Below are 112058 nucleotides of genomic sequence, written 5' to 3'. Positions count from 1 at the left end.
CATCGGCCCGAGGCTCCAGACCAGGAGGACCAGGCGTGCCATTAGGGCTCTCCTCCCTTGATCGATAGGCGGCTGCTTGTGAACCACCAGAGACCCGCCAGGCCAGAGCAGAGCACAAGCAGTCCCGCAAAGGCACCCAGCATCACGGTGGCGCTGTAGCCAAAGTCCAGGAAGCGCATCGCATTGAGATAGGCGTAGAGGGCGAGGCTTTCCGTACTGCCTGCGGGGCCACCACCGGTCAGGACTTGCACCAGATCAAAGACCCCCAGCGCCTGGGCCAAGCGGAAGACCAGGGCGATGAGTAGATAGGGGGTCAACAGCGGAATGGTGATCCGCCAGAGGGACTGCCAGGCGGACGCCCCCTCTAATTGCGCCGCCTCATAGAGATCACGCGGAATGTTCTGCAGACCGGCCAATAGAAGTAACGCCACGAACGGAGTGGTCTTCCAGGTGTCAGCCCAGACCGTGGCAATCCAGGTGATGGAGGGGTTGGCCAGAAAGGCGACGGGAGCCACTCCGATCCAATGCAGGGCTTGGTTGATCGGGCCATAGGGATCGTTAAAGATCCAGCGCCAGCCCAGGGCCATAACAGTTGTCGGCAGCGCCCAGGGCAGGAGGCTGATCAGCCGCAAGCTGCTCTTGCCGCGTAGGGGCTGGTTCAGCAGCAGGGCGATGGCGAGCCCCAGGACCATTTCCGTCGTCACGGAGAACCCCGCAAAGCGAAGGGTCTGCCAGGCGTCCTGCCAGAAGCGACTGTCGTTCCAGAGCCGGATCCATTGGGCAGCCCCTGCCGGGATTGGCTTCAACTCGGTCAACACCGTCTGGGTGTGAACGCTCAACCAGAGGTAGTGAGCGATGGGCAGGACGAAGATCAGCGTTAGCGCCGCCAGGGCCGGCAACATCAGCCACAGCTGTTGGCGTGAGCGGAACATTTACTGCACTCCTCCCGTGGAGCGCTCCAGTTGAACGCTGTTGCGCTGCAGGGTCTCCATGGCTGGTGCCGCAGCAATCTCCCCAGCGATCACCGTGTTGACCTCGCGGTAGAGCAGGTCACTGAGCTGGGCGTAGATCGGCGTCACCGGCCTGAGCACCGCAGCAGCCAGGGCTGCCTGCAACTCCGGCAGGACTGGATTGGCGCTGATCAGCTCAGGGTCTTCAAAGACACTCAGGCGCGTCGGCGTATAGCCCCAATTGAGGTTGAGCTCTTTTTGGGCTGCTGTGCTGGTCAAAAACTGCAGGGCCTCAACGGCCGCTTGCTTGTGGTTCGAACCCGAGAGCACGGCCAGCCCCCAGCTGCCCTGGGTCGCCACGTGGGGTTCCCCGGGCAGGCTCACCATGGTGGTGATCCCGACCTTTCCGGCCAGCATTGAGCCCGGCTTGTTCAGTTCGGCCCAGGCATAGGGCCAGTTGCGCATGAAGGCGGCGTCGCCACTTTCAAAGGCCTGAAGTGCTTCTGGCTCGGCCATGTTGGCCACCGAGGGAGGCGTGACCCCGCGATTGACGAGGCTGCGGAGCCATTGGCTGGCTGCAATCGCCTCCGGGCTGTCGAGTGCAGGTGAGCCGTCACGGAGCCAGCGGCCGCCAAAACCACGGAGAACCTCCAGATAGGTGCAGCTCAGTCCCTCGTATTGGCGGCCTTGCCAGACATAGCCCCAGCGCACCCGACCTTCTTGTTGCAGTGAGGCGCTAATGGCCTCCAGCTCGGCGGGTGTTCTGGGAGGTGCGTCCATGAGGTCCGTGCGCCAGAACAGCAGACCCATGTCAGCCACCAGGGGGAAGCGCCAGAGGTGGCCATCAAAGGCATTGCCAAGCTCAGCTCCTGGGGCGAGATCGCTCAGGGCATCGTCTCCGAGCCAGCCATCGAGGGGTTCGAGCCAGCCGGCCTTGGCGTATTTCGGCGTCCAGGTGACGTCCATCAGGAGGACGTCGTAGGGACTGTTGCCAAGCAAGAGGCTGCTGATGGCCAGGTCTGAGACGGCCTCTGTTTCCAGGGGTCCCCGGGTCACCGTCAAGTCAATGTTGGGGTGCTCGCGGTTGAAGGTCTCGACAAGTTCAACCGTGGCATCCGCGAAGGGAGCCGGCATCAGGATCGAAACCGGCTCTTTGCGGGGTTGGGCCCAGAGCACAAGGCTGATGAGCAGGCTGCCCAAGAGACAGCTCAGTCCCACCAGCCAACCTCTCCGTCCCATGGCTGCTACTGAATGGCCTCGAGTTGTTCCTTGGCCCAGTGGTCGACGCTCAGCTGGTCCACCGAGGCGGCCATGGACGCCATCCGCTCCCGTTGCTCCTCGCCCGAGAGGCTGAGCGCCAGGTCGATGGCCTCATCCATGCGTCGATGGGAGTAGGGGTTGGTGAGCACCGCACCCTTCATCACCACCGATGCGCCGGTGAACTCAGAGAGGACCAGGCTTCCGCCCTGGCCCTTGCGTGCCGCGGCATATTCCTTGGCCACCAGGTTCAGACCATCGCGAAGCGGCGTGATCCAGCAGATGTCCGATGCGGCAAACCAGGCCACCATTTCCTCGTAGGGAATGCGTTGGGTGGTCAACCGGATGGGCACCCAATCGATCTTGCTGAAACGACCGTTGATGCGACCGACCGTTTCTTCAATGCCCCGTTGGGTGTCCTCATAGACCTTCATGCCGGTGTTGGCTGCCACACAGGCCAAGACCAAAACCACTTGGCCATGGATGGCCTCGTTGCGCTCCAGCAGGCGTTCAAACGCGCGCAGGAGCTCTTCGTTTCCCTTGGTGTAGTCGACTCGACTGGCCGAGAGAATCAAGGTACGACCACGTTTGGTATTTGTCTCGATCTCCTTGATCAGCGCTTGAACGGACGGTGAATCGCGGACCTCGCGAATCACATCCGGACTGGTGCCGACCGGTGTTGCGACGAGCTTGACGCGGTGGCCGTTGTGCTCCAGCCAGGGGGTTGCATCGGGTTGGGCCAGGGCGCTGCCGCAGGGCATGAAATGGTCGGCAATCGACGCTTTCGGTCCCTTCTTGACCGGCAGCAAGCTGGACGCCGCCCGTGCGAAATTTTCGGCGTAGCGCGGGATATGGAAGCCCACGGCGTCGCAGCAGAGCAGGCTTTCGACGATCTCCTCCCTCCAAGGCAGGATGCTGAAGACATCACTGCTGGGGAAGGGCGTGTGATGGAAAAAGCTGATCTTGACGTCGGGGCGCAGGGCCCGGATGAACCCTGGCGCTAGCCAGAGGTTGTAGTCGTGAATCCAAATGGAAGCCCCAGGGGCCGCTTCATTGCAGGCCGCCTCCGCAAAGCGTTGATTGACCTCCCTGAAGGTCTGCCAGTCCGCGTTATTGACCTCAAAAAAGCTGGGAAAGCTGTGCAGGATCGGCCAGATCGATTCCTTGGATGTGACGTGATAAAAACTGCCGATCTGCTCCTGACGCAGCGGAATCCGCCTGAGCCGAATGGCAATCGGCTCCTCGATCGTCAGCGTTTCATCTTCGGCCCCTGGATCCTCGTTCTCTCGCCAGGCAATCCAGGTGCCTGAGGGATGGGAGCGGAACAGATTGCGGAGGGTTGGGATGATGCCGTTGGGGCTCTTCTGGTCTCGCCACTGCCTGGTTCCGTCCGCTTCGATCACCTCGTCAAAAGGGGAACGGTGATAGACGAGGACGAAGGAGCTCGGCATGCGGAAGCGGCAGGGATCACCTGTCCATCAGGCCGTGCCATTTGCAGGGTCGGCCCTGGGCTGCGAAGGGTTAGCCAGCCCAGACAGGCAATCTCCACCATCCCCTAGAGCCCAAGGGATGTCAAACCCAAGGGCCTCTCAAGAGGGCAGGCGTCCTAGAGACCGCGCTCCATCAGCTGCCCCATCAGATCGCAGCTGCGTTGCTGGAACCCGGCGAGTTCATTGGGCTCGAGTCCGCCGACGGCCAGTCGCGCCATTTCATAGAGATGGCGGCTGAGGTTGTCGGCCAAAGCCTGGCTAGGACTGGAGCCCGCTCCGGTGATGACCGAACCGGCCGAGAGCTTGATCAATCCCTCGACCAGACGGTGCTTGCGGTTGACCAGCAGCACGTGATGGTCTGGCAGACCGGGGAGGCGCTGCTCCATCAAGGCGCCCATGTCATTCATCCGGCGCATCTGCTCAGGCAGAAGAATCAGGGCCGCAGGGGCGTTCTCACCCTTGAGGGCCTGGACCTGGACCGTGACCTTGTCGTTGGAGAGCGCTGCCTTGAAGAGGTCCCTCAACTTCTCTGAGCTGTCCTTGCCCTCGGCGTCGCTGATCTCGTTGTCCTTCTCCTGAAGCGAGTCATCCAGTTCGCTGTCGACCCGCTGGAACTTCAGTTCCTCATGGCGGTATTCCAGCCAGGGAATGAATTGGGTGTCGATGAAGGTGTCGGCTAACAGCACCTCAGCTCCCTGGCTCTTCCAGAGGGCGAGGGCGCCGGCCTGACCGGCCTCATCGGTGCAATAGAGGATGCGCTTGTCGTTGTCGCTGCCAAGGCGTGAGCGGTAGCCCCCCAGGGTCGTGAAGGCCTTACCCCCCTCAGCTGCGATCGGATCAGCGTTGTCTCCCTCGGCCGCAGCGGCGGTGGTGCCAAAGAGAACGAGCTCGGCCACCTGATCGGCGAACTTCTCGTCTTCCATGGCACCGATCTTGATGAAGGGGGCCAGCGATTCCCAGATCTCGGCGTAACGCTTCGGTTCGTCCCGATGGAGTTCCTTCAGGCGGTCACCCACCTTTTTGGCGACGAAGTTGCCGATGGAGCGCACCCGCCTGTCGGTTTGCAGAGCCGATCGGCTGACGTTCAGCGGAATGTCCGGTGAGTCGATGACACCTCGCAGGGGCAGGAGGTAGCGGGGGACGACCTCCTTGATCGAATCGCTGACGAAGACCTGGTTGCAGTAGAGCTTGATCTCGCCCTTTTCCCAATCCGCACGGCCGGTGGATTTGGGGAAATAAAGAATCCCCTGCAGGTTGTAGGGGTAGTCGGTGTTGAGGTGCACCCAGAGCAGGGGGTCCCCCTGGAAGGGGTAGAGATAGCGATAGAGCTCGATGTAGTCCTCATCGCTGAGCTCGCGAGGGCTCTTGCGCCAGGGGGCTTCGCGTTTGTTGACGGTCTCGCCTTCGAGCTGCACCTCCACTGGCATGAAGTCGCAGTAGGTGGTGATCAGCGTCCGGATCCGAGCCGGCTCGATGTATTCCTCCTCTTCCTCCATCAGATGGAGGATCACGTCCGTGCCGGGCTCGGAGCGCTCGGCTGCTTCAAGGCTGAAGTTCGGGGAGCCATCACAGCTCCAGCGAACGGCCTCGGACTCTCCCCGGGCGGAGCGGGTCACCAGCTCCACCTGCTTGGCGACCATGAAGCTGCTGTAGAAGCCCAGTCCGAAGTGGCCAATGATCGCGTCGGACTCTTGCTTGTACTTCTCGAGAAAGTCCTCGGCGCTCGAGAAGGCCACCTGGTTGATGTAGCGCTTGACCTCATCGGCGGTCATGCCGATGCCGTTGTCGGAAATGGTGAGGGTCTTGGCTTCGCGGTCGATGCGGATGCTGATCTTCCCCTCCGCTCCCTCGCTGCAGTCGCCAGCCATGGACGCCATGCGGCGCTTGCTGATGGCATCGACGCCATTGCTGACCAGTTCCCGCAGGAACACCTCGTGGCCGCTGTAGACGGCCTTTTTGATGATCGGAAAGATGTTCTCGGTATGGATCTGGATTTGACCCTGTTCCGCCTGAAGCACCACGGCTCTGATCACAACGTGATCACCAGAATCTCCCTAGCGAGGGGCTGACGCCAAGGGGCAGCGGTGGGCAGGAAACCGACCCCCCTGGATCTGCTGCTCACGACCTCGATGCTCAGCCTCTAGCTTCCGACTCGCGTTACGCCTGAGCTCATGTCCAGTCAGTGGGACAACTTCCTGCGCAACCTGGGCGAGTGGCGAGGGACGTTTTGCGGCTTAGCCGCCGATGGATCGATCGCCGACACGACCCCATCGATTTTGCGGTTGGAGGAAGGAGAGGAGGAGCGTTTAGTGCGCTTCAGCCTGCGCCGCTTTGGCCCGGAGGGTTACGACGGTGTCCCTATCCATGAGATGGCGCAGGACTACCGAAACCTCGGCAAACAGGTCGTGTTTTTCGAGAACGGGACGTTCTGCAAGGGCACGTTGCAGGTGTCCCCAGGTGCCGAATTTGGTGGGGAGTTCGGCTTTGTGGATGGCGACCGGCGCCACCGTTTGGTGCAACTGCACGGCAATGACGGTCGCTTTAGCAAGTTGGTTCTGATCCGCGAATTCCGCTCGGGCGGCCACGGAGAAGAGCAACCCTCCGCGAGCCTCGATCGCCTGGCCGGCCAATGGAGCGGTCAGGCTTCCACCATCAGTGCCGACTGGCCGGAACCCAGCCTTGATCAGGCCTCCTTCCAGATCAGCCAAGAGGGCGCCCAGGGGTTTTCGCTCCGCACCCAGATCGGTCCCCAGGAACACGAGATCAGCGGTGTCCTGCAGGGTCCCTGCCTCGGAACCGCTGGCGGCGAGCAGGAGCTGCAGCTGCAGTTGCTCCCGGATGCCGGCTTCAACCTGCGTCCCGTCCAGGTCAGCCATCGCGCTGCCTTTCAGCTTGAGGCCGGTTGGATGCCAACGCCCAACAGCATGCAGCGCTTGATCCGTCGCTACGACGCGTCCGGTGCCTGGCTCTCAGCCACCCAGATCAGGGCAACGCGTTCTGCGGGCTGAGGACGTCGGGGCGGTTGCGTCGGTTGTAGAGCCAGCCAGAGGAGGCTGAGTAGAGGGGCCAGGAAGCCACTGATCACCAGAACGGCAGCGAGCTGCCGACCCCGGCCATGGGGTTCCCTGTGGAGAGGATCACCGCAATAGGCGCAATGGGGCTGTCCGTTGGGCCCCTGGACAGCTCGCGTGGGCCGAGGGGCGCAGTAGGGACAGTGGTAGTCCCCGGGCTTCACGCGTCCGCTGTAGGGATCTCTGCTCATCCGCCGCCTTGGGGCTGCCCCTACTGATGCACAGCCGAGCGGCACAGCAAGGGTTCTGGGGAGCGCAGCGTGCGCCAATCCCCGGTGCCCGTGGCGACCTCGACTCCTACCGGATGCTCGAGGGGATTAATGCTGCTCTGCTGCAGCCAGCCGATGGCATCCTCGATTGCCGCCTCGAGGCTGGGGTACAGGGCGTCAAGTTGGCGGTGCGGCTCGCAGAGCCCGTCGATCAGGCGGTAGATCCTTTGCTGCAGTCGTTGAGGTTCGTTCAGGATTCGCCAATTCATATTTCTCTTCCCGGAGGAAATTCCACTTTGAGGAGAACCTCAAGCAGTGGCGTCACTCCTCACACTCTTTTAACCAACCGGCTGGGCTTGATCCAGATCGCTCAGGCAGACCGTGAAGGTGGCGGAATGGCTGGGAAGCAGGGGCCAGGGTCTGACCCAGGCAGAACCGCTGACCTCATCAAGATTGACCAGCTGCAAGATGCAATCCGGTTTCGCGCTCAATTTGACCAGCGCGCCTGGCTCAAGGGACACGGCAAAACCACCGCAGATGGATCCACTCAAGCGCGGCACCTGGCCAAAAACCAAAGAAATGCTTAAGCCCTGACCTAAGGGTTAGGCGGCGCGCTGGAGCTCTGGCTTCTCCTCGGGGACGATGGCACCCGCAACGGGGCAGACCTGAAGGCAGATGCCGCAGTCGATGCAGGTGTCGAAGTCGATCCAGTAGAACTCGGTTCCCTTGGCGTTGGCTCCCGTTCCTGGGTTGATGCAGGCCACAGGGCAGGCATCAACGCAATCGGCCACGCCTTCGCAGACGTCGGTGACGATCGTGTGAGCCATCGGCAGGTTGCTGGGGTGGGCTGGATCTTAAGGAGTTGGGCTGGGGGTGCTGTCTCAGCCCATCCAGATCACGGCTTGGCAACCGCGTGCTGCGGCTTCGGCTTGTGCCTCAGCCTCTGAGCCACAGGGGCGATCCAGGAGCATGCAGGCTTGACCCTTGGCATGCTGTTCAGCCTGGGCGGCAAAGGCCGCGGGAAGCTGACTGAGGTCTCGAACGCTGAGCAGCGTGACGGCCCGTTGCTGCGGTGCAGTGTTCTCTGTTCCAAGCAGTCCCTGGATTGCCTCGAGGTCGAAGCTGAACCCGAGGCCTGAGGCCGCACCACCAAAGCGCTCCACCAGGGCGTCGTAACGACCACCACTGGCGATCTCGACTGGAGCATCGACGCCCTGGCAGACGACCTTCAGCACCAGACCGTCATAGAGGTCGAAGTGGGGTTGGAAGGTGGGGTCGAGCTGCAGCTCAACATGGGCCTCGGTTGCAGCGGAGGCCACCAACTGGAGGCTGGCGCTGAGGTGCTCCAGGTCACTGGAGGGGCCGAGCATCGATTCCAGCTGCCTTAGGACCTGATCCGGAGCGCCACGTAGACGCATCAATTGCTCAAGGCTCTGGCGTTGCTCGCTTGGCAGCTGCAGGCCGGCCAGAGCAAGCGGATCAAAACTGATCAGGGCCTTTCTGACGGCGTTGCGTTGCTCCGGCGGAACCTGATTGAGCAGGGCGGAGAGAACACCGTGGTGGCCCAGCAGCAGCTTTGGCCGATGCTCTGCCCCGATGCCGACCTTGGCGATGCAGGCGAGCAGGAGGCGCAGCAACTCAGCATCGGCGACGCTGGCGTGACCGCCTAATAGTTCAACGCCGCTCTGAAGTTGCTCTTCAAGGCGCTGTTGGCCGGTGTCGCTTTGAACGCTGCGAAAGACGGTGCCACAACTCCAGAGACGCAGCGGCCTGGGGAGCTCCGCCATGCGTGTGCAGGCGGCCCTGGCAATCGAGGCAGTCATCTCGGGACGGAGACCTAAGGGGTCATCGCTGGCAAGACGAACCACTTCCCGGTCATTGATGCGACCACCGGCCTCCAAGGTCTGCAGCCGCTCGACGCTCGGGGGACTGACTTCGACGTATCCCCAGAGGCGATAGACCTGGCCCAGTTGCTCGGACAGCCAACGGTTGCCGTCCACCTCACGGGGATTGAGATCCCTGGTTCCGGCAGCCGGTTGAAGTGCCATCGCAAGGCCAGGTCGAAGTCGCCCGATCCTATGGAGTGGGCTGATCCAGCTCGGGCGCACCAAAGCTGCTGCCCGCCAATGGTTTGCATTGAGCAAGCCCATCCACGAGGGCCTGTTGCAGCTCAGGCGTGCAGGCAATCAGCTTTCCACTGGCCAATTCAGCGGGGGATCCGTCGTAGGCACAGACCACGCCACCGGCCTGCTCCACCAGGGCCATGCCTGCGGCGAGGTCCCATGGAGAGAGACCGCGCTCCCAATAGCCATCCAGCAGACCCTGGGCCACAAACGCCAGATCAACAGCCGCTGCACCACCCCGGCGGACACCGCGGGTTCGGTGGGTGAAGTAAGCGAATTCCGCGTAGTTGTTGTCCAAGCGGGTGTGGCGGTCATAGGCAAAGCCCGTGACCAACAAGGACTCTCCAAGGCTGCTGCAGCTGCTGACCTGTATGGCCTCGTCGTTGCACCAGGCGCCAAGGCCAGGGGCGGCCCAATAGAGCCGCTCGAGGGCTGGCACCGCGAGGGCACCCAGCAGGGGCTGGCCGCGCCAGGTCAGACCAATGGAGGTGCCAAAAAAGGGATAGCCATGGGCGTAGTTCGTGGTGCCGTCGAGGGGATCGACGCACCACTGCAGGGCGCTGTCTTTCCCTTCCTTCCTTCCGCTCTCCTCAGCCAGGACCCCCAGGTCGGGGGTCTGCTCTGAAAGAACCCTCAGCACCGCCTGCTCGGCAGCCACATCGGCTTCGGTCACGAGATCACCGGCGCGGCCCTTTTCGCGGATCCGCTCCAGTCGTCCAAACAGGGACTTCAGCTCGGCTGCTCCTGCCGCAGCCGCCTGCCTGGCCACGGCACTGAGGCGTTCCAGCTCAGCTGAACTCAGACCCGACCCTTGGGCTGCTTGATCGGTCAGTCGTGTCGTCATCGCTGGCGTCATTCCTCATCCAGGGGCAGTCCTGCCCGCACCTTGCCGCGGCCGAAGTGGCGTCCGAACTGCAGTTCGTAGACCTCGTCCTCATCCTGGGTCTCCACTTCCAGGGGTCCCGTGGCCCTGGCCACGCAGAGCAGGCCGTAGCCACGGCTTCGGACCTCCTTCGAGAGGCCCAGGGCTTCACGCTGGTCGATCTGGCCCTCGAGCACCCGCACGGCGCAGGCGGTGCAGCACCCGTTGCGGCAACTGAAGGGCAGGGGTTCTCCCTGCTGTTCAAAGCTTTTGAGGATGTACTCCCCTTCAGGCACGTTCAGCTGGATCGTGCGGTTCTCCTGGCGCCAATGAACCGTGATCGGGTGACTGTGCATGGAGCAGCAATCCAACGGGGGGAGCAGTGACTGCTACATTCTCGTCGTTGCCCCCGCGCAGCCGCGACGTCTTCTGTGGTCTTTGGATCCAGAGATGGAGCTGCGAAAAGCCCCTCACGGAGAGGTGGCCGAGTGGTCGAAGGCGCAGCACTGGAAATGCTGTATAGGGGCAACTCTATCGAGGGTTCGAATCCCTCCCTCTCCGTTTGGAAAGCCGCTCTCTGAGCGGCTTTTTCATGCCAATTTTTGAACGAACTCAGCCAAAACGGCCGGTGACGTAGTCCTGGGTAGCCTGTTCTTTAGGAGCATTAAAGATTTGCTCCGTCTCTGCAAATTCAACGAGCGCTCCAACCTTGCTCTCGCGGTCACTGCGCTGGCTGACATTAAAGAAACCGGTGTAATCGCTGACGCGAACGGCCTGCTGCATGTTGTGCGTCACGATCACAATCGTGTAGTTCTTCTTGAGCTCATGCATCATTTCTTCGATCTTCAACGTGGAGATCGGATCCAGAGCTGAGCAAGGTTCATCCATCAAGATGACCTCGGGCTCAATGGCAATGGTCCTTGCGATGCAGAGGCGCTGCTGCTGGCCGCCTGAGAGGGCATAGCCACTTTCTCTGAGTTTGTCCTTGGTCTCATCCCAGAGAGCCGCTTTGCGCAGAGAGCGCTCTACGAGTTCGTCCATATCGCCCTGGTAACCATTCACGCGGGCACCAAAGGCGATGTTCTCGTAGATGCTTTTCGGAAACGGATTGGGTTTCTGGAAGACCATGCCAATCCGCCGGCGAACTTCGACCGGATCAACGTGCCGGGCATAGATGTCCTGTTGATCGAAGACGACGCGACCCTTGATCGAACAGCCGTCGATCAAGTCGTTCATCCGGTTCAGGGCCCGAAGCACCGTGCTCTTGCCACAGCCGGAGGGGCCAATAAAGGCCGTGACCTGGCCGCGCGGGATCTCCATATAGACCCCCCGAACGGCTTCCTTGCTGCCGTAGCTGATCGAGACATCCTGCAGGGATAGGCAAACCCCGTTGCTGCTGACGTTGGGGCTGGCCGGGGGGGAGGAGATCACGATCGTGGTGCTCAGACGTGTTGAGAAAGCAGAGGGAAGGGCCCAGATCAGGTGCTGGAGAGGCGCCCGATCCAGCGGGCCAGCAGATTGGCCAACAGGATCATCATCACCAAGACGAAGGAGGCCGCCCAAGCCAAGGAGATTTGGGCCTCGTAGGGCATGATCGCGTAGTTGTAGATCAGCACCGACATCGAGGCGATTGGGTTGAGTACCCCATCGGCCCAGAACGGTGAGAAAAGAGCTGTGAAGATCAGCGGTGCTGTCTCGCCCGCTGCCCGGGCGATCCCCAGGACAACACCCGTCGCGATCGGTGCGAAGGCCGCAGGAAGCGTGACCCGCGTAATCGTCACGACCTTCGAAGCCCCAACGCCCATGGCACCCCAGCGGAGTTCCTGGGGCACCAGCTTCAGTCCTTCATCGGTGGTCTTGATCACCGTGGGAATCATCAGCACAGCCAGTGCCATCCCCCCCGCAACGGCGCTGTAGCTCTGGCCAGCAATGACCCGGGTGCTGACGATGAGTCCATAGATAAAGACGCCGCAGATGATCGACGGCACGCCAGAAAGCACATTCGTGCCAAAACGCACGAACTGGGCGAAGCCGCCAGAGCGTGAATACTCCGCCAGGTAAATGCCGCCGCCAACTCCCACGGGAATGGCGATCAAGCTGGCCAAGGCCGTAATCAACAGGGTGCCAACGATCGCGTTACCAATGCCGCCGCCATCGAGCCCCGGAGGGGGTGGCAATTCAGTGAGGAGCTGCCAATTGATCAGCGAGCCGCCCTTGAGCAGCACATAAACCAGCACCAGCACGAGCGGAAGGACCGCCAGTCCGGTGAAGAGTGCTGCAACCGTGGTGAAGATCCGATTCCAAAGATTGCGGGCCAGGCCGTTGCGGTAACGAAGGCTTCCGTATTGAGAAAGGGTCATGGCTCAGTACTTCAGGCTCAGTCGCTTCACCACTTGCTGGGCCAATAGGTTCACCAGCAAGGTCATCAGCATCAAAACCAGGGCCGCATACATCAGGGCCGACACCTGAATGCCATCGGCCTCACCAAATTGGTTGGCCAGCATTGAAGAAATCGTGTTGGCTGGCGCAAGCAGGCTGAAGCTGAAGTTGTTGGAGTTGCCGATGATCATCGTGACCGCCATGGTCTCGCCCATGGCCCGCCCCAACGCCAACATCACTCCTCCGGTGATGCCAGAAATGGCAGCCGGCAGCATGACCTGGAAAATTGCTCCCCAGCGGGTGGTACCGATGCCATAGGCCGCCTGGCGCAGGCCATCGGGAACCTGCCGTAGGGCGTCCCGGGAGATGGCCGTAATGATCGGCAGGATCATCACCACCAAGATCAGGGACGCTGGCGCCATGCCGGGGCCCTGGGGTTCTGTCGAAAACAGCGGTATCCAGCCCAGGTAGCGGTGGAGATCCGTCAGGAAAGGGCGAAGGAAGGGCTCCATCACGACGATCGCCCAAAGCCCCAAGACCACTGAGGGAATGGCCGCCAGCAGTTCGACCATCACCCCCAGGACCTCGCGGATGGCCTTGGGAATGATGTTTTCAGTCAAAAAAATGGCAGTGCCCACCCCAAGGGGCACGGCGATCAGCAGCGCCACGCTTGAACTGACCAGCGTTCCGTAGATGGCGGTGAAGGCGCCGTAGTGCTCACTGATCGGATCCCAGTCCGAGGTCGTGATGAAGGACAGCCCAAAGGTCTGGATGGCCTCCCAGGCCCCCGTGAAGACCGTCAGAAGAATCGCGAACACCAACAGACCCACCGCCCCAGCCAGGGCAACGGCGAGTTGCTGGAATCCCCGATCGGTCGCCCGTTCAGCGGCAGACCGACGCCGCAAGGCGAAGAGCTCAAGGCGCGGACTCCTGGCCATGGGGTTCTTAACCTCCTAGGAATCTATCCCTCAGCCCCCACTGCCGTTAGCTTTGGGGCACAACGTGGATGGCCCCAGGGCGCAGGAACGCAGTTGGCACGGATCGTTGGAATCGACCTGGGAACCACCAACTCCGTGGTTGCGGTGCTCGAAGGTGGGCGTCCGCAGGTGATCGCCAGTGCCGAGGGGGGCCGTACCACCCCTTCCGTTGTGGGCTTCAGCAAGGACCAGGAGCTGCTGGTGGGTCAGTTGGCCCGGCGTCAGCTGGTTCTCAACCCAAGAAACACCTTCGCCAACCTCAAGCGTTTCGTTGGCCGCCAGTGGGATGAGCTGGATGACGGCAGCCTGAGTGTTCCCTATACGGTTCGAGCCAACGATCAGGGCAATGTCCGGGTGGTCTGCCCCGCCACGGAACGGGAGTACGCCCCTGAAGAGCTGGTTGCCAGCGTGCTGCGCAAGTTGGTGGATGACGCCAGCACCTATCTGGGTGAACCGGTGGAGGCCGCGGTGATTACGGTCCCGGCCTATTTCAATGACGCCCAGCGCCAGGCCACCCGTGACGCTGGTCGCTTGGCCGGCATTTCGGTCGAGCGGATCCTGAATGAGCCCACTGCAGCGGCACTGGCCTATGGCTTTGACCGAAGCACCGTCAAGCGCGTGCTGGTCTTTGACCTCGGCGGTGGCACGTTTGACGTCTCAATCCTGCGTGTTGCTCAGGGGGTCTTTGACGTCAAGGCCACAAGTGGAGACACGCAACTCGGCGGGAACGACTGGGATCGCCGCATTGTTGATTGGTTGGCCGATGCCTTCCAAAAGGAGCATGAGATCGATTTGCGCCGGGATCGCCAGGCACTCCAACGCCTGACTGAGGCGGCTGAGAAGGCCAAGATCGAACTCAGTGGTGTTCAAAGCACACCGATCTCTCTTCCGTTTATTGCCACCGGTCAGGACGGCCCTCTCCATATCGAGACCACCCTCGAGCGCAGCACCTTTGAGGGCCTCTGCCCCGATCTGCTGGATCGCCTGCTTCGACCGGTTCAGAGGGCGCTTCGCGATTCCGGTTTTGCCGCGGAGGACATCGACGATGTGGTCCTCGTTGGTGGATCAACGCGGATGCCAATGGTGCAGCAGATGGTGCGAACCCTCGTACCGCTGGAGCCCTGCCAGTCGGTGAACCCCGATGAAGTCGTCTCGATTGGTGCCGCTGTACAGGCCGGAATCCTGACCGGCGAACTCCGGGATCTGATGCTCAATGACGTCACTCCCCTCTCCCTTGGTTTGGAAACCATCGGTGGAGTGATGAAGGTGCTGATTCCGCGCAACACGTCTATTCCTGTTCGCAAGAGCGATCTCTTCAGCACCTCGGAAGCCAACCAAAGTTCCGTCGAGATCCATGTGCTCCAGGGCGAGCGTCAGATGGCCGATGGAAACAAGAGTCTTGGTCGTTTCAAGCTGTCCGGGATTCCCCCAGCACCGCGGGGCGTGCCTCAAGTGCAGGTCTCGTTCGACATCGATGCCAACGGATTACTCCAGGTCTCGGCGACGGATCGGACCACCGGCCGTCAGCAGAGCGTCAGCATCCAGGGCGGCTCCAATCTCAGTGAAGACGAGATCAAAACCCTGATTGCTGAGGCCGAGGAGAAGGCCAGTGAAGACCGCCGCAAACGGGCCGAGATCGATCGGCGCAATCGCGCTCAGACCTTGGTGGGACAAGCCGAGCGCAGGCTCAGAGACGCTGCTCTCGAGCTCGGTCCCTATGGCGCCGAACGCCAGCAGCGAGCCGTTGAGGTCGCCATGCGCGACGTCCAGGAGATGTTGGCTGATGGAGACCTCAGCGAACTCGACATCAGCGTGAGTCAGCTTCAGGAGGCCATCTATGGACTGAACCGCCGACTCGCGAGCGAACGCAAACAGGACGCCAATCCAATCCAGGGCATCAAGAACACCTTGGGCTCCCTCAAGGACGAGCTCTTCGCTGAAGACGACTGGGATGACTGGGACCGCCCAGGACGCTCCCGCGATCCCTGGAGCGAGCCCCGCTACGGCGGCGGTTGGCAGGAAGACCGTTGGGATCGTCCAAGCCTCGATCGGTTTGATCCCCCCCGCCCGCGCTGGGAAGAGCCTCCAAGCCCCCGGGAGAGGGAGCTGCAACCGGCCCGTCGTTATGACCAGTCCAATGGCTACTTCGAGGAGCGTTATCAACCCGCTGATCCCTACGAGGATGCCTATGACGAGCCTCGCCAGCAGCCCCGTGAGGAGCGCTTTGCTGACCGCAGGCCCACCACCACCCCGACGACACCGAATCACGGCTCCTACGAGGGAGATCCCTGGGCTGAGGACTGACGGAGGTGAGTCCTGTGATGTCCGAACCGGGCAGCATTAATCATTGGGCCGTTCTGGGACTGGACCCAGGGTCTGACGCCTCTTCGCTCAAGCGAGCGTTTCGTCAACAGGCACGCCGCTGGCACCCCGATTTAAACGGGGATGATCCCCATGCCGAAGAGCAGTTCAAGGCGGTGAACGAGGCCTATGCGGTCTTGAGTGACCCGCAACGGCGTCAACAGTGGGAAGCCGGTCTCGACGAAGCGACGGCCGCCTCGGCCGGACTGGATCCCTTTGCGACGGGCTTTCCTGACTTCGAGGACTATCTCGATGTTCTCTTTCATCGAGAGCGCAGACGTCCACGTCACCAGGACGCTGATGAGGACTTCTCCGCTCCGGAACCGGAGCCCTTTCGGGAGTACGGCACTGGCGAGGTCACGCCACCCGTGCCACCGCCGCCCCCTCCGGTGGTGGCCAGCGAGGAGCTCGAGTCGGTGGTGAATCTCACCCCTGAGCAGGCCCTCGAGGGCGTACGGGTGGAGCTGGACCTTCCCGATGGAACGGCGATCGAGGTGTGGACTCCGCCGATGGCCGGGGACGGTTGGCGACTACGCCTCGCCGGGGTCGCCCCGGGGGGCAGAGATCATTTTCTGCAGCTACGGGTGCGCACCGACGAGGGCCTGCGCATTGATGGTCTAAGGGTTCACTACCAATTGGAGCTCTCCCCCGCCGAGGGTGCCTTGGGCTGCACCGCTGTGGTCCCGACCCTTGACGGCCCCGTGCAGCTGCGCATCCCTCCCGGCTCCTCCAGTGGTCGTTTGCTGCGTTTGCGATCCCGCGGCTTGACGCGGATGGAGCAGCGGGGAGACCAACTTGTTGAAATCCGCCTGGTCGTTCCTCAGGGGCTGACTGAGGCGGAGGAAGCGCTGTACCGCCGGCTGCAACAGCTCGCAGAGGAAATTGAAGGTGAGCGCGAACGCTCGGTGAATCAGTGAGACACTGGTGATTGACCCGTGCGCGTTGGATGTCGGTTCACGTTCTGCTCTTTGACGCTGGCAGCGAGAACGAGGGCATTCACTCTCTGGAACTCAATGGTTCCACCGTCGTTCTGCTCTTTGAGGACCGTGACGATGCCGAGCGCTATGCCGGATTGCTGGAGGCGCAGGATTTCCCCACCCCAAGCGTTGAAGCGATCGAGCGTCGCGAAATGGAGGAGTTCTGCTCCAGCGCTGGCTACGAAGCGCGCTTTGTCCCGAGTGGCTTCTTGCCGCAGACCGCCGAGGAGCGCCTGCTGATTGCTCCTCCAGAGAAAAATATGGACACCACAACCTGGCGGGATCAACCCGAGCCAGGTCAGGAGACCACGCAAACCGCGGAGGCTCCCTTGGTCCCGACGGAAGAGCCCATCAGTACCGGCGACAGCGAATTGGAAGCCTTTCGCCGGCGCCTTGAGGGTCTGCTGTGAGCCCAGGCGCCTTTGAGGATGTGCAGCGGGGGCACCTGCTGACTGAACAGGTCAATCCCGCCAGCAGCGAACTGGATGCGCTGAGTACTGAAGACCTTGTTGGCGTCTTTGTTGCTGAGGACCGCAAGCCCCAAGAGGCTGTGGCTGGAGCCGCTGCTGCCCTTGCACAAGCGATCGACGCGATCGCGCAGCGGCTTCAGGCGGGCGGGCGCCTCTTCTACCTCGGTGCAGGTACTTCGGGCCGGCTTGGAGTCCTCGATGCAGCGGAATGTCCCCCGACCTTCTGCAGCGCACCGGAGTTGGTGCAGGGTGTTCTGGCCGGTGGTGCTCCGGCCCTTTTGCGCAGTTCTGAGGGTCTGGAGGACCTCTTTGATGCCGGACGATCTGACCTCGAAGCGCGCGGCTTTGGCTCGGGCGATGCCCTGGTCGGCATTGCAGCAGGGGGCACGACCCCCTATGTCCATGGTGGGCTGGCCCATGCCCGTTCCCTTGGTGCCCTCGCCATCGCCATGGCCTGTGTCCCTGCGGAACAGGTGCCGATGCCCTGTGACATCGATATCCGCTTGCTCACCGGCCCCGAGGTCCTGACCGGGTCCACCCGTCTGAAGGCCGGGACCGCGACGAAGATGGCCTTGAACATCCTCAGTACCGGCGTGATGGTCCGCCTGGGCAAGGTCTACGGCAACCGGATGGTCGATGTCGCCGTCACCAACAGCAAGTTGGAGGATCGGGCACTTCGCATCCTCTCGGATCTCGCCAACGTGAGCCGCGAGCAGGGACGAGCTCTGCTTGAAGCCAGTGCTGGCTCGGTGAAGTTGGCCCTGGTGATGGCCCGCCGCTCGCTGGATGCAGAGCAGGCGGCCGAGGTCCTCGAGCGCAGTGGCGGCAACCTCCGCCAGGCCCTCTTGGCTTAACCCTTAAACGGCCCCCAATAGGGCTCAGTGAAGAGATTGAGCTTCACTCGAGTCGCCGCAGGAACCTGATCGGCGGGGGTCATCAGTGCATCCTGCAGGGCGTGGTGCGCCGCACTGGCGGGCCTTAGGGCTGCGATCCGCTCCGCCGTGGTCCTGACGATCTGGGTGGCGAGGGCCGCATTGGCCTTGAGATTGCCGATCACCATCTCGACGGTCACGCTGTCGTGGTCGGCATACCAACAGTCGTAGTCCGTGGCCATCGCCAGGGTGGCGTAGGCGATTTCTGCTTCTCGGGCGAGTCTGGCCTCGGTGTGGTTCGTCATCCCGATCACCGAACAGCCCCAGCTTCGATAGAGGTTGGACTCGGCCCGGGTGGAGAAGGCGGGACCTTCCATGCAGAGATAGGTTCCGCCGCGGTGCAGGGTCCTGCCCTCCGGCATCAAGCTGTCGGCGACATCCGCCAACAGGCGGCTGAGGCTGGGGCAGAAGGGATCCGCCAGGGCCACATGGGCCACGGCGCCATCGCCAAAAAAGCTGTTTGGCCGCTCCCGGGTGCGATCAATGAATTGATCGGGCACCACCATGTCCAACGGGGGGATCTCCTGCTGGAGTGAGCCCACGGCCGATGGGGACAGAATCCAGCGCACCCCAAGGGAGCGCATCGCCCAGATGTTGGCCCTGTAGGGAACTTCAGTGGGCAGGAAGGTGTGATGGCGGCCATGGCGCGCCAGGAAAACCACCTCCATGCCGCCCAATCGGCCCAGACGCAGTTGATCCGAGGGAGGACCAAAGGGGGTCTCGATGGTCAGCTCCTGGACGTCCTCCAACCCCTCCATCGCGTAGAGCCCACTGCCGCCCAGGACCCCAAGGCGGGCCTGGCTGAGATCGACGGAATGGGGGACGGACATCACCACTGATCAGATCCCATCACTTCTACCGGAGCGCCCATACTGAGGCGGTTTGCTGACGATCTCACCGTGACCAAAGCCGTGATGGAGACCGACGCCGGCACGATCGAACTGGAACTGTTCGAAGCCGACGCGCCCAACACCGTGGCCAACTTCGTGAAACTGGCCAAGGACGGCTTCTATGACGGCCTGGCCTTCCACCGTGTCATCCCCGGATTTATGGCCCAGGGCGGCTGCCCGAACAGCCGTGAGGGTGCCCGCGGCATGGCCGGCACCGGTGGTCCTGGCTATCAGATCGACTGCGAGATCAACGCTCAGAAGCACCAGGCCGGCACCCTGGCCATGGCCCACGCCGGCAAGAACACCGGTGGCTCACAGTTCTACATCTGCCATGAGGCCCAGCCTCACCTCGATGGCGTCCACACCGTCTTCGGTCACACCGGAAACATGGACGTGGTCCTGGCGCTGAAGAACGGCAGCCGGATCAACAAGGTCACGATCCAAGGCTGATCGCTGGTCGGGGCTGCCCAGCAGCCCCACTCCCTCAACACCAGCGCAGCAGGGCTCCGCTTTCAAACGGGACCCCCGCCTGACCCGAGCGCAATTCCTGGAGCGGTCTGCGCTGCGCTTCCAGGGTGTTGCTCGGATGTGAGCTGCGCTGCGCATCGGGCGCCAACAACAGGCTCACGCTTTGGGTCTCCGGCCAGTCCGCCATGGTTCTCAGGATCTGTCGCAGGCCTTCAGAATTTCCGCCGTTCACGAGAACGGCCAATTCCGGCTGATCCATCAGGGCCAACACCCGGGAGTGTTCTTCCCGCTCCAACTCCAATCCTTGCTGCTCGGCCCAGTCGGAGAGCTGCTGAAACAAGCTCGCACTGTTGGCCTCGTCCTGGCCTGAACTCGGCTTCCAGGCCAGGACTGCCGCTGGTCCTTGGACGGCGGCGGTATCCATCAAGTGCCCCAATTTCGCCTGTTTGGTTTGCAGGTAATTGACGTTGTGCTGGCCGGGATCCATCACCAGGGGCACCCGGTCCACCACCTCAAGGCCGTAGCCACCGAGGCCTGCAATCTTGCGCGGATTGTTGGTGATCAGCTTGAGACGGTGAATCCCTAGATCACTGAGGATTTGCGCTCCGACGCCGTAGTTGCGCAGGTCCGCCGGAAAGCCCAGTCTTTCGTTGGCCTCGACGGTGTCCAAGCCGCCGTCCTGCAGGGAATAGGCCTTGAGTTTGTTGATCAGGCCGATGCCCCGGCCCTCCTGTCTGAGATAGACCACGACGCCCTCGCCGGCCTCCTCGATGATCCGCAGGGCGGATTCCAGTTGCGGGCGGCAATCACAGCGCAGGGAGCCGAAGGCATCGCCGGTGAGGCACTCGCTGTGCACCCGAACCAAGACGGGACCTGCCGAGTGTTCTGGGTTGCCTTTAACGATGGCCACATGGTCCGAACCATCGAGCTCGTTGCGATAGCCAATCGCCCGAAACTGACCGAAGGCACTCGGGAGCATGGCTTCGGCCTGGCGCCGAACAAAGCGCTCCGTATCGAGCCGGTAGCGAATCAGGTCCGCAATGTTGATGAAGCGCAAGCCATGGCGCTTGGCGTACTCCGCCAATTGCGGCAGCCGGGCCATGGAGCCATCGGCGTTTTGGATCTCACAGATCACGCCTGCTGGATAGAGACCCGACATCCGTGCCAAGTCGACGGCCGCTTCGGTGTGCCCGGCGCGCTTCAACACGCCCCCTTGCTTGGCCCGCAGGGGGAAGATGTGGCCCGGCCTGCGCAGGTCGTTCGGACGGGTCCCCGGGTGGATGGCGACTTGGATCGTGCGGGCCCGGTCTTCCGCTGAGATGCCTGTGGAGACTCCGTTCTCGGGGCCTGCGTCCACGCTGACGGTGAAGGCCGTTTGATTGCTGTCGGTGTTGCGATCGACCATCAGTGGCAGGTCGAGCGCGTCGAGACGCTCACCCTCCATCGCCAGACAGATCAGGCCCCGCGCCTCGGTGGCCATGAAGTTGATCTGCTCCGGTGTGGCGAACTGGGCAGCGCAGATCAGATCCCCTTCATTCTCCCGGTTTTCGTCGTCCACCACCACGACCATTTCGCCATTGCGGATCGCGGCCAGACCGTCGGCGATGGAATCGAAGACAAACGAGTCCTGAGTCAGGGGCTGGTTCAGGGAAGGCGGGCCCGACGGCCAGGTGCACTGACACTTTTATAGAGCCCGGTACGATCGGCCTTCCCCTGTGCAAGCCATGGCAAGTCAGCGCGTCGCCGTGATTGGGGCCTCGGGCTACGGCGGTTTGCAGACCCTCCGGCTGCTCCAGGGCCATCCGGAATTGACCGTTAGCTTCCTGGGGGGCGAGCGAAGCAGCGGCAAGCGTTGGAGTCAGCTCACTCCGTTTTTGCCACTGCCAGGCGATCCGGTGGTGCAGAACCCGGAGGTGGATGCGATTGCCGAGGCCGCTGACTTCGCGGTCCTCAGCCTTCCCAATGGCCTGGCCTCCCGCCTCGCCCCTGCGCTGCTCGAGCGTGGGGTCAAGGTGGTCGACCTCTCCGCTGACTATCGCTACAGCTCCCTGGATCAGTGGAAGGAGGTCTATGCCTCCGAGGCCAGCAGCTTCCCCAGAACTGACGCGGACCTTTGCCAGGAAGCCGTCTACGGCCTCGTGGAATGGGATCAGCAGCGCATTGCTGCGGCTCGCCTGGTGGCGGCTCCTGGGTGTTTCCCCACCGCCAGCCTGTTGGCCTTGACCCCGTTCTTGAAGCAGGGCCTGATTGAGACCAGCGGCATCGTCATCGACGCCAAGACCGGCACCAGTGGCGGCGGCCGGGCCGCGAAGGAGCATCTCCTCCTGGCGGAGGCCTCGGAAGGCATTTCCCCCTACGGCGTCGTTGGGCACCGCCACACCAGTGAGATCGAGCAGCTCTGCAGCCGGGCCGCGGGTACGAGCATTCAGTTGCAGTTCACTCCACACCTCACGCCGATGGTGCGCGGTCTACTCGCCACGGTCTATGGCCGACTGCGCGATCCAGGACTGACCGCGGAGGACTGCACAACGCTGCTCGAGGCGGCCTATCGCCACGCCCCCTGCGTGCAGGTTCTACCGGTCGGCACCTATCCCTCGACCAAATGGGTGCGCCAGACCAACAGGGCGCTGCTGTCGGTTCAAGTGGACCAGCGCACCGGTCAGCTGATCGTGATGAGCGCCATCGACAACATGGTCAAAGGCCAAGCCGGTCAAGGGGTCCAGTGCCTGAACCTGATGGCGGGCCTGCCCGCTGAAACGGGACTCCCGCTGCTGCCCTTCTATCCCTGAGCGCAAAGCCCAAGGCGCTGGGCAGCCAGGCTGACGGCCAGGGGCAGGATCCGATGTTCCTGCTGATGGATTCGCTCGGAAAGGCTGGCCTCACTGTCCCCGTCAAAAACCGGAAGGGCGGCTTGCACCAAAATCGGCCCTGTGTCCACCTCTAATTCCACGAGATGGGCCGTGCAGCCCGTCAGGGTGACGCCGGCCTCGAGGGCCTGTCGGATCGCTTTCGCCCCCCGGAAGCTCGGCAGCAGCGACGGATGAATATTGATCAGCCGTTCTGGGTAGGCCTCGATCAGTTCCTGCGTCACGATTCGCATCCAGCCGGCCATCACCACCAGGTCCACCTGCGCGGCACGAAAGGAGGTGACGAGCGCGCGGTCGAGCGCCTCCCGCGATGGGTAGTTCCGGTGGTCCAATACCTGTGCGGGGACATCCAGGACCTCGGCCCGCCTCAAGGCACCTGCATCAGGTTTGTTGACGATCAGCAGGCTCACTTCGGCAGAGAGTTGCCCGGAGCGGCAGGCCTGGACCAGGGCCTCGAAGTTGCTGCCCGAGCCGGAGGCCATGACCCCCAAGCGCAGGGGCGGTTTGGTGACGATCGGATGCTCCGGTGGCAAAGGCCACTGGACGGCCAATCCACTCCCGCTAGGGTCTGGAAAAGTGGAGTCCTGGCCATGTCCCATCTCTCCATCCTGCCAACGGTCCTTACGGATGAGCGCCTTCTGGCCCAGGCTCTCCAGGAGCTCGGCTACGCGGTCCACTGGGGCGGCCAGCTCCAGGGTTTTGCCGACCAGCAGGAGGCGGTCACCCTCTGGGTGCAGGTGAACCCCGAGCAGCAATTGGGTTGGTGCCGTCAGTCCAATGGACGTTTGGCTTTGGTGGGCGATCTGCAGCGGCTCGGACGATCCCACTCCGTTCAGCAGCTCGTCGGACAGATCACCCGCAGCTACGCCGCACTCCAGGCCCTTCAGACCGCTGCCGCGGAGCTGTCGAACGCTTCAGTTGAATTGATCAGCTGACGGTTGAACGATGACGGGATTGGTTCAGGTCCAGCTTGATCTGAGCAACCCTCAGAGCCACCTGGTGCATGTGCGGCTGGAGATTTCCTCTCCCCAAGCGCAGCAACAGGTCTCACTACCCGGCTGGACACCCGGCTCCTACCTGATCCGCGACTACGTCAAGCAGCTGGAGGGCTTCAAGGCTGTTCAGCAGGGTCTTGAGCGGTCCGTGCGCCGCACCGATCCGAGTACCTGGCAGATCGATTGCAATCCAGACGCGGGACCGCTGGTGCTGACTTATGCCGTCATGGCCACGGAGCTGACGGTTCGCACCTGTCATCTGGATCAGGACCACGGCTTTTTCGCCTTAGCGGCGGTGGTTCTCGAGGTGGCGGGTCAGCGCTGGAGTCCCCACCGCCTGACCTGCGTGGTGCCCAATGGCTGGAATGCCTTTGTTCCCCTGCCCACGGATGCCACGGGATCTTGGCTCGCGACAACGTTTGATCAGCTGATCGACAGCCCCATCGAGGCCGGTCCACACCAGTCGCATCCGTTCGAGGTCCTGGGTGTTCCCCATCGCTGGGTGACCTGGTTTTCAGATCCCGCCTGCGCGGTGTGGTTCGCCGATCGTTATCCGACGTTCTTCGAGGACGTGAAGCAGGTCTGTTTGGCCTGTTGCCGGCTGATGGGCGAACCAAGACCCGCCAGCTCGGACTACCTCTTTGTGCTGCACCTCTTGGATGAGGGGTATGGGGGCCTGGAGCACGACGACAGCACAGTCCTTGTCTATGGGCGCCGCAACCTCGAGACCAGCAGCGGATACCGCAAGTTGCTGCAGCTCGTTGCCCACGAGTATTTCCACCAGTGGAACGTCCGGCGTCTGACCCCAAGGGAACTTCGGCCGGTGGACTACAACCGCGCCAGTGTGATCCCGACGCTCTGGTTTGCAGAAGGGGTCACCAGCTACTTCGATCAGCTGCTGCCGCTGACCGCTGGCTTGAGTACGCCGCAGGACTACTTCAGTGATCTTGGGGAGGACCTCAGCCGTTACCTGCTCACGCCTGGGCGTCAGGTCCAGACCCTCAGAGAGAGCAGTGAGGAGGCTTGGGTCAAGCTCTACAAGGCCGATGCCTACTCCGCCAGTAGCCAAGTCAGCTATTACCTCAAGGGGGCGGTCGTCGCCCTCTGTTTGGACCTGGAGCTCCGGCGTCATCAGAGCTCACTCTCCGCAGTTGTTCAGCAGCTTTGGAGAAGCCACGGTCGCCATGGTCGCGGCTATGGGGAGTCCGATCTGCTGGAGGCCTTTGAAGGGCAAGTCACCGGTTTGGCTGGGCGTCTAGAGCAATGGTTGACGGACGTCGACGATCCTGATTGTTCTGGCTACCTGTTGGATGTAGGCCTGGCTCTGGAGCCGGAGATGTCCAGCGATCCTTGGACGGGAATGACCACGGGTCTGAAGGACGGCCGGCTGGTGGTTCAACGCGTTTTGCGCCATAGCCCGGCTGAGCGGGCTGGGCTGATGGTGGGCGATGAACTGATCGGCTTGGCCGGCCAGCGGCTGGCCAAGCCCGAGGACGTTCCAACGCATCTGCGTGCTGGCGTGGCTCAGCCGCTGCTCATGGCCCGTCGTTCCAGCCTGCGGGAGCTTCAACTCTGCAGTGATCCACCGCAGCCCAAGCGCTACAAACTCGAGCCTGTAGCCAACCCCACAACCGCCCAGCAGGCAGCCCAAGAGGCCTGGTTGCAACAACGGGTGGGCTAGCCATGGTCCGGCTCGTTCCCGAGCAACCGACTCGCATTCCGCACCGCCGTGCACTGGGGCTGGCCCTAGTCGCCTTGGCTGGCCTCAGCCTCATTCCGCTCTGGCAGCGTTCGAGTCAGGCTCCCGCGCGGCTGCCAGCTCCCCTTGCCAATGCACGGCCCGCTCCTCTCCCTCCCGCTCAAGCGGCATGGACCAGCCCCCTGCAGCGCCAATGCAGCGTGAATGACCGCGCCCTGGTGGCACGTCTAAAGACGCAGCAGCAGACCTATCCCTCCACCCTCAAGCGGGTCAAGATCGACCCCTCCAACTACGACCAGCGCGTGCCCTATGACGCGTTTGGAAATCCGTTGCAGACGACCCCATCGCTTGTCGTTCTGCATGAGACGGTCTTCGGGCTGCAATCGGCGCTGAACACCTTCATCAAGCACAACCCAAGGGATGAGGACCAGGTCAGCTACCACCTGCTGATCGGTGAAAACGGAGAGTCGGTTGAAGCCCTACACCCCCGATTTCGTGCCTATGGAGCGGGTTACTCCGCTTTCGATGGCGAATGGGCGGTGTTGAATCCAGAGCTTCCTGGCTCTATCAACAATTTCGCTCTGCACCTCAGCCTCGAGACACCGCTGGATGGTGAGAACGATGCGGAAACCCACAGTGGCTACAGCTCCGCCCAGTACGACGCCATGGCCGTCGTCCTTGCGGATTGGATGAACCGCTACAAGATCCCGAAGGAGCGGATTACGACCCACCGCCATGTGGATCTTGGTGCAGCGCGTGCTGATCCCAGGAGCTTCAACTGGGAGGCGCTGCAGCAGCGATTGGCGGCCCTTGGGGTGCTCTGCTGAAGACCCTTCAGATCAGCGGTGACAGGGGTTGCCGCTGGCGCCCATAGACCAAGCCGTGCAGTTCGGGGTCCTGCATGTAGCGCAGGATCCTGGCTGGGTAGTCGAGTTTGCCGTTGTGGAGATAGGCGAGGGTTGCCACGGTTTTGGCATGACGGTGGGAGCGACTGACGTTGCTGGTCTCACTGGCCTGCCGGTCGAGGAGCTTCAGCAGACGCATCATTTTCCCCGCCAGAAGTTCGACGTTGCGCTCCGGGTCGAGCAGTTGATTGCGGGCGGCTTGAATCTCCTCGGGACTGGCATTGGGGCTAAGCAATCCCTGTTTCTCCATCTCACTGAGGCCCAGCTGGGCTGGGCCATGGGTGCTGAATAGCCCGGAATGGGCTGCCAAGGGGTGATCCTCACCGGGCTTGGCGTGCTGCATCTCGTCAAACAAAATCGCGGCCAACAGCATCGGGTTCAGGCCCGTGCGGCGGCTTTGCTGTTGGATCACCGGCTGAAGCGATTGCAACCGATTCACCGTGTGGTCCCGAAGGGGGGTGAACTGGTCCACCCCTTGGGTGAATAGACGCGCGAGCCGAGGTTGGGGTCCATGCACGCCAAAGCGGCGCTGCAACTCCTTCAGCTCTTCTGCGCTGAATTTGGTTGGGTCTGAATGGCTGCTGCTATCGATGCGATCGACACTGACGCCGTTGCTGGGGCGCAGAGCGGTCTGGACAAGCGGGTAGGTCGCCAGGCTGGCTAGCGCCGTTGTGGCCGCCCCAAGCCAGGCCCAGAGGTTGCGCCTGGTGCGATGGGGCCGAAGCCGCTTTCCGTAGCGCAGATTGAGAGTCAGAACCCAATCAAAAGGCTTTTCTTGAGCCTAGGTCGACCTTTCGCCTGAGGCCGCACTCATGCGCAGGTCCACACAGTCGCAACCTGGTCCCGGCTCAATCCTCAGGAAACGCCAAAAAGGGTATCCCTGATTGGATTTCACCGATAGGTTCAAAGGGCGGACCGCTTGATCTGGCCTGATGTCTTCCCGCCCCTCTGCCCCCGCTCTGGACCCCGCGAGCCAGTGGCAGAGGTTCTGCAGTCAGCTCTGGCACAACGAAAAGCTCGGCTTCTGGCTCGATGTCAGCCGCATGGGCCTGGATTCGGCCACCCTCTCTGCCTTAAAGCCTCGTTTTGATCAGGCCTTCCAGGCCATGGCGGCCCTGGAGTCCGGCTCCATCGCCAACGCCGATGAGCAACGCCAGGTTGGTCACTACTGGCTACGCAACCCTCAGCTCGCCCCCGATCCAGCCAGTGGAGCTCACATCCAGGCTGAAGTCGATCGCATTGAGTCCTTCGGTCGCGACGTTCTCTCTGGAGCCATCGGCAATGGCTCTGGGCAGCGCTTTACCGACGTGCTTTGGATCGGCATCGGCGGCTCTGGCCTTGGCCCCCTCTTGATGATTCGGGCCCTTCAGGATCCAGGAGCTGGCCTTCCCTTCCATTTCTTCGACAATGTCGATCCCGATGGAATGCGCCGGACCTTGGCGTCCATTGGTGAGCGGCTGAAGACCACCCTGGTGATTGTGGTCAGCAAGTCCGGGGGAACCCCCGAGCCCCATATCGGCATGCTTCAAGCGCGTCGTGCGGTTGAGGCAGCCGGCGGAAGTTGGTCCCAACAGGCCGTCGCCGTCACGATGGTCGACAGCAAGCTCGATCGTGAAGCGAAGGACTCGGGTTGGTTGGCGCGCTTCGACATGTTCGATTGGGTCGGCGGCCGAACCAGCATTACCAGTGCTGTGGGTTTGCTCCCAGGCGTTCTGATTGGCTCCGACATCCGGGAGTTCCTGGCGGGTGCGGCTGAGATGGATGCGGTCACTCGGGTGGCCGATTTTGATCAGAACCCGGCTGCACTGTTGGCCGCTGCCTGGTATTCCGCCTGTGGCGGCAAGGGCCAGCGAGACATGGTTGTGCTTCCCTACCGCGACCGTCTGGAGGTCTTCAGCCGCTACCTCCAGCAACTGGTGATGGAGAGCCTGGGTAAGAAGTTGGACCGCAACGGTCAGGTCGTCCACCAGGGCATTGCGGTCTACGGCAACAAAGGCTCGACCGACCAACACGCCTACGTGCAGCAACTGCGCGACGGTGTCGACAACTTCTTCGTGACCTTTGTCGAGGTGCTCGAGGACCCAGGCGATATTCCGCCGCTGGAGGGTGAGAATCCTGGCGACTTCTTGGACGGCTTCCTCCAGGGCACCCGTTCAGCCTTGACTGAAGAAGGACGCTTCAACCTCAGCATCACGATGCAGCGTCTGAACGCCCACAGCCTGGGTGCCCTGATTGCACTGTTCGAGCGCGCCGTGGGCTTCTACGGCGAGTTGGTCAACGTCAACGCCTACCACCAACCTGGCGTTGAGGCCGGCAAGAAAGCCGCGGCAGCACTTCTGGATCTGCAGTCCAGGTTGGAGATGGTGATGGCTGACCAGCGGGAACACACCCTGGCCGAACTCCAAGGCAAGTTGGCCCTGGAGACTGCCGAGCCCCTCTACTGGATCCTGCGGCACCTCTGCGCAAACCGTCGCCACATCTCAGCCAAAGGGGACTGGGGGCAGCCCGAGTCCCTCGTGTTCATTCACGACTAGGTCCCTAGGGGACCAGGTTGACGAGCCGTCCAGGGACAACGATGACGCGGCTGGGGGCTTTGCCCTCCAGCCATTTCTCTGCGATCTCGCTCTCAAGCGCCAAGCGCTCGAGCGTTGCTTTGTCGGCGTCGGCTGGCACCTCAAGGTTGCCGCGCACCTTGCCCTTGATCTGAATCACCAGGGGGACGGTGGCGCGCACCAGGGCGGACGCGTCGCATTGAGGCCACTGCTGCGTGTGGATGCTGCTGTTCTCTAGAGCCTCATCCGCAGACCGGCCTCCGAGCTTCAACCAGAGTTCCTCGGCCAGGTGGGGCGCAAATGGTGCCAGCAGGACCAAGAGCGTGCGCAGGGCTTCGCAGGCCAGCACATCCGAGCTCGCAGCCAAATGTGTCCCCATGGCATTGCTGAGTTTCATCAACTCAGACACCGCCGTATTGAACTGAACGTCTCCATCGAGATCGTCAGTGATCTCTTGGATGGCCGTGTGAACCGCACGGCGCAGCTCTTGTTCTGCCTCCGAGAGTGCCTCGCCTGAGCCCAGACGCTCAGCGACCGACTCCGGGGAACCAGCGCCGCCGGCCAGACTCAGGCCGCGCTCAAGAGCTGCATCGGCAAGACGCCAGATGCGCTGCAGGAAGCGGAACTGCCCTTCCACGTCCGCGTCATCCCACTCCAGGTCCTTTTCCGGCGGAGCCTTGAAGAGGATGAACATCCGCGCGGTGTCAGCGCCGTACTTGTCGATGACAAGCGCTGGGTCGACGCCGTTGTACTTGGACTTGGACATCTTCTCGAAGAAGGTCTCCAAGGGATCGCCCGTTAACGGGTCACGGGGATCCGTGGCATCGGCCACCTCAGCGGGTGGGATGTACTTGCCTGTTTTGGGGTTCTTGTAGGTGATCCCTTGAACCATTCCCTGGGTGAGTAGCCGTTGAAAGGGCTCATCGAAACCAAGGAGGCCTCGGTCCCTCAACACCTTCGTGAAGAAGCGCGAGTAGAGAAGGTGAAGGATGGCGTGCTCGATACCGCCGACGTACTGATCAACTGGCAACCACTGGTCAACGGCGTCTTTCGCAAACGGCAGCTGAGTGTTCTTGGCGTCGCTGTAGCGCAGGAAATACCAGCTGGAACACATGAAGGTGTCCATGGTGTCGGTCTCGCGGCGAGCTGGTTTGCCGCAGCAGGGGCAGTCGACATTGACCCAGCTTTCAAGTTGGGCCAGGGGGGAGCCCCCCTTGCCGCTGAAGGCGACATCCCTTGGCAGTTCAACCGGCAGCTGCTCATTCGGCACCGGAACAACACCGCAGCTCTCGCAGTGGATCACCGGAATCGGGCAGCCCCAGTAACGCTGCCTGGAAATCAGCCAATCCCTCAGGCGGAATTGGACTTTCTCACGGGCCCAACCCTCCTTCTCCCCTGCTTCGGTGATCGCCCGTTTGGCCGCCTTGTTGGTCATCCCATCGAAGCCCTGGGAATGGATCAAGACCCCTGATTCGGTCCAGGCTCCACCCTCAAAGGCATGTTCGTCACTGCCCTCGGGAATGATCACCTGCTTGACCGGGAGTTCGTACTGGCGGGCAAACAGAAAATCCCGTTGGTCATGGGCGGGCACTCCCATGACGGCCCCCGTGCCGTACTCCGCCAGGACGTAGTCAGCAATCCAAACCGGGATCAGTTCTCCATTGGCGGGGTTTCGCACCTGGGCACCAATGGACACACCACGCTTGGGTTTGTCCTCCGCCGTCCGTTCCTGTTCGCTCTGGCGGGACACCAGGTCACAGAACGCTTCGACTTCGGTCTGGTGGGCCGCCGTCGTCAGGGCGGGGACGAGCGGATGCTCCGGAGCCAGAACGACGTAGCTGGCGCCAAAGAGGGTGTCGGGTCTGGTGGTGAACACCGTGACCTGCTCGCCACTGACCTGGCCGTTGGCGTCGACCACACTGAACTGGAGCTCAGCTCCGGTGCTGCGGCCGATCCAATTGGCCTGCATCGTGCGCACCCGCTCCGGCCAACCCTCCAGCTTGGGCAGGTCATCCAGCAGCTGCTGGGCGTAATCGGTGATCTTCAGGAACCACTGCCGCAGCTTGCGCTTCTCAACGAGAGCACCGGAGCGCCAGGACCGCCCTTCGCTGTCGACCTGCTCATTGGCAAGCACGGTCTGGTCGATCGGATCCCAATTAACGGTGGCGTCCTTTTGGTAGGCCAGCCCACCATCGAGGAACTGCAGGAAGAGCCACTGGGTCCAGCGGTAGTAATCGGTGTGACACGTGGCCAGCTCCCGATCCCAATCAATCGACAGCCCCAGCTGATCGAGTTGATCGCGCATTGAGGCAATGTTTTGGTCCGTCCAAGCACCGGGATCCACGCCCCGCTCAATGGCGGCGTTCTCAGCGGGCAGACCAAAGGCATCCCAGCCCATCGGATGCAGCACTTTCTTGCCGCGCAAGCGCTGAACCCTGGCGACCACATCGGTGATCACATAGTTCCGGACATGCCCCATGTGCAGGTTCCCTGAGGGGTAGGGGAACATCGACAGGGCATAAAAGGCCTCGTCGCCGGCCTTGATCTCTGGGGTGCTGTGTAGACCGTTTGCCTTCCAGGCCCGTTGCCAGCCGGCCTCAGTGGCCTGGGGTTGGTAGCGGCTGGACTCGCTCACGGGCGGATCGGGAGTGGAGCAGTGATGCTCCCATAGCTGCTGTTAGGCGAGGGGCCGCAGCATCGCGATGGCATCGCGATTGATCAGCAAGCTGGGGGTGCCGGGCTCCGATTCCAGTGCGAGAAAACAAGCGTCAACCCAGAGCGGTCTGCCGGTGACGCTGCTGCCGTTGAGGAGCTGGACCGACAGGGGCAGCTGCTCGCGGATCCAGGCCTGGATTTGGCGTACTCCTGGCTGGGAGGTGTCGAGGTCTCCTGGCCGCCATTCCCGACTGCTCCCCATAGGATCGAGCGCACTGGTGGGCCTCCATTCACAGGCTGTCGCGCGTGTTCCAATTCAGCAAGTACCAAGGTCTCGGTAACGACTTTTTGATGCTCGATGGGCGTCAATCGGGCGATACGGACTTCCTCTTTGGTTTGACTCCGGAGCTGGTGGTTCAGCTCTGCGATCGCCGCTTTGGGGTGGGAGGCGACGGCGTGATCCTGGCCCTGCCACCCAACGGCGGAGGGGAGTTGCGGATGCGCATCTTCAACGCCGATGGCACCGAACCCGAGATGTGCGGCAACGGCATCCGCTGCCTGGCCCGATTCCTGGCCGATTGCGATGGGGACGGCCCCGGCCGCACCTGGCAGGTCGACACCCTGGCGGGCCGGATCGTTCCGGAGCTTCTCCCCGACGGCACGATTCGCGTCGACATGGGCGCGCCCTTCCTGACGCCAAGCGAGATCCCAACGACCCTGGAGGTCGGCGAGGCGGGGCTTCCCAGCGGCGAACTGGAGATTGATGGCGAGCGGTTTGCCGTGGCCGCTGCCGGAATGGGCAACCCCCACGTGGTGGTGCCTGTGGATTCCGTCGATGAAATCGACTTGGAGCGTTTTGGCAGTCAGCTAGAGATCCACCCCGCGTTCCCGGCGAAAACCAATGTCCATTTCGTCGAGGTGCTCTCGCCCTCCCATCTGGTGATGCGGGTCTGGGAACGCGGGGCAGGCCCAACCCTCGCTTGCGGCACCGGAGCCTGCGCCACCCTGGTGGCCTGCCATCGCCTGGGGCTCTCCGAGCGCACAGCCCGTATCGACCTCCCGGGCGGCCCCCTGCAGATTCACTGGGACGCCATGAACGGCAAGGTCTTCATGGACGGCCCGGCGGAGCATGTGTTCGACGGTTCCATCCCGGATGCCGAGTCCGTAGCCGCGGCGCGTGGGCAGGCCGCAGAGACGGAGATGGTGCCCCCTGCCGTGGAGCAGTCCCAACCCCCCGCCGATTCAGGCGATCAGATCGACTGCGCGACGGTCTGCGCTAACGGCTGTATCCGCCCGGACAATTGCCCCAGCGAAGCCGCCCGAGCCAAGGTCGCGGCACTGCTCAACAGCACCTCCCTGGATGATCTGGTGACCCTGGCCACCAATTCCCTGGAGTCTCGGACCCGCGCCCGCTTCGAGCGCGAACCATGAGTTCGGATCTTCGCCAATACCTCGATTGCGCCGCGACCACCCCGTTGGCGCCAGAGGTTCAGGCGGAGATCCAACGGGTGGATCGCGAGGCCTGGGCGAATCCATCCAGCCTGCATGCCTTCGGCCTGGCCGCCGCCGAACAGCTCGAGCGCAGCCGCCAACAGATCGCTGCTCAGCTGGGCTGCAGTGGGGACCTGATCTTTACCTCCGGCGGTTCCGAATCAATTCATCTCGCCCTGCTCGGTTCCGCTGCTGAGCTCTGGGACGGGCAAGGGTCAGCACCTCGGCTCTTGCTCTCTGCGGTTGAGCACCCCGCCACCGAAGCGGCGGCGCTGCAGCTGCAACGGCAGGGTTGGCAGCTCGAGCGCATCCCGGTGGATCGCCAGGGCTTGATTGATCTTGCGGTCCTGGAGTCCCGGCTCGCGCCACCGACCCGTTTGGTGTCGTTGATCTGGGGGCAGAGCGAGGTCGGCACCCTCCAGCCCATGGACCTGATCGGTCGGCTCTGCCGTCAAGCAGGCGTGCTGCTGCACGTCGATGCGGTGCAGGTGGCTGCGCAACGGCCGATTGATTTCGATGCGCTGCCCATTGATTTACTCAGCGTCGCCAGTCACAAGCTCAGTGGACCCCGGGGTGTTGGCGCCCTCTTGATTCGGGATCAGGTGCCAGTCCGCCCAATCCAGGCCGGAGGCGGCCAGGAGCGGGGGATCCGTGCTGGGACCGAACCGGTGCCCTTGATTGCGGGCTTTGCCAAGGCTCTGGAGTTGCTCAACATCCAGCGCTTTCAAGGGGCGGAAGATCCGCTGATTGAAAGGCGTGACGCACTGCTGACGGGTTTGCTCCAGCTGCCCGGAGTGGAGCTGACCGGTCCTGATCCCCGTCAGGATCCTGAACAGCGCCTGGCGAATCACATCAGCTTGTTGGTCGCGTCGCCGCAGGGCGTGCCCCTCTCCGGACGCTCCGTCGTTCGGGCCATGTCATGCCTGGGCTACGGGATCAGCAGCGGCTCGGCCTGCAGCAGCTCCAAGGCGGCCGGCAGTCCGATCCTCGAAGCCATGGGAATCGCACCAGAGCGCAGCTCCAGCGGCCTGCGCCTCAGTTTGGGGTCCTGGCATCGCGACGCTGACCTTGCGCCTGTCCCGATCGCTTTGCGGGAGGCCATCGCCGCAGTGATGGCTGATTAGGGTCGGCCGAACGACATGGCCCGGATGCTCCCCGCTGATCTGCGACGCGCTGAAGCTGAAGCTGTTGAAGCGATTGCCGCTGCCCTTGCCAGCCAAGCCAAAGGCTTCTGGACCGCAGAATTTCGGTTTGAAGGACTGCGCATCCTGCCGGTCTCGCTGCGCCTGTTGGCAGCGCTGTTGCCTGCCCATGCTGAGGCCCGTTTGGTCTTCCCTGACGCCGGTGCAGCGGCCCTGGCCAAGCGGGACGCAGCGGAGCAGGCGGGCAGCATCACCGAACTCAGCGGAATCAAGCGACTCCAGCAGGCCGACGGCGGTAGCGATGGGCTTCTGGTCCTGGTAGCCCCGACCCCGGCGGACTACGAGGACGTTGAAGCCGTCTGCGCTCAGCACCGCGGCAGTGTTGTTCTGCTGAACGGAAAATTGGAGGATGCCGCGGTGGGGATTGGGACTGTGGCGCGCGAGCGTCGCAAGGGCTTCCTCGCCACCTGGCAGTCCGCCTATGCCCTCATCCCCACCGGGGAGGGCGCACTCAGACGTGCCTATCCCCTGGACTGGCAGCTCTACCGGCGAGACCCCGACGGCTATCGCTTCGTCAAGGACTTCGAGCTCAAGCCAGATGCTGAGCAGATGGCCGACGCCCTTGAGGGTGAAGGCGGCGGGGTCGCTCGAGGACTCAAGGCCGTTGATCGCCTGATCGAGGGGCTCCAGAACTAGCTCCCACGAATGCTTGTTTCGGCGGCCCAGTCTCCGTACAGTTCGAACTCTGCCTCCCCGCCATGCCTTCGTTGTCGCGTCGTTTCTCGCTGGTGGATGCGGGGGCTGCGGCGGCTGTGGTTTTGGCCATTGGCGGTGTGGTGTGGAGCCCCAAGCTCAGTGGCGCAGTCGCCCGAGCCACCGGCGGTTTGCAGCCAGTGACGGTGTTCGTCGATGTCCGTAACGTCCCGGTGGCCAATCCGCCTGCGCTCATCGCCGCTGCAAAGGAGCAAGGCAAGGTCTCGATCGTGATCCGCAACCAGCCCCACGGCTCGGTGGCGGTGGATGACGTCATTCCTCTGCAGCGTCAACTGGCCGCCGTTCTGGCCGATGGGAAGGTCGTCACCGCTCCCGATCCCAACCAACAGCAATTGGGCAACCTGGATGCCCGCTTTGTGCTCAAAGGGGAGGGCCGCAAGGGAGCCGGTGGAGTGGTGTTCGGAAACCAGACGCTCAAGATTGGTGCTCCCATTGAGTTGGAGGGACGGGAATTCAGGCTCAATGGCTCCGTCTCTGGGCTCCAACTCGGGGCCTCCTGACCATGGCGGGGCGGCGAGCAGGGGTTCTGAGTGGCCTTGGCCTAGCGCTGTTCCCCTCGCTTGGCCTCCAGGCGGCCGCCCCTGACAGTCGGGCGATCTCCCTGCCTGCTCCACCGCCTCCACTGGGATTTCCGCAACTGCAGACCCAGGTCAGCTGTCCAGCGTTGCAGACACGCCTGCGGCAGGTGCTTGGTGCCGAAGCCAGCGTCTGGAGCGTGAGCGTTGGCGATGGCTCCGGTCGGCTCCTGGCGGATCTGAACGGTTTAACGCCCCGTATCCCAGCCTCCAACCAAAAGATGGTCGCGACGGCCATGGCCTTGGACCGTCTCGGTCCCGACTACAGCCTCACGACCCGGCTCTGGCGTAGGGCCGATGGAAGCCTCCTGTTGACCGGTGAGGGGGATCCAGACTTCAACACCCCCCAGCTCCAGCGCTTCGCCAAGTTGGCGCTGGGACAAGGCGGCAGCAGCTCACCCACTCCCTCTGCGGTCCGTATCCAACTTCAGGAGGAGCCCCCCCAGCGCTGGTGGCCGGCAGGTTGGCCTGGTGAGGACCGTGTCGAGGCCTATGGCGCACCGATTACGCGTCTGGCTGTCACCAGCAATGCCAAGGCGATGGCCGTGAGCGACCCACCGAGTCGCCTTCAACAACTGTTGGCGGCAGAGATCAAACGTCAGGGAGGACAGGCCAGCATCAGCACCGTGGCACCGACCCCCAATGGGAGTCCCCCCTCCAGTGCGGTGTTGCTCCATGAGGAACGCTCGATCGGCATGCATGGCCTGTTGAGCCTGGCGAACACCGAGAGCCACAACTTCACTGCTGAGGTCCTGCTGCGCCAGGCCGCTGGAAGTTGGGACCAAGTCACAAGCCAGTGGCGTACAAGCCAATGGCTGGCCGCCCAAGGTCTACCGATGGCAGGGATCAAGGTGGTTGACGGCAGTGGTCTCGACCGCGGCAACCGCCTCACCAGCCGCCTGCTGGTGGCATTGATGTTGCGCATGGCGCAGCACCCAATGGCCGACCATTACTTCGCCTCAATGGCCATTGCCGGTGAGCGTGGAACCCTCCGCAACTACTGGTACGACACCGAGTTGCAGGGTCAGTTTTTCGGCAAAACCGGAACGATTCGAGGAGTGCGCTCCGTCAGCGGATTGCTGAACACCCCCGCTGGGCCTCGCTACATCAGCATGATTTCAAACGGGTCCAGCGCCCCCAATACGGTCATTGGACAACTGCTGCGTCAGACCCGCAACGGTGCGCTCTGCCCCTAGCGGTTTCCGGCTGCCTTGCGAATGCGATCCGCGGCGCGGCGGGCGCGGTTGATCGGCACGGCCTGCTGTTGACCAGCAACGGGGTTCGGCACCAGTGAGGCTGGATTGACACCCTGGAGCTTCACCAGCTCACGCTTGCCAGCCACAACCACCTGCCCCATCTCCCGCAGACGATCCTCGAGTTCACCGAGGACTTGTTCTGCATAGCGGTTCGCCCCTTCTTGGATCGTGCTGGCTTCCTGGCGGCTGCGGGCGATGAGGGCCTCACACTGCTGCTGGGTTTGCTGGCGGAACTGCAGAGCATCGCCCTGCACCCGCTCGGCTTCAGCCTGGCTGCTCTGCTGCAGACGAAGGGCCTCAACACGAACCTTCTCAAGTTCCGTGAGGCTCTGCTTCCGTGCTGCCTCGTGTTGCTCGCTGAGCTGTCGCTTGAGCTCGATCGCTTCTTGATCAAGCTGCTGGCGGCGTTGCAGCCCTTCCTGTTCGAGTTGCTGACGGCGCTGGCTGAACTGTTGCTCCAGCTGAGCCAGCCTGGCTTGATGCTCCTGTTCTGTCTTGGCGACCTGTTGCCGGGCCTGGGCGATCATCTGCTCGCACTGCTGGCGGGCCTGGTCGCGCAATTCCGCCACCTGCCGCTCGGCTTCACTGCGGATCGACTGGCTATTAATCAGCTGATCCCGCTGCTGCTTGGCCTGGGCAACGATGTCGTCCGCCTTTTGGCGGGCCTGCTGGATGAACTCATCCTTTTTGGCCACCAGTTCGTCGGCTTTGACCAACTGACCGGGCAGAGCATCCCGCACGGCATCCATCAATTCGATGGCGTCCTGCTCGTTGACCAAACGCCCGCCACTGAAGGGAACCCGGGTGCCGTCGAGAACGACTTCCTCCAGTTGATCCAGCTGGTCGAGCACGGAGGTCAGCTGCGTCTCAGACATCAGCGGGGTGCGTGGAGGGACTACTGATTAAAAAGCCTCGCCAGATCTTCTGCCACTCCTGTGGGGACCATGTGACCAACCGGTCCGCCGAAACGGGCCACCTCCTTGACGACCGAGCTGCTGAGAAAGCTGTGGGCCGTTGCCGTTGCGAGAAACAGCGTCTCCAGCTTCGGAGCCAGACTTTTATTGGTATGCGCGATCTGCAGTTCGTATTCGAAGTCGCTCAACGCCCTCAGGCCCCGCAGAATCACGCCGGCACCACAGCGCTCGGCGAATTCAACCGTGAGCCCGTCGAATGCCGCCACTTCGATCCGTTGGAGATGACCCGTCGCTCCACGGATCTGCTCGATCCGCTGCTCAACGCTGAAGCAAGGGTTTTTACCCGGGTTGCGCAGCACGGCAACCACCAGGCCATCGAACAGATGGGAACCCCGTTCGATCACATCCAGATGCCCAAGGGTCAGGGGGTCGAAGCTGCCGGGGTACAGGACTTTCATCCGTCGATCCTAGAAAGAGAAGGCTCGCTCAGACCCGCAAAGGCCCTGCTGTTCCTAGAGTTTGGGCTCTGAGGGCCTGATCCATGGCACTGAACGCCGACGCCAAGAAGACCTTGCTTCGCAAGATTCCCCACGGGGTCTTCATCTGTGGTGTGGCTGAAGGGGAAGAGGTCAACGGCTTCACCGCCAGCTGGGTGACCCAGGGCTCGTTCGAGCCGCCGCTGGTGGTCATGGCCGTCCGCTCCGACAGCACCAGTAACGGGATGATTCAGCGCACCAAGCGCTTCTCGTTGAACGTCCTCGCGGCCGACCAGAAGGATTTAGCTGCCGTCTTCTTCAAACCCCAGAAGGGCGTCGGTGGCCGTTTTGACGCGGCTCCCTTCAGCCTCGGCGAACTGGGCCTGCCGATCCTCAACGACGCCCTCGGTGGAGTCGAGTGTGAGCTCATCGGCCAGGTCGCCCATGGCGATCACACCGTGTTTGTCGGTGAGGTCAAGAGTGCCGTTCTTCACCGCGATGGCGCGGCCCTCGAACTCAGCAGCACCGGCTGGCAGTACGGCGGTTGAAGTCTCTGCTGCAGGACCCAGCTCGGCTCAAGGCTCGCCTCAAGGAGGTACCGACTGAGCCTGGTTGTTATTTGATGCGGGATGCGGAGGACCGAATCCTCTACATCGGAAAAGCCAAGGTGCTGCGCAACCGGGTCCGCAGTTACTTCCAAAGCGGGAGTGGCCATGGCCACTCCCCGCGCATCGCCCTGATGGTGAGGCAGGTCTGTGAGATCGAGTTCATCGTCACCGACAGCGAGGCAGAGGCCCTCGCCCTTGAGGCGAACCTGATCAAGAACCACCAGCCGCACTTCAACGTGCTGCTGAAGGACGACAAGAAATATCCCTACCTCTGCATCACCTGGAGCGAGGCCTACCCGCGCATCTTCATCACCCGCAGGCGGCGCTTCCGCTCACCCCTGGATCGTTTTTATGGGCCCTATGTGGATGTTGGCCTGTTGCGGCGCACCCTGGGCTTGGTCAAACGGGTCTTTCCCCTGCGTCAGCGCCCCCAGCCGCTCCATCGTGATCGGACCTGTCTGAATTACGACATCGGTCGCTGCCCTGGGGTCTGCCAAGAAAAGATCAGCTCCGAGGACTACCACCGCACCTTGAGGCAGGTGGCGATGGTCTTCCAGGGACGCAATGAAGAGCTGCTGGACCTGCTCCATGAGCAAATGGAGCGCTACGCCGAGCGCCTGGATTTTGAGAGTGCTGCCCGGGTGCGCGATCAGCTCCAGGGCATCGACACGCTGACGGCGGATCAGAAGATGAGCCTTGGCGATAGCTCGATCTCACGCGATGTCTTGGCCATGGCTGCCGACGAGCGGGTGGCGGCAGTGCAGCTGTTTCAAATGCGGGCCGGAAAGCTCGTCGGCCGGCTTGGCTTCACCGCCGATGCCATTGGCATGCCTTCAGCGGAGGAGGGGGCGGGAGGCGACCTGCCCCCTTCGGAAGCGCGTCGCGCTGCCATGGGGCGGATCCTGCAGACCGTGATCGAGGAGCACTACAGCCAGGTCGAAGGGGTTGAGATTCCACCCGAACTCCTGCTCCAGGCCCCCTTGCCCCAACAGCAGTTGCTTGAGGATTGGCTTTCGGAGCTTCGTGGCCGCAAGGTGCGTCTGTCCGTGCCCCAACGGGCCCAAAAGGCCGACCTGATCGAGTTGGTCGAACGCAACGCCAACTACGAACTGGAACGGGCCCGCCGCGCCAGCGAACAAAACCTCCTCGCCACCGAGGATCTGGCGCAGCTGCTGGAGCTGAACACCCCTCCCCGCCGGATCGAGGGGTATGACATCAGCCATATCCAGGGCAGCGATGCGGTGGCATCGCAGGTGGTGTTTATCGATGGCTTGCCGGCCAAGCAGCACTACCGCAAATACAAGATCCAGAGCAGCTCGATCCGCTCCGGTCATTCCGATGACTTCATGGCCATGGCCGAGATCATGCGGCGTCGCTTCCGCCGCTGGGCCCAGGCCAAGGCTGCCGGTGCCGATCTCAAGGAACTGCGGCGATCGGCAGGCTCAGCGCTTCACACGGGCGGGCTCAATGACTGGCCGGACGTGGTGATGATCGACGGCGGCAAGGGTCAGCTCTCTGCGGTGATGGAGGCCCTACGGGAGCTCAACCTCGATGAGGATCTCGTTGTCTGTTCCCTGGCCAAACAACGCGAAGAGGTCTTCATTCCCGGTGTAAAGGAGCCGTTGGAGAGCGAACCGGAGCAGCTCGGCGTTCAGCTCCTACGGCGGCTTCGCGACGAAGCCCACCGTTTCGCCGTCAGCTTCCACCGTCAGCAGCGGGGTGAGCGGATGAAGCGCTCCCGTCTCTCAGACATCCCTGGCCTTGGACCCAAGCGGATCAAGGAGTTGCTGGCCCATTTCCGCTCCATCGACGCGATTCAGCTCGCCAGCCCCGAGGCCCTGGCGGCAGCTCCAGGAATGGGGGCTGGTCTCGCCAAGGTGATCTGGGACCACTTCCACCCTGGCGGCGATGAGGTTGGCGCGGGCCAGCCCCAGGAGGACGCGGTTGACCTCGAGAATGATCGACCGTTGGAGCTGGCTGGGTGAAGCCCTTGCGTTGGATCCTGGCTTCGATCATTGCCATGCTGTTGCTGGCTCCCGCAGCGGCCTGGGCTGCGCCCGGGTTGTGCATTGGCCCCATCTGCGCCGACGAGATCAGCCGCAGCGCCAAACATCACTTCCAGCTGAGGATGCGCATCAGCGATCAGCGGGGCCACCGTGAGCGGATCGTGATCGACTGCCGCAACGGTCAGCTTTCGCCGGCGGCGGGACTGGTCGAACGCGGCTATGCCCAGGCCGTGGCCACCAAGGCCTGCCGCTTGGCTGGGGAGCCTGCATGAGCATCGGCATCTGGGTGTTGGGTGATCAGCTCAACCCTGATCAGTCAGCTCTGGCCAGTGCCAGGCCTGAGGACTGCCGGGTGTTGCTGCTGGAGAGCAGTTCGGTCCTGGAGCAACGGGCGTATCACGCTCAAAAAATGGTTCTGGTGTGGAGTGCCATGCGCCACTTCGCCGCCGACCTCCGCGACCAGGGCTGGACTGTGGACTACATCCAGACGGAGACGTTCAGCAGCGCACTCTTGGCCTGGATCCAAGAGCAGGGGATCCAGGAACTGCGGCTGATGGAGCCGGTGGATCGCGGTTTTCGCCGCTCCATTGAGCGGTTGTCATTGCCCATTCCCATCCACTGGATGCAAAGCAATGCCTTCCTCTGGAGCCGGGAAGACTTTGCGGCTTGGGCAGGGCGCTACAAGCAACTGCGTATGGAGCTCTTCTACCGCGAAGGGCGCAAGCGTTTTGGCGTTCTGATGGAGACCGCCGATTCACCCCTTGGCGGCCAGTGGAATTACGACCAGGAGAACCGCAAGCCCCCAACGAAAGGTCTGAGCGGTCCAGCCCCACTCTGGTTCGAGCCCGATGCCGTGACCAGGGCCGTCATCGAGAAGGTTGAGGGGCTGCAGCAGCGCCATGGCTTGCCAGGGGAGACCCAACCCTTTCGCTGGGCGGTCAATCGTGACCAGGCCCTGCAGGTCCTGGATCACTTCACTCAGACCCGCCTCTCAGGCTTTGGTCCTTTTCAGGACGCCATGGTCAGCGGTGAGCCCACCCTGTGGCATGCACTGCTCTCCCCTTACCTGAATCTGGGACTGCTCCATCCCCTGGAGGTCATTCAGCGGCTGGAGCGGGAGGGCCTTGAGCGGCAGGTGCCCCTGGCGGGACTCGAGGGAGTGATTCGTCAGATCCTGGGCTGGCGGGAGTACACCCACGGCCTCTATCACTGGTTTGGAGAGCAGTACGCAGAGGTCAACCATTTCGGGGCTTCAGAGCCCCTGCCGCAGTGGTTTGAGCAGCTTGGGGGGAGCGGGATGCGTTGCCTCGACACTGTTTTTGCGGAAATCGAGAGCAGTGGATACGCCCACCACATCCAACGCCTGATGCTCCTGGCGAATTACGGCCTGCTGGCCGGCTTGGATCCCCAAGCCTTAACGGCCTGGTTCCACCGGATGTTCATCGACGGCTTCGATTGGGTGATGCTGACGAACGTGCTCGGCATGGGGGTCTTTGCCGATGGCGGTCGCCTGGCCAGCAAGCCCTATGCGGCCAGCGGCAACTACATCAAGCGCATGAGCAACTACTGCAAAGGCTGCTCCTACGACGTCAAACAGCGCACTGGTCCCAAGGCCTGCCCCTTCAACAGCCTCTATTGGGATTTTTTGGCACGCCATGAACCTGAACTCAGGCGTAACCACAGGATGGGATTGGTGATGAAGCAGCTCAGCAAGCTTCCGGAGGAGGAGCTGGCTGCGATCCGCAGCACCGCGGCCAACCATCGCGCCCTGGCGGCCAGTGGTGGCGCCTAACTTGTTGCCCAGTTCGGCTCCGGCCTGTGATCACCCTGGCGGCCCTTCCTCCTGAGGCTTACCTCTGGTTCAAGACCCTCCACATCGTCGGCGTGGTGGTCTGGTTCGCCGGACTCTTTTATCTCGTCAGGCTGTTCATCTATCACCGGGAGGCCGAGGAGCTCGAGCCTGCCCTCAAGGATGCGTTCCAGGCCCAGTACGGGCTGATGGAAAAGCGTCTGGCCAACATCATCACCACACCGGGAATGGTGGTGGCTGTCTCGATGGCCATTGGCCTGTTGGTGGCCAACCCTGCCTGGCTGCAGCAGGGATGGATGCACGCCAAGTTGGCCTTTGTCGCGGCCCTGCTGGCCTATCACTTCTTTTGTTATCGCCTGATGGGGCAGCTGCAACAGGGGAGCTGCGGCTGGAGTCCCAAACAACTGCGGGCCCTCAATGAGCTGCCGACCTTGCTGTTGGTGATCGTTGTGATGCTGGTGGTCTTCAAGAACCAGTTCCCAACCGGAGCCGCCACCTGGTTCATCGTGGCCCTGGTGGTCTTCATGGCCGCCTCCATTCAGTTCTATGCCCGCTGGCGCCGCCTCCGGGCCGAGAAGGAAGCCGCCGCAGCCAGCTAGTGCGCCATCCCCTGATTCCGGTCCTGCAATCCGTCACGGCTGAATGCTGCCCAACGCGGCTGAATTTCCACTGCCACACCACCAACAGCGACGGCAGCCTCGCGCCTGAGGCCTTGGCCCAGCAGGCCCTCTCCATCGGCCTGGAGCATTTGGCGGTCACCGATCACCACAGCACAGCTGCTTTTTTGCCAATCCAGCGCTGGTTTGAGCAACAGGTCGAGAGCGGGATGAGCCCGCCCCAACTCTGGAGTGGCATCGAGATCAGCTGCCTGCTGGAGGGCTGCCTTGTTCATGTCCTCGGTCTTGGTTTTGATCCCGAACACCCTGCGCTGGAGCCCTATCGCCAGGGCCAAGCTCCGATCGGGGAAGCGCTGAAGGCCAGCGAGGTCAGGCGCCGGCTCCATTCCGCTGGGGGATTGGCGTTGCTGGCCCACCCCGGCCGGTATCGACTGCCGTTTCAGCGATTGATCCCCGCGGCCGCAGATCTGGGGTTCGATGGGGCCGAGGCCTACTACGACTACGACATGCAGCCGCAATGGCGTCCGACGCCGTTGGTGTGCGACTCGGTCTCAGAACTTCTGACCAAACACGCACTTCTGCGAAGTTGCGGTACCGATACCCATGGGTTCGAGCTTTGTGGCCGCTAGGGTTTCCGGAGATCCTGAACCCTTGCGATGGGCCTGTTTGATCGCCTGCTCGGCAATAACCAGTCGCAGTCTCCCCTGACCAAGCGGGAGCCAGCGAAGAAGAAGGAGGAAGCGTTCTTCCTCGACGCCGATTCCTCCAGCAGCATGGGGAATGTCGACTTCATGCGTCAGTCGAACACGATCCGTCGCACCTTCCCCGGCACCGCTGCCAGCCCTGGGAGCAAGGAAATCGTTGACGAGGTCGCCTCGATGACGGCCCGTCGTGTCATCAAATCTGATGGGCTTGGTGACCCGAAAAAACCTGAGGTGCAGACCGATCTGACGGGTGGCATCCCGAAGGAAGTCAAGAAGACGTTCTGCGAGCCGATGAGCCAGGCCGAGCTGGACGAGCGCAAGCGTGGTTCCTCCGTCGGCGTGAACGTCCCCGGTGGCCCTGCCGCCATCAACGCCCAGAAGCAGCAAGAGAAAGCTCAGCAGGCCGAAGCACAGCCCACCACCCCGACGAGCACGGCGAAGCCCGGGGACATTGGTGCCTTCAAGGGCTGGGTCAAGGACCTCTAACCCTCGATCAGCGCCTCCGCATTCAAGACCAGCTCACGCAGATGCGCGAGCTGGTTTTTTTGTGCCCCGCTCCAGAGCCCGCGGTGATGGGCCTCAAGCAGGCGTTCGCCCATGTCCCGTAGGGCCCAAGGGTTGTGGGTTTTCAGGAACTCCAAAACCTCGGGAGATTCAAGCCACTGCTGGCAGATTGAGCCGTAGCTCCAGTCGGGAACCCGACCGGTGCTCGCGTCGTAGGCGAAGAGGTAATCGAGGCTGGCGGCCATCTCGAAGCCACCCTTGTAGCCGTGCTGTTGCATGCCTTCAATCCAGCGCGGATTGAGAACGCGGGAGCGGAGCACCTTGTCGAACTCCTTCTCCAGGCGGTGGATGCGGGGCCGCTGATGGCGTGAATGGTCCCCGAACCAAACCGCTGGTGCGACACCACGAACGGACTCGACCGCAGCACTCAGCCCGCCCTGGAACTGGTAATAGTCATCGGAATCCAGAAGGTCATGCTCACGGTTGTCCTGGTTTTGCAGCACGACCTGGACTGACGAGAGGCGCTGCTGAAAACCATCCCGGTCGGAGGCAATGCGCAGGGCACCAGTGCCATCACCCTCGTAGCGCCAGCTGCCCCAATTCAGGTAGGCCTCGGCCAGATCACCACGCCCCTCCCAGTCACCACTGTCGATCAGACCTTGAAGGCCCGCTCCATAGGCCCCAGGGGCTGAGCCATAGACCCGCCAGGCATGACCATCCCTTTGCGCGGCTTGCGCGAGCGGGTTCTCCTCAGCCGATTCATCGGCTGCAGCCACCAGAGCCGTGGCGCGGTTGACCCACGCCACCAGCTGGGGAAAGGCGTCTCGGAAGAGTCCTGAGATCCGCAGGGTCACATCCACCCGGGGCCGACCTAAGGCCGAGAGGGGAATCAACTCCAGGTCCACCAGCCGTCGACTGGGTCCATCCCAGACCGGGCGGACGCCCAGCAAGGCCAGGGCCTGGCCAATGTCCTCACCGCCATTGCGCATCGTGCTGGTGCCCCAGACCGACAGGGCGAGATGGCGAAGGGGCTCCCCCTCCTCCATCAAATGCTGATCGAGCAGGAGTTCTGCGCTACGTCGACCCAGGTCCCAGGCTGCTTCCGTCGGCAGCCCGCGCAAATCAACGCTGTAGAAATTGCGGCCCGTCGGTAAAAGATCCGGCCGTCCACGGGTGGGGGCACCGGAGGGCCCCGCCGCGATCCGATCACCTGCTACACCACGCAGAAAGGCCGTGCGCTCGGCCTCACCGCAGCCAAGCAGATTCGGCACGAGCCGTTGGCCAAGACGCTCCAGCACCTGCTCGGTGTGTTGCCCGACGGCCTCGTGGCTGTGCACTTCGCCCAGAAGTGAGCGGCAGAGATCAAGCGCCTGATCTTCAAGCCAGGCGATGGCATCCCCGCAGACCCTGGGGTGTCTGAGGCCGAGGGCGAGTAGCCGCTGCTGATCGACGGGCTCGAGGGGGGATTCTTCTGGGTCACTCCAGGGGTCCAGCTGCAAGGCCGCATCGAGGGCAAGGGCCTGGGTTAGACCGAGACCACCCTCCTGGGGGGGACGGGCCAGACAGGCCAGCAGTTCAGCGAGGGCCTCCGTCTCAGGAAGGGAGCCGAAGCGATGCAGACCGGTTCGGATCTGGGCTTCCTTGAGTTCACAGAGGTAGCCGTCGGCGGCATCGAGGGGATCCGCAGCGTCGCCCGCGGCCAAGACGTCGCTGAGTTCGCTGCGGCTCAGTTGCGTCAGGATCGCGCTGCGGAGCGTCTCGCTCCGAGCACTGCCTAGCTGTACGGATTCCCAGTACTCATCAATCAGAGCCTCGAGTTCCCGCAAGTCGCCATGGAGTCCTGCACGACCAAGAGGTGGGGTGAGGTGATCGAGGATGACCGCCTGGGCTCGGCGCTTGGCCTGGGAGCCCTCACCCGGGTCATTGACGATGAACGGATAGAGGTGGGGGATCGGGCCTAAGGCCAGTTCCGGGAAGCAGCCTGGCGAGAGTCCAAGTCCCTTTCCAGGAAGCCACTCGAGGTTGCCGTGCTTGCCCACATGGCAGACCAGCTGGACCGCTGCGGCTTGGTTCAGCCAGAGGTAGTGGGCCAGGTAGTGGTGGGTCGGCACCAGATCCGGGGAGTGGTAGCTGAGGCTTGGGTCCCTCTCGTAACCCCGGGACGGCTGGATCATCACCACCACATGGCCGTATTGCAGGCCATGGATGGGGTAGCCCTCCTTCTCCAGCGACGGATCCTGTTTTGGTGAACCCCATTGGGCTTCCAGGCGGCTGCGAGCTGCTGCGGGGATTCCGTCAAACCAAGCCAGGTAGTCGGCAAGGGGAAGGTGATCTAGGGCCTTCAGGTGAGTGCTTTCAGGGTCATTCGTCCGTCCGGCGAGCAACGCCTGAATCAGGCCGTCTCCGTCGCTTGGCAGCTGCTCCGGTAGTCCATAGCCCGCTTGCTTCAGCCAATGCAGCATCGCCGCAGCGCTGGCTGGGGTGTCGAGCCCGACGCCGTTGGCTAATCGCGCATTGCGGGTTGGATAGTTCGCCAGCACCAAGGCCAGACGGCGATCGGACGCCGGGGTCTCGCGCAGGCTGCACCAGCGCTGCACCAATTGCGCAACCCAATCGAGCCGCTCCCGCTCCGGTAAGTAGCGATGCAGAGCTGTGGCCAAGCGCGCATCAGCTCTGGTCAGCTCCTTAAAGGCGCCAACGCGTGTGCTGATGCGACCGTCGAGCTCCGGCATCGCCACCTGCAGGGTCAGATCCAGGGAGGACAGACCAACTGGACTGGCGCTCCAAGCCTCCTGCGTTTGGGTGCTGCAGAGCAGCTGGAAGACAGGAACACCGAGCGCGTCCCACAGCGGGGCACCGAGCCCTGCTTCAGCGAACTGCACCGAGGCGAAGGAGGTGGTGCAGACCACAGCCGCCACCTGTTCGCGCTGGAGCAGATCCAGGGTTCCTCGCTGGACCCCTGGGTCCCTGAGGCTGCTGACCCAGAGAGCCCGCGGGGCGAGCCCCTGTGTTCTGAGGGAGTCGAGCAGGGCCTCGGGCAAGGCCAAATCACCGGACTGCAGGAGCGCCCGGTAGAGGATGACACCGACACGCGGTCCGACATCGTCACGCCAGTCGTGGGCTTTCGGGTCCTCAACGGCGTGGACTTGGGGGAGCTGCAGCTGGCCGTGATCGAGCCAGTGGCCAAGGGAGCCCAGGACCTCCAGAAGATTGGATGTACCCCCTTCCCGGAGGCAGCGGCTGCTGGCTGTGGCGAGTTCAGCGGGAACGCTGCTGAGGCTGGCAAGGGCCTCGTCCTCATCGGCGGTCCCCGCCAGAACCACCAGCGCTCGTTTGGAGTCTGCAGAGGCCCACTGCCGGAACTGCTCGAGGCCATAACTCCAGTGCCCGCGTCCGCCAAGCAGTCGGATCAACACCAGCTGCGTGCCGCCAAGGCTGGTGCGGATGTAGTGATCGAGAACCGCTGGGTGCTGCAGGCTGGCCAGGTTGAGACCTTGGATCTGGCGAGCCGCTCCTGCCGGACAACTGTGCTGATCCAGGCAGGCCGACAGGGCAGCCAAGTCGGTGTCGGCGCTGGAGAGGAACACCAGCTCCGCCCCGGGTTGCTCCACGTAGGTCACCCCGTCATCAGGGCTGTGGCTACCAGGGACAGCCGCAAGACGGTGCATTGCTCCATCTTGCTGGTTCAGCACTCGCGCTTGGGCACCCAGCAGTGAGAGGATCGTCTGCAGCTGTGGCCGCCCCCACCGACCCCATGCATCAGTTCCTGCCCTTCGCCTGGTTCGGTGGCAAGTGTGTGCCCTTTGCGGAGGCCACGCTGTCGGTGGCAACCCACGCCCTGCACTACGGGACCGGTGCGTTTGGCGGAATGCGGGCGATCCCCAATCCGGCCGATGCCAACGAGATTCTTCTGTTCCGGGCCGACCGCCACGCCCGCCGATTAAGTCAGAGCGCGCGTCTCCTACTGACAGAGCTCAGCGAAGACACGATCCACAGCGCGATCCATCAGTTCCTGTGCGCCAATCGCCCCACCTGCCCGGTCTATCTGCGTCCCTTCGTCTACACAAGTGACCTGGGGATTGCCCCGAGGCTGCACAACATTGAGACCGATTTCCTGATCTACGGCCTTGAGCTCGGTGACTATCTCTCCCCTGAGGGGGTGAGCTGCCGGATTAGCTCCTGGACCCGCCAAGAAGATCGCTCCCTGCCCCTGCGCGGCAAGATCAGCGGCGCCTACATCACCAGTTCACTCGCCAAAACAGAGGCCGTCAAGAGCGGTTTTGATGAGGCTCTGCTGCTCAACAGCCGCGGCAAGGTCAGCGAGGCCAGCGGCATGAATCTGTTCCTCGTTCGCGATGGTGTCCTGATCACACCAGGTGTCGATCAGGACATTCTTGAGGGCATCACACGATCCAGTGTTCTGGAGCTGGCTAAGGCGATGGGGATCCCCACCCTGGAGCGTCCCGTCGACAAGAGCGAGTTATTCATTGCCGATGAAGTCTTCTTGAGCGGTACAGCCGCCAAGGTCACGCCGATTCGTCGTGTGGAAACCACTGAACTCAGTGCTGAGCGTCCGGTGATGACCGCCATTCGCGAGCGCCTGACCGCCATCACCGAAGGGCGTGATCCCGCCTTTGACCATTGGGTCACGCGCATTCGCCTGGACGGTTGATCGGTTGATGCTCGCCACACAACGCATCGGTTTCCTTGAACGCCTGCACAGCCCTGCGCGGCCAGTGCTGGTGTTTGACGGCGCAACGGGAACGTCGTTGCAGCAGATGGATCTGACTGCTGATGACTTCGGCGGCCTGGCCCTCGAGGGTTGCAACGAAAACCTGGTGTTCACGCGCCCGGATGCCGTCCAGGCGGTGCATCGTCAGTTTCTCGAGGCCGGCTGCGATGTGATCGAGACCGACACCTTCGGGGCGACCTCAACGGTCTTGGCCGAGTACGACATCCAAGACAAGGCCTTTGAGCTCAACAAGCGGGCCGCGGAGCTTGCCCGTGAAATGGCGGCGGCCTACTCAACGCCTGAGAAGCCCAGGTTTGTGGCCGGATCGATGGGTCCGACGACGAAGCTGCCAACCCTTGGGCACATTGGCTTCGATGAGATGCGCGACTCCTTTGCGGAGCAGGCCGAGGGCCTGATCGCAGGAGATGTCGACCTGTTCATCGTTGAAACCTGTCAGGACGTCCTGCAAATCAAGGCGGCCCTCCAGGGCATTGAACAGGCCTTTGCCAAAACAGGTGAACGGCGTCCCCTGATGGTCAGCGTGACCATGGAGACCACCGGCACGATGCTGGTGGGCTCGGATATTGCCGCTGTCGTGGCGATCCTTGAGCCCTTTCCGATCGATGTTCTCGGCCTGAACTGCGCGACCGGCCCCGAGCAGATGAAGGAGCACGTCCGCTACCTCTCGGCCCATAGCCCCTTCGTCGTCAGCTGTATCCCCAACGCGGGATTACCCGAGAACATTGGCGGTGTGGCGCACTACCGCCTCACACCCACAGAGATGAAGATGCAGCTGATGCACTTCGTCGAGGACCTGGGTGTCCAGGTGATCGGTGGCTGCTGCGGCACGACTCCGGCCCACATTGCGGCCCTGGCGGAGCTCGCTTCTGAACTGCAACCTGCAGAACGCAGCGTGCGTGGAAGCACTGAGCCGGATGCTGATGCTCCACGGCCAGCCCTGCAGTACGAACCCTCAGCCAGTTCGATCTACGGCGTTACCCCCTATCTGCAGGACAACTCCTTCCTGATCATTGGTGAACGGCTGAATGCCAGTGGCTCCAAGAAGGTCCGGGAGTTGCTGGCTGAAGAGGACTGGGATGGTCTGGTTTCCGTCGCCCGGGGGCAGGTCAAGGAGAACGCCCACGTTCTCGATGTCAACGTCGATTACGTCGGCCGCGATGGCGAGGCCGATATGCATGCCTTGGTGAGCCGTCTGGTCACCAACGTCAACCTTCCCTTGATGCTCGACTCCACGGAGTGGCAAAAGATGGAAGCTGGCCTGAAGGTGGCCGGTGGCAAGTGCATCCTCAACTCCACCAACTACGAAGACGGTGACGAGCGCTTTTTCAAAGTGCTGGAACTGGCGCGTGACTATGGCGCTGGTGTGGTGGTCGGCACCATTGATGAGGAGGGGATGGCCCGCAGCGCAGAGCGCAAATTCGCCATCGCACAACGCGCTTACCGGGACGCCCTGGAATACGGCATTCCAGCCCATGAAATCTTCTACGACCCTCTAGCGCTGCCCATCTCAACGGGCATCGAAGAGGACCGTGAGAACGGCCTCGCCACCGTCCAGGCGATTCGCATGATTCGCGAAAACCTCCCGGGCGTCCATGTGGTTCTCGGTGTCAGCAACGTCAGTTTCGGCCTGTCACCTGCGGCTCGCATCGTTCTGAACTCCGTCTTCCTGCACGACTGCTGTGAGGCGGGCATGGATGCGGCCATCGTGAGCCCTGCGAAAATCCTCCCCCTGATCAAGATCAGTGAGGAGCACCAGCAGGTCTGCCGCGATCTGATCAATGACCGCAGGCGCTTTGAGAACGGCGTCTGCGTCTATGACCCGCTGACGGAGCTCACCACGCTGTTCGAGGGCGTGTCCACCAAGGAAGCCCGCGCCTCCGGTCCCTCCTTGGCAGACCTTCCGGTTGAGGAGCGGCTCAAGCAGCACATCATCGATGGCGAGCGCATTGGCCTTGAGGATGCCCTGCGTCTTGCGCTTGAGACCTACAAACCGCTGCACATCATCAACACCTTCCTGCTTGATGGGATGAAGGTGGTAGGTGAACTCTTCGGCTCCGGCCAAATGCAGTTGCCTTTTGTGCTTCAGAGTGCCGAGACGATGAAGTCTGCGGTGGCTTTCCTGGAGCCATTAATGGACAAGGTGGAGGGTGAGAGTTCAGCGAAAGCGAAGTTCTTGATTGCCACTGTCAAAGGCGATGTCCATGACATCGGCAAGAATCTCGTTGACATCATCCTCACGAATAACGGCTACGAGGTGATCAACCTGGGCATTAAGCAGCCCGTCGAGGCCATCATTGAGGCGCAGCAGAAGCACAACGCTGATTGCATTGCCATGAGTGGGTTGTTGGTCAAGTCAACGGCCTTCATGAAGGACAACTTGGCTGCGTTCAATGAGGCAGGGATCAATGTCCCTGTGATCCTTGGTGGTGCTGCGTTGACCCCTCGCTTTGTCAATAAGGACTGCCGTGAGGTTTATGCCGGTCAGGTGATTTACGGCCGCGATGCGTTTGCTGACCTGCGGTTCATGGATGCCCTCGTGACCGCCAAAGCGGATGAGCAGTGGGACAACGCCAAGGGGTTCCTGGGTGCGATTCCCGAGGGCCTTGGTCTGGACAATGCTGGCGAATCTGACGGTCAGCCAGAGGGCTCTGGCGGCAAGGCAGCGGCTGAATCGACTCCCGCTGCGCTAACTCCCGTCTCAACGGAACGCTCCGAAGCCGTCCCTGAAGAGCCAGCCCTCACCCCTCCGTTCTGGGGAAGTCAGGTCCTGCGGGAAGACGCGATCGACATCGAATCTGTCTTCGCCTACCTGGATCGCAATGCCCTCTTCGCCGGGCAGTGGCAACTGCGCAAGGCCCAAGGACAGTCCCGCGAGGACTATGAGGCCATGCTCGCTGAGAAGGCTGAGCCGGTCCTCGCCCACTGGAAGCAGCGCTGCATCGATGAGGCCCTGCTGAGCCCTCGGGTGGCCTACGGCTACTACCCCTGTGGCCGTGATGGAAATGCCCTTGTGGTGTTTAACCCTGAGCAACACGACCAGGAGCTCGGACGCTTTGAGCTGCCGCGCCAGCGATCAGGCAACCGCTACTGCATCGCTGATTTCTATCGCGACCTCGCCCCCGGGGCCACAGACGTGCTGCCGATGCAGGCGGTGACCATGGGTGAGCGGGCCACCGAATTCGCCCAGGAGCTCTTCAAGGGCGATCAGTACAGCGACTACCTGTACTTCCATGGACTTGGCGTTCAAATGGCAGAGGCCTTGGCCGAATGGGTCCATGCCCGCATTCGCAGCGAGCTGGGCTATCCGGACCCCGCAGACATGCCCCTGCGCGATGTCTTAGCTCAGCGCTATCGCGGCAGTCGCTACTCCTTTGGTTATCCCGCCTGCCCCAACGTCCCGGATTCCCGTCAACAGCTCACCTGGCTGGGTACGGATCGCATTGGGTTGAGCATGGACGAGAGCGACCAACTGGAGCCCGAGCAGAGCACCACAGCTCTGGTCGCCCTGCACAGCCAGGCTCGCTATTTCTCCGCTTAGGGTCAGGGCCCCTCACCCTTGACCGATGGCCATTGCCGGACCTGGCGGCGTCGATGCTGCAATCGCCTCAGGCATTGATCTCGATGGAAGCCCGATCCCTCAGGAGATGCTGGCCCTCTACAACGAGGTGATGGATCTGGAGAGTCAACGGGCCCGCAGCGGCGTCAAAAAATCAATGCGGAACCGTGTGGTTAAAACCGGCTCGAAGCACTTTGACCAACAGACCCTCGATGCACGCCTCAAGGCGGCTGGCTGGGATGGCCTGAAGGACAAAGAGGTCGCCTTCTTCTACGGCTGAATCAGCCGCAGAGATTTTCCATGGTGTCGATCACTTCCTGTTGGAACTCCTCGAGGTCAGAGGAGTCCGATAGATCGACACCTTCTCCAGCCGCGTTCTGAGCTAACTCCTGGAAGTGGAATGCGCCCTCGCCGTTGGCCAAGAACTCAATGGCAGAGCTCTCGCCGCTCTCCTTGAAGGCATCGCAAAGGGCCAGGAAGGCGCCGTCTTCGGTGAAGTCCCAGCTCATGTAGGGGGGTTGGCTGAATGACCTTTAACGCCTTACCCCCCGATCCCGTCAACCTCCCCGGCGGTTTTGTTCCACTCCTTCGTCAGAATTGACGTCATTCACCGGCTGAAACCGGGCACAACCCAACGATGAACGCAGCTGAGACCACGTCCCTCAACGTTCTTGGAGAACCGTTGCAGGAGTGTGGATGTGACCCGATGACTGGCTGGTTTCGCGACGGCAGCTGCCGCACCAACGCAGCGGATTTGGGGCGTCACAGCGTCTGTTGCGTCGTCAATGAACAATTCCTCAGCTACTCGAAGGCTCAGGGGAATGATTTGACGACCCCGATGCCCGCCTATGGCTTCCCCGGGCTCAAACCCGGTGACCACTGGTGCGTCTGTGCAGCCCGTTGGCTCGAGGCCTACCAAGACGGCATGGCCCCACCCGTCCGCCTCGCAGCTTGTGAGGACTCCAGCCTGGACGTGATTCCCCTCGAGCTGCTTCAGGCCCACGCGGCGGACCAGTGACCGCCCTCAGCATCGGTGTCCTGGGCCTTGGGGCTTGGGGGCAGACCCTTTCTGATTTGTTCAGCCGCCAGGGGCACCAGATCAAGGTTTGGAGCCGCCGCAGCGGAGGGTCCCCTCTCGAAGCGATACGTGCTGTCGATTTGGTGCTGGTGGCCGTCTCCCTTGCAGGGAGCAAGCAGCTGGCCACAGACCTAGCTGGGGACTGGGACCTGCGAGTGCCGCTGCTGAGCTGTAGCAAGGGGCTCGACCCCGAGACCCAGCTCACCGCAAGTCAGATCTGGCAGGCCGCTAATCCCGAGCTCAACCCTCTGGTGCTGAGTGGTCCCAACCTTGCGACTGAATTGGCCCAGGGCTGCCCGGCGGCGAGTGTTTTGGCCGGGGTGGAGCTCGATCGGGTTCAGCAGCTGCAGCGGCAGCTCAGCTCCGATCAGCTGCGGCTTTATGCCAGTGCCGATCCGCTTGGAGTGGAACTCGCGGGTGCGCTTAAAAACGTGATGGCGATCGCGGCTGGTATCTGCGATGGCCTGCAGCTCGGAGCCAACGCCAAGGCCTCGTTGCTCTGCCGGGGGATGGCGGAGATGGGACTGGTGATTCAGAACCTGGGGGGAGAGCAGGGCAGCCTCTACGGGTTGGCGGGTCTGGGTGATCTCTTGGCAACAGCGAACAGCCCCCTCAGCCGGAACTACCGCTTTGGTTTGGCCCTGGCGGGAGGGGCCAGTGCCAGCGAAGCCCAAGCCAGCGTTGGCGCCACTGTCGAGGGATTCAAGACTGCTCAGGCTGTTGCGGCACTGGGCGAGCGCCACGGCTGGTCCCTACCGATCTGCCAGCAGGTGGTGCGTACGGCAGACGGCCGAAGTAGCCCCCAAGAGGCGGTTCATGCCTTAATGCAGCGGTCCCTTCGTGATGAGCAGGCCTAGCGCTGGATGCCTGAGCTTCCTTCCGATCCAACGGCGCGGCGGGCTCTGCTGATCGAGGCGTTTGCTGATGGTCCCCTGTGCGGCAACGGCGCAGCGGTGGTGGAACTGCAGGAGGCGGCCAGCCCAGAGTGGATGCAGGCCCTGGCGGGCAGTTTGAAGCAATCTGAGACGGCCTTTCTTTGGCTGAACCCCAGGCAGCAGTGGTGCATTCGCTGGTTCACACCAACCTGTGAGGTGCCCCTCTGCGGGCATGCAACGTTGGCCGCAACCCTGGCCCTGCAGCACTGGAACCTGGTTCCAGTAGGAGACGAGCTCCGCCTGGCGAGCCGAAGCGGTGGCTTAGCGGTTCGCGTTGATCCGCAGGTGAGGGGAGCTGCCTCCCTGGTGCTGCCCAGCGAACCCCTCATCCATGAGCAGGCACCGAGCTATCTGAGGCAGGTTCTGGACAGCGACGTCTTGGGCTACTGGCGCTCGAACTTGGGCTATCGCGTCGTACTCGTGGACAGCGCGCTGATCCTGCGGGAGCTCCGGGGGGTGAGTGAGCGCCTCGAAGGGGCTGATCGTCAAGGTCTGGTGGTGATGCAGGCCGGGAGCTCCGCTGAGCTCTTTGGCCAGACCTGCGACTACCAGCTGCGCTTCTTTGCCCCAGGCCTCGGCATTGAGGAGGATCCGGTAACGGGTTCAGCCCATGCCCTCGTCGCCCCCTGGTGGGCCGATGCGCTCGGCAAGTCCACCCTGCACGGCTGGCAGCCCTCGGCCCGCTGCGGCGGGATGCGCTGTGAGCTCCAGGAGGGTTACCGCGTGCGCCTTAGTGGTCTGGGCCATGTCCTCTGGTCAGGCTCAGTCGCAGCCGGCCCTCCAGGGCATGTTCCAGGCGACTGGAGCGTCTGCAGTCAGGACTGAGTGGCGCTTTAATCAGATCTGGCCTTGGTCAAGGAGATGGGCGTTCTGGGGCGCTACGGCACAGCAGCGCTGCGCTGCAGCGACGTGGCTGAAGCCAACGGTGCGCTGGTCCCCCTGGATACCGCTTTGGAAGGCCTTGCGCGCTGCGAGCCATTCGTCATTCGCCGACTGGAATCGGCCACACCGAAACATCTGCGCCGGGAGGGGCCCAAGCCAAATCCCTTTCTTCCCTGGGATCAGCGCCTGGAGGTGGAACGACTCGGAAGCAGCCACCTGTTGCTGCTGAACAAGTTTCCCGTTCAACGGGGCCACCTGCTCTTGATCACGCAGCAGTGGAGGCCGCAGGCCGGCTGGCTCGAGCAGGCCGACTGGAGGCAACTGGCTGCTGTTGACGCCTGCACCAGTGGTCTTTGGTTTTTCAATAGTTGCCCCGAAGCCGGGGCGAGCCAGCCCCATCGCCACCTGCAGCTGCTGCCGCGGGAGCCGTCTGAGGTCTGTTGTCCCCTCGACAGCGCTATCCGGGCCCAACTGGCTGGATTGGAGGATCCCTGGCCCTGGCGCTATCGCGTGAGTCACCGGACCGCACCGGCTGGGGCTGAAGCGGCGGCGGAACTCGAGCGCCTCTACCTCGAGCAAACGGAGAGCTTGGGTCTTGGGCAACCGTCGATGTCCGAGCACCCAGGAGCTCCCTACAACGTGCTGATCAGCCCCGACTGGTTCATGACCGTGGCCCGCACCAGGGAGCACGCGGCGGGGTTCAGCGTGAATGCCCTTGGTTTTGCTGGCTACCTACTGCTCACGAACGGCTCCGATCGGGATTGGCTCGAGCGCCATGGTCCTTTGGAGCTGCTGCGAACGGTGGCTCAACCTCGGTGAATTCACCGACGACGCGGGGGACGGGTCAAGGTTTTGCTGAAGCAAGCACACCTTGTTTCCATGCCCACCACGCGGGAGCAGGCCGCAGAAGTTAAGCGGCATCGCGGTCTTGTCCTCGGAACAGCACGGCACTACGCCCAGCGCTGCAGGGAACCCGTCGACGATTTGATCCAGGCTGGCTGGGTCGGTTTCCTCAGGGCCTCAGCGCGGTTTCAGCCAGGACCTGACCGCAGCCTTGGTGCCTATGCCAAGCCCTTTGTCCGCGGCGCAATCCTTCGGCACCTCAGAGACAACAGCCGGCTGGTGCGCTTGCCCCGATCTGTTCAGGATCGGTTAGCGCAGTTGAACAAGATTGAGGCCGCTACTGGCAACCAAGCAACAGTGGGCTTAGGCCGCCGACTGGGCTGGAGTGAGACAGCCTTGCGTGTCCTGCAGCAGGCCGAACAGCTAGAGAGGCTCGATTGGCTTGACCCTGAGCGCTGTGAGGGGATCGCAGCCATGGACGACGAGACAGACCCGTTGCTGCCACGGGCAATGGCGCAGTCCTGGTTGGCGTCGATCCAGCAACGCCACAGTCAGGTTGTGGAGCTTGTGGTCTTGGAGGGCTACAGCCTGCGCCGGACCGCTGGTCTGCTGGGGATCAGCTCCGCAACGGTCCGGCGCAGGCTTCACGCTGGACTGGAGGAGCTCAGGACTCGCTGGAATCCTGCATTTGGCGCTCGAGGGTGCTCAGGGCCGCATTGATCGCCGCCAGCTGACGCTCCAGACCGTCGCGCCAGAAGGTCAACATCTGATGCTTGCGCTCTTGGTGACGGCGACGCATCTGGGCCGGAGAACCCGCATCAGCGCAAGCAAAGAACGGAGGAATCATGGAGAATGCTTGAGTTCAATCGTTCTAGCCAGCAGCAGTGGTTTGCCGCGACAGGCGGCAGGAGCATCAGCCTCTGTGTTGATTTCGATCAGCCGGAGATAAAAGAATTCGGAGCAGCAACGCACCCCACCGCCAATCATTCGCACGTTGAGAGCAGTTGGTCCCATAGGTCTGATGAGACCCCTCGCAATTGCTCTCGTTGGCGGCGTGTTGATCGCCCCTATCCCGGCTCAAGCCGATGTGGCCTTGATGGCCGGCCAGCAGGCCCGGCCGCTGCAGGGTGCGTTCAACACCGTTCCGGTCCTGCACTCCAACCAACCGGAGGAGGTGCATGGACCAGGCATCCTGGTGACGACAACACCCGGACAGACCATTGCGGCGGAGACGGGACAACCCCTTGCCAACGCCACCTACACCTTTAACGGTGAGTTCGGCCTTCACGTTCACCACAAGTACTACCCGAATGACAAGAGCCGCATGGGTAGCGGTGGTGGACGCCGCGGTGAACTCACCCTGGCCACCCTGCTGATCAACCCCAGCAGTCAGCCCGTTCACATTCGCTTTGAGAAAGGGGCTGTCCGCAACAGCTTTGAAGCGCCCTACCAGTCCGACAATCTGATGGGCGTGAAGCCTCTCGGCCATCGCCCATGGAACACCGGGCCAGGGGACGCGACAGCCGTGCAAATGCTGCGCGGCAAGCTGGACCGGAGACTGGCCGATGAGATCACCATCCCCGCCCGCAGCAGGATTGTTCTCTTCAGCACTCAACTCCCAGCCAAGGGCATTGCCAATGGACTGCTGAAGGGACGAAGCGATGGACCGTTCCAGATGGCTGTGGTGGCCGCCGAGGATCCCCAGTCCGATGCAGATCTGATCGCTGTCCTGGATCAACGGCGGTTGGCACCGGGTCGGGTTTACCTCAGCCGGATTCGCCAAATTGAAAACGGCACGGTCTTCTCACGGGTGGCGGGCGTCGCCATTGGCGACGAATACACCGCAAGCGTGTCCCATGACCTCCAGCAAGGTGCACTGCACGTGCCCCTCACCAGCACCAACCGCCACCATTTCGGCACCGGGGAAGTTCAGATCAATCCCCTGGTCACCCGAATGGTTGATTCCTCGTTAAACAACGTCGGGACCTACGGGGTGCGCTTTGACGTCACCATGAATCTCACGGGCACAGGCCCCCACAAGTTGGTGCTCAGCCATCCCACGATCAATGGCCGAGGCAAATTCACCGCCTTCCGCGGCTCAATCCGCATCGAAACATCCGATGGATACCAAGAGGTCCACGTCGGGATGAAGTCCGGCGAAAGCCTCCCCATTGCCGACCTTTATCTACGGCCGGGTCAGAGCAATCCCGTCAAGGTCAGCCTGGTCTATCCAGCGGATGCAACCCCTGGGCACCTGCTGAGCGTGGTTTCGGACCAGCAATTGGCCAATCTCAAACAACGGGAGACGATGACTGCGGTCGCTGCTGCCGCCACAAAACAAAGCCCACCCGAGGTTCCTGCAGCGGCGATCAAGTCACCAGTCTTTGAGCCTGTGACGATCAGGCCGGTCGCGCCACCGGTCGTCGCTCCCCCGCAATGGGTTGAGCCCCCACCGGCACTTCCCAATCTGGAGGGCGTTTCTGCCGCAGTGATCAACCCGACACGCATGAGTGAGAGCTTGATGCTCCGCTACCAGCAGGCTGTCGAGGCCCAACAAAAGATGATGAACTCCCTGTTGGGTCGATAACCTCAACAACAGTTCCCGAGCCTGAGTGAGCCAGCGAGAGACCGACAAACGGCGGATCTCGCTGGAACTCAGCGAGGAGCTTTTGGACTGGATCGACGGGCTGAAAGGTCAGCTCGGCTTGCGCAGCCGCGGCGCCACGGTTGAACGCCTACTTCAGGAAGTCAGGGGATCCCAGGACGAGGACGCAGACCAGGACGACTCCTCGCAATCGCAGCCTCACAAGACTCCGGAGGGGGAGGAACGGGACTCACTCGAGGTCGAAGAAGAGCAGAGACCCATTCCCCTCGACGAAGACCTTTCAATTGTTCTCGTGCACTCAGGCTTGGTCGCACAGCGAGACCGGAGCCGTGTCTCATCCGAGAGCAGTGAGGTTTTGCGGGAGGGGTCCCCGGAGCCTCCTGCCGCCACAGGCGGCATTCAGCTTCCCGGCTTCGTGCGCAAGCAAGCCAAGCGCGTCAAGCAAACCCTCGACGCGCCTCCCCGCGCGGCGACGCCTGACGCCACGTTGGCCCTGATCCACCGGCTTGAACTGGAACAAGCCATGCAACAGGTCGCCTCGCACTGGAGCGAGGTCTACGGCCAAGCGCCAACGGAGGCTGCGCTGGAAGCGGCCATGGTCTGGCTCGGCCGGGATATCTGGCCGCAATCGGGGGACAGCGACGGACGTCCCTTCGGCTGGAACCTGGTTCAACAGGTGATGTTCTCCTATGCGCCCGAGTGGGAGGAGGGGACCCCGACCCTTGAGCGCGTGATCGTTGCTGCGGGAATCCTTGAGGACCCCTTTGGTGGATCAACGCTGGCCGCACGTGTTCCGAGCTTGATCACACGCTTCGTCCAGCGTCACCGAAGCCGCAGCAAGCGAAGCACCTCCTTTGATGCCATCGACAACAGCATGACGGTGCACAGCGCCCTGAAGATGCTCCAGCTCGCCACGGTCGCCGATCGCCCCTACAGCCTGCGGGAGATCAGGGAGGCCTACCGCACCCAAGCCGTCAGCCATCACCCTGATGCCGGCGGATCAGCTGATGCGATGCGTCGCCTCAACGAGGCCTACCAGTTCCTCAAGGAGCGCTATCGCGACGTTGCCTAATCACAGGTCGCAGACGAGACTCGTCGCCAGTCCCGGGATGCGACGATTCTCAGACGCTAAAGCAGTGTGGATTAGTTCTTTATAGATAGGCATTTGTCGTTGTTTTGGCTGCACGAGGCAATGCATTGACAGCCTGCACAAGACCGAGCATTCAGGCGATGTCCTTGCATCTCACCAGCACTGTCCAACACTCTGGACAACGCTCAAGAAGTCAGTTCAGGCCTGCTTTCCCAAAGGCGCGTACCTGCTGTAGACACAGGTACGCGTCTGATTCCTTCTGTGTATCGGCTCATTTCCGGTGTTTTCCGGCAAAACCAACTCGATCGTCTCCTATTGGTCCTACTGAGGGTCTAGGCCTGGAAGGCCACAGCGACCCACGAGAAGAGCTTCGGTAAAAGTCTGCGCAAGTCCAGCCAGAGGCATTCGAGGAGTGTTTCAGTCGGTACGCCTGAGACGCAGTTCAGGTCTTGTGATGAGGAGATGATGGGACTGACAATGTCGCGCTGTTTCTCACCCTTTCGGTCGTGCAGAGAATGAGTCTCAGGCAACCCATTAGACCAGCGCGCTGAGACTATGCACGCGTCTCATCCAGGACAAGAGCGACATGTCTAATCCTGTGAGTGAGCATGAAAAAAGCCGGCGTGTGCCGGCCGATGACTCAAGAGGGATGAAGCTCAGCAGGGGGTCTGCATTCCTTGAATCAAGAAATCGAAGTAAGGAGCGGCGACGGCAGCATCCTCTTGGCTGAGCAGCACCAGAGCGGCTTCCTTCATGCAACGCATGGATTCGACCATGCCGGGCATCGGAACACCGAGGCTGTTGTACATCTCACGAGCACCCTCGAGGCCAATCTTCTGAATCAGCTCGGTGCTGCCAGCCAGGACGCCGTAGGTGACCAGACGCAGGTACCAGCCGAAGTCGCGCAGGCACTGGGCCCGTTGCTTAGAGCCGTAGGCGTTGCCGCCAGGTGCGACGTATTCGGGCTTACGGCTGAAGAGCTGCTTCGAGGCTTCGTCAACGATCTTCTTTTCGTTGTCAGTCAGGATCCGGACAACGGAAAGGCGATTAGAGCCGGTGGAGAGGAACTCCACCATGGAGCGCAGCTCACCGCCGGTGGGATAGCGGAGCTGATCGTCTGCCTGAAGGATCAGATCGCGTACGACGCTCATCGAAACCACCATTGACCCAGCCACTGTATCCAGGACAAGCGCTGAAAAGCCCCGCTCTGAGCAGGTGTTTACGCACCGATAGGGTCAAAGAAGGACGGCAAGCGGGTGATGGCAGCAAGCAAGGTGCAGTTGGGCTCAACCATCGAGGTCCTGGTCACAGGGCTGGGCCATGAGGGCCAGGGCGTGGGCCGCTGGATGGAAACCGCTGTGTTTATCCCCGGGGCACTGCCTGGTGAAACGGTTCAAGCCCGTGTGCGCCGTTGTGCCAAGCGGCATCTGGAGGCTGATCTGCTGGAGGTCAGTCAGGCGAGTCCCGAACGGGAAAAGCCGCCGTGCATCCTTGCGGAGCGCTGTGGAGGCTGCAGCCTCCAGCACTGTTCCAGTGCGATGCAGCTGGAGTTGAAGCGGGACCTGGTTCAGCAGAGCCTCAGCCGGCTGGCCAAATTGGAGACCAGCGTTGAGCCGGTTTGGGGCTGTGAGCAGGGCTTTGGATACCGAAATCGCGCCCTCATCCCACTGGAGCGCGCGGAAGACGGCCGCTTGAGGGCGGGCTACTACAGACGCGGCAGCCACAAGATCGTCAATCTCAATCACTGCCCGGTCCTTGATCCAAGGATCGATGCCTTGATTGAGCCGATCAAGAAGGATTTGGAGAAGACCGGCTGGCCCGTTGATGTGAACCTCAGCGCCAAAGGCGGGCTGCGTCATCTGGCCCTACGCGTGGGATCAGCAACGGGGGAAATCCTGATCACGCTGGTGAGCAGCCACCGGCAACTCAAGGGACTTGAGTCCCTGGCCCAACGCTGGATGGAGCGATGGCCGGAGGTCGTCGGGGTCGGGCTCAACGTTCAGCCGAAGGCCTCCAACGTCGTAATGGGCCCAGAGACTGACCTGATCGCCGGACGCGCCTGGCTACTTGAAATCTTTGATGGCATTGAGCTGCGCATCGCAGCTGACACCTTCTTTCAAGTCAACACAGCCCAAGCGCAGCGGCTGGTTGAACCACTGCGGCAATTCTTTGCTGCAGGGAAGAGCGCAACGGTGATCGACGCCTACAGCGGAATCGGGACCTACAGCCTGCCCTTGGCACGCTCTGGCCTGAAGGTCCTAGGCCTTGAGGTGCATCCCTTGTCGGTCAGCCAAGCCACGGCCAATGCCGAACGCAACGGGATCACGACCGCCTTTTTTGAACAGGCTGACGTGGCCGCGGTGCTGGCCGAGCGTTTGAAGATGACCGGATCCCTCCTGGTGGATCCGCCCCGCAAGGGACTGAGTGCCGAGGCGCTCGGCGCCATCCTTGATGGCACTCCAGATCGGTTGGCCTACATCAGCTGCAATCCCTCGACCCTGGCGAGGGACTTACAGCAACTCTGCGGTGAAGAAGGCGGCTACCGCCTTGAGACGGTTCAACCAGTTGATTTCTTCCCTCAGACGAGCCATGTCGAGACCCTGGCCCTACTGACCCACAGCGGTTCAGCCGCGTAGCTGGGCACCGAACTGCTTTTCGAGGGCCGCACGGATTTTCTCGTGCGCCTCGTCGACCTCGGTGTCCTTGAGCGTGCGCTTGGGATCCCGATAGCGCAAGCGGAACGCCTGGCTGCAGGAGTCTTGCGCGACCTGCTCCCCGTCGTAGCGGTCCACCAGTTCAGCCTGCTCCAGGAGGGGCTTGCCCGCCTTGCGGATCGCATTCAACAGCTGAGCGCTGGCGGTGTCCGTTGGGACCACAAGGGCGAGATCGCGCTCGGAGGCGGGCACCGTGGCGAAGGGGGCAAAGCTGGGTTGCCAGCGATTGCGCCGGGTCGCCGCACTCAACAGCGCGCCAACCTCCAATTGGAAGAGATAAGTGGTGGCCGGTAGATCGAACTGCTCCGCAAGGGCCGGATGGATCTGACCGAAATACCCCAGTGGCCGCCCTTCAACCACGATCTGGGCTGCACGACCGGGATGGAGCAGCGGATGATCACTCAACCGCCTGTCCTCCAAGGGCAGCTTCAGGGCGGCGAGTGCTGATTGGAGAACACCACGGGCACTGAAGTAATCAGGCGCTTGGGGCTTGCCGCTTTGGCTCCAGAGCTCGGCCTGACGGGAACCACAGATCACACCAGCGAGGTGTTGGCTTTGCGGTGAACCCTGGGCCTTGGCATCAAACACATTGCCAATCTCGAAGGCCCAAAAACCGCCACGACCAGCCTTCAGGTTGCGCTGCGCCGCCGAAAGCAGGTCATCGACCAGGCTGTCGCGCAGGTGGCTGTAGTCGGCCAACAACGGATTGGCGAGGGCGACGCGGCGGCTGGGATCAGCACCCGGACGGTCGACCTCTGCAGGGCCGAGGGACAGGCTGCAGACCTCCTGGAGACCAGCGCTAGCCAAGAGGCGGCGCAGCCGGCGCTCGGCCTCCTGCAGCGGGGTCAGCCCCCCCGGGGCAATGGGGTCCGGCAGGTGACTGGCGAAACGGTCGTAGCCCACCAAGCGGGCAACCTCCTCAATCAGATCCACCTCCCGTTGCAGGTCCATGGCCCGGGCAGGCGGAACCTGCACCAACCAACCCTCCTCGCCGGCCTGAAGGCTGCAGCCCAGGGCCTCGAGGATCCGCTCGATCTCTGCATCCTCTAGATCGATCTCCTCGCCATCGGCCGTGACCACAGGACCGAGGAGGTTATGCAATGCGTCGCGGCGTAGCTCGAGTGGCGGCTTGGCTCCCTCGACACGTTGATGCAGCCAGCGACCGTCCAGTTGGGCCCCGCAGATCTCCTGCAGCAAGGCCACGGCGCGGTCGGCGGCAGACAGGGTGACTTCGAGCGGCAGGCCCTTTTCAAAGCGACTGCTGGCGTCGGTCCGCAGCCCCAAGCTGCGGGCGCTCTTGCGGACGGTCTGGGGAGCAAACATCGCCGCCTCGAGCCAGATCGATGTGGTCTTCTCCTGAACAGCCGACGCGTCACCTCCCATGACACCGGCCAGCGCAATCGCGTGGTCCGCGTAGCTCACGACCCAGGCGTCTTCACTGAGGCTGTGGTCGCTGCCATCGAGGGTCGTAAAGGCTTCGCCAGGGCGGCCAGCGCGGAGATCGATCGCCGCCGGGTCGAGGCGGCCTTCGCTCAATTGGGCCAGTCGATCTGCATCAAAGGCATGCAGGGGCTGTCCCTGCTCCAGCATCACCAGGTTGGTGATGTCCACGACGTTGTTGATCGGCCGGAGACCAGCACGCTCGAGTCGGCTCTGGAGCCAACGGGGCGAGGGGCCGACCTTGAGGCCCGAGAGGGCGGTCAGACTGAACAGGCCGCCGTCTTCGATGCGGTCTTGAACATCGGCGCCCACAGGCAGTGCCTCGGAGCTGACCACCGGTGCTGCGGAGGGCAGGTTGAGGGTTGCCCCAGTCAGTGCAGCCACCTCGCGGGCGATGCCGAGCATCGAGAGACCATCGGGGCGGTTGGCGGTAATCGCCAACTCCAAGACCTGATCGTCGAGACCAAAGAGGGGGCCAACCGGGCTGCCGATGGCCGGAACGGACTCAAGGGCCTCCTCGAGAACAACAATTCCGTCCGAGCTATCGGCCAACCCGAGCTCTGAGAGCGAGCAGATCATTCCGCTGCTGGCGACCCCGCGCAGCTCTGCGGGCTTGATCTTTAAATCGACGGCCGGCAGGTAGGCCCCCACGGTGGCGACGGCGACGTGAATGCCGGCGCGCACATTTTTGGCTCCACAGACGATCTGTAGCGGAGCTTCAGCGCCGACTGAGACCGTGCAGACGCTCAGCTTGTTGGCGTCCGGGTGGGGTTCCCGCTGCTCAACAAAACCAACCACCACCCCTGCTGCACGGGCGGCCAGATCGGTGATCTCCTCCACCTCGAAGCCGGCAATCGAGAGCTTCTCAGCGAGAACGTCCGGTGCCAGATCGCAGGCCACCAGCTCCCGGAGCCATTGGAGCGAGACCTGCATCTGACACGGGCAAACAGAGCGTCGACTTTAAAGAGGCAAGACACCAGGCCAGGTCAGGCGACAAGGTATGGTTGTCCACTGTCCAATCGCATCGCACAAGCGGCGCAACGTCCTTTATGGCTAAGAACAAGGGCGTCCGGATCGTGATCACTCTCGAGTGCACGGAATGCCGGTCCAACCCCGCCAAGCGGTCCCCTGGCGTGTCTCGTTACACCAGCCAGAAGAACCGCCGCAACACCACTGAACGGATTGAACTCAAGAAGTTCTGCCCGCACTGCAACAAGTCGACGGTCCACAAAGAGATCAAGTGATCTCGGCGGCGTGATCTCCGCGTTCTGCATTTCTCCTCCGTTCAGTCATGCCTAGTTCCTTCTTCAAGAAACGCCTTTCACCGATTAAGCCCGGTGAACCGATCGACTACAAGGATGTCGATCTGCTCAAGAAGTTCATCACCGAGCGCGGCAAAATCCTGCCCCGTCGTCTGACTGGCCTCACCGCCAAGCAGCAGCGCGATCTGACCAACGCGGTCAAGCGCGCTCGGATTGTGGCTCTCCTGCCCTTCGTGAATCCCGAGGGCTGATCCCTGAGCGTTGCGGTCTTCCACAGCGGCGATCTCGTCGGTCTGCAGGAGTCCCGCTCGCCTCAACTTGCCATCGTTGAATCCATCCAGGGCAGCAAAGCGCGGCTCAAGGTTGGATTTGACTCCAAGCAACAGGTTGTCCCGCAAAGACACCTTGAGCTCATCTGCCCCCTGCCCAGTGGTGCGTCAGCGCCGCAGCGGCTGGGGGCTTCTCCATGGGCCCTCAACCACGACCGAGTGGCAGCGGCCAAACCACGCCCCTCCGCTTGGGGGGCCGCATGGCTCCTGCTGAAGGACTCCGGCGAAGCCGTGAGCTTGCAGGAGTTTTGCGATCTGCTCTATGGCAACACTGAACCGCTCCAGTTGAGTGCCTGTTGGCTGGCCCTAGTGGGTGGTCAGCAGTGGTTCCGTTGGAAACAAGGCCATGTTCAGGCCCGCACCCTGGAGGAGCTGAAGCCACTGCGTCGCGAACGACGTCTCAAGGCGATTGCAGAAGAGGAAGAACGGCGCTGGCTTCAACTGCTGAAGAGGCGCCAACCAACAACAGCAGATCAGTGCAGCGCCCTGCATCTGCAGTGGCTCGAGCTGCTGAAGGAGACGGCCAGTGGACGCCGTGAGTTGTCTGAGCTCCCGGATGGGTTGCGTCAGAGCCTGTCGCTGCTGCATCTGACGCAAGAGCGCTCCCAACTGCGTCATCTATTGGTGGACTTGGGTCAATGGGACCCCCACCAGCTCCTCTCCCTGGCCGGGACGGTCTGGAGTGAAGGGTTTTCAGAGTCGCTTGTCCTGGAAGCGCAACGACTAGAGGCAGAGGCTGAGCAGGCGCAGCCAAGCGACCCGACTCGGGTCGACCTCTGCCAGCAACGCTGCGTGACGATCGACGATGACGACACCCGCGACATCGATGACGGTCTGGCAATCGAGAAAACTGCCGCTGGCCGGACAAGGATCTGGATCCATGTGGCCGATCCAGGGCGATTGATTCCAGCTGGCTCGCCCCTCGACCTAGAGGCGCGCAAGCGGGCCAGCAGCCTGTACCTGGCCCAGGGCAATGTGCCGATGTTTCCGGACAAGCTCTCCACCGGGGTCTTCAGCCTGCGGGCCGGACGCCGCACGGCGGCCTGGAGCACCTGGGCCGAGCTGAACGAGGACGGATCCCTGTCGGACTACGGCATGGTGCGCAGCTGGGTCAAGCCGATCTATCGACTCAGTTATGACGATGCCGATGAGCTGATCGAACTGGCCCCACCGCAGGACAGCGATCTTGCTGATCTGGAAGCCCTGCTGAATGCCAGGCGGCGCTGGCGACTCTCACAAGGGGCACTGCAAATGGATCTGCCTGAAGGCCGGATTCGAGCCCGGGAGGGACTGGCCCAGCTCGAGGTCACCGAACCGAGCAACTCGCGCCAGATGGTGGCCGAAGCGATGATCCTTGCCGGTGCCGTCGCTGCTCAGCTCGGACAGGACAGGGGAATCGCCCTTCCTTATCGCAGTCAGCTGCCTGCTGAACTCCCAGGACAAGCGGAATTGGACGCCCTTCCAGACGGAGCCGTTCGATTCGCCGCGATCAAGCGCTGCTTGAGTCGCGGCTTGATGGGCACCAAGCCAGCGGCCCATTTCAGCCTCGGGCTTCCGGCCTATGTGCAGGCCACGTCACCGATCCGGCGCTATGGCGATCTGCTCGTTCAGCGCCAGTTGGCCGCGGAGGAGCCGCTCTCGGAAGACGCCCTGCAGGAGCTGGTGAACGCGGTCGATGCCGCCATCCGCGAGGGAATCGCTATTTCCCGAGAAGACCAGCGGCATTGGCAGCAGGTTTGGTTTGAAGGACAGAAGGGCCAGCAGTGGCGAGCTCAGTTTCTGCGCTGGCTACGGCCACAGGACAATCTTGGCCTGGTTCGCATCGATGAGCTGGCGATGGATCTGGCTGCGGAATGCCCAAGCCACGCAACCCCGGGGGACGCCTTGCTGCTGCGCATCCAATCGGTCGACTCTCTTCAGGATCAGCTGAGACTCGTGGCGTCGGCCAGTTAAGACCTAGGGCGAGACAGCCGAGACTCTGAGCCAAGGCCCCCAGGGGTTGAAGCAGCCCAGCAGTTCCACCTGCCTGGGGCCATCGAGTTGTTCAAGCCACTGATCGACGCAGGGTTCAAGCGTGATCACAGACCAGCGACTGCGGCCCCACGTTGCTTCTGCCAAATCAACGGCATAGGAACCATCCCCCATGGGACGAATCGTTCCTTGGACGTGCACACGAGCTCGATCAATGGCCGATGGAGCCGGTTGGGCGGCGCCAGAGCTGGCTCCCTGCCATGAGCCAGATCCACTTAACCGTCCTGGTTCTTGAAGAACGGCGCGCTGACGCGCAGCCCAATCGGGATGGTTGAAGGGGGTGTCCCAGAGGGGAATGACCCCGGCTGGCGCAACGGGGTCGGCAATCAGGCGCTCCTGAATGTCAATCACCGGGAGGTCAGAGGGAACGCCACCGCGTTCAAATGCCAGGGCGGCAGCCGCACCCGCGGCCTGACCAATGTTGAAAATCACTGGCTGCAGGCGCGTGGCACCGTTTGCCATATGGGAGCTGCTGAAGGCCTTGTCGGCGGCCAGAAGATTGTCGAGATCGGCACTCAGGAGGGCCTCGTAGGGCACACAAAACGGCGTGCCGCTCCAGCGCCCACCCCAGCGGCAGCTCTTGGCAGCCAGGGGCCAGTCATCCCCTGGGTAGTGGTGGTCATTGGCGTAATTGCCAACGGCAATGGAACTGATCTGTCCCTCTTGATTGCGGGGCAGAGTTGAAATCGAGCGGCCCGATCGTTCGGGAAGGAGATCCTGCTCAATGACGGTGCTGCGGCCCACCATTCGCCGCCCTTCTCGCCAGTACGGCATGGCCGCCAGGGCAGGGTCAGGACTGCCTGAATCCTGCGGAAAGGCATCGCCCAAGCTGAGCCAACCGGAGCAGAGCTCCATCAGCTCCGCCGCAAAGCTGCGGCTATGGGCCTGCATCTCTCGCTCCAGCTCCGCTTCGGCGTCCGCCTGGTTGCTGAAGGCACGGGCCAAACCCTGATGCCAGTCATTGCCTTGCAAAGGCCAGTTCAGCATCACCAGGCCCCCAGGCAACCGCCCATAGGTGAGCGTGCGTTCCAGCCCAAACGCTTGGCAGGCCTGCTCAAACGGAGCGGGCAGTAGCGGCTTCTCCGGTAAGGCCTGGGCTGGCATTTCCCCATGCAGTTGTCCCATCACCACCCAGGTGGGGGACTGCACCGGCTGCCGTTCAAAGAACGACTCCGTGGCGAGTCGTTCTGCACTGGGGGCGCTGGGTTCACCCCAGAGCTCCTGGGGTTCCCAGCCCAAGCGATAGGGGAGATCCAAGAAGGGCAGGAGGTCGCCCCGGTCACTGCCATCAATCAGGACGCTGCAGGCCAGCTGTTGCCGCTGGCCCTCACGTTCAATCTCGATGGAGCGCACCAGCCGCTCGGAACGGTTCACCGCCAGACAACGGCAACCCGTCAGCCAGGTGAGGTTGGGGAGCTCCTGCACCCACTGCTGCAGCAGGGCCTCGGCCTGGATCGGGCGAAAGCCAAAGCAGCTGACCCAGTTCTGGTCCAGACCCTCTGGCTCCCGTTCCGCCATACCCCGCAGAAAGGCCCCCCAGAGGCCGGTTTGCCAGGGACTCAGCTCGTTGCCATCGGGGCAACAGACCCCGGCAGCACTGACCATTCCCCCCAGCCAAGAACCAGGCGTGAGCAGAACGGTCGGAGCGCCGGCGCGGGCCGCTTGGATCGCCGCAGCCACTCCACCGGTTCCACCTCCCCACACCACCACCGGGGCGGAATCAATGCGGGCTGGCATGCCTGGATGGAGGAGTCAGCCCCAGGCTCGCAGCTGAAGGCACGATCGGGAAGGGCTGCGTAGGATCCCGCCGATGACTTACACCCTCACCACACCCCTCTACTACGTCAACGACAAGCCCCACCTGGGGAGCGCGTACACGACCCTGGCCTGCGATGCCCTGGCCCGGTTCCAGAGACTGAAGGGTGAGGAGGTGCTGTTCATCACCGGCTGTGATGAGCACGGCCAGAAGATTCAGCGCACGGCCGAGGCGGCAGGCCTGACCCCGCAGGCCCATTGCGACGGTGTGAGTGCCCAGTACCGAGAGCTCTGGGATCGCTGGCAGATCAGCAACAACCGCTTGATTCGCACGACGGATCCACGGCACCGCCAGGTCGTCCAGCAGTTTTTTGCGCGGGTCGAGGCGAGCGGAGACATCGTCGAAGGCCGGCAGCAGGGTTGGTACTGCGTGGCCTGCGAGGAATTCAAGGACGACCCCCATGAGGCCCAGGATCCGGAGTGCCCGATCCACCGCAAGCCGCTGGAATGGCGTGATGAGCTGAACCTGTTTTTCCGCCTCTCCCGTTACCAAGAGCAGATCGAGGCCCTGATCAGCCAACCCGGTTTTATTCAGCCGGTGAGCCGCCGCCGTGAAGTCGAAAACTTCGTCAAGCAAGGGCTGCGGGATTTCTCGATTTCACGGATCAACCTGCCCTGGGGAATCCCCGTGCCAGGCCATGAGGGTCACACCTTCTATGTCTGGTTCGATGCCCTCTTGGGCTACATCACTGCCCTGCTCGAAGAGGGCGATGCAGCTGATCTCGACACAGCGATCTCCAGGGGCTGGCCCGCTTCGGTGCACGTGATCGGCAAGGACATCCTTCGCTTCCATGCCGTCTATTGGCCGGCCATGCTGCTCTCGGCTGGACTCCCCCTGCCGGCCAAGGTCTTTGGCCATGGTTTTCTGACCCGCGAGGGTCAAAAGATGGGGAAATCCCTCGGCAACGTGCTCGACCCGGCCGACCTGCTCGAGCGCTGCGGCCGGGATGCCGTGCGCTGGTACCTGTTGCGCGACATCCCCTTTGGTGAGGACGGGGATTTCCAGCAGCAGCGCTTCACCGATCTGGTCAATAACGACCTGGCCAACACCATCGGCAACCTGCTGAACCGCACGAGCTCCATGGCTCGCCGTTGGTTCGATGAAGCCGTACCTCCAGCCGATCAGGCCAGGACCAGCACCCATCCCCTGGCCCAGGCGGCAGCACAGGCCAAGGACGCCAGCCTGGCAGCACTAGAGAACCTGGAGTTCCGCTCGGCGGCCGAGGCAGCTCTGCAACTGGCGATTAGCGCCAATGGCTATCTCAATGATCAGGCGCCCTGGAGCTTGATGAAGAAGGAGGGCACACGGGAGCAGGTGGCCAACGACCTCTATGCCGTGCTCGAAGCCGCTCGGCTCGTGGCCCTGCTGATGGCACCCCTCTTGCCCGATCTCTCCGGGCGAATGCTGCATCAACTCGGGCAACCGATTCCCGATTCCAATGCGACGGCCCAGGTGAGCTCGGCCTGGCTGGAGCAGCTCAGCTGGGGTGGACTCCAGAGCGGAGCACCGCTGCCTGAGCCCTCCCCGGTGATGGCACGCCTGGAACTGGAGGATCCGCTCTGATGGTTCGGATCAACCGAGCACTGCAGCTCAGTGCCGTCTGTCTGCTGGTCGGCTGCTCAACAGCGACCCGGCAAGGCAGCCAACCGTTTTCCTTCCGTGCCTTGGACCTGCGTCAGCAGGACCCCAAGGGAGCCCCGGCGTGGGAGCTCAAAAGTCCAGAGGCTCGCTACGACATCCAGCGCAAATTGGCCCAGGCACTGAGGCCCCGGGGCACGGTCTTTCGGCGCGGTGAGCCAAGCATCTTGATTGCTGCCGAGCGGGGCACCGTGATCGGCGATGGCCAAGCCATCCAGCTGGAGGGAACCGTCCGTATCACCCTGCTGGGCGAGGAACCGGTTGAGATCACCGGGGACACCGCCCGCTGGTTACCGCGCCAGGAGCTGATGGTCATCGACCAGAGGCCCGTGGCCCTCGATCGCCGGTCCCGCATCAGTGCGGAAACGGCTCAGTACTTCATCAAGCGTGACCTGGTCGAGCTCCGCGGTGCCCCCGTGCTTGAGCACTGGCAAGACGGACGCAGCAAAGCAGGCAACGCCAAAACACCCGCTCCGCTCCCTCTGAAAGTCAAAGCCCAGTGGGTCGACTGGAAGCCGGAGCGGGGCGATCTCACCGCACCTGCGGTGGTGCGCGGCGAGCAGTTCGAGCAATCCAAGCCGGCTCCAGCCAAAGACGAAAAGCCAGCGCCCAGCCTTGTCCTGACCGCCCAGGGGCTGCGCGGCAATTTGCGCCAGGGCTATGTGGACCTGGTCGCTCCGGTGCAGGTGCGACGCGCCGATGGCAAGGGTTGGCTCGACGCCAAGCAAACCCGCTGGGCCATCAATGATCAGTTGCTCAGCAGCGACCAACCCTTCACGGGTCAGTTCAATGCCCTGAAAGCCAAGGGAGATCGCTTCACGGTCGATCTGGAGAAGAGTGATGTGAAGGTCTCCCGTGGCTGCGAGTTGGAACAGCCTGGTGAGCGGCTGACGGCCATGCGGTGTCTCTGGAACTGGCCGAGTGGGCGGTTTGTAGCCACCGATCAGGTGGTGCTCAAACGCGACACGTACAAGCAGGTCACCCGGGCCAAGCGCTTGGAAGGAAAGATCGGTGACGACGGAACCGCTGTCTTCAGTTCCCCCGGAGAACGGGTGAATTCCCGTTTCACCCTTCCGCCGAAGGGCCAAGGGGGAGGGGGAAAGAAGCGAGCTCCTGCTCCAATTGCGTTCTGAGCTTCAAGCTCCAACCCTCAATCCAGCTCTCATCGCTGCGGCTGAAGCAACGCGGCGACCATCCCGCCACCAGCAGCAGTCCATCCTCAGCGATCGGTTGAATGATGAGCGCTGGAGTGTTCTCGGGGAGTCCCTTGAACTCATCACGACCGGGGTAGAGCGCCAGGTTCACCAGGTTGATCGCCTTCTGCGTTGCCCAAGCCCGCTCGCAAATCGGGCCTGGCTCAAAGGGGCTGGAGTCGAGCACCCCCCGTCGCAGGAGCACCTGCCCGCGCCAGAGCAGTAACAGTGAGGCCGCCGGGGTCGCGGTCAACAGCATTTGACTGCCCCAGCCCAACTCTTGACGGAGGGAATCGGGCAGCTCGGCTGCGATCTCCAGGCCCTGCTCACCGACTAACGCCACCCGATCTGGGGCCAGCGGAGCGGCCCTAGTCCAGAGGACAGCGACCAGCATCAAGCCAACCGAGAGCAGGCTGCTCAACACCCCCGCCCTCTCCAACGCAGGGCTCAACTCAGACGCGCTGAGCTGATTGCCGACACACAAGAGCAGACCGAGAATGCCAATGAGCAAGCAGACGCGAGCTGGAAGAGGCACGGTGTCGGCGCTTTGCCCCCTCACGTTGTCACAGGCTCACATCCGCCTCCACATGGCGCGGGTAGACGCTCAAATGGGGCATCTTCCGCAGGGACCATGGGCCAGCCCGAGCTCACGTCAGCGCCAGAGGCCTTCGCTGCCGTGGCCCTCGCTGCGATTGCAGCCGATGGGGAACTGAGTGCTGTTGAGGCCAGGGCCCTGCGCCAACAACTGGAATATCGCCAACCCTTCCGCAGGCTGAGCGATCAGGACATGGGTGCACTGCTGGATCGGGTGTTGCTGCAACTCAGGGCCAGCAGTTGTGCGGAGCTGATCCTGCAGGCAACCCCCCTCCTTTCAATGGAACAACGGGAAACGGCCCTGGCCGTTGCGGCCCACCTCATTCACGCCGATCACATCGAAACCCAAGCCGAACTGACCTTCCTGGATCAATTGCGGGACGCCTTTGGCCTTGAGCCAGCACGAAGTGCATCAATCCTTGAGGTGATCTCCCTGCTGCATCGCGACAGCTTGGCCAGCTAGGGGCAGACTGTGCCCAGGTTTAAGCGTTCGCTGGTGCGTCACGTCCTCCGCAGAAAGCTCTGGTCTCTGGTGATGGCCGCTGCCCTGGCGCTCACCAGCCTGATCGCGCCATCGGCAGCACTCGCCACTGGATTGGCCGACTTTCCTGTGCAGCGTCCCAGCAGCCACGTGATTGATAGTGCCGATGTGCTGAGTCGCGCCGCCAGCGGTGATGTCAACCAGCGACTCGAGCAGTTCTCGGAATTGGGGGTGGATGCCCGCTTGGTGACCCTGAGGCGCCTGGATTACGGCGTCAGCCTGGAGACCCTCGGCGAGGAACTTCTGCAGCAGTGGCAGGACGAGGCCAGCCGCGATGGCTTGCTGTTGCTCCTGATCGAGGCGCAGAACAACAGTGCAGCCGTCGTTGCCAGTCCAGCTCTGCTTGAGCAACTTCCCTCCACCTTGCTCTCCAGCACGGCCATCAGCACCATGGGACTTCCCCTGAGGGAGGGCTCCCGCTACAGGCAAGCCAGCCTCGACGCCCTAAGCCGACTCGAAGTCGTGCTCAACGGGGGCGAAGATCCCGGTCCGCCACAGCTTGTGGAGCGCATGCCAGTTGAGACCAATATTCCAACCAAGGAAGAAACCGAGTCCAGCAACGCCTTCCTTTGGGTTGTCGTTTTGCTGGTGGTTGGCACCCTGGTGCCAATGATCACCTGGTGGGTCTTCTCCCGCTGAGATCGCCATGGGGTTGACCGATTGGATTGGAAGCTTTGATCGGGCCAGTACCCACGATCTGAGCAACAACCTCGAGAGGGCCTACGAAGCCGCGCTCCTGATTCAGAGCCTCGAGCTTGAGTACTACAACGACCGCCCAGTTCGCCCTGAGATCGAACTGAGCATCCCTCAATCCGCCAAGGCCCTGATGCTGCGCCGCTTTCGCGCAGCCCTGCAGGTCGCCCAGGACAACCTGGCGGATGTCGCCCCGAAGCGTTCCGAGCTCGATAGCCAAGAGCTCAGACAGTTGCAGCTTGTGGAGAGCGTTGTCTCCCGCTACGGCCGAGGACGCAGCAGCGCTCCAGCCATGTCCCGGTCCCCGGAGATGCTGCCCCGCAGCCTGCTGGGTGTGTTTGATGGGGTCCGCCGCCAGCTCGACCCTGAGGCCGAAGCCTCCTTGGTGGCTGGTTTCCGCCGCCGGCGGGACTCGACTCTGGTGTCCCTGCGGGTGCTGCTTCTGTTGATTCTCGTGCCGCTGGTGATTCAACAGGCCAGTAGGAGTCTGGTGATCTCACCGCTGATGAATCGCTATGCACCGGAGATTCCCTTCCTCAATTACACCAAGCCCCACCTTCAAGAGAAGGCTGTCGCCAAGTTGAGGCTGTATCAACAGGAGCTCGAGTTTGAGGCTCTGTTGGAAGGGAAACAGCCTCCCTCCCCAGAGGAGATTCAATCCGCCCTGGCCCGCCGGGCCAATGCCCTCAAGGATGAAGCGGATGCAGAAAGCATCGAAGCTTCAAAGAATGTCCTTGCCGACCTGGCGGCGCTGGTTGGCTTTGTCTTGGTCTGCCTGTTTGGCCGCCGGGACCTTCAGGTGCTGCGGGGCTTTCTCGATGAGGCCGTTTACGGCTTGAGCGACAGCGCCAAGGCCTTCGCCATCATCCTGTTCACGGACATTTTTGTTGGCTTCCACAGCCCCGAAGGATGGACCGTCTTGCTCGATGGGATTGCCCACCACCTGGGTCTTCCCGCCGAAGAGAACTTCATCCTTCTGTTCATTGCCACCTTCCCGGTGGTGCTGGCGACGATTTTCAAGTACTGGATCTTCCGCTACCTCAACCGCGTTTCTCCATCGGCCGTGGCCACCCTCAAAAACATGAACGGTGGTGGCTAGTCCCGCCGAGCCTGCGGGTCTGGTTGTTGTCACTGGACCCAGCCGCAGTGGCAAAAGCCGTTGGGCCGAACATCTCGCTGCGCTCCACCCGGGCCCAGTTCTCTACCTCGCCACCGGACAGCCTCCTGGCGACGACGAACGCTGGGCACAACGGATCCGAGACCATCAAGACCGCAGACCCTCTGGTTGGCAGACCCTGGAAGTCGGCGCCGACCTGACCGCTGCGCTTTCGGGTCTCACTCCATCCGCTGATGGCCAGGAGCCCAGGCTCCTGTTGATCGACGCCCTGGGAACCTGGCTCGCCCAACACCTGGAGGCCTCTGCTGAGCAGTGGCAGGACTGCAGCACGGCCCTGTTAAACCAATTGCAACAGCAGCATGAGCCTGTGATCTTGGTGATGGAGGAAGTCGGTTGGGGCGTGGTTCCTGCCACGGCCATCGGCGGGCTCTTCCGCGACAGGATGGGGGACCTGCAACAACGGTTGACCGCGATCAGCCATGAGGCTTGGCTCGTGGTCAGCGGCCGAGCCCTGAACCTCCACGAGCTCGGTATCCCCGTCCCGCGCTAGATGCCATGCCCAGGGTGGTCCTGTTTCAACCGGAGATTCCACCGAATACGGGGAACGTGGCCCGCAGTTGCGCAGCGACCTGCACCGAACTGCATCTCATCGAGCCCTTGGGCTTTCAGATCGATGACCGAACCCTGAAGCGGGCCGGTCTCGACTATTGGCCCTGGGTTCAACTGGAGCGCCACGCCAACTGGGAGCAGTTCCTCGAGAAGCGGCGTCAGCGCGGCGGCCGCCTGCTCGCCCTGAGTCGCCACGCCAGCGAGCCGTACCACCGCATTCAGTACCGAGCGGATGACTGGCTGCTGTTTGGCCGTGAGAGCAGCGGCCTGCCCGGGGAGCTCCTAGAGCACGTGGATCAGCGACTGTTGATCCCCATGCCGGGCTCGGTGGACCAGGGCGGCGGGGTGCGAAGTCTGAATCTCGCGACATCCGTGGGTGTTGTTCTCTTCGAGGCACTGAGGCAACTCGAAGTGGGCTAACCCTTTGCAGGGCAAGGGGTCTCAGATCGAGATTGGGTTGTGGTCGACCCAGAAGTTGACCCTTATGACTTGCGCGGGTACCGGCCAGTCGTTAATCTCGCGCCGTCCGGAGGATGTTGGCTTCTCCACCGGGCTTTGACCTTTGGCCAAACTGGATGAAGCCTGTTCACTTTCTACTGACGACGGCAGCCAGCACTGCAGCCCTTGGGGCTGCCGGCACCGTTGTCGCCCCCTCCCTGGCTGACTCCAAGTCAGGGATGCTTCCTCAGCTCTCAGCTCCACCCGCCATCAGTGCAGACCTGATTGCTGCCGCTGAGACCAGGCCCAGCACCGAGAAGATCTGGGTCAAAGCCCGTCAAGCCATCACCCTCAAGCACCTCGCCAGTCAGCTGGCGCAGGACGAGACGCTGATCAGCCAGCTCAACGACGTCAAGGCCGATCACGTCTTTGGCCGCAGTGAATGGATGGTTCTCCCCAGCACCGCCATCAAGCAGGTCAAAACGGTTGCCGCCGTTGACACGTCTGAACTGCGGCGCACCCCACCCCTTGAGGCACCGCCAGAGCCCAGTGAGACCGCTCGCATCCGCCGCGGTGACACCACCTTGGCCAAGGTTGCCCAGCGCTACAACCTCAGCATTCAGAAACTCCTGAAGCTGAACCCCGGTCTTCGGGGAGCCCAGCTGGTTGTTGGCACCCCGATCCGAATCGCCCAAGCCAGTGCTGGTCGCAGCCGCATGGTTCTCGGTCTGAAGCCCGTTGGCTCCGGTGGTCTGAGCTGGCCCGACCAACCCGACTTTGGGTTCGGCGACGGGGAGAACTTCAATGACCGTGCCTGGGTCTGGCCCACCAAGGGCATCTTTACCTCCGGCTATGGCTGGCGTTGGGGTCGGATGCACCGCGGCATCGACATTGCCAACAACATCGGAACGCCGATCGTTGCGGCTAAATCGGGTCAGGTGGTCTCCGCTGGCTGGCATGGCGGTGGCTACGGCTATCTCGTTGAGCTGCGGCATGCCGACGGAACCTTGACCCGCTACGGCCACAACAGCAGGATCCTGGTTCGTGCTGGTCAGGTCGTGCCCCAGGGCAAGGTGATCTCCCTGATGGGCAGCACCGGGCGGAGTACAGGTCCCCACCTGCACTTCGAAATCATCCCCGCCGGCCGTGGAGCGGTGAATCCGCTTCAAATGCTTCCCCCTAGGGCCTGATCGCAGCTGCGAACAGGGTTTCGGCACGGCGATCCTCTACAATCACCTCACCGCGGCTCGGTAGCTCAGCTGGTTAGAGCGTGGGATTCATAACCCCAAGGTCGGGAGTTCAAGTCTCCCCCGAGCCATCGCTTATTGCCTCGCTTCGGCGGGGCTTTTTGCTGTCTGGGACTGGGTTTTCAGGGATTCCACAGCCGGGACCATTCTGAGCCACTTGTGACGACTTGGGGCTGCTTGTAGCCAAAACGTGCTGACTACTCAGCACGTTTCTGGGGAACACTCACAGGGTCCTGCGGCGCACCCGAGCCATGAGTGAGACCGGTTTGCAACCAGCCCCCTTCTGGGAACAGTGCGTCCATGAGCTGAAGATCCGCCACTCGCGCTTCCGGCTGCGTAGGCATGCAGCCAGCCCATACATCTACGTACGCGAGATGGAAGGCGGTCGTAAGGTCAACGAGTTTTCGCTCAAGCCGAAGCGCTGGTGCAGTCGAGACGACATCGAGGAAGCACGCGATCTCTGCATCCAGGGCCATCGGCAAGGCAGTTGGCCGACGCCACAGAGCCGCCGAACTGTTGCCAGCGGGTCTGACTGGTCCGAGCTGGCGGAGGCCTGCATTGCCGATATCAAGCTTCGGATCTGCAAAGAGGGCAGCCGGGCCCACTCCATCAATGATCTGCGCAAGAGGATTGCCCAGTTCAGAGGCCCCGTCGAAGCCAGGCGACTTCAGGCCTGGGTGCTGGAACACGACCCACGCCTCCAGCTCAAGAGCTTCAACCGTCGAATCGAGACGCTCTCCCAGATTCATCGCAGTGGGCAGATGGACCTGACGGCCGAGCTGCAACGCCTCAGAGACATGCGACCCAAAGGGGCCGCGGAGAAGATCCGCAAGGCGTCCTCAATGCGGGTGCGGGTCATTCCGACTGATGAGGACCTCCAGCACTGGCTGGACCGCCTGGAGCCATTTCACCAATGGGTGTTCGGCTGTATCGCCACCTACGGCCTCCGTCCCCACGAGCTCTGGCACGCCGAGGGGATCGATCGCCAGGGCTGGATCAGCATCCCCGGTGACATGAAGACCAAGACCAGCGAGCACTTCGCTCCTGCCATCCCGGAGGCCTGGGTGGAGCGCTACGGCCTGCGGGAGAACTGGGACCAAGTCCACGGCCAACTCAACGCCCGCTGGAAGGTGCGGTTTGCGGAGGTCTCCGGCGTGAAGATCGCCGTGAACAATGTGGCTGTTTCGAACGCGCTCTACAAGGAATTCCAGCGGAAGGGTCTGAAGAAGCTTTGGGCCCCGATCGCGGACGGAGAAGGGATGGATTGGGTTCGGCCGTATGACCTGCGTCACGCCTACGCCATTCGCTGTGCCACCTCGGTCGAGACAGCGGAGGCTTTTGACGACGACATGGCCACCTGGATGGGCCATGGCGTGGATGTGCATCGCCGCATCTATCTCCGCTGGCTGAGCTCCAGTCGGCGTAAGGAAGCGCTGCAGCGACGCAGAGGTCAGGGGGTGGCGGTGAACGCGATCCAGTCCCACACCGCACCAGTGGCGCTACCGGATGACATCACACCGGATCTTCTGGAGATGGCCCGCAAGCTGAAAGCGGCGGGTCTGGTATCGACCTCAGCGGGCTAACGCGTGACTTCATCTGGCTTGCGGAAGAGCCCGTCGAGGTAGTGACGCACGACCGGGTTCTCTTAGCAGCCCTGCTGAAAGAGGAATCCGGAAACGGCCGAATGCATCAGCCGGTATTGATCCCATTGGGGGTGGCGCTCAATGAAAGAAACCATCGCGTCGAAGAGATCGGCCGGCAATTGGTTTTCCACACTGATGTGTGGTGCCATTGCATCAGGAACCTCAGCCAACCACCACCTCAGAACAAGCACCGACCCATCAGCGCACGGAGACCAGCCAAACGTCAAAAGAAAGGAATTGCGATCACAGCCCGATTGGACGCGAATGGACCTTGACGCGCGCGGGGCAGAGGCAGTCAAGACGAGGTCTAGAGCTCCTCCTCCCACAGCCCCATCCGCGTCAGCCAGGCCTCCGATTGCTCAAAATTCCAGCCGTGATCGGCCTCCAGTACATCGGCGATGGCGACCATCAGGTCAAAGGCATGGCCGTCGTAGCCGCCGCAGCGCAGTGCCTTGAGCTGCAGGCTCTGACCCAATTGCAGTAGGTCCAGCTCAGCGAGCCAGTCACCCTGCTCGAAGGCCTCGAGGGTGTGCTGACAAGGCGCCGAGGCCTGGGGGAGATGGGGGGTGACCAGGGGCAGTAGAGCCCTGGCACCAAGAACGAGACGCTTGAAAAAGTCCATGCGGGACGAGGAAACAACCCAGAAGGGTTCCGTCCGCAATCCACTGTCCAAACCTCAACTCTTGTGCACCAGCGACCGCGAGGCAATGGGTGCTTACTCGGATTGCAGATGCCCGCAGGGTCAGTGAATCTGGAGAGACCAACACAAGGAGGCGCCACCGATGGCTGACACCCCACCCGAGCAGCACAAGAAGCACGCTGACTGCAGGCCCCTGCTCCAACAGTCTTCACCCAACCGTGGGCGGGTCGTTCAGCCGGGCATGTCGAGGAAGGGCATCAAAAGCCGCCTCACTCTGTACGCCTGACTGATCGACACTCCGTTTGCGCCGCCACAGGTGCCCCAGGAGATCAAAGCAACCCACACCTGGAACGTTCGGCCCCAGGTGCCAACGCCAGCAGCTTCGACCGATCATTGCCATTGGAATGGTGATTCACCCTTGACCCTCGGGCATTGCTCGGGGGTTTCTGGTGGCATGGTGCTTGTTCAATGTGGATGCCTGTGGTGAACATCGCTCACATGCGGGTGTGCATGGGCGGTTTGGGAATGCTCGTGTTCATGGGCATGCCAGAAGGGGTGATCGGTGTCCATCCCCTCGAGCTCCTGCGGGCTGTGCTCGTGCTCGTGGTGGAGATCGCCTGCTGCTAGGTCATGGCAGTGGCGATGGTCGTGGCGCAGCGCATGATGCTGATGCCAGTGGCTGTGTTCTTCCCTCAGCAATAGAACGACGCCTGACCCCATCAATCCGGCGGCAACACTCAGGTTCAGCGTGAAGGAATCACGCAGCACCACAAGCGCAAACAAGGCGCCCACAAAAGGCGCTGTGGAAAAGATCACGGCTTCCCGCGCTGCACCCAGATCCCGCAACGCCAGGAGATCCAGCCAGATCGAAAGGCCGTAGCCCAGTGCACCGACAAGCAGCAAGGCCGCGCAGACGGTGGCAGGTGGAAAGGGATGCCCCAGGACCCAGGCAAGAACGAGCATGGGCAGCGATGCACCCAGTGCCTTGACGGTGGCAATCTGAATCGGATCGCGCAGACTCAGGCGTTGGCTGAGGTTGTTGTCGATCCCCCAGGCCAGGGTCGCCAGAGCGATCAGGGCAGCTCCGGTGGCATTGACACCGCCGAGTGATCCATCCGAAAGAACGATGGCCCCAGCGATGGTGAGCGCTGCTGCCGCAGCGCCGCGTTTGCCGAGATGTTCACGCCCCACCAGAACAGCGATGGCCAGGGTGAAGACGGTCTCAAGGTTGAGCAACAGTGAACTCGATGCGGCTGGTAACCGCGCCAGGCCGTGAACCAGGGCAACGGGCCCGACGATCCCGCCCAGAAGGATCAACCCAGCCAAGGCAGGCGCATCACGCCGTTGGAGGGGGCTTTCATCCTGGGTTCGGCCTTTCATCAGCCGAACAATCGCCAGAGCCAGAGTCGCCCCTGCGTAGAGCAACCCGGCAATGCTCAGGGACGAACCGCTGGCCGTGAACGTACTGATCAGTGGGGCGCTGCATCCGAACAGCACGGCCGCAGCGAAGCCAGAGAGTTGACCGCATCTCAAGGATGCCATCGGTTTGATCGGGTTGCTGAACTTCACTCAGTTCTGGCTGCTGTCCTTGGAAGCATCCAGTGCGTTGCGCAACATCTGCGTGTTGCCTCTCAGGAGCACATCACCTTGACGAACACCCTGAAGGATTTCCGCTTGCCCCGCCGTTTGCTGGGCCACCACCACAGCAACCTGTTCCACAGCCCCCCGTTGATAGCGAAAGACCACCGGTGATCCATTGATCAGGGCAATGGAATCCTGCGGAACAATGAACCGTTGCTCGGAGGATGGGATCTGCACAAAGGCCGTGATAGCTGTTCCGATCGGTGGGAGTTGAGCATCAATAGGTTGCGCGCGGAGCAGCATCACGCGCCCGGCGGTTTGCGCATCAGGTGCCACAGCGATCACCCGTGCCTGCAGCGTCTGAGCTCCCGCTCGAACGCGCAGCAGCTGTCCGGTCCTGATGTTCGTGGCGAGTCCCGGTGACACGAGGAAGCGAAGCTCACCCCCTGTGACATCACTGATCTGGGCCACGTCTTCCCCCACAGACAGGACGGCACCGGGTGAGGTGCTCACAGCAGTGACCTGACCGGCAATTGGACTGCGAATCAACAGACGCCCTGAATCATCAGGCTTCCCTAGCGCTGAAGCCTTGGCAGCGGCTGCCCTGGCTGTCGTCGCGGCTGTAACGCTGGCGATGCGGCGGCTTTCCAGCTCCTGGGTCGAGAGTGCACCTTGCCGTGCCATGGGTTCGGCAAGGCGGTACAGGTATGCGAGCGAGTGCGCCGTGGCCTGCGCTGCATCGGCATCGGCGCGTACAGCAGCCGCATCAGCGCTTTGGACTTCAGCGATCGGTTCGCCAGCACGAACACGGGTGCCCGGTGACACCATCAGACGTAAAACACGTCCCGCCACAGGCATCCCCACGCTTGAGCGCGACGATGTTGCTGCTTCAACAAAACCAGTGATCGGACGTTCCGTGCCCGAGCTCAGTTCGGGGCGAACAGTGGTCAATCCCAATCGCCGAAGCTGGTCTTCGCTGAGAGCCACGCTGCCATTGGCATCCGCACGGTCCATCGCCGCAACCGATGGCGCAGAGACCGGCCGGCTGCTCTGGCGACCCACACCGATTCCAACCAGCAGAGATGCGGAGATCGCCAGAGGAAGAAGCACGCCGGGTTGGCGCAGGTGATGCGTGAGGTGGTTAAGGCTCAGGTTCATGACGGGAGAGAGGCAAGAGACGACGCCGAACCGTCGCGGGCGGGCAGCAGCCAATGGCCAAAGCGTGCATAGAGCGCCGGGAGCACCAGCAGGGTCAGGGCCGTGGAGGTGATCAATCCACCGAGCACCACCACAGCCAACGGTTGCAGGATTTCATTCCCGGCCCCGAAAGCGAGTGCAAGAGGCAAGGCTCCGAGTGCCGAGGAGAGGGCTGTCATCAGGATGGCGTTGAGGCGCTCCAGGCTTCCCTCACGGATCACCTCGCCCAGGGGTTGCCCTGCGCCGTGGCGGCGGTTGTAGTTGTCCACCAGCAACAACCCATTGCGCACGGCGATGCCAAACAGCGTGATGAAGCCGATCAACGAGGCGATCGATAGCACTCCTCCCGTGAGCAACACCGCCACCACACCTCCGATCAGGGCCAGGGGCAGGTTGAGCATGATCGCCACTGTGGCGGGCACTGATTTCACCGAAATCACCATCAGCACACCGATCACCACTGCGGCAACAGCGCTGTAGAAGACCAGAGACGCGGTTGCCCGCTCTTCTGATTCAAATTGACCGCCATAGCGAATGGTGTAGCCCTGAGGTAAACGCACATCCCGGGTGATGGTGCGCTGAATATCTTTCACCACACTGCCAAGGGGCCGACCGTTGACATTGGCCGAGACCACAATCAAGCGGGAAACATCTTCTCGGTTGACGATGTTGGCCCCCAGACCTTCCTCAACCCAGGCAACACTGCCGAGAGGAACGGTCATGCCATTGCTGAAGGCCACCGGCAACGAGCGGATGGCCTCCAGGTTCTGGCGAGCATTCTCCTGAAGCTGCACGAGCACATCGCTGCGCACACCCCCTTCCACCACGTGGCCCACCACCTTGCCGTTGAGCGCGATCTCCACTGCTTGCGACAGCTCCTCCACCGTGAGCCCGAGCGCCGCCGCGAGCGGGCGGTCGTAGTGGATCTGCACCTGGGGAATCGGCAGCTGCGGTTCCAACTGCAGATCCACCACTCCATCAATGGGTTTGATGGCCTTCTCCACCGCCTCACCGATGCGGCGCAGTTCGCCTAAATCGGTGCCGTAGATCTTGATTGCAATGGCACTGCGCACCCCCGAGAGCACCTCATCCATGCGATGCGAGATGAAGCCGCCGATGTTGGGCGCCACACCGGGCAGCTTCTGAAACGCCTGCCGCAGCTCGGCGATGGCAGCGGGCCGATTGGCCATGGCTTGATCGCTCAGTTCCACATCCACATGAGCCAGGTTCACGCCGGCCCCATCGGCATCACCGGGAGCGCGGCCCGTGCGCACCTGCACCCACTCAAACAAAGGGTTGTCTTGCAGGGAACGGGTCAGTGCAAGCCCCGCTCGGTTGGTCATCTCCAACGACACACCTGGATACAACACCATCGAATTCACCAATGACTTTTCGCGGAATTCCGGAAGAAAGACCCGCCCCAAGGCCGGCAAGATCAGGGTGGTTGCCACGATCAGGGCCAGTGCGATCGCCAGCACCCGCTGGGGTGAGCGCAGGACTAGATCCAGGATCGGGCGGTAGAGCCGCTCGGCCTGGTTAGCCAGCCAGGTGTTCTCCTCTGGCAGCTCCGCAGGCGCAAGCAGGATCGCGCACAACGCGGGTGACAGGGTCACCGCCACCAATGTGGAGGCCGCGATGGAGAGAAGATAAGCCAGGCCCATCGGCGCAAAGATGCGCCCTTCTACGCCGGTGAGCGAAAAGATCGGCGCAAACACCACCACGATGATCACGGTGGAGAACAGCACGGGCTGGCGCACCTCTACCGAGGTGTCGAACACCACCTGCAGGGGCGATTTGGGCGTGTCGCTGGCCCGGTTGCGGCGCAGCCCCCGATAGCAGTTCTCCATGTCGACGATCGAGTCGTCGACCACCGAACCGATCGCCACCACCAGCCCACCCAGGGTCATGGTGTTGATGCCCAGGCCCAGGCTCTTCATCAACATCAGGCCAATCAGCAGTGACAGCGGAATGGCGCTGAGGCTGATCACGGCGGCGCGCCAGTTCATGAGAAACAGCACGATCACCACCGAAACGATCACCACCCCCTGGAGCAGCGACTCGCTCACATTGCGGATGGCACTATCGATGAAATTGCTCTGACGAAATGTGGTCTGGACCTGTACATCGTTAGGCAGCGTGCGGTTCAACTCAGTCAGCCGCTGCTCCACCGCCCGAGTCACGGTGGGTGTATCCACATCGGGCTGCTTGATCACCATCAGCACAACGGCGGGATTTCCGTTGAAACTGGCATCACCGCGTTTGAGCGCCACACCGCGCTTCACCTGGCCCAAGGTGGAGAGCAGTACCGGGCGTCCCTGCTCGCTCTGCACCGCCGCATCGGCGAGATCACTCACCTGCGTAACCTGAGCCAGGGGGCGAATCAACCGCTCCTGGCCACCCCCGATCAGGAAGCCCCCAGGGCTGGTAGCCATCGCCGAGCCAACACCCTCCATCACCGCCTGGAGCGAGACAGCCTGAGCCTGCAGCTCCTGGGGATCAAGCAGCACCTGAAACTGCTGCTCATCGCCGCCGTAGATCGTGACCTGGGCGACGCCGGGCACCGCCAGGATTGACTGGCGGTAAGAGCGTAGGATCAGCTGCTGCAGATCCATGAGCGATGTGGCGCCATCGCCGGTCACCGTGAAGGCAACCTGCAGGATCGTGCCCAGTGGCGAGACCAGTGGGGAGACCTCGGGAGCGTCGGCGTTGGCGGGCAGCTGGGCGCTCACCTGCTGCAGCCGCTCCGCCACCGATTGGCGGGCGCGGTAGATGTCGGCGTTCTGGTTGAACACCACCTGCACCATCGAGAGGCCGGGTTTGGAGGAGGAGCGAACCGTCTCCACGCCGGCAATACCGTTCACGGCCGATTCAATTGGCAGCGTGATCCGCGTTTCCACTTCCTCTGGTGAGAGCCCAGCGGCACTGGTTTGAACGTCCACCTGCGGCGGGGCAAAAGGCGGAAATACATCCAATGGCATCTGGCTCACGGCCAGCAGCCCCCAGAGGCTGATGGCGATCGCTGCGGCAACGATCAGCCAGCGGCGTGCGATCGAAAACCGCAGCGTTGCGTTGAGCAACCGCTCAAGCATCCGTCTTCCTGCGGCGGGTCAGCCAGATGGCACCAGAGGCGAGCACCACAGCAGCGCCAGCTGCTAGGGCCGGGACGGGCAGAGCGGACTCGCTCGCCATTGTGCGCTCCTGTTGCGGAGCGGGTTTGTTGTCTGCTGCCGGCTCAGCCTGTTGTGTCTTTTTCGATTCCGCGTAGAGCGAGAGGGCGCCGGAGATCACGACCTCGTCGGTGGGATCAAGGCCCTCGCTGATCACAACCCGGTCGCCCTGCCTGCCCCCCGTCACCACGAGCACGGGGTCGTAGGTGGTCTGGGTCTGCACGAACAGCAGTGGCTTGCCGTTGGCGTCGACCAGGGCGGTGGAGGGAACCGACAGCCCATCCGGCCCGTCTTCCGGCGTCGCCGTGGCCACCCCCAGCAAGGCATCGGTGTCGGCGTTGCGGCGCACCTGCCGCGCCTCGCCCTGCTGTTGAAATTCATCGCCATGGCCCACATGCGCCAGGGCCAGGGGCGTGGCGATGGGCGCTGCGAGTAAGGCTGTGGCAGCAAGGCTGGCGCTGGCCGCCAGCTGCAGGATTCGGGGAAGCAAAGGCCTGGGGAAGCACTGGATAGGCGGAAGTTGGCACAACCGGGATGAAAAACAGATGAAATCCACTGCCCTCACTAAGATCTGTGCCCTGTTGATCCGCCACGCCGATGCCCATGCGGATCCTGTTGGTGGAGGACGAGATGGATCTAGCGCGATCCATCCAGGCAGTCCTGGAGGGCCAGGGCCATGTGGTGGATCACTGCGTCAGCGGTCAGGACGGCTGGGTGCTTCTGGGGAGTGATCAGGCCCACTACGACCTGGGAATTCTTGATTGGATGCTCCCGGAGCTCAGCGGCCTCGATCTGTGCAGGCGAACGCGATCGCGGGGCCTGGCGCTACCGCTCTTGCTGCTCACGGCCCGTAACGAAACAGCCGACCGGGTTGAGGGCCTGGATGCCGGCGCGGACGACTATCTGAGCAAGCCCTTCGCGATGGAGGAGCTGCTCGCACGGGTACGGGCGTTGCAGCGGCGACAGCCCAGCTATCGGGCGCCGCTCCTGGAAGCCGGTTGCTTCCGGCTGGATCTCGCCGCGGGGCAGTTGCTCGTGGCAACAGCCGCAGCTGAGGTTTGCATTGAGCTCTCCACGAAAGAGCAGCAACTGATGAGCTATTTCCTGGAACACCCCGGTGAGGTGATTTCCGGCTCACGCTTGCGCAACCAACTGTGGAATCTGCAGCAGGATCCCATCAGCAATGTTGTTGCCGCCCAGGTGCGATTGCTGCGGCGCAAGCTTGCTTCTCATGGGCTTGCTTCTCCGATTGAAACCATACCGAGTAAGGGGTATCGGCTGAACCCGCATGCTGCGGTGTTGCTGTGATGACCATCCAAACGCCAGCGCATCGCCTGTTATTTCAAGCTCGATTGAGACTGGCGGGACTCTCCTTGCTGGTGATGGGTGCACTCCTTTACGGCGCGGGGTTCGCGATGGGACGGCTGTTGCTGCAGAGCCAGGACAGCGCCATCCGGCGTGAACTGCAAGCTCTTGCCGGCACCCTGCACGACAGTCTCAAGCCTGTCCTGCTGCCGCAGGCGGCCCGGCCCACGCCCGCACTTGTTTCGGTTCTACCGGGCCTCTGTATTGCAGGAGAGCCTTGCAAGGCACCGGATTCATTGGTTGAACGCCATGCCATCAGTGCCACCGATTCCGACCGCTACAAGCTGCGTGTTCTCGATCCCAACGGTGCTCTGCTGGCCAGCTCCCCCGGGGCTCCGATCCTGCTCCCGCCAGCGGCTGATCAAGGTTGGCAGCTCACGCAAGAACCCGCTGGCCGGCGCTGGCTCACCTACTCCATTCATCTGCATCACTCCAACAGCAACAGAGAACCCGTCTGGGGATTCCTTCAGATTTCACACAGCCTGAACGATCTGGACCGGGAAGCACAACAGCTGGTGTGGTTGGGACATGCTGTCTTCCTCGTTGCGCTGCTGGCCATGGGCGCTGCCAGCTGGTGGCTGGCTGGATTGGCGATGGCACCATTACTGGAGGCCTATCAGCGACAGGAGCAGTTCAGCGCCGATGTGGCCCACGAATTACGCACCCCGCTGGCCAACTTGATGGCAGTGGTGGAGACAGGACGCTGGGATCGGGTGCTGGCCCAGGGCCGGCGCCTGCAGAACCTGATCGGCGACCTGTTGTTGCTCGCCAGCCTTGAACGACCCTGCGAGCGGGAGCCGGCAACGGTGTGTGATCTCGCCGAGATCACGGCCGATGTGATGGAGGATTTTTCAGAGACAGCTGCGGCTGCTCAGGTGAGCCTGATTCACACGTCATGGATGTCCAGTGCCAAGGTGCTTGGGGCGGAGACAGAACTCAGCCGGCTTGTGATCAATCTGCTGAGCAACGCGATGCAGCACAGCCCAGCAGGTGGCGCGATCGACGTCTCCCTGAAGCACCAGGGTCGCCATTTCCAGCTTTCAATCACCGACAACGGACCTGGCATCGCTGAGGAGATGCAGGGCCGAATCTTTGATCGCTTCACGCGACTGGATCCGTCTCGCTCACGCCTCCAGGGTGGCAGTGGGCTGGGGCTGGCCATCGCGCAAGCCATCGCCGTCCGCCATCGCGCAGCAATCCAGGTGCACTCCAGGACTGGATGCGGCAGCTGCTTCTCCCTGGAGATTCCGGCGGCTGAGCCACCCCATTGACTCTCCACCGACTGGAGTGTTTACGGTGGAAGCAGTCGCCGTCCTCCTGTGCCTCTGTTGATGCCTCCAGTCGCCGCCATACCTGTGCCTGCGGTGGTTTCCGCCTATCGCTCCCCAAGCTGTGGCTGCTGCAAAGGCTGGCTGGACCACCTCAGGCAAGCCGGCTTCACAGTGAAGGACTACGTGACGAGCAACCTTGCGAGCATCAAGCAGCGCTACGGCGTTCCACCTCAGCTGCAGTCCTGTCACACCGCCCGGATTGGGGGTTACACGGTTGAGGGTCATATTCCAGTGTCGGCGATTCAGCGGCTGCTGAAGGAACGCCCACAGGTGGCCGGAATTGCCGTACCCGGTATGCCGCTCGGTTCGCCCGGCATGGAATCACCGTTCAAGACAGAGAGCTACACGGTGTTCACCTTCACCGAATCCGGCCGGACCCAAGCCTTCCAGACGGTGGAGGGTGATGGCTAAGCCGGAACTCAGCGCTGTGCGTCTCTACAGGATGGAGACGCCCGAGCATGCCTGTCCGTGGGGGCAGCGCGCGCTTCAGCTCCTGCGCGCCCAGGGGATTCCGTTTGAGGATCATCCTCTGCGCAGCCAGGCGGAGGTGGAAGCCTTCAAGCATGCCCACGGTGTGACCACCACGCCGCAGGTGTTTGCCGGCGCGGAGCGCATTGGGGGCTACACCGAGCTGGCGAAACGGCTTGGTGTCACCGCGGAAACAGCAGAGGTGTCCTACGCACCAGTGATCGCTGTGTTCCTGAGCGCTCTGTTGATCAACCTGGCATTAGGGGGCGAAATCCGGGGCTACATGGGCCTGGCGATCTGCCTGTTGGCGATGCTCAAGCTGATGGATATTGCGGCATTCGCTGCAAGCTTCCGCAAATATGACCTGCTCACGCAGCGTTGGCAGGCCTGGGGAAAACTGTATCCCGCTGTTGAGCTATTGGTGGGACTTGGGATGCTGCAATCGGCCGAGAGTATGGGCCTTGAAGCTGTGATTGGCGTGACAGCAGTGCTTCTCGGTGTGATGGGCATGGTCTCCGTCGGCAAAGCCGTGTTCGTCGATCACCTGGCACTGAACTGTGCCTGCGTGGGCGGCAACTCCCGCACACCGCTGGGGGTGGTGAGCTTCGCTGAGAATCTGATCATGGGGCTGATGGGTTTGGCGATGTTGATTCAGCCAGTGATGGCTCTTGCTTCTGGGGGTGCGTTGTGATCAGCCGGCGCTCCTTTCTCGCCCTGGCAGCCGGTGGCACTGCAGCAGCCTCAGTCGCGGCTCTGCGCCATGGCTGCCATGGCTGGGCCGCAGATCCACGGAGGAGCATCAACGCGGCGGCGACGTCGCCAGTGCGCTCTCAAGCTGGCCTGCTGGAGCTGGATCTGGTAGCGCAGGAAACGTCCATCAGCATCCCTGGCACATCAGGACGGGCACTCACCTACAACGGCTTACTCCCTGGCCCCCAGCTTGAACTGCAGCCTGGTGATGCGGTGCGGATCCAGCTGCACAACCGCCTGACTCAGCCAACGAATCTGCACTACCACGGCCTGCACATTCCACCCAGCGGAGCAGCCGACAATGTGTTCCTGAGGGTTGCTCCTGGCCAGCGACAGAGCTGCAGCTTCTCCTTGCCGGACAATCACCCGGCGGGCCTCTTCTACTACCACCCCCATCACCATGGAACGGTGGCTGACCAGGTGTTTGGTGGCCTGGGTGGTGCGCTGCTGGTGAGAGGCGATCTCGATCGCATCCCTGAAGTGCAGGCGGCCCAGGAAGAAGTGCTTGTGCTCAAGGATCTTCCAGCCGCCAACCAGCGCTCCGGTTCTGGTGTGATGCTTGGCCGAGAAGGCTCGATTCTGAGCGTGAACGGCCAGGTGAAGCCCGAGCTGCAGGTTGCAGCCGGCGGCTTGCTGCGCCTACGCCTTCTCAACGCCTCCAATGCCCGCTTCTGGCGACTGGCGCTGGAGGGTCACACCATGCATCTGATTGCCACTGATGGTGGTGCACTGGAGCAACCACTGCCGTTGCAGGAGTTGCTGCTGGTGCCCGGCGAGCGTGCCGATGTGTTGGTGCAGGTGGCTCCCGAAGGTGGTCGGTTTCGCTTGAACAACCTCCCCTACAGGCGCCTGGGGCGCCCAATGATGGGCGGCATGGGTATGGGCATGGGTATGGGCATGGGTATGGGTATGGGCATGGGGAGAGCGGTGTCTGGCCAGGAACAAGCTGATGTCATCGCAACGGTGAGCACCAATGGCGTTGTAGCGCCGCAGCCTCTGCCGCAGCAGCTCTTAGCGGTGGAGGAGCTCCCCAGCCCGCTGCGTACGCGCCGATTTGTGATGAATCACGGCATGGCACCAGGCATGGGCATGGCCTTTTTGATCAACGGCCAGAGCTACAACCATGGGCGCATTGACACGCGCGTGCAATTGGGAGACACAGAGGACTGGGAGCTGCTGAACACAGGCGTGATGGATCACCCCTTCCATCTGCATGTGAATCCGATGCAGGTGATCAGCCGCAATGGCAGGCCTGAGCCCTACCGGGCCTGGCGGGATGTGGTGCTGGTGCGCCCTGGCGAAACCGTGCGCGTGCGCACCCGCTTCAGCGACTTTGCTGGCAAGAGCGTGTATCACTGCCACATCCTCGATCACGAGGAGCTCGGCATGATGGGCAACATCTTGATCGAAGCCTGAGCACTGCGCTGATCGCGCAACGCATCAACGGCCGCCGCAGCGCTCCCAGGTGTTCAGCATCGTGTTGAGTTCGGCTTCCAGGCTCTGTAGTTCGTGGACGCGCTGCTGAATCTCGGTGAGCTTGCCGCGGATCGTGGCCTGGAGATCGTTGCAGGTGCAATTCCCGGATCGCCGTGCACCCAGCACAGTGCCAACCGTCGCCAGCGGTAGATCCATGGCCCGCAGACGGCGGATCAAGGCCAGCTCGGCAAACACCGAGTCGTCGAACAGGCGGTAGCGCCCATCAGAGCGCGCCACCGGCTGGAGCAGGCCCTGGTCGCAGTAGAAGCGGATCGTTTTCACCGAAACGCCACTGCGCTCCGCCACCGCACCGATCTTGAGCAACGCATCCGAAGCCGTCACGGGGATTGACTCTCCTGTAAGGGGAGACCAGACACTATCTGGACTCGTGCTGTCCGACTTGCGTCGCCTTCTTCCTCTGGTTGCCTTTGCCTCCCTCTGGCTACCGGCCGTGTCCGTGGCACAGCCGGCGATGGATCACTCAGGTCACGATCACAACCACGACCACCATCAACGGCAACCGAGCCAACAGCCGCACCATGGGCATGACCATTCGGTGGGCCCTGCAGGCAGCACCTACGACCTGCGCTGGATCGACGCCATGGTGCAGCACCACATCGGTGCGCTGCGCATGAGTGAATTCGTATTCAACATTGGTTCACCGGGCGTGGGAGCCCTGGCCAACGGCATCTGGAATGAGCAGAGCAATGAGATCAAGGCGATGGGGCAGTGGCGCAAAGCCTGGTATCCCCAGGCTCCGGTGTATCCAGTGATGCTGCCTCCCGGTGGCAATCCCAACAGCCTGGAAGCCCTGCGGCGGATGAGCGCCGCACAGATCACGGCGATGCAGATGAGCGGATCGGCCCCCAGCCCTGAAACCCGGGTGAACTGGTTTCTTGAGGGCATGATTCAGCACCACGGCGGTGCACTGGAGATGGCGCACGACGCCCTGGATAAATCCACCAACCCCACAATCCTGCGGCTGGCGCGCCAGATCATCGTGACCCAGCGCCGCGAAATCATCGAGCTGCGCCGCATGCTTCGGCGTGACGGTCTCAACAAACCGGCTTACTACAAGTACGACGCTCTGTTTTCACTGTGATCAGCCCAGTCCCCCAGCGCTGCACCATTGTCACAGTGCTGCTCAGCGCCACACTGCTACTTCCTCAAGCCAGCTGGGCCCACTCCAAGGGGCTCTACTCGACCCGATCCGAGACCGAGCAACGGGCCAAGCAGCTCGGCTGTGATGGGGTGCACGACAACAACGGCCGCTGGATGCCCTGCAGCAACGAAGCGATGCTGCACAAGGAACTGCGCGAGGAGTGACGCCCATGCCCCGCTCTCTGCAACACCGGGCTCGGCGGTTGCATCGACTGCTCGTTCCACTGGCAGCGGCACCGCTGTTGCTCACGGCCGCCAGCGGCTCGCTTTACAGCCTCCTGCTGGAGCAGGGCGTGGATGCCTTCTGGCTACTCAAGATTCACACCGGACGCTTCGGACCGTTGAATCTGCAGCCGTACTACTCGATTCTGCTCGGCATCTTCACTCTGGTGGTGATCCTCTCCGGGCTGAGTCTCTGGTTCTCAAGGCCGAGGCGAGCCTGAACCACCGAGATTGCCAACCCAACGGCAGCTCTACAACATCAACCGTTCTGTTCTCCCGGCTCGGGATTCACCAGTGCGAGGCGACAGCCCGGGAAGAGCTCCTGGCCGTTTCCCAGTGCTTCCTCGCGGCTGTCGGCCTCGATCCGCACGGTGGTGGTGCCATCGGCGGAGTCGATCAGCAGTTCGTAGAGCAGTCCCATGGCAGCCGTATCCACTGGGGGCGTTATAGAAACTCTGCTGCTTCTTGTCGCCCTGAGGAGGGGCATCTACAGCAAAAAGCCCCGAGCCATAGCCCAGGGCGGAGGAGAGCCAGAGGTCTGCTGTCAGGCGTCAACCCCTGCCGGCTCTGATGTCCCAGAATGCCGCGCCGACGCTGTAGCTGGCGATCCCGATTTGCTGTTCGTAGCTCTGGCGTGCCTTGAGCTGGCACTCGATCTCTTTGCAGCCGATCGAATAGCTCCATTGCTTACGGCCGGCGCGGCGGTTGAGCACCAGATCGGGAGTGATCTGATAGCCCTGGCCGTCTTTGCCGGCCGGCAGATGGGAGCGCAGATCACCGCGCAGGTGCGCCAGGCGCAGTTGTTCATTCAGTTCTTTCTGCTCGTGAGCCAAGAGCTCCTGCTGGTGCTTCACCTCAAGCAGGCGGGAGACACAGGTGGTGATGGACTCGGCGGAGAAGCGAGGGTCCTCCACTCCAGCTTCGGCTGGGAGGACACCAGCTGCTGCCAGGAGTACGAGAGCCTCAGCTGAGCCGGGGCTGGGTTCACCAAGGACAGGGGCGGTCAAGGTTGCAGTCATAGATCTCTCTGTGGTGTGTTCAGCGGACGATGGTCTGGATCTGATGGAGGGCTTCGATCAGTTCTGAGCGGCGCAGGAGTTCGATCGGCGCCGGCAGCGAGCTGCGATCGATCGGATAGCTGCGCAGCAGTGAACGCAGTTCAACGACCGACAACTCATCCCAAAGGCCGTTGCCGCGGGGAGCTGGCACCGCCACCGGAGCCACCGCCGCAGTGGGCTGGTTGAGTTGGCTCAACAGCTGCGTCAGGCCCGTGATCGTCTGGAGCAGCGTGCGCTGGAGATCGAGTTGCTCAGGTTGCTGGCGGCAGGAGCAGCCGTGGGTGGAGATGGGATGCGACATCAGACGACGACCTGATAGACGACAGAGGGGGTGTGGAGCTTGCGCTCGCTCTTGGGGCAGTAGGCCTCCCATTCGGCAGCGAAGGGATAGGGCTCAATGCCGGACACGTCCTGCAGGTCGACCTTCATCCCGTCGATGGTTCCGGGTGTCACCACATGGACGTTCTGGGCGGCCTTGCTGCAGAAGTTCAGACCTGCTTCTGAGTAGGCGTTGCTGCCCACCAGGGAGGCGTTGCGGGCGTGGTAGTCGCCGATCGCGCTGGCGTGCAGGTGACCAAAGAGGGTGAAGTCCACCGTGATGCCCTGGGCGGCGTACTTGCCGGTGATCTCTTGAACCGACTTCTGCACGTTCGCGCCGATCTGGTGGCCGTGCAGGCAGAGGAAGGTGCGGCCCAGGACCTCAAAGAGCAGTTCATTGGACCGGAAGCCCTTGAACGCAATGCCATCGGCGCCGGCAAAGCCGCGCTTGAGGATCTCGTAGATCATCAGGTCGTAGCTATCGCTGGCAAGTTCATCGCTCCAGCCGAGCTCTTTGTTCACGCGGCTTTCATTGCCGGTGATGCCATACACCTCGATCTCGAATTGCTCGCGCAGGTCGAGCACAAAGGCCCGCAGGATATCCACCGCACAAAGGGTGGCTTTGGAGCGATTCGTGGCATTGCTCAGCAGTTCATCCAGGCGACGATCGCTGTTGAGGAAATCGCCAAGACAGGCGATCACAACCTTGCGGGCGCCGTAGCTCTTGCCCAGTTGTTTGACGCGGCTGGCCAGCTTGGCGAGGCGCTGTGCGGCAATCGAGAAGTCATAGCGATTGGAGGGGAGATCAACCCGCTCGTTGAAGTGCAGATCGCTGAGCTGCACGATCAGGACCGCATCGCGGGACTCCGGAATGCTCCGCAGGGTGAGACCGCGGCTAAAGCTCTGTTCCTCAAGCCGGGCACAGAGCTCCCGTGCGTAGGCCGTCACTGCGTTCTCAACGCGGGCGTGTTCACGGAAGGCCTTGCGCTCAATCCGGTTGGTATCGGCCTGAGCCTGGCGGGCCTTGGCAAGGCGCACGTTGAACTGCAGCAGTTCGCGGTCGGGGTCTTGAACGCAAGGATGTTTGACTACCTGGCGCTTGCGATTGCGGGTTCTGCGTTCTTTGTTTAAGCCCATAGAGACATGCAGGTGATGAAGGCTACCGGCAGTGCTTTGTTGCACTCAGGGGTGCCTAGATCTGCTGCAGTTCATGCAACGGAATCGGCCGTTGTCCGCAGGCGCAGCGACAATCGAGCCAGCGCTCCAGCGGGACCTCGAGCTGCTCAGCAATCTCTGGATCGCTGAGGCCTTGGGTGACGTACTTGCGGGCCTTGATCCAGAGCTCCCGCAGGCGGTGGCTAATGCGCACTGAGAAGCCGGTATCGCGGAAGTGGTGCAGCAGCTCGCCCTTGACCTTCGGGACGAGATAGCTGGAGGGGCGATGGCCCCGGCTTGGATCAAAGTCCACGGCCCCCTTGCAAAGGCCCTCGTAGGCCGGTCCGATCAGCTCCTCGACGGCGACCGACCACCGGCGGGCAAAGCGCTGTGCCTGTTGATGGGCCAAGCCCAGGTGCTCACAGGCAAAGGCGCGCTGGGCGCTCGTCATCGGACGGCGCGGGCGTCTTGGCATTCATCCGTTGTGCAGGTGCGAGAGGCTATGGGCACCGCTGGGCTCGAGTCGCCCCACCAGCACCGCGCGTAGGGGTGTGGGGGCCAATAGCTGAACAATCAGTGCCAAGGCGATGCCGATGACACTGCCGCGGGTGAACCAGGGCATGGGTGCAATGCAACTCCCCAAGGGTTCCGCAGACCAGCGCAGCCCTGAAAGGGGAAAAGATCCTGTGGCTTGCAGCACAGGCTCTGAATCTGCCTGCGCTTGCCCCAAGCACCTGCCCACAGCTGTGCTGCCTTGATCCCACGGCTGTGGCAGCTCCAGGCCACAGCCGTGGGCTGCACTGGGGTTTGAACCGGAGCGAGAACCCAAGCAGTGATGCCAACAGGCCATGAACACACAGGTTCTTCTCACTCACCACCACCGCGAAGCCATGGCAAATGCCGCCGCCCGTGGCTTCTGGATGCCCCTGGAGCTGCCCGATGGCCCGCGCGCTGAGCTGATGTATCTGACATCGCTCAGCCAGGGAGACAACAGCATCAAGCAGCTGCTTGAGATCACCAGCCTTGAGCCCTGGCGAGAAGGCGATGGCATCACGCGCTGGCTGCCCTTCACGGGCCAATGCCTTGACCTACCGCGACCCATTCCCCTGGGTCAGCGCCGGCATCTGGCTGGATGGCTCCCGCGCAGGCGCACGGCATGCCAGATCATCGCGCTGGATGTACTGCTTGAGGCCGACTGCCTTAGCGACTTGCTTGTAGGCAAGGCTCAGCGGAACGGAGGAGGTCGCCGCTGCGCAGCACGCCCTGCTCCAGCCCCCAGCTCAGTAGGTCCCGTTGCCCGCGGCTGCCTGTCTTGGCGTACAGCCCACTAAAGCGGCGTCGAATGGTGTCGCACCGCACCTGCAGTAAGGCCGCCATCTCCGTTGTCGTGCGGCCTGCAGCGAGCATCCGCAGGAGCTCCTGCTCACGGTCGGTCAGAACTGCTCTGCACTCGCCGGCCTGTTGCAGGCGCGCCGCAAAGGCTGGGTCTAGCCAGCTGTTGCCACGCAGGAGGCAGGCCATGGCTTGAAGCAGTTGGCCCTCGCCCGTGCGTTGGCTACAAATCAACCCCTGGGGAGCGCACTGCCAAAGACAACGCAGCCGCTCGTCGCTGACCCGCTCATCCAGGCCAACCAGCACCTGCCGGATCGGCGGGTGCTCTCTGTTGTGGCATCGCGCCGTGAGCAGGGTTTGTGCGCCGCCGCCTGGATAGAGGTCATCGCAGAGCAGCAGTGCAGGGCGGCCACTGAGGGAGGCTCCACTGATCCATTCAGCTGGACTGAGCAGGCGGAAGGACAGCGGCTCTAGCAGCAGCGCAGCGGTGGAGATCAGCCGTTGGTTAGGGCTGCAGACCAGCAGATCCCAACCGCCACTGAGATCGGCTACGGCCTGCTTAAGAACCTGGAGGGAAGCAGGCGGGTTCTCTGTCCCCATTGCTTCTGGATCACTGGTCTTGCTTTAGCGCTGCGGCGCGCAACTTGCCCAGAGCCTGTTGCTTAAGACCTTGAATCTCCTCTGGGCTCATGCCAGGGAAGGAGCGGCGCAGTTGAGGTGGAGTGAGGCAGGGCTGGCGCAAGTAAAGGTTGCGAATCGCCCGCAGTTCCAGCGGCTCCAGCGCAGATAACCAGCGCTCGAGGGACGCGAGTGATTGATCCTCACGCTGCTGATCGCCCTGTTCTCGGCTGATCTGCTGCGAGGCCCGCACTAACAAGGAGAACCCTCGATCGCTCTCCTCCTCCTGGACGCCCTGATCGAGGGAGTCCGTCAGCGTTCCGCGCCATTGCTGCAACAGTTCAGCCAGCTGGCTTGGCTTGAGTGCCTTGCCGTTGAAGCGCAACTGAGCCGCCAGCCACGGCAGCGAGGGCGCCGAACCGGTGTTGGCTTGGTGTTGCTCAATCAAGCGCTGTGCCTTGAGCATCAGACCGGCCTTCTCCGCCGGAAAACGAATCATGCGCCGGCCGCGCTGCAGGAATTCAGAGAAGCCGCGCTGCAGCCAAAAGCTGGCGTAGGTCGAGAACCGGTAACCCTTGGCCGGATCGAACTTTTCAGCGGCCCGCACCAGATTCAGCGCCGCTTCCTGCATGGCATCAACGGTGCCCTCATCGCGCAGGGGCAGCAGATGGCGGTTACGCCGCCAGGTGTGACTGACGAGCCGCAGGTTGTGTTGGACCAGCTGATCGCGTGCACGCAGCGCGCTGCGGCGCACGGGCTTGGGGGCATGATCCGGACCATCGGGATGCTGCTGCCAGCGTTGGATCCGGCGGGAGAGCTCGAGCACGGTGCGCTCACTGAGGGGCTGATGACGGCTGGCGGACTGCAACCAGGCATCAACGGAGGAGGTCAGGCAGGGTCGACGGGGGGCCATGGCAAGGACGCAACTGCGCGGAGCATTCCCCGTATTTCCACGGTTGCGCTCACCACTGCAGTTGGGTTATGGCAGCGGTGTCTGCTGTGCCCCAGGGATGAGGCCTGTCGTGCCCTGCGGGTGAGGGCTGGTGTGCCTCACTTCTATAGAGAGAAGAAAAAGAAGAAGAAGAGAACACCAGCGGCTGGGGTCCAGGGGGCTCCGCAGGGAAGACGTGCGGTGCCCATAGCCTCTGCCGTCACGACAGGAGCAGGACCTCCTGATCCGGTATGCAATTTTTCTGCGTTCGAACGCAGGCGATCCAACAAACCCACCAGGCCTTGCTGCAGCTCCAGGGGCGGCGCCGCGGATCCAGCAAGCCCAGCCGAGCCCTGCGCGTCGCCAGCCTCTATGGCCACCTGCAGTGGCGTGCACGCCCAACGGGAGTGGTGTGCTTCGCGATCCGCGAGCTGGCGGAGGCCTGGCATCTGCAACCGCGTCTGTTGCGCGACGACCTGGCGGACCTGCAGGCGATGGGCTGGCTGAGTTACAGCACAGGGCCCCAGGGCACACGGGCAGAACTGCACCGCCAAGGGAGCTCCACGCCTGCGCCGCAGCGCTCGATTGAGCTGAAAGCACCGAGCGATCTGGTGGAGCAGTTTGCGGCGACCTACAACCGCCACCGCCCCGGCAGCTGGCCGGCCTATCAACCCAAAGGCGCCGTGCTGCTCCCGCGGCTGCAGCGCGCCATCCGCTACGCCGGCTCGCCCGAGTCGTTGTGGGAACGAAGCGCTGCGGCCCTCTCGGAGATGCCTTCCTTCTGGCGCGAGACCTACCCGAACGGACGCAGCGGCAGCGATTGCATTGCGGCGCTGTTGAGCGCCGATCGCAAGGCAGCTGGTCTGGGCCCGGAGTTCTGGCATGTCTTCACCTGGGGCGCAGGGGCCTGCGGGCGCGACGCGGATCTCGAGCGTGCGCGGCGCCTGTTCCTCTGGGACGGCCACCAATGGCGAGGCCAGGGGATCGAGGCGCTCAAGCTGCAGGCCGCTGAGAAGCAGCGACTGATCGAGCGGCTTGAGGCCGAGGGCCACGGGCCAACAGGGAGCGCTGCGCTCCAGTTCCAGCAACCCGCAGAGATGTATTGAGCGATGGCAGATCTGAATCGGCCGGTTCCGGGAGGCTTTGACCCGGAGGTGGTGCAACGCGCCATCGACAGCGGTGCCTTGCTTGAAACCAGCGGCGGCCTGATCGCCGCAGAACCGCTGGCGCTGCCGTCAGGGGTGGATGGAGAGGCGCTGCTCCTCCATGAGAAAAACCTGCTGGCAGCGGTCCTGCGCGGGAGCGGCGACCAGAAGCAGCGCTGGGGGCAATTCCGCCGCGCCATTGGTCTGCGCTTTGACGAGGCCGTGCCCGCGGGCCTCTGGCTTGATCCCGGGCATCGGGCCCTGGCGCTTGAAATTGATGCGCTCTATCGCGGTGAGCGCGACCTGGCGCTGCTCAACGCCCACTCGATTCGTGAGGGCCTGCAGCAACGGGCCCTGGATGGTCGCTTCCGCGGCTCAATCCAACAGCTTGAGACCACGCTCTCTGCGCTACTGGACTGGGGAGAGGACGGAGCCCCCCACCCCGAGCTGGAGTTCGAGCTGGCCTGTCAGCTGTTCCAGAGCGCCAAGGCCCGCGCGCTCTTTTACCCGGGCCTGCGGCGGCTGTTGGGCCGCGAGCGGTGCGATGGCGCGATCGACAGCGAACTGGAGCAGTGCCGTGCGCTTTTGAACGAGGCCACCGCGATTACGGCGGGCCGTTTTCGCCAGAGCATCGCGGTCTGCAGCGCCAGCGATGCGGCCAGCGAAAGCATTGCCCTGGCCTCACTGCCGCAGGAGCAGCGCCCAAAGCCCATCTCCACCGGCATCCCCTCGCTGGATATGGACATGCGCGGCGGGATCCTGCCGGGCACCGGCGAGAGCACCTGGGTGTTGGCGGCGCGATCGGGTGTGGGCAAAACCACGCTGGCGATTGCAGCGGCGATGGGCCTGGCGATCAATGGGGCCTCGGTGCTGGTGCTCTCCTGTGAGCTCAGCCGGCGCGCGATCGGTGCCCGCTTGCTCTCGCACTACTGCCGCCGTGCGGCTGGGAGCTATCGCTCGAGCTACTGCACCAATGACCTCGAGGGCCGTGGTCGAGTCATTGAGGGCCCTGAGCTCGAGCAGCTGCGGGGGTGGGCCGCGCAGTTCTCAGAGGGCATCGCGCCCAATGGGGCGCCGATGGGAAAGGTGCTCTATCAATCCCAGTTCGCTGCCACCGTGGAGGACTTGGCGGCTTTGGTGGAGGACTGCAAGAGCGCCCATCCGGATCTGGCGGCGGTGGTGCTCGATCACTTCCACGCCATGGGCCCAACCGCCGGCTACGGCAGTAACACCACGGCAGAGCTAGCGGCGCGGGCGATGGCGATCAAGGCGATGGCCGGACGCTGCGAGCTCGATGCCTTTGTGGTGGCCCAGCTCAACCGCGGCGCCTATGGCAACCCCACCGGCCCGGATGTTTCTCACCTGGCGGGGACCTCAGAGCTGGAGCGCTACGCCTCGGCGGTCTGGCTGGTTGATCGCCCCAAGCTCGATGAGTTCAGCCCGGCTAAGCCTGGTGTCCTGGAGGTGCACCACGGCAAGTTCCGCCATGGGCAGATGGCGGGCGGCAATGACCTCAGCAAAACCACGATCCGCCTGGACCGGGGCCATTGCTTCTTGGAGGCCGATGAGGGCCGGCGGGTGTTCAACGGCTCGGACCTTTATCCGGGGGTCGAATGTCTGTGATCACCCCGGCGCTGCTGGAGCAGGTGCGCGAGCGCGCCCGCGTCGTCGATCTGTTCAGCCCCGCAGAGCTGCGCAAGGCCGGATCGGAGTACATCGCGTCCTGCCCGTGGCATGAGGACCGGCGGCCCTCGCTCACCGTGAGCCCGAAGCGCAACCGGGTGCACTGCTTTGTCTGCGGCAAGGGCACCGATGCCATCGGCTGGCTGCAGGACCGGCAGGGGTTGAGCTTTCAAGAGGCAGTGCTCGAGCTGGCCCGCCGCAGTGGCGTGAACGTGGCCGACGGTGACGCCGAGGCCCAGGCGCGCTTTGAGCAGGCGTGGCGCGAGCGCAGAGCGTTGATGGCCAAGCGCAGCGAGCAGCGCACCCAGTTCCACAAGGAGCTCGAGCGGCAGCTGGAGCAGGGCGGTGACGGGGCGGACTACCTCAAGAGCCGTGGCATCAGTGCCGAGACGGCTCGCAGCTGGCAGCTGGGCTTCGCCGCTGGCCGCTTGATGCTGCCGCTCAATGACGCCTCAGGGCAGACCGTGGGCTTCTGCGGCCGGGCGACTGATAGCCAAGAGCCCAAGTACCGCAACAGCGCTTGCGATCTGCTGTTTCAGCGCAATGGCCTGGTCTTTGGTTTGGATCAAGCCGCGGACGCGATCCGCAAGGAAGGCACGGCGTTGCTTGTGGAGGGACCGCTGGATGTTCTCCAGCTGCACCAGGCCGGCTTCCGCACTGCCGTGGCCTGCCTTGGCACCAGCGTCTCGCCGCTGCAACTGCAACTGCTCCGGCGCCAGGGGATGAAGCACCTGTTGATCGCTTTCGATGGTGATCAAGCCGGCCAGAGCGCCACGGAGCGCTTGATCGAGCAGCTGCAGCCGCAGCTGGTGGCTGGGGGCTTGAGCGCTTCTGTGCTGCAACTCAGTGGTGGCGTCGACGTCGACGCCCTGATCACCAGCGAAGGCCCAACAGGCGTTCAGGGCTTGCTGGCGAGTGCGCGCCACTGGCTCGATTGGCGTCTGGAGCGGCTGCTTGCGCCATTGCTACGGGGCGATGGAGGAGTGCCGCTGGAGACGCTGCAGGCGGTGGAGCGAGAGGTGCGCTCCTTGTTTGAGCCCTGGCCCGATGGGGTGTTGCGCCAATCAGCGCAGACGCGCCTGACGCAGGCCCTGTCGGGTGGAGGGCTGCCGCACTGCGATCCCATGCTCCACAGGCAGGGCTTGAGCACGGCGCGGCAACGGGCCGAGCGGCGTGCCTTACGGCTGTTTATCCATGCCCCAGAGACCCGCGAGCTCGTGGGCGCTCTGCAGTTGCAGGACCCGGCCTGCCGCGCCGCGCTGGATTGGCTGTCCAACCTCGCCTTGCTCTCGCTCGAGGGCTCGATCGCCGCCCTGGCCATGCAGCTGGCCGCTGCGCTGCCTGCGGCGGTGGCGGCTGAGATCAGCGGCGCAGCGGCGCCGGGTCCAGAGCTGATCGCTCTATTGCAGCGCCAGTCCCAGGCGGAACTCGAGGCCCTCTTGGATGCACTCGAGCCGGTCGCTGAGGCCGTGCCCTAGGCGGGACAGGGCAGAGCGGCCGCCGCCGTGGTGCCGCCAGACCGCGGGGTCTTCCTCTCCACCAGTTGGCGGATGGAGCCCTCGATCACCGCTGTTGTCTCGGAGCTCTTCTATGACGGGCGCCTTGAGGCGAGCCGTGGCAACGCCGCCAACGCCATCCAGTGGGCCAGACCTTGCCTGTCTGCATCTGGGCGTTCCCTACCTGATCGCGGCTTGGTGTTTGAACCGGTGCACCACAGCGGCTGCAGCGTGACCAGTGAGGCCGAGATCGAGCGGATCGATCAGATCGTGTCTGCACTGCTTGGTGGGTCGTACACCCATGCCAAGGGCAGCGGCACGCTCAGCTCAGAAGAGATCCTGGTGATCGCCCCTTACAACGTGCAGGTGAACCGCCTGCGCCAGCGCCTAGACGGCAAAGCCAGGGTGGGCACGGTGGACAAGTTCCAAGGGCAGGAGGCACCGGTTGCGATCCTCTCGCTGACAGCCAGTAGCGGTGACGATGCTCCACGGGGTCTGGGCTTTCTGCTCTCGCCAAACCGCCTGAATGTGGCGATCAGCCGGGCCCAGTGCCTCTCGATCGTGGTGGGCTCCCCTGGATTGACGAGCGGCTTGGCGAACACGATCGAAGAAGCGGAGCAGATCAACCGGTTGTGCCGGATTATTCAACGCAGCGGATCATGACCATCAGGAAGCTCATCTGCGAACCCGTTCTGGGGGCGCTTCTACCCCTGGGACTCATCGTTTCTCTGGGCCCAGTCGCGATAGCCCAGCAACCGGTCCAACCCCTCACAAAAGTGGGAGGGTGCCCGCTCGGCTACTACAGCTCCGGCAGCTACTGCGTGCCCTCGAAGAGCGGGAATACCCGCGGAGCATTGGAGAAAACCGGCAACAGCTGCCCGCTGGGTTTCTACAGCTCAGGCAATTACTGCGTCAGCAGCCCAAGCAACAACCGGGAGGCGATCCAGAAGCAGGGAAACTCTTGCCCGTTGGGTTGGTACAGCTCTGGCAGCTACTGCGTGAAGAGCCGCTGACGGATCCAGCGGCAATCATTCGCAGCGGAGAGGATCAATCCTCTTCTTCGGCACCACCCGCTGGGATCAGCTTGATCTGCTTCCGACCTAGTTTGATCTCAAACTCATCTCCAGGCTTGAGATCGAGCATGGCGGTGTAGGCCTTGCCGATCATGAGATTGCCATTGAATTGAACACGGGTTGTGTAGCTGAGCTTGCGGCCACCTTTGCCCCGGCCGGCGCCGTCGTTGCCGAGGCTGAGGCCCTTGGCTTCCAGCAGGGCCTCATAGAAGGCGGTGAAGTTCAGACGCTCACCGCCATCCTTCTTGGTGCTCACGTATCCGCAGCTCCGCACCACATCGGATTTGGAGACATCGCCCAGCTCTTTGACTTTGGCGAGCAGATCAGAGCCGGTGAGCATTGGCAGAGATAAGACTTAAGCAGTAGCTATCGCCCCGCAAGGCATAGCAGTGAGCTCAGATCGCTGATTGCAACCATCAAAAAAGGAGGCCTCCTCAGACCTCCTTAAGCGTGCAGTAGTCATCCTCTGCAATGTGGCGGTTCTAACGCCTCTGGCCATGGATTGCCAGCTCAGATCTCCTGGAGCAAGCGCTCGAGCCGCACCAGTTGATAGCGGTTGGCTTCTGAGGGAACAGCGCTATACATCGCCCAGCATTGGCGCAGCTGCGCTTCCAGGCCCTGGCGCACGTGGTGGTGGCTGTGCAGCGAGATTGTGGCGGCGGTTGGGGTGAAGGTCATCGCGAAGGTTCGGGCAACTGTTCAAAGGGTTCCCCGCCCTGTCCCCGCAGGTCCATGCAGCGATCAATTCGCCGGGCTGAGTTGAATCCACCAGCCGCTACCCGGGCCCTCCACTTGCCAGCGGGGGCTCCAGTTGCGCTCGGAATAGCGCAGGGCCTGACCGCTACCAATGGCTGTACTCACATAGCCGCCCTCGGCAAGGGCGGCCTCGCCATTGGGGTCATGCATCAGCAGTTGCCTTGAGGCCGGATCCCACCCCACGACAACACTCCAGTGGCCGCCGCCACGCGGTGCGCTGACCGGACCGCGATGCAGCCAGCCGACAGGACAGGGGAGCCCGCGCCTGAGCTGATGCAGTAGATCCTCGATTGCACCGTCCTGACGAAAGCGCGCCCGCAGGCCCAGGGAGCCGAGGGCCGCAATCTGAGCGCTGGCATCGGTGCTGTCGCCATAGCGCTGAACCAACCGGAGGTACTGGTCATCGACTTGCCCTTGCCCTGCCAAGCAACCCGGCTTGAGGAAGGCAGCGGCCATGGCACAACTCGAGGAGAAACACATCCGCCGGCCCTGATCGGTGGCGCTGTCGTTCTGGCTCAGGTAGGGAACGGGCAGCTGGATCAGCCCTGGTGTCAGCCCGCCTCGGTAGCGAGCGGCGAACCTCTCCAGCTGCTCCGGAGTGAGGCTGTCCTGCAGCAGAACCCAGGCCTCGCACTGATGCGGCAGTTCTTGGAAATGACGGACCGCTGAGAGCAGCTGGATCGGTTCAGACAAGGCGCGCGGAGCAGACGGCCCTGAAGGGTTCCGGATGCAGCGCTCGGAACCCTTCGTTCTCCAGGGTCTCCAGCAGATGAACTCACGCCGGCTAGTGGTTTGGATCTCCGCCGGAATCCTTAGCTTTCAGGGCGCCACCTTGGCCTTCGATCTCCTCAACTGCACGGCCCTGAGTTGGCTCTACGTGCGAAGCAATGGCTTGCCAGCGCTCGAGCAACAGCAGAACATCCCTCCAGAGGCACCCGTTTCGGCCTTCTGCAGTCGCCCCCAGGACCGGATTGATGAGGCCGTCAGCCAGGGCCTGAGCATCCTGGCGGGCCTAGCCCTTGGGAGCTCCGTGGGCGGGCGGGGTGAAGGCCGGCACTGAGTAGCAAGTAGTTGCCAATAGCCTCCGGCAGCCGCAGTCAACCGATGAAGAGTGACTCAAGTCGCCAGTGGATCTGTACACGCCAGATGGCCGAGCTTCTCAGCCTCCACCGTGTAACTCTCCAACGGTTGAAATCAGCCGGTTACTTCCGCCAAGGACATCATTTCCGGAAGGCCAATCCACTGGCTCCGCGCTCAAACACGCTCTGGCATGAACAGCGCGTCCTGATGCGTCTGCAGGCCGAATAAAAGCCAGATCCGACAGCAATGAGACAGCGTTGAGACCGTGTTTCTAATTATCAAGATCTGGCAAACGTGCAAAGTCCCGTGCAAAGTCCTCCAGGCCACCCCAGTGATAGCAAGGGATTACGACCAAGTTCTCGAGATTCATAACCCCAAGGTCGGGAGTTCAAGTCTCCCCCGAGCCATCGCTTATTGCCTCGCTTCGGCGGGGCTTTTTGCTGTCTGCGTTCACTCCACGCCTAGGGTCTGGCCAGTTAAACCGGGGAGTGATGCAGGCATTCCGACAGGTCTTGCCGTTCTTGGCCTGCGTGGCGCTGGCGCCTTCCAGCGCACTGGCCTGCAGCTGCTCACCGGCCATCGAGACGCCCATCACTCAGCTGTATCGCTGGCAAATCGGACGGCAGGACACACCGGGGCGCCCTGAGCTGAAGTCCATCCAAAACCTTCTCAGCCCAGCGTTGTACCAGGACTTGAGCGCTGCCTATCAGCTCAACCCAGGTGAGGGGCGTGGCTATTTGGATTTCGATCCCTTCAGTGGCACGCAGGTTTACACCCACAACGTGCTCGTGGTGGGCTGCAGCGGCGACAGTGCCGATGTCGCGGTGTTTACGGGTCTGAAAGGACGTCTCTCCGAGACTCCACAACGGCTCTCTCTGCAGATGCAGCAGACCGCCGATGGATCATGGGTGGTGGGTGATGTCAGCTACCCCAGTGGGTTCCAGCTGAGCAGTTTTCTCTCTGGCTTGTTGAAGCAGTGATCCCTCTTCTCTGTCTCTGCGGCCCGTCCGCTGCCGGGAAAACCAGCATGACGCGAGCCCTGCAGGACCTTCTGGAGAGTGACGGCATCAGGGTGTTGCCACTGTCCTGTGATGACTACTACTGGCACGAATGGACCCCGGATGCGGTCTACGGCTACGACACCCCTGCCGGAATTGATGCCGAGGCTCTGCTTGCTGATCTGGAGCAGCTCTGCAGGGGGGACGCCACCAGCCTTCGCCGCTACGACATGGTCAGCCACCAGGCCCGGCACGAGCCTTTGATTCAGGCCTATGACCTGATTGTTCTCGAGGGGGCCTTTGGTCCCCAGCTCCTGCTGGAGGAGCCGCTGCTGCGATCGATGGTCTATCTGGAGCTCACGATGCCGCTGCGCCTCTGGCGACGCCTACTGCGTGATCGCCGTGAACGCGGGCATTCCTTGGCCTATGTGATTCGGCAGACCGTGCTGGAGACGCTGCCCGGGGAAAGGGAATTCATTCTTCCCTTGAAACCGCAAGCCGACCTGGTCATCCAAAACAGCACGGCAGGCCTTGCGACACTGACGGAACACGCCCGCTCCCTCCTGGTGCCATGACCCGTGACGATGGAGCGAGGCTGATCAATGGACCCGAGACGGCCAACACCACACTCCTTCTTGCCCACGGTGCAGGCGCACCGATGGATAGCCCCTGGATGAACACCGTGGCCGAAGGCATCGGCAATTGCGGTGTTCGGGTGGTGCGCTTCGAGTTCCCCTACATGCAGCGAAGTCGGGAGCTGGGTCGACGTTGTGGACCAGATCGACTCCCCAAACTCCTTGATGCCTACCGCGAGGAGGTAATCAGCGAACAACAGCGGCAAGGTGGCGCCAATCTGTTCATCGCTGGGAAGTCCCTCGGAGGGCGCATCGCCAGCCTGCTCATCGACACGCTGAGCGACGTCCAGGGTTGCCTGTGCCTTGGCTATCCCTTCCATCCCCCAGGACAACCAGAGTCATTGCGCACCGACCATCTCGAGGTCATGCACTCCCCGTGCCTCATTCTCCAGGGGGAACGGGACAGCTTTGGACGCCGTGAGGAAGTGGAGCGCTATCCACTGGCCGCGTCGGTGGAGTTGACCTGGTTGCAGAGCGGAGATCACAGCTTTAAGCCCACCAAGGCCTCCGGACTCACTGAGTCAGACAACTTGCAGGCCGCCATCGACCACTGTCAGCACTTCATGACCCATCACCAGCGCGGGTAGCCCAGGCGACGGAAGAACAAGGGCAGTGTGGCCAACACTTGTGGAGCCAACACGGCCACCGAACAATGCGCGAGGTCGTCTTTCGCGTTTCCTGCTCAGCTGAAAACCTGCAAGCCCAAAGTGAGCAACCGCAGCTGAGCATTCGCTCCAGCAACCTTGAGGAACTGCACTACGCAGCTCGCGATGCGTTGATGGACCACTTCGGCCCCAGCCATGGGGCCTATCGGGTTCGCTTTACGCGCTGACGGTCTCGAGCGCCTGGGGGATGCGCTGGAACATGTAGCCCAATCCCCGAGCGGTAAGGATCAGTTCCGGGTTTTCGGGATCATCCTCGAGCTTGGCCCGCAGCCGGGAGATGTGCACATCCACCACTCGGCTGTCGGAGGAGCGCTCGGGCTTGTAGCCCCAGACTTTCTCCAGCATGTCCAGGCGACTGATCGGTTCGCCAGACCGGCTAAGCAGAAGCTCAAGCAGGTTGAACTCCATGCCGGTCAGTCGGATGCGCTCATCGCCCCGATGGGCCTGACGCTTGTTGAAGTCGATGCTGAGGTCACCCACGACCACCACATGGGCCGTGCGGCCGGGCCCGGCCACCCCATTGGCCTGAACAGAGCTGACACGCCGCATGACGCAGCGAATTCGCGCCTCCAGCTCCTTCGGGCTGAAAGGTTTCACCATGTAGTCGTCGGCGCCAAGCTGCAGACCCGTGATCCGGTCTGCCACATCGCCGAGGGCGGTCAACAGGATGATCGGGACCTCCGACTGGGCACGAATGCGCTCGGTCACGGCAAAACCGTCGAGCTCCGGCATCATCACGTCGAGAACCACGACATCCGGTTCTGATGCGCGGAAATGCTCGAGTGCCTGGGCTCCGTTCTCGGCAAGGGTCACTTCGTGACCAAGCATCACCAGGCGGGTCTCAAGGATGCGGCGAATGTTCTCTTCGTCATCTGCGACCAGGATCTTGAGGGGAGCGGTCGTCGTCGCTTCAGTCATCAAGAGGGGATCAGATGCTGTTCTGAATCAACGAATAGCCGAGTGGGTTCCCGTTTATGAAGGAACAACAGGCTTTGTAACGAAGCCGCAGCGGGACTGTCCCTGACTGCTTAGTTCTCCTGTTCTGTGAAGGCATCCAGCAGAACGGGCACCGTCACGATCGGGTCAAAGCTCGTAATCGCAGGCTGCGGAGTGGGCTCGGCCTGACGGCGGAAACGATTCGAACTGGTCCGACTGGGGGCCGGCGAGCTCGCCTGAGGGGAGGCGCTTGGTTGGTCCGCCTCGGAGCGGCGACGGATTGGATTACGCCGGGTCGCCTCTGGACGGGTCGTGGACAGTGGCCGCTGGATCGGTTGGTCCTTCAACTCCCCGCGGAGCTGGTTCAGTAGCCGAAAATGGCCGGTGGTGTTGTATTTCCGCAGCAGCGACGGATCCCAAGCCATTAGCGCTGGTCTGTAAGACCCTCAGCCTATTGGGCAGCGCGGGTGCAGGAGAAGCGTGATAAATTGTTGCGGTGACAACTGGAAGTCGATCCGGGTTCGGGTTAACCGAAACGTTGGGTCTAATCCCTGTCTCCACCAATCATTTCACGGATTATGTCGAGGCTCGTCGGTCTTCAGGCTCCTGACTTCACCGCCACTGCAGTGGTCGATCAGGAATTCAAGGAGGTGACCCTCTCCTCATACCGCGGCAAGTACGTGGTGCTGTTCTTCTACCCCCTGGATTTCACCTTCGTCTGCCCGACGGAGATCACGGCCTTCTCCGATCGCTACAGCGAGTTCTCCAGCCGTAACTGTGAAGTCCTGGGCGTCTCCGTGGACAGCCAGTTCTCTCACCTCGCCTGGGTGCAGACCGACCGTAAGAACGGTGGTCTCGGCGACATCGCCTATCCCCTGGTCGCTGACCTGAAGAAGGACATCGCCCGTTCCTACGAGGTGCTGGACGAGGAAGCCGGTGTGGCCCTGCGCGGTCTGTTCATCATCGATCCCGATGGTGTGATCATGCAGAGCACCATCAACAACCTGCCCGTCGGCCGCAGTGTTGACGAGACCCTGCGTCTGCTCCAGGCCTTCCAGCACATCCGCAACCACCCCGACGAGGTCTGCCCCGCCAACTGGACCCCTGGCGAGAAGACCATGAACCCCGATCCCGTGAAGAGCAAGGAGTTCTTCGCTGCTGTGAACTGATCCCCAGTTCCCATCGATCTACGGGGGCCGAGAGGCCCCCTTTTTTATGTTCAATCAGGGGCTGCCAGGCTCAGTTCCCCTGTCGCACCGTCCAACTGCGCTGGAACGCCGAGGGGAAGTGCCATGTTGGGCCGCCCGTGGCCGACTGGTAGCTGATGCACCAGCGGGATACCCAAGTTGCCGAGCCGCTCCTCGAGGATCTCCTCCATTGAGAAGTCCCCTGGCAAGACATCGTCCTCAGCCCAGCTGAAGCGCCCTAGGCCAATCCCCCGCACACCATCGAGCAACCCTGAGCTGCGCCACTGCGTGAGCTGCCGATCGACGCGATAGGGAGCTTCACCGGTGTCCTCCAGCACCAAGATCTTGTCCCGCAGGGCGGGAAGCCAAGGCGTACCGATCAAGCTCGTGGCAATGGTGAGGTTGCTCACCACCAGTGCTCCGCGCGCGAGGCCTGGCCGTAGACGCCGGCCCTGAAGGGATGCCACAGGCCTCCCCTTGAGCAGAGAAGACAGGCGTTCCCACTGAAGGTCCGATCCGCCAAACCAGCCATGCACCCCACCGCAACTGCCTGCGGCGAGTTGGGCGAGGAGCACCGCTGAGCAATCTGAAAACCCAACACACCAGCGTGGGGTGGCCGGGATGGACCAGCCCTGCTCGAGCACGCGTGCACTGCCCCAGCCCGCCCCGACCAAGAACAGTGCATCAATGGAGGGATCGAGCCAGGCCTGCCGCAGGGAGGAGGCGCGCTGCTCATCCGTCCCGGAGAACCAACGCCACTGGCCCAAGAGTTCAGGCGGAGTGAGAAGCCTCCAACCCTCCTGCCGGCAGCGCCGCCGCAGGAGCTCCAACGTCGGATCCTCTCGCTCAAGCCAGGTGCCTGGTGCGAGCGCTGCAATCCGTGCTCCCGGCTTCAACGGTGCCGGGCCGCGCTGCGTCGCTGCTCGGGAGCGGGCAGCCAGGGGAACCGCTGCCGCTAGTGCCCCAAGGAGCAGCTCACGGCGGCGCCAGGGTTTCATCCCAACAGGCTGGCCAACAGACGGCGTCCATCGACCCCACCGGTCGCTGGGTCACAGGCCCGTTCGGGGTGGGGCATCAGGCCGAGCACATTGCCCTGGGCATTGGTCAGGCCAGCCACGTCGGCGACGGAGCCGTTGGGATTCCGGCAGTAGCGCAGCACCACCTGGCCTTGGTCCTCAAGGGCCTTGAGGTCATCGGGAGCGGCCTGGTAGCGCCCCTCTCCATGGGCGATAGGGAAATTCACCACCTCGCCGCTGCTGTAGCCCTGCAGCCAGCTGCACTGGCCCGGCTCAACGCGAAGATCCGTGGGCTCGCAGATGAAGTGGAGTTTCTGGTTACGGGTCAGGGCGCCTGGCAAGAGGCCCATCTCGGTCAGCACCTGGAAGCCATTGCAGATTCCCAGCACGCGACCGCCGCGCTTCGCGAAGGCCGCGACTTCCTCCAGCACAGGGGCGAAGCGCGCAATCGCTCCGCAGCGCAGGTAGTCGCCGTAGCTGAATCCGCCTGGAATCACGACGGCATCAAGACCACTCAGATCCCGCTCCTCATGCCAGAGGAAGCGGGTTTCGATGCCCAAACAGCCCTGGGCTGCCCACTGGACATCCCGGTCACAGTTTGAGCCGGGAAAAACAACGACACCAAGGGTCATGGCTCAGGCTCCAGCGCTGGAGTCGTCCTTGAGCTCGAGGGTCCAGTCCTCGATCACGGGATTGGCCAACAACCGGTCACTCAACAGCTCCAACTGCTGACGGGCGGTCTGGGCGTCAGGAGCCTCAAGCTCCACCTCCACGGCCTTACCGATCCGCAATTTGCCGATGCCATCGACACCCAGGCGTGAGGCAGCGGCTCGGGTGGCTTCACCAGCGGGATCGAGCACGGAGGGCCTCAGGGAGACCAACACACGGGCAGAGAAGACGGGCACCTGAGCTCTAGGTGGGGTTTGTTAAATCTTGGCAGGCCGGCTGACGCTGGACCCGGCTGTGGTCAGGTTGGAGGGGGTCCTAAGGGGTCGCCGTGGATCGCTTGCCGCTGCTGACTGGGCTGCTGACAGCCTGGGCACTCCTCACCACCCAGGTCGCCAAAGGGGAGGAACCCTTTTCGCTTCCGCTCGAATGCCAGCTCGAATCGGCCCGTTGGCAGCCCTGCACGCTGACCGTTGAACGGCTCGGGGAGCACTGGTGGCTCCAGGTCGGTGGGCGCCGACTGGACTTTCACCACGACGGACGGGGACAGATCGAACTTCAGGAGGCGGCAAGAGAGCCCCGGCTTGTTCAGCCCCACTGGAGATCTGAGCAGGCCCTCTGCTGGGGGGGCATCTGCGCCAAAGGAGCCTTGCCGCTGGACTAGCCCAGACCGGCGATCAACTGATCCTTCAGGGCTGAACCCTTGAGGGACAGGCCCAGGGCGACAAGCTCCAGACCGTCGTCGTTGGGGCGCTCCAGCCGCGAACCGCTGTCAAACCAACACTCCAGACGCGGGCCAACCGCCTGAATCTGCAGCGGGTGGGATTTACCAGGCAGCCAAGCCCGTCCCTTGAGACGCAGCAGGCCTTGGTCTGTAATGCAAGCCGGCAACAGGGCTTCGAGCTGGGCTTTGCTGGTCACTCCCTGCCACTGGAAGGC

Annotated in this window: 118 protein-coding genes and 2 tRNA genes (1 of these 120 only partly in view); 67 read left to right on the top strand and 53 right to left on the bottom strand. The window is 62.7% G+C overall.

All coding sequences use genetic code 11. From position 1 onward, the window contains the following. From QZ186_RS00640 to htpG, 5 genes are all read right to left on the bottom strand, one after another. Positions 1-42 carry the start of a carbohydrate ABC transporter permease gene (locus QZ186_RS00640; RefSeq protein ID WP_296415108.1) on the bottom strand. It extends 750 nt beyond the left edge of the window, so only the first 42 of its 792 coding nucleotides appear in the window; its start codon is at positions 40-42; its stop codon lies beyond the left edge, outside the window. Beyond that, complete coding sequence (locus tag QZ186_RS00635; protein ID WP_296415107.1) at positions 42-932, bottom strand: carbohydrate ABC transporter permease; 891 nt, start codon at positions 930-932, stop codon at positions 42-44. Before QZ186_RS00635 ends, QZ186_RS00640 begins: the two co-directional genes overlap by 1 nt. Next, entirely contained in the window at positions 933-2189 is a 1257-nt protein-coding gene (locus QZ186_RS00630; RefSeq protein ID WP_296415106.1) for an ABC transporter substrate-binding protein, read from the bottom strand. A gap of 5 nt (positions 2190-2194) precedes the next feature. Next, the gene (gene ggpS / locus QZ186_RS00625) at positions 2195-3658 is read right to left on the bottom strand and encodes a glucosylglycerol-phosphate synthase (RefSeq protein ID WP_296415105.1); all 1464 of its coding nucleotides are present in this window, start codon (positions 3656-3658) and stop codon (positions 2195-2197) included. A 155-nt stretch (positions 3659-3813) separates the two neighbouring features. Continuing rightward, a complete protein-coding gene (gene htpG / locus QZ186_RS00620; RefSeq protein ID WP_247479695.1) occupies positions 3814-5718 on the bottom strand; it encodes a molecular chaperone HtpG in 1905 nt (634 codons plus the stop codon). Between the two features lie 150 nt (positions 5719-5868). Between htpG and QZ186_RS00615 the strand changes: the two genes are divergently transcribed. Beyond that, positions 5869-6705, top strand: coding sequence for a DUF3598 family protein (locus tag QZ186_RS00615; RefSeq protein WP_296415102.1), 837 nt, complete (start codon positions 5869-5871; stop codon positions 6703-6705). A 274-nt stretch (positions 6706-6979) separates the two neighbouring features. On the opposite strand, the gene QZ186_RS00610 is transcribed toward QZ186_RS00615, so the two are convergent. The 6 genes from QZ186_RS00610 to QZ186_RS00585 all read right to left on the bottom strand — a co-directional run bounded on the left by QZ186_RS00610 (position 6980) and on the right by QZ186_RS00585 (position 10318). Next, on the bottom strand, positions 6980-7246 hold the full coding sequence (locus tag QZ186_RS00610) for a hypothetical protein (protein ID WP_247478527.1): 267 nt from the start codon (positions 7244-7246) through the stop codon (positions 6980-6982). Between the two features lie 69 nt (positions 7247-7315). After that, positions 7316-7444, bottom strand: a complete 129-nt coding sequence (locus tag QZ186_RS00605) for a hypothetical protein (protein WP_296415101.1) — start codon at positions 7442-7444, stop codon at positions 7316-7318. Between the two features lie 135 nt (positions 7445-7579). Then, positions 7580-7804, bottom strand: a complete 225-nt coding sequence (locus QZ186_RS00600; RefSeq protein WP_010317082.1) for a 4Fe-4S dicluster domain-containing protein — start codon at positions 7802-7804, stop codon at positions 7580-7582. Positions 7805-7858: 54 nt separating this feature from the next. After that, positions 7859-9025 (bottom strand): ATP phosphoribosyltransferase regulatory subunit, encoded by a 1167-nt coding sequence (locus QZ186_RS00595; protein WP_247478525.1) that lies wholly within the window; start codon positions 9023-9025, stop codon positions 7859-7861. A 28-nt stretch (positions 9026-9053) separates the two neighbouring features. Then, positions 9054-9944, bottom strand: coding sequence for an inositol monophosphatase family protein (locus QZ186_RS00590; RefSeq protein WP_296415097.1), 891 nt, complete (start codon positions 9942-9944; stop codon positions 9054-9056). 8 nt (positions 9945-9952) lie between these two features. Then, positions 9953-10318: a 2Fe-2S iron-sulfur cluster-binding protein gene (locus QZ186_RS00585; RefSeq protein ID WP_296415096.1), complete on the bottom strand. Its 366-nt coding sequence runs from the start codon at positions 10316-10318 to the stop codon at positions 9953-9955. Positions 10319-10436: 118 nt separating this feature from the next. Between QZ186_RS00585 and QZ186_RS00580 the strand changes: the two genes are divergently transcribed. Beyond that, positions 10437-10523, top strand: a tRNA-Ser gene (locus QZ186_RS00580). 51 nt (positions 10524-10574) lie between these two features. Here QZ186_RS00580 and pstB read toward each other — a convergent pair. Genes pstB through pstC form a run of 3 tightly spaced genes read right to left on the bottom strand, consistent with a single transcriptional unit; the run spans position 10575 to position 13279 of the window. Then, the gene (pstB, locus tag QZ186_RS00575; RefSeq protein ID WP_247478520.1) at positions 10575-11393 is read right to left on the bottom strand and encodes a phosphate ABC transporter ATP-binding protein PstB; all 819 of its coding nucleotides are present in this window, start codon (positions 11391-11393) and stop codon (positions 10575-10577) included. A gap of 47 nt (positions 11394-11440) precedes the next feature. Continuing rightward, a complete protein-coding gene (gene pstA / locus QZ186_RS00570; protein ID WP_010317072.1) occupies positions 11441-12322 on the bottom strand; it encodes a phosphate ABC transporter permease PstA in 882 nt (293 codons plus the stop codon). A gap of 3 nt (positions 12323-12325) precedes the next feature. After that, on the bottom strand, positions 12326-13279 hold the full coding sequence (gene pstC / locus QZ186_RS00565) for a phosphate ABC transporter permease subunit PstC (RefSeq protein WP_247478518.1): 954 nt from the start codon (positions 13277-13279) through the stop codon (positions 12326-12328). Positions 13280-13372: 93 nt separating this feature from the next. Between pstC and dnaK the strand changes: the two genes are divergently transcribed. Genes dnaK through murQ form a run of 4 tightly spaced genes read left to right on the top strand, consistent with a single transcriptional unit; the run spans position 13373 to position 17980 of the window. Next, positions 13373-15622 carry a molecular chaperone DnaK gene (gene dnaK / locus QZ186_RS00560; protein WP_296415092.1) on the top strand — a complete coding sequence of 750 codons (2250 nt, stop codon included), beginning with the start codon at positions 13373-13375 and terminating at the stop codon, positions 15620-15622. Between the two features lie 17 nt (positions 15623-15639). After that, a complete protein-coding gene (locus QZ186_RS00555) occupies positions 15640-16596 on the top strand; it encodes a DnaJ domain-containing protein (protein ID WP_010317069.1) in 957 nt (318 codons plus the stop codon). A gap of 29 nt (positions 16597-16625) precedes the next feature. After that, a complete protein-coding gene (locus tag QZ186_RS00550; protein ID WP_010317068.1) occupies positions 16626-17066 on the top strand; it encodes a DUF3110 domain-containing protein in 441 nt (146 codons plus the stop codon). Beyond that, positions 17063-17980: an N-acetylmuramic acid 6-phosphate etherase gene (gene murQ, locus QZ186_RS00545; RefSeq protein ID WP_296415088.1), complete on the top strand. Its 918-nt coding sequence runs from the start codon at positions 17063-17065 to the stop codon at positions 17978-17980. Before QZ186_RS00550 ends, murQ begins: the two co-directional genes overlap by 4 nt. On the opposite strand, the gene QZ186_RS00540 is transcribed toward murQ, so the two are convergent. Next, positions 17977-18888: an S-methyl-5'-thioadenosine phosphorylase gene (locus QZ186_RS00540; protein ID WP_247478511.1), complete on the bottom strand. Its 912-nt coding sequence runs from the start codon at positions 18886-18888 to the stop codon at positions 17977-17979. The genes murQ and QZ186_RS00540 overlap by 4 nt on opposite strands. 69 nt (positions 18889-18957) lie before the next feature. On the opposite strand from QZ186_RS00540, the gene QZ186_RS00535 reads away from it, so the two are divergent. Next, entirely contained in the window at positions 18958-19398 is a 441-nt protein-coding gene (locus QZ186_RS00535; RefSeq protein WP_010317065.1) for a peptidylprolyl isomerase, read from the top strand. Positions 19399-19432: 34 nt separating this feature from the next. On the opposite strand, the gene ribBA is transcribed toward QZ186_RS00535, so the two are convergent. After that, positions 19433-21064, bottom strand: a complete 1632-nt coding sequence (gene ribBA / locus QZ186_RS00530) for a bifunctional 3,4-dihydroxy-2-butanone-4-phosphate synthase/GTP cyclohydrolase II (RefSeq protein WP_296415171.1) — start codon at positions 21062-21064, stop codon at positions 19433-19435. A gap of 76 nt (positions 21065-21140) precedes the next feature. On the opposite strand from ribBA, the gene argC reads away from it, so the two are divergent. Beyond that, positions 21141-22205, top strand: coding sequence for an N-acetyl-gamma-glutamyl-phosphate reductase (gene argC / locus QZ186_RS00525; protein WP_296415084.1), 1065 nt, complete (start codon positions 21141-21143; stop codon positions 22203-22205). On the opposite strand, the gene purN is transcribed toward argC, so the two are convergent. After that, positions 22196-22834 (bottom strand): phosphoribosylglycinamide formyltransferase, encoded by a 639-nt coding sequence (purN, locus tag QZ186_RS00520; protein ID WP_296415082.1) that lies wholly within the window; start codon positions 22832-22834, stop codon positions 22196-22198. The two genes, argC and purN, sit on opposite strands and share 10 nt — an antisense overlap. A 39-nt stretch (positions 22835-22873) precedes the next feature. Here purN and QZ186_RS00515 point away from each other — a divergent pair, with 39 nt between their 5' ends. Genes QZ186_RS00515 through QZ186_RS00505 form a run of 3 tightly spaced genes read left to right on the top strand, consistent with a single transcriptional unit; the run spans position 22874 to position 25804 of the window. After that, positions 22874-23218, top strand: coding sequence for a DUF1257 domain-containing protein (locus tag QZ186_RS00515; protein WP_296415080.1), 345 nt, complete (start codon positions 22874-22876; stop codon positions 23216-23218). A gap of 10 nt (positions 23219-23228) precedes the next feature. Further along, a complete protein-coding gene (locus tag QZ186_RS00510) occupies positions 23229-24959 on the top strand; it encodes a M61 family peptidase (protein WP_296415078.1) in 1731 nt (576 codons plus the stop codon). A gap of 2 nt (positions 24960-24961) precedes the next feature. Beyond that, positions 24962-25804 (top strand): N-acetylmuramoyl-L-alanine amidase, encoded by an 843-nt coding sequence (locus QZ186_RS00505; protein WP_296415077.1) that lies wholly within the window; start codon positions 24962-24964, stop codon positions 25802-25804. A 7-nt stretch (positions 25805-25811) separates the two neighbouring features. Here the strand turns inward: QZ186_RS00505 and QZ186_RS00500 are convergent, their stop codons facing one another. After that, complete coding sequence (locus tag QZ186_RS00500; RefSeq protein ID WP_010317054.1) at positions 25812-26417, bottom strand: hypothetical protein; 606 nt, start codon at positions 26415-26417, stop codon at positions 25812-25814. Positions 26418-26814: 397 nt separating this feature from the next. On the opposite strand from QZ186_RS00500, the gene QZ186_RS00495 reads away from it, so the two are divergent. Further along, entirely contained in the window at positions 26815-28416 is a 1602-nt protein-coding gene (locus QZ186_RS00495; RefSeq protein ID WP_247478500.1) for a glucose-6-phosphate isomerase, read from the top strand. A 4-nt stretch (positions 28417-28420) separates the two neighbouring features. Here QZ186_RS00495 and leuS read toward each other — a convergent pair whose 3' ends face one another. Together leuS and QZ186_RS00485 are read right to left on the bottom strand one after the other, a co-directional pair. After that, entirely contained in the window at positions 28421-31069 is a 2649-nt protein-coding gene (leuS, locus tag QZ186_RS00490) for a leucine--tRNA ligase (protein ID WP_296415075.1), read from the bottom strand. 42 nt (positions 31070-31111) lie between these two features. Continuing rightward, complete coding sequence (locus tag QZ186_RS00485; RefSeq protein WP_010317051.1) at positions 31112-31351, bottom strand: hypothetical protein; 240 nt, start codon at positions 31349-31351, stop codon at positions 31112-31114. 44 nt (positions 31352-31395) lie between these two features. On the opposite strand from QZ186_RS00485, the gene dapF reads away from it, so the two are divergent. The 5 genes from dapF (at position 31396) to QZ186_RS00460 (ending at position 36267) form a co-directional block, all read left to right on the top strand. Continuing rightward, positions 31396-32520 (top strand): diaminopimelate epimerase, encoded by a 1125-nt coding sequence (gene dapF / locus QZ186_RS00480; RefSeq protein ID WP_247478497.1) that lies wholly within the window; start codon positions 31396-31398, stop codon positions 32518-32520. Beyond that, positions 32517-33704 (top strand): cysteine desulfurase family protein, encoded by a 1188-nt coding sequence (locus QZ186_RS00475; RefSeq protein WP_296415073.1) that lies wholly within the window; start codon positions 32517-32519, stop codon positions 33702-33704. Before dapF ends, QZ186_RS00475 begins: the two co-directional genes overlap by 4 nt. A 24-nt stretch (positions 33705-33728) precedes the next feature. Then, the gene (locus tag QZ186_RS00470) at positions 33729-34418 is read left to right on the top strand and encodes a DUF1995 family protein (RefSeq protein WP_029626306.1); all 690 of its coding nucleotides are present in this window, start codon (positions 33729-33731) and stop codon (positions 34416-34418) included. A gap of 62 nt (positions 34419-34480) precedes the next feature. After that, on the top strand, positions 34481-34996 hold the full coding sequence (locus tag QZ186_RS00465) for a DUF4330 domain-containing protein (protein WP_296415070.1): 516 nt from the start codon (positions 34481-34483) through the stop codon (positions 34994-34996). A 164-nt stretch (positions 34997-35160) separates the two neighbouring features. Next, positions 35161-36267, top strand: a complete 1107-nt coding sequence (locus QZ186_RS00460) for a D-alanyl-D-alanine carboxypeptidase/D-alanyl-D-alanine-endopeptidase (protein ID WP_296415068.1) — start codon at positions 35161-35163, stop codon at positions 36265-36267. On the opposite strand, the gene QZ186_RS00455 is transcribed toward QZ186_RS00460, so the two are convergent. Continuing rightward, positions 36264-37202 (bottom strand): hypothetical protein, encoded by a 939-nt coding sequence (locus QZ186_RS00455; protein WP_247478486.1) that lies wholly within the window; start codon positions 37200-37202, stop codon positions 36264-36266. The two genes, QZ186_RS00460 and QZ186_RS00455, sit on opposite strands and share 4 nt — an antisense overlap. A 20-nt stretch (positions 37203-37222) precedes the next feature. Further along, entirely contained in the window at positions 37223-37699 is a 477-nt protein-coding gene (gene coaD, locus QZ186_RS00450; protein WP_010317039.1) for a pantetheine-phosphate adenylyltransferase, read from the bottom strand. Positions 37700-37782: 83 nt separating this feature from the next. Between coaD and QZ186_RS00445 the strand changes: the two genes are divergently transcribed. From QZ186_RS00445 to QZ186_RS00415, 7 genes are read left to right on the top strand one after another with little or no spacing between them, the layout of a single operon-like run. Next, positions 37783-38265, top strand: coding sequence for a flavin reductase family protein (locus QZ186_RS00445; protein WP_010317037.1), 483 nt, complete (start codon positions 37783-37785; stop codon positions 38263-38265). Next, entirely contained in the window at positions 38262-40310 is a 2049-nt protein-coding gene (gene uvrC / locus QZ186_RS00440; RefSeq protein ID WP_296415065.1) for an excinuclease ABC subunit UvrC, read from the top strand. The genes QZ186_RS00445 and uvrC overlap by 4 nt, the downstream gene beginning before the upstream one ends. Before the next feature lie 35 nt (positions 40311-40345). Then, a complete protein-coding gene (locus QZ186_RS00435; RefSeq protein WP_050778481.1) occupies positions 40346-40603 on the top strand; it encodes a hypothetical protein in 258 nt (85 codons plus the stop codon). Further along, a complete protein-coding gene (locus tag QZ186_RS00430; protein ID WP_296415063.1) occupies positions 40600-42123 on the top strand; it encodes a cryptochrome/photolyase family protein in 1524 nt (507 codons plus the stop codon). Before QZ186_RS00435 ends, QZ186_RS00430 begins: the two co-directional genes overlap by 4 nt. 26 nt (positions 42124-42149) lie before the next feature. Further along, positions 42150-42740, top strand: a complete 591-nt coding sequence (gene hemJ, locus QZ186_RS00425) for a protoporphyrinogen oxidase HemJ (RefSeq protein WP_247478481.1) — start codon at positions 42150-42152, stop codon at positions 42738-42740. After that, positions 42740-43387: a PHP domain-containing protein gene (locus QZ186_RS00420; RefSeq protein ID WP_296415061.1), complete on the top strand. Its 648-nt coding sequence runs from the start codon at positions 42740-42742 to the stop codon at positions 43385-43387. The genes hemJ and QZ186_RS00420 overlap by 1 nt, the downstream gene beginning before the upstream one ends. A gap of 27 nt (positions 43388-43414) precedes the next feature. Next, positions 43415-43948, top strand: coding sequence for a hypothetical protein (locus QZ186_RS00415; protein ID WP_296415060.1), 534 nt, complete (start codon positions 43415-43417; stop codon positions 43946-43948). On the opposite strand, the gene cobN is transcribed toward QZ186_RS00415, so the two are convergent. Continuing rightward, positions 43945-47634 (bottom strand): cobaltochelatase subunit CobN, encoded by a 3690-nt coding sequence (gene cobN, locus QZ186_RS00410; protein WP_296415059.1) that lies wholly within the window; start codon positions 47632-47634, stop codon positions 43945-43947. The two genes, QZ186_RS00415 and cobN, sit on opposite strands and share 4 nt — an antisense overlap. 86 nt (positions 47635-47720) lie before the next feature. Here cobN and QZ186_RS00405 point away from each other — a divergent pair, with 86 nt between their 5' ends. From QZ186_RS00405 to QZ186_RS00395, 3 genes are read left to right on the top strand one after another with little or no spacing between them, the layout of a single operon-like run. Continuing rightward, the gene (locus QZ186_RS00405) at positions 47721-48638 is read left to right on the top strand and encodes a branched-chain amino acid transaminase (RefSeq protein ID WP_296415169.1); all 918 of its coding nucleotides are present in this window, start codon (positions 47721-47723) and stop codon (positions 48636-48638) included. Positions 48639-48645: 7 nt separating this feature from the next. Beyond that, a complete protein-coding gene (gene metH / locus QZ186_RS00400; RefSeq protein WP_296415058.1) occupies positions 48646-52257 on the top strand; it encodes a methionine synthase in 3612 nt (1203 codons plus the stop codon). Positions 52258-52282: 25 nt separating this feature from the next. Beyond that, positions 52283-52555, top strand: coding sequence for a DUF4090 family protein (locus QZ186_RS00395; RefSeq protein WP_296415056.1), 273 nt, complete (start codon positions 52283-52285; stop codon positions 52553-52555). Between the two features lies 1 nt (position 52556). Here the strand turns inward: QZ186_RS00395 and QZ186_RS00390 are convergent, their stop codons facing one another. Then, a complete protein-coding gene (locus QZ186_RS00390; RefSeq protein WP_010317004.1) occupies positions 52557-52784 on the bottom strand; it encodes a hypothetical protein in 228 nt (75 codons plus the stop codon). Positions 52785-52912: 128 nt separating this feature from the next. Between QZ186_RS00390 and QZ186_RS00385 the strand changes: the two genes are divergently transcribed. The 5 genes from QZ186_RS00385 to QZ186_RS11700 are packed head-to-tail and all read left to right on the top strand — an operon-like array spanning position 52913 to position 56733. Continuing rightward, positions 52913-53293 carry a DUF2237 domain-containing protein gene (locus QZ186_RS00385; protein WP_029626305.1) on the top strand — a complete coding sequence of 127 codons (381 nt, stop codon included), beginning with the start codon at positions 52913-52915 and terminating at the stop codon, positions 53291-53293. Then, a complete protein-coding gene (locus tag QZ186_RS00380) occupies positions 53290-54210 on the top strand; it encodes an NAD(P)H-dependent glycerol-3-phosphate dehydrogenase (RefSeq protein ID WP_010317000.1) in 921 nt (306 codons plus the stop codon). Before QZ186_RS00385 ends, QZ186_RS00380 begins: the two co-directional genes overlap by 4 nt. A 6-nt stretch (positions 54211-54216) precedes the next feature. After that, on the top strand, positions 54217-55113 hold the full coding sequence (locus QZ186_RS00375) for a PhzF family phenazine biosynthesis protein (protein WP_296415050.1): 897 nt from the start codon (positions 54217-54219) through the stop codon (positions 55111-55113). A 36-nt stretch (positions 55114-55149) separates the two neighbouring features. Continuing rightward, positions 55150-55989, top strand: coding sequence for an ATP adenylyltransferase (locus tag QZ186_RS00370; protein WP_296415047.1), 840 nt, complete (start codon positions 55150-55152; stop codon positions 55987-55989). A 60-nt stretch (positions 55990-56049) separates the two neighbouring features. Continuing rightward, positions 56050-56733, top strand: coding sequence for a sigma-70 family RNA polymerase sigma factor (locus QZ186_RS11700; RefSeq protein ID WP_247478454.1), 684 nt, complete (start codon positions 56050-56052; stop codon positions 56731-56733). Here QZ186_RS11700 and QZ186_RS00365 read toward each other — a convergent pair. Next, complete coding sequence (locus QZ186_RS00365) at positions 56678-56812, bottom strand: hypothetical protein (protein ID WP_363155472.1); 135 nt, start codon at positions 56810-56812, stop codon at positions 56678-56680. The two genes, QZ186_RS11700 and QZ186_RS00365, sit on opposite strands and share 56 nt — an antisense overlap. Before the next feature lie 222 nt (positions 56813-57034). Between QZ186_RS00365 and QZ186_RS00360 the strand changes: the two genes are divergently transcribed. Continuing rightward, entirely contained in the window at positions 57035-58600 is a 1566-nt protein-coding gene (locus QZ186_RS00360) for a DUF3370 family protein (RefSeq protein ID WP_296415046.1), read from the top strand. A 25-nt stretch (positions 58601-58625) separates the two neighbouring features. Beyond that, positions 58626-59690, top strand: coding sequence for a molecular chaperone DnaJ (locus tag QZ186_RS00355; RefSeq protein WP_296415044.1), 1065 nt, complete (start codon positions 58626-58628; stop codon positions 59688-59690). A gap of 674 nt (positions 59691-60364) precedes the next feature. On the opposite strand, the gene QZ186_RS00350 is transcribed toward QZ186_RS00355, so the two are convergent. Continuing rightward, entirely contained in the window at positions 60365-60859 is a 495-nt protein-coding gene (locus QZ186_RS00350) for an allophycocyanin subunit alpha-B (protein ID WP_010316991.1), read from the bottom strand. 108 nt (positions 60860-60967) lie between these two features. On the opposite strand from QZ186_RS00350, the gene rlmD reads away from it, so the two are divergent. Beyond that, the gene (gene rlmD, locus QZ186_RS00345; protein ID WP_296415043.1) at positions 60968-62344 is read left to right on the top strand and encodes a 23S rRNA (uracil(1939)-C(5))-methyltransferase RlmD; all 1377 of its coding nucleotides are present in this window, start codon (positions 60968-60970) and stop codon (positions 62342-62344) included. Here rlmD and pheT read toward each other — a convergent pair. Then, a complete protein-coding gene (gene pheT, locus QZ186_RS00340; RefSeq protein WP_296415040.1) occupies positions 62333-64795 on the bottom strand; it encodes a phenylalanine--tRNA ligase subunit beta in 2463 nt (820 codons plus the stop codon). The genes rlmD and pheT overlap by 12 nt on opposite strands. Before the next feature lie 116 nt (positions 64796-64911). Between pheT and rpmG the strand changes: the two genes are divergently transcribed. From rpmG to QZ186_RS00325, 3 genes are all read left to right on the top strand, one after another. After that, a complete protein-coding gene (gene rpmG, locus QZ186_RS00335; protein WP_010316985.1) occupies positions 64912-65106 on the top strand; it encodes a 50S ribosomal protein L33 in 195 nt (64 codons plus the stop codon). 47 nt (positions 65107-65153) lie between these two features. Further along, on the top strand, positions 65154-65375 hold the full coding sequence (rpsR, locus tag QZ186_RS00330; RefSeq protein ID WP_010316983.1) for a 30S ribosomal protein S18: 222 nt from the start codon (positions 65154-65156) through the stop codon (positions 65373-65375). A 237-nt stretch (positions 65376-65612) separates the two neighbouring features. Continuing rightward, a complete protein-coding gene (locus tag QZ186_RS00325) occupies positions 65613-67406 on the top strand; it encodes a ribonuclease catalytic domain-containing protein (protein WP_296415038.1) in 1794 nt (597 codons plus the stop codon). A gap of 3 nt (positions 67407-67409) precedes the next feature. Here QZ186_RS00325 and QZ186_RS00320 read toward each other — a convergent pair whose 3' ends face one another. Further along, on the bottom strand, positions 67410-69221 hold the full coding sequence (locus tag QZ186_RS00320; RefSeq protein WP_296415036.1) for an FAD-dependent oxidoreductase: 1812 nt from the start codon (positions 69219-69221) through the stop codon (positions 67410-67412). Between the two features lie 73 nt (positions 69222-69294). On the opposite strand from QZ186_RS00320, the gene metG reads away from it, so the two are divergent. Further along, positions 69295-70863, top strand: coding sequence for a methionine--tRNA ligase (gene metG / locus QZ186_RS00315; RefSeq protein WP_247478444.1), 1569 nt, complete (start codon positions 69295-69297; stop codon positions 70861-70863). After that, entirely contained in the window at positions 70863-72071 is a 1209-nt protein-coding gene (lptC, locus tag QZ186_RS00310) for an LPS export ABC transporter periplasmic protein LptC (RefSeq protein WP_296415035.1), read from the top strand. The genes metG and lptC overlap by 1 nt, the downstream gene beginning before the upstream one ends. On the opposite strand, the gene QZ186_RS00305 is transcribed toward lptC, so the two are convergent. Next, a complete protein-coding gene (locus QZ186_RS00305; protein ID WP_296415034.1) occupies positions 72004-72666 on the bottom strand; it encodes a cofactor assembly of complex C subunit B in 663 nt (220 codons plus the stop codon). The genes lptC and QZ186_RS00305 overlap by 68 nt on opposite strands. Before the next feature lie 96 nt (positions 72667-72762). Between QZ186_RS00305 and QZ186_RS00300 the strand changes: the two genes are divergently transcribed. From QZ186_RS00300 to QZ186_RS00265, 8 genes are all read left to right on the top strand, one after another. Then, positions 72763-73188 carry a tellurite resistance TerB family protein gene (locus tag QZ186_RS00300; protein WP_247478435.1) on the top strand — a complete coding sequence of 142 codons (426 nt, stop codon included), beginning with the start codon at positions 72763-72765 and terminating at the stop codon, positions 73186-73188. A gap of 33 nt (positions 73189-73221) precedes the next feature. After that, positions 73222-73905, top strand: coding sequence for a YgcG family protein (locus tag QZ186_RS00295; RefSeq protein ID WP_296415033.1), 684 nt, complete (start codon positions 73222-73224; stop codon positions 73903-73905). Between the two features lie 7 nt (positions 73906-73912). Beyond that, positions 73913-75058, top strand: coding sequence for a proton extrusion protein PcxA (gene pxcA, locus QZ186_RS00290; RefSeq protein ID WP_010316971.1), 1146 nt, complete (start codon positions 73913-73915; stop codon positions 75056-75058). Continuing rightward, entirely contained in the window at positions 75051-75626 is a 576-nt protein-coding gene (cobU, locus tag QZ186_RS00285) for a bifunctional adenosylcobinamide kinase/adenosylcobinamide-phosphate guanylyltransferase (RefSeq protein WP_367268108.1), read from the top strand. Before pxcA ends, cobU begins: the two co-directional genes overlap by 8 nt. 5 nt (positions 75627-75631) lie before the next feature. After that, positions 75632-76105 (top strand): tRNA (cytidine(34)-2'-O)-methyltransferase, encoded by a 474-nt coding sequence (locus QZ186_RS00280; protein WP_296415028.1) that lies wholly within the window; start codon positions 75632-75634, stop codon positions 76103-76105. Positions 76106-76260: 155 nt separating this feature from the next. Next, complete coding sequence (locus tag QZ186_RS00275; RefSeq protein ID WP_296415026.1) at positions 76261-77313, top strand: peptidoglycan DD-metalloendopeptidase family protein; 1053 nt, start codon at positions 76261-76263, stop codon at positions 77311-77313. 54 nt (positions 77314-77367) lie between these two features. After that, positions 77368-77441 (top strand) — tRNA-Met (locus QZ186_RS00270). 180 nt (positions 77442-77621) lie between these two features. Beyond that, positions 77622-78953 (top strand): hypothetical protein, encoded by a 1332-nt coding sequence (locus QZ186_RS00265; protein ID WP_296415025.1) that lies wholly within the window; start codon positions 77622-77624, stop codon positions 78951-78953. Between the two features lie 62 nt (positions 78954-79015). On the opposite strand, the gene QZ186_RS00260 is transcribed toward QZ186_RS00265, so the two are convergent. The 6 genes from QZ186_RS00260 to QZ186_RS00235 all read right to left on the bottom strand — a co-directional run bounded on the left by QZ186_RS00260 (position 79016) and on the right by QZ186_RS00235 (position 86088). Continuing rightward, a complete protein-coding gene (locus tag QZ186_RS00260) occupies positions 79016-79183 on the bottom strand; it encodes a DUF2811 domain-containing protein (protein WP_363159692.1) in 168 nt (55 codons plus the stop codon). Positions 79184-79320: 137 nt separating this feature from the next. Further along, the gene (locus QZ186_RS00255) at positions 79321-79635 is read right to left on the bottom strand and encodes a hypothetical protein (protein WP_247478422.1); all 315 of its coding nucleotides are present in this window, start codon (positions 79633-79635) and stop codon (positions 79321-79323) included. A gap of 483 nt (positions 79636-80118) precedes the next feature. Then, entirely contained in the window at positions 80119-81195 is a 1077-nt protein-coding gene (locus QZ186_RS00250; RefSeq protein ID WP_247478417.1) for a DMT family transporter, read from the bottom strand. A 27-nt stretch (positions 81196-81222) separates the two neighbouring features. Beyond that, positions 81223-82446: an efflux RND transporter periplasmic adaptor subunit gene (locus tag QZ186_RS00245; protein ID WP_296415020.1), complete on the bottom strand. Its 1224-nt coding sequence runs from the start codon at positions 82444-82446 to the stop codon at positions 81223-81225. Continuing rightward, positions 82389-85520 carry an efflux RND transporter permease subunit gene (locus tag QZ186_RS00240; RefSeq protein WP_296415018.1) on the bottom strand — a complete coding sequence of 1044 codons (3132 nt, stop codon included), beginning with the start codon at positions 85518-85520 and terminating at the stop codon, positions 82389-82391. The genes QZ186_RS00245 and QZ186_RS00240 overlap by 58 nt, the downstream gene beginning before the upstream one ends. Further along, positions 85513-86088, bottom strand: a complete 576-nt coding sequence (locus tag QZ186_RS00235) for a hypothetical protein (protein ID WP_247478415.1) — start codon at positions 86086-86088, stop codon at positions 85513-85515. Before QZ186_RS00235 ends, QZ186_RS00240 begins: the two co-directional genes overlap by 8 nt. Before the next feature lie 107 nt (positions 86089-86195). On the opposite strand from QZ186_RS00235, the gene rppA reads away from it, so the two are divergent. The 5 genes from rppA (at position 86196) to QZ186_RS00210 (ending at position 90928) form a co-directional block, all read left to right on the top strand. Beyond that, positions 86196-86906 (top strand): two-component system response regulator RppA, encoded by a 711-nt coding sequence (gene rppA / locus QZ186_RS00230; protein WP_363159579.1) that lies wholly within the window; start codon positions 86196-86198, stop codon positions 86904-86906. 74 nt (positions 86907-86980) lie between these two features. After that, positions 86981-88234 carry an ATP-binding protein gene (locus QZ186_RS00225; protein WP_247478413.1) on the top strand — a complete coding sequence of 418 codons (1254 nt, stop codon included), beginning with the start codon at positions 86981-86983 and terminating at the stop codon, positions 88232-88234. A gap of 183 nt (positions 88235-88417) precedes the next feature. Next, on the top strand, positions 88418-88705 hold the full coding sequence (locus QZ186_RS00220; protein ID WP_296415015.1) for a DUF411 domain-containing protein: 288 nt from the start codon (positions 88418-88420) through the stop codon (positions 88703-88705). Then, entirely contained in the window at positions 88698-89453 is a 756-nt protein-coding gene (locus tag QZ186_RS00215; protein WP_115070382.1) for a MauE/DoxX family redox-associated membrane protein, read from the top strand. The genes QZ186_RS00220 and QZ186_RS00215 overlap by 8 nt, the downstream gene beginning before the upstream one ends. A 131-nt stretch (positions 89454-89584) precedes the next feature. After that, on the top strand, positions 89585-90928 hold the full coding sequence (locus QZ186_RS00210; RefSeq protein ID WP_367268107.1) for a multicopper oxidase family protein: 1344 nt from the start codon (positions 89585-89587) through the stop codon (positions 90926-90928). Between the two features lie 24 nt (positions 90929-90952). Here QZ186_RS00210 and QZ186_RS00205 read toward each other — a convergent pair whose 3' ends face one another. After that, positions 90953-91330, bottom strand: coding sequence for a MerR family transcriptional regulator (locus QZ186_RS00205; protein WP_226424081.1), 378 nt, complete (start codon positions 91328-91330; stop codon positions 90953-90955). 130 nt (positions 91331-91460) lie between these two features. On the opposite strand from QZ186_RS00205, the gene QZ186_RS00200 reads away from it, so the two are divergent. Genes QZ186_RS00200 through QZ186_RS00190 form a run of 3 tightly spaced genes read left to right on the top strand, consistent with a single transcriptional unit; the run spans position 91461 to position 92592 of the window. Beyond that, the gene (locus QZ186_RS00200; protein WP_296415001.1) at positions 91461-92090 is read left to right on the top strand and encodes a DUF305 domain-containing protein; all 630 of its coding nucleotides are present in this window, start codon (positions 91461-91463) and stop codon (positions 92088-92090) included. Then, on the top strand, positions 92087-92314 hold the full coding sequence (locus QZ186_RS00195) for a DUF3721 domain-containing protein (protein ID WP_296415000.1): 228 nt from the start codon (positions 92087-92089) through the stop codon (positions 92312-92314). Before QZ186_RS00200 ends, QZ186_RS00195 begins: the two co-directional genes overlap by 4 nt. A 5-nt stretch (positions 92315-92319) precedes the next feature. Next, positions 92320-92592, top strand: coding sequence for a hypothetical protein (locus QZ186_RS00190; protein WP_247478408.1), 273 nt, complete (start codon positions 92320-92322; stop codon positions 92590-92592). 38 nt (positions 92593-92630) lie between these two features. Here QZ186_RS00190 and QZ186_RS00185 read toward each other — a convergent pair whose 3' ends face one another. From QZ186_RS00185 to QZ186_RS00150, 8 genes are all read right to left on the bottom strand, one after another. Then, the gene (locus QZ186_RS00185; protein WP_161971436.1) at positions 92631-92792 is read right to left on the bottom strand and encodes a hypothetical protein; all 162 of its coding nucleotides are present in this window, start codon (positions 92790-92792) and stop codon (positions 92631-92633) included. Positions 92793-92922: 130 nt separating this feature from the next. Continuing rightward, positions 92923-93285: a hypothetical protein gene (locus QZ186_RS00180; RefSeq protein ID WP_296414993.1), complete on the bottom strand. Its 363-nt coding sequence runs from the start codon at positions 93283-93285 to the stop codon at positions 92923-92925. A gap of 124 nt (positions 93286-93409) precedes the next feature. Continuing rightward, positions 93410-93730 carry a hypothetical protein gene (locus QZ186_RS00175; protein WP_240789403.1) on the bottom strand — a complete coding sequence of 107 codons (321 nt, stop codon included), beginning with the start codon at positions 93728-93730 and terminating at the stop codon, positions 93410-93412. Then, on the bottom strand, positions 93730-94785 hold the full coding sequence (locus QZ186_RS00170) for a hypothetical protein (protein WP_296414991.1): 1056 nt from the start codon (positions 94783-94785) through the stop codon (positions 93730-93732). The genes QZ186_RS00175 and QZ186_RS00170 overlap by 1 nt, the downstream gene beginning before the upstream one ends. A gap of 154 nt (positions 94786-94939) precedes the next feature. Then, positions 94940-95353 (bottom strand): sigma factor, encoded by a 414-nt coding sequence (locus QZ186_RS00165; protein ID WP_131457483.1) that lies wholly within the window; start codon positions 95351-95353, stop codon positions 94940-94942. 24 nt (positions 95354-95377) lie between these two features. Then, positions 95378-95524 carry a hypothetical protein gene (locus tag QZ186_RS00160; protein WP_161971435.1) on the bottom strand — a complete coding sequence of 49 codons (147 nt, stop codon included), beginning with the start codon at positions 95522-95524 and terminating at the stop codon, positions 95378-95380. Between the two features lie 578 nt (positions 95525-96102). Continuing rightward, complete coding sequence (locus QZ186_RS00155; RefSeq protein WP_296414987.1) at positions 96103-96834, bottom strand: LuxR C-terminal-related transcriptional regulator; 732 nt, start codon at positions 96832-96834, stop codon at positions 96103-96105. A gap of 10 nt (positions 96835-96844) precedes the next feature. After that, positions 96845-97765, bottom strand: coding sequence for a sigma factor (locus QZ186_RS00150; RefSeq protein WP_131457479.1), 921 nt, complete (start codon positions 97763-97765; stop codon positions 96845-96847). A gap of 269 nt (positions 97766-98034) precedes the next feature. Between QZ186_RS00150 and QZ186_RS00145 the strand changes: the two genes are divergently transcribed. From QZ186_RS00145 to QZ186_RS00130, 4 genes are read left to right on the top strand one after another with little or no spacing between them, the layout of a single operon-like run. Further along, positions 98035-98889 carry a hypothetical protein gene (locus QZ186_RS00145; protein ID WP_131457477.1) on the top strand — a complete coding sequence of 285 codons (855 nt, stop codon included), beginning with the start codon at positions 98035-98037 and terminating at the stop codon, positions 98887-98889. Between the two features lie 3 nt (positions 98890-98892). Then, positions 98893-100551: a DnaB-like helicase C-terminal domain-containing protein gene (locus QZ186_RS00140; RefSeq protein WP_296414985.1), complete on the top strand. Its 1659-nt coding sequence runs from the start codon at positions 98893-98895 to the stop codon at positions 100549-100551. Continuing rightward, positions 100542-102089: a CHC2 zinc finger domain-containing protein gene (locus tag QZ186_RS00135; protein ID WP_296414983.1), complete on the top strand. Its 1548-nt coding sequence runs from the start codon at positions 100542-100544 to the stop codon at positions 102087-102089. The genes QZ186_RS00140 and QZ186_RS00135 overlap by 10 nt, the downstream gene beginning before the upstream one ends. Before the next feature lie 27 nt (positions 102090-102116). Further along, on the top strand, positions 102117-102770 hold the full coding sequence (locus QZ186_RS00130) for a DEAD/DEAH box helicase (protein ID WP_296414982.1): 654 nt from the start codon (positions 102117-102119) through the stop codon (positions 102768-102770). 384 nt (positions 102771-103154) lie between these two features. Here QZ186_RS00130 and QZ186_RS00125 read toward each other — a convergent pair whose 3' ends face one another. The 3 genes from QZ186_RS00125 to QZ186_RS00115 form a co-directional block, all read right to left on the bottom strand. Next, complete coding sequence (locus QZ186_RS00125) at positions 103155-103520, bottom strand: AbrB family transcriptional regulator (RefSeq protein ID WP_296414980.1); 366 nt, start codon at positions 103518-103520, stop codon at positions 103155-103157. 170 nt (positions 103521-103690) lie between these two features. Continuing rightward, the gene (locus QZ186_RS00120; RefSeq protein WP_164498767.1) at positions 103691-103858 is read right to left on the bottom strand and encodes a hypothetical protein; all 168 of its coding nucleotides are present in this window, start codon (positions 103856-103858) and stop codon (positions 103691-103693) included. A 63-nt stretch (positions 103859-103921) separates the two neighbouring features. Then, positions 103922-104629: a papain-like cysteine protease family protein gene (locus tag QZ186_RS00115; protein WP_206338383.1), complete on the bottom strand. Its 708-nt coding sequence runs from the start codon at positions 104627-104629 to the stop codon at positions 103922-103924. A gap of 34 nt (positions 104630-104663) precedes the next feature. On the opposite strand from QZ186_RS00115, the gene QZ186_RS00110 reads away from it, so the two are divergent. The 5 genes from QZ186_RS00110 to QZ186_RS00090 all read left to right on the top strand — a co-directional run bounded on the left by QZ186_RS00110 (position 104664) and on the right by QZ186_RS00090 (position 107481). Further along, complete coding sequence (locus tag QZ186_RS00110; RefSeq protein ID WP_240789399.1) at positions 104664-104996, top strand: hypothetical protein; 333 nt, start codon at positions 104664-104666, stop codon at positions 104994-104996. A 511-nt stretch (positions 104997-105507) separates the two neighbouring features. Then, positions 105508-105996: a DUF3828 domain-containing protein gene (locus QZ186_RS00105; protein ID WP_247478381.1), complete on the top strand. Its 489-nt coding sequence runs from the start codon at positions 105508-105510 to the stop codon at positions 105994-105996. Beyond that, a complete protein-coding gene (locus QZ186_RS00100; protein WP_296414968.1) occupies positions 105993-106589 on the top strand; it encodes a nucleoside kinase in 597 nt (198 codons plus the stop codon). Before QZ186_RS00105 ends, QZ186_RS00100 begins: the two co-directional genes overlap by 4 nt. Then, positions 106586-107236: an alpha/beta family hydrolase gene (locus QZ186_RS00095; protein ID WP_296414967.1), complete on the top strand. Its 651-nt coding sequence runs from the start codon at positions 106586-106588 to the stop codon at positions 107234-107236. Before QZ186_RS00100 ends, QZ186_RS00095 begins: the two co-directional genes overlap by 4 nt. Before the next feature lie 65 nt (positions 107237-107301). After that, complete coding sequence (locus QZ186_RS00090; protein ID WP_296414965.1) at positions 107302-107481, top strand: hypothetical protein; 180 nt, start codon at positions 107302-107304, stop codon at positions 107479-107481. Here QZ186_RS00090 and rpaB read toward each other — a convergent pair. Together rpaB and QZ186_RS00080 are read right to left on the bottom strand one after the other, a co-directional pair. Next, entirely contained in the window at positions 107471-108232 is a 762-nt protein-coding gene (gene rpaB / locus QZ186_RS00085) for a response regulator transcription factor RpaB (RefSeq protein ID WP_296414964.1), read from the bottom strand. The genes QZ186_RS00090 and rpaB overlap by 11 nt on opposite strands. Before the next feature lie 110 nt (positions 108233-108342). After that, entirely contained in the window at positions 108343-108675 is a 333-nt protein-coding gene (locus tag QZ186_RS00080) for a hypothetical protein (RefSeq protein ID WP_296414962.1), read from the bottom strand. A gap of 153 nt (positions 108676-108828) precedes the next feature. On the opposite strand from QZ186_RS00080, the gene QZ186_RS00075 reads away from it, so the two are divergent. Next, the gene (locus tag QZ186_RS00075; protein ID WP_010316955.1) at positions 108829-109419 is read left to right on the top strand and encodes a peroxiredoxin; all 591 of its coding nucleotides are present in this window, start codon (positions 108829-108831) and stop codon (positions 109417-109419) included. Between the two features lie 50 nt (positions 109420-109469). Here QZ186_RS00075 and QZ186_RS00070 read toward each other — a convergent pair whose 3' ends face one another. From QZ186_RS00070 to purS, 3 genes are read right to left on the bottom strand one after another with little or no spacing between them, the layout of a single operon-like run. Beyond that, complete coding sequence (locus QZ186_RS00070; protein WP_296414960.1) at positions 109470-110435, bottom strand: LD-carboxypeptidase; 966 nt, start codon at positions 110433-110435, stop codon at positions 109470-109472. After that, positions 110432-111085 (bottom strand): phosphoribosylformylglycinamidine synthase subunit PurQ, encoded by a 654-nt coding sequence (gene purQ, locus QZ186_RS00065; protein WP_010316953.1) that lies wholly within the window; start codon positions 111083-111085, stop codon positions 110432-110434. The genes QZ186_RS00070 and purQ overlap by 4 nt, the downstream gene beginning before the upstream one ends. 3 nt (positions 111086-111088) lie before the next feature. Beyond that, complete coding sequence (purS, locus tag QZ186_RS00060; protein ID WP_010316952.1) at positions 111089-111358, bottom strand: phosphoribosylformylglycinamidine synthase subunit PurS; 270 nt, start codon at positions 111356-111358, stop codon at positions 111089-111091. 92 nt (positions 111359-111450) lie between these two features. On the opposite strand from purS, the gene QZ186_RS00055 reads away from it, so the two are divergent. Further along, positions 111451-111783, top strand: a complete 333-nt coding sequence (locus QZ186_RS00055) for a hypothetical protein (protein WP_296414954.1) — start codon at positions 111451-111453, stop codon at positions 111781-111783. Here QZ186_RS00055 and QZ186_RS00050 read toward each other — a convergent pair. Then, positions 111780-112058, bottom strand: a 279-nt coding sequence (locus QZ186_RS00050) for a GTP-binding protein (RefSeq protein ID WP_296414952.1), incomplete at its 5' end; no start/stop codon positions are given. The two genes, QZ186_RS00055 and QZ186_RS00050, sit on opposite strands and share 4 nt — an antisense overlap.

It is taken from the genome of Vulcanococcus sp. DEBay_Sum29NL08_54 (assembly GCF_017859255.1).
In the GTDB taxonomy this organism is placed as follows: domain Bacteria; phylum Cyanobacteriota; class Cyanobacteriia; order PCC-6307; family Cyanobiaceae; genus Vulcanococcus.
The sequence above is the reverse complement of the archived record's forward strand: the minus strand, read 5'-3'. Positions and strand labels throughout refer to the sequence as shown.

Coding starts and splice junctions, on each gene's coding strand:
- QZ186_RS00175 (WP_240789403.1), bottom strand. CDS start 93,730: ATGTCGCATCCCATCTCCACCCACGGCTGCTCCTGCCGCCAGCAACCT.
- QZ186_RS00320 (WP_296415036.1), bottom strand. CDS start 69,221: ATGCCAGCCCGCATTGATTCCGCCCCGGTGGTGGTGTGGGGAGGTGGA.
- QZ186_RS00145 (WP_131457477.1), top strand. CDS start 98,035: ATGCAATTTTTCTGCGTTCGAACGCAGGCGATCCAACAAACCCACCAG.
- QZ186_RS00635 (WP_296415107.1), bottom strand. CDS start 932: ATGTTCCGCTCACGCCAACAGCTGTGGCTGATGTTGCCGGCCCTGGCG.
- QZ186_RS00185 (WP_161971436.1), bottom strand. CDS start 92,792: ATGGGACTGCTCTACGAACTGCTGATCGACTCCGCCGATGGCACCACC.
- QZ186_RS00280 (WP_296415028.1), top strand. CDS start 75,632: ATGCCCAGGGTGGTCCTGTTTCAACCGGAGATTCCACCGAATACGGGG.
- QZ186_RS00600 (WP_010317082.1), bottom strand. CDS start 7,804: ATGGCTCACACGATCGTCACCGACGTCTGCGAAGGCGTGGCCGATTGC.
- lptC (WP_296415035.1), top strand. CDS start 70,863: ATGGTTCGGATCAACCGAGCACTGCAGCTCAGTGCCGTCTGTCTGCTG.
- QZ186_RS00555 (WP_010317069.1), top strand. CDS start 15,640: ATGTCCGAACCGGGCAGCATTAATCATTGGGCCGTTCTGGGACTGGAC.
- QZ186_RS00350 (WP_010316991.1), bottom strand. CDS start 60,859: ATGAGCGTCGTACGCGATCTGATCCTTCAGGCAGACGATCAGCTCCGC.
- ggpS (WP_296415105.1), bottom strand. CDS start 3,658: ATGCCGAGCTCCTTCGTCCTCGTCTATCACCGTTCCCCTTTTGACGAG.
- QZ186_RS00300 (WP_247478435.1), top strand. CDS start 72,763: ATGGGCCAGCCCGAGCTCACGTCAGCGCCAGAGGCCTTCGCTGCCGTG.
- pxcA (WP_010316971.1), top strand. CDS start 73,913: ATGGGGTTGACCGATTGGATTGGAAGCTTTGATCGGGCCAGTACCCAC.
- QZ186_RS00095 (WP_296414967.1), top strand. CDS start 106,586: ATGACCCGTGACGATGGAGCGAGGCTGATCAATGGACCCGAGACGGCC.
- QZ186_RS00165 (WP_131457483.1), bottom strand. CDS start 95,353: ATGACGAGCGCCCAGCGCGCCTTTGCCTGTGAGCACCTGGGCTTGGCC.
- QZ186_RS00140 (WP_296414985.1), top strand. CDS start 98,893: ATGGCAGATCTGAATCGGCCGGTTCCGGGAGGCTTTGACCCGGAGGTG.
- pstC (WP_247478518.1), bottom strand. CDS start 13,279: ATGGCCAGGAGTCCGCGCCTTGAGCTCTTCGCCTTGCGGCGTCGGTCT.
- rpsR (WP_010316983.1), top strand. CDS start 65,154: ATGCCTAGTTCCTTCTTCAAGAAACGCCTTTCACCGATTAAGCCCGGT.
- QZ186_RS00250 (WP_247478417.1), bottom strand. CDS start 81,195: ATGGCATCCTTGAGATGCGGTCAACTCTCTGGCTTCGCTGCGGCCGTG.
- QZ186_RS00485 (WP_010317051.1), bottom strand. CDS start 31,351: ATGGGGAGCAGTCGGGAATGGCGGCCAGGAGACCTCGACACCTCCCAG.
- metH (WP_296415058.1), top strand. CDS start 48,646: ATGCTCGCCACACAACGCATCGGTTTCCTTGAACGCCTGCACAGCCCT.
- purQ (WP_010316953.1), bottom strand. CDS start 111,085: ATGACCCTTGGTGTCGTTGTTTTTCCCGGCTCAAACTGTGACCGGGAT.
- QZ186_RS00110 (WP_240789399.1), top strand. CDS start 104,664: ATGCAGCGCTCGGAACCCTTCGTTCTCCAGGGTCTCCAGCAGATGAAC.
- QZ186_RS00550 (WP_010317068.1), top strand. CDS start 16,626: ATGTCGGTTCACGTTCTGCTCTTTGACGCTGGCAGCGAGAACGAGGGC.
- rppA (WP_363159579.1), top strand. CDS start 86,196: ATGCCCATGCGGATCCTGTTGGTGGAGGACGAGATGGATCTAGCGCGA.
- QZ186_RS00375 (WP_296415050.1), top strand. CDS start 54,217: ATGCCTGAGCTTCCTTCCGATCCAACGGCGCGGCGGGCTCTGCTGATC.
- pstA (WP_010317072.1), bottom strand. CDS start 12,322: ATGACCCTTTCTCAATACGGAAGCCTTCGTTACCGCAACGGCCTGGCC.
- QZ186_RS00275 (WP_296415026.1), top strand. CDS start 76,261: ATGAAGCCTGTTCACTTTCTACTGACGACGGCAGCCAGCACTGCAGCC.
- QZ186_RS11700 (WP_247478454.1), top strand. CDS start 56,050: ATGCCCACCACGCGGGAGCAGGCCGCAGAAGTTAAGCGGCATCGCGGT.
- QZ186_RS00225 (WP_247478413.1), top strand. CDS start 86,981: ATGGGTGCACTCCTTTACGGCGCGGGGTTCGCGATGGGACGGCTGTTG.
- QZ186_RS00470 (WP_029626306.1), top strand. CDS start 33,729: ATGCTCCCCGCTGATCTGCGACGCGCTGAAGCTGAAGCTGTTGAAGCG.
- QZ186_RS00415 (WP_296415060.1), top strand. CDS start 43,415: ATGGGCCTGTTTGATCGCCTGCTCGGCAATAACCAGTCGCAGTCTCCC.
- argC (WP_296415084.1), top strand. CDS start 21,141: ATGGCAAGTCAGCGCGTCGCCGTGATTGGGGCCTCGGGCTACGGCGGT.
- cobN (WP_296415059.1), bottom strand. CDS start 47,634: ATGCACCGTCTTGCGGCTGTCCCTGGTAGCCACAGCCCTGATGACGGG.
- QZ186_RS00080 (WP_296414962.1), bottom strand. CDS start 108,675: ATGGCTTGGGATCCGTCGCTGCTGCGGAAATACAACACCACCGGCCAT.
- QZ186_RS00215 (WP_115070382.1), top strand. CDS start 88,698: ATGGCTAAGCCGGAACTCAGCGCTGTGCGTCTCTACAGGATGGAGACG.
- QZ186_RS00365 (WP_363155472.1), bottom strand. CDS start 56,812: ATGCGTCGCCGTCACCAAGAGCGCAAGCATCAGATGTTGACCTTCTGG.
- QZ186_RS00445 (WP_010317037.1), top strand. CDS start 37,783: ATGGCACTGAACGCCGACGCCAAGAAGACCTTGCTTCGCAAGATTCCC.
- rpaB (WP_296414964.1), bottom strand. CDS start 108,232: ATGACTGAAGCGACGACGACCGCTCCCCTCAAGATCCTGGTCGCAGAT.
- QZ186_RS00465 (WP_296415070.1), top strand. CDS start 34,481: ATGCCTTCGTTGTCGCGTCGTTTCTCGCTGGTGGATGCGGGGGCTGCG.
- QZ186_RS00630 (WP_296415106.1), bottom strand. CDS start 2,189: ATGGGACGGAGAGGTTGGCTGGTGGGACTGAGCTGTCTCTTGGGCAGC.
- QZ186_RS00515 (WP_296415080.1), top strand. CDS start 22,874: ATGTCCCATCTCTCCATCCTGCCAACGGTCCTTACGGATGAGCGCCTT.
- coaD (WP_010317039.1), bottom strand. CDS start 37,699: ATGAAAGTCCTGTACCCCGGCAGCTTCGACCCCCTGACCCTTGGGCAT.
- QZ186_RS00135 (WP_296414983.1), top strand. CDS start 100,542: ATGTCTGTGATCACCCCGGCGCTGCTGGAGCAGGTGCGCGAGCGCGCC.
- QZ186_RS00120 (WP_164498767.1), bottom strand. CDS start 103,858: ATGACCTTCACCCCAACCGCCGCCACAATCTCGCTGCACAGCCACCAC.
- QZ186_RS00495 (WP_247478500.1), top strand. CDS start 26,815: ATGTCTTCCCGCCCCTCTGCCCCCGCTCTGGACCCCGCGAGCCAGTGG.
- QZ186_RS00385 (WP_029626305.1), top strand. CDS start 52,913: ATGAACGCAGCTGAGACCACGTCCCTCAACGTTCTTGGAGAACCGTTG.
- QZ186_RS00070 (WP_296414960.1), bottom strand. CDS start 110,435: ATGAAACCCTGGCGCCGCCGTGAGCTGCTCCTTGGGGCACTAGCGGCA.
- QZ186_RS00255 (WP_247478422.1), bottom strand. CDS start 79,635: ATGGACTTTTTCAAGCGTCTCGTTCTTGGTGCCAGGGCTCTACTGCCC.
- QZ186_RS00370 (WP_296415047.1), top strand. CDS start 55,150: ATGGGCGTTCTGGGGCGCTACGGCACAGCAGCGCTGCGCTGCAGCGAC.
- rpmG (WP_010316985.1), top strand. CDS start 64,912: ATGGCTAAGAACAAGGGCGTCCGGATCGTGATCACTCTCGAGTGCACG.
- QZ186_RS00360 (WP_296415046.1), top strand. CDS start 57,035: ATGAGACCCCTCGCAATTGCTCTCGTTGGCGGCGTGTTGATCGCCCCT.
- QZ186_RS00595 (WP_247478525.1), bottom strand. CDS start 9,025: ATGGCACTTCAACCGGCTGCCGGAACCAGGGATCTCAATCCCCGTGAG.
- QZ186_RS00405 (WP_296415169.1), top strand. CDS start 47,721: ATGCATCAGTTCCTGCCCTTCGCCTGGTTCGGTGGCAAGTGTGTGCCC.
- QZ186_RS00395 (WP_296415056.1), top strand. CDS start 52,283: ATGGCCATTGCCGGACCTGGCGGCGTCGATGCTGCAATCGCCTCAGGC.
- QZ186_RS00590 (WP_296415097.1), bottom strand. CDS start 9,944: ATGACGACACGACTGACCGATCAAGCAGCCCAAGGGTCGGGTCTGAGT.
- QZ186_RS00435 (WP_050778481.1), top strand. CDS start 40,346: ATGCTGTTGCTGGCTCCCGCAGCGGCCTGGGCTGCGCCCGGGTTGTGC.
- QZ186_RS00585 (WP_296415096.1), bottom strand. CDS start 10,318: ATGCACAGTCACCCGATCACGGTTCATTGGCGCCAGGAGAACCGCACG.
- QZ186_RS00455 (WP_247478486.1), bottom strand. CDS start 37,202: ATGTCTGAGACGCAGCTGACCTCCGTGCTCGACCAGCTGGATCAACTG.
- QZ186_RS00240 (WP_296415018.1), bottom strand. CDS start 85,520: ATGCTTGAGCGGTTGCTCAACGCAACGCTGCGGTTTTCGATCGCACGC.
- rlmD (WP_296415043.1), top strand. CDS start 60,968: ATGGCAGCAAGCAAGGTGCAGTTGGGCTCAACCATCGAGGTCCTGGTC.
- QZ186_RS00125 (WP_296414980.1), bottom strand. CDS start 103,520: ATGCTCACCGGCTCTGATCTGCTCGCCAAAGTCAAAGAGCTGGGCGAT.
- QZ186_RS00510 (WP_296415078.1), top strand. CDS start 23,229: ATGACGGGATTGGTTCAGGTCCAGCTTGATCTGAGCAACCCTCAGAGC.
- QZ186_RS00155 (WP_296414987.1), bottom strand. CDS start 96,834: ATGGGGACAGAGAACCCGCCTGCTTCCCTCCAGGTTCTTAAGCAGGCC.
- metG (WP_247478444.1), top strand. CDS start 69,295: ATGACTTACACCCTCACCACACCCCTCTACTACGTCAACGACAAGCCC.
- QZ186_RS00200 (WP_296415001.1), top strand. CDS start 91,461: ATGGATCACTCAGGTCACGATCACAACCACGACCACCATCAACGGCAA.
- QZ186_RS00265 (WP_296415025.1), top strand. CDS start 77,622: ATGAGTGAGACCGGTTTGCAACCAGCCCCCTTCTGGGAACAGTGCGTC.
- QZ186_RS00150 (WP_131457479.1), bottom strand. CDS start 97,765: ATGGCCCCCCGTCGACCCTGCCTGACCTCCTCCGTTGATGCCTGGTTG.
- QZ186_RS00105 (WP_247478381.1), top strand. CDS start 105,508: ATGCAGGCATTCCGACAGGTCTTGCCGTTCTTGGCCTGCGTGGCGCTG.
- QZ186_RS00540 (WP_247478511.1), bottom strand. CDS start 18,888: ATGTCCGTCCCCCATTCCGTCGATCTCAGCCAGGCCCGCCTTGGGGTC.
- QZ186_RS00615 (WP_296415102.1), top strand. CDS start 5,869: ATGTCCAGTCAGTGGGACAACTTCCTGCGCAACCTGGGCGAGTGGCGA.
- QZ186_RS00075 (WP_010316955.1), top strand. CDS start 108,829: ATGTCGAGGCTCGTCGGTCTTCAGGCTCCTGACTTCACCGCCACTGCA.
- QZ186_RS00475 (WP_296415073.1), top strand. CDS start 32,517: ATGAGTTCGGATCTTCGCCAATACCTCGATTGCGCCGCGACCACCCCG.
- pheT (WP_296415040.1), bottom strand. CDS start 64,795: ATGCAGGTCTCGCTCCAATGGCTCCGGGAGCTGGTGGCCTGCGATCTG.
- QZ186_RS00610 (WP_247478527.1), bottom strand. CDS start 7,246: ATGAATTGGCGAATCCTGAACGAACCTCAACGACTGCAGCAAAGGATC.
- QZ186_RS00190 (WP_247478408.1), top strand. CDS start 92,320: ATGCCCCGCTCTCTGCAACACCGGGCTCGGCGGTTGCATCGACTGCTC.
- QZ186_RS00390 (WP_010317004.1), bottom strand. CDS start 52,784: ATGAGCTGGGACTTCACCGAAGACGGCGCCTTCCTGGCCCTTTGCGAT.
- QZ186_RS00430 (WP_296415063.1), top strand. CDS start 40,600: ATGAGCATCGGCATCTGGGTGTTGGGTGATCAGCTCAACCCTGATCAG.
- QZ186_RS00505 (WP_296415077.1), top strand. CDS start 24,962: ATGGTCCGGCTCGTTCCCGAGCAACCGACTCGCATTCCGCACCGCCGT.
- QZ186_RS00160 (WP_161971435.1), bottom strand. CDS start 95,524: ATGCCCTGGTTCACCCGCGGCAGTGTCATCGGCATCGCCTTGGCACTG.
- QZ186_RS00090 (WP_296414965.1), top strand. CDS start 107,302: ATGCGCGAGGTCGTCTTTCGCGTTTCCTGCTCAGCTGAAAACCTGCAA.